General features: G+C 63.6%; 101 protein-coding genes, 1 tRNA gene and 1 other RNA gene. 39 read left to right on the top strand and 64 right to left on the bottom strand.

Going from position 1 to position 113,607, the window contains the following annotated elements; translation table 11 throughout:
• Positions 1-48 precede the first annotated feature (48 nt).
• From QD208_RS13190 to yacG, 4 genes are all read left to right on the top strand, one after another.
• Positions 49-1,287, top strand: a complete 1,239-nt coding sequence (locus QD208_RS13190; protein ID WP_225347623.1) for a type II secretion system F family protein — start codon at positions 49-51, stop codon at positions 1,285-1,287.
• Positions 1,288-1,379: 92 nt separating this feature from the next.
• Entirely contained in the window at positions 1,380-2,240 is an 861-nt protein-coding gene (locus tag QD208_RS13185) for an A24 family peptidase (protein ID WP_279837054.1), read from the top strand.
• Positions 2,237-2,887, top strand: coding sequence for a dephospho-CoA kinase (coaE, locus tag QD208_RS13180; RefSeq protein ID WP_279837053.1), 651 nt, complete (start codon positions 2,237-2,239; stop codon positions 2,885-2,887). Before QD208_RS13185 ends, coaE begins: the two co-directional genes overlap by 4 nt.
• Positions 2,880-3,125, top strand: coding sequence for a DNA gyrase inhibitor YacG (gene yacG, locus QD208_RS13175; RefSeq protein ID WP_043332481.1), 246 nt, complete (start codon positions 2,880-2,882; stop codon positions 3,123-3,125). Before coaE ends, yacG begins: the two co-directional genes overlap by 8 nt.
• A gap of 131 nt (positions 3,126-3,256) precedes the next feature.
• On the opposite strand, the gene QD208_RS13170 is transcribed toward yacG, so the two are convergent.
• From QD208_RS13170 to QD208_RS13155, 4 genes are all read right to left on the bottom strand, one after another.
• Entirely contained in the window at positions 3,257-4,210 is a 954-nt protein-coding gene (locus QD208_RS13170) for a Nudix family hydrolase (protein ID WP_043332483.1), read from the bottom strand.
• A gap of 107 nt (positions 4,211-4,317) precedes the next feature.
• A complete protein-coding gene (argJ, locus tag QD208_RS13165) occupies positions 4,318-5,541 on the bottom strand; it encodes a bifunctional glutamate N-acetyltransferase/amino-acid acetyltransferase ArgJ (protein ID WP_279837052.1) in 1,224 nt (407 codons plus the stop codon).
• A gap of 89 nt (positions 5,542-5,630) precedes the next feature.
• Positions 5,631-8,393, bottom strand: a complete 2,763-nt coding sequence (secA, locus tag QD208_RS13160) for a preprotein translocase subunit SecA (protein ID WP_279837051.1) — start codon at positions 8,391-8,393, stop codon at positions 5,631-5,633.
• 175 nt (positions 8,394-8,568) lie between these two features.
• Positions 8,569-8,949 carry a hypothetical protein gene (locus QD208_RS13155; RefSeq protein WP_043332488.1) on the bottom strand — a complete coding sequence of 127 codons (381 nt, stop codon included), beginning with the start codon at positions 8,947-8,949 and terminating at the stop codon, positions 8,569-8,571.
• Positions 8,950-9,011: 62 nt separating this feature from the next.
• Between QD208_RS13155 and QD208_RS13150 the strand changes: the two genes are divergently transcribed.
• Positions 9,012-9,491, top strand: coding sequence for a DciA family protein (locus QD208_RS13150; RefSeq protein WP_054555084.1), 480 nt, complete (start codon positions 9,012-9,014; stop codon positions 9,489-9,491).
• Between the two features lie 214 nt (positions 9,492-9,705).
• Here QD208_RS13150 and lpxC read toward each other — a convergent pair whose 3' ends face one another.
• The 17 genes from lpxC to rsmI all read right to left on the bottom strand — a co-directional run bounded on the left by lpxC (position 9,706) and on the right by rsmI (position 30,087).
• Entirely contained in the window at positions 9,706-10,617 is a 912-nt protein-coding gene (gene lpxC / locus QD208_RS13145) for a UDP-3-O-acyl-N-acetylglucosamine deacetylase (RefSeq protein ID WP_054555085.1), read from the bottom strand.
• A 451-nt stretch (positions 10,618-11,068) separates the two neighbouring features.
• A complete protein-coding gene (gene ftsZ, locus QD208_RS13140; protein WP_043332494.1) occupies positions 11,069-12,235 on the bottom strand; it encodes a cell division protein FtsZ in 1,167 nt (388 codons plus the stop codon).
• A gap of 40 nt (positions 12,236-12,275) precedes the next feature.
• Positions 12,276-13,556, bottom strand: coding sequence for a cell division protein FtsA (ftsA, locus tag QD208_RS13135; protein ID WP_043332496.1), 1,281 nt, complete (start codon positions 13,554-13,556; stop codon positions 12,276-12,278).
• Between the two features lie 290 nt (positions 13,557-13,846).
• Entirely contained in the window at positions 13,847-14,575 is a 729-nt protein-coding gene (locus QD208_RS13130) for a cell division protein FtsQ/DivIB (protein ID WP_043332498.1), read from the bottom strand.
• A 3-nt stretch (positions 14,576-14,578) separates the two neighbouring features.
• Positions 14,579-15,580: a D-alanine--D-alanine ligase gene (locus QD208_RS13125; RefSeq protein WP_279837050.1), complete on the bottom strand. Its 1,002-nt coding sequence runs from the start codon at positions 15,578-15,580 to the stop codon at positions 14,579-14,581.
• On the bottom strand, positions 15,577-16,989 hold the full coding sequence (gene murC, locus QD208_RS13120; RefSeq protein ID WP_216059803.1) for a UDP-N-acetylmuramate--L-alanine ligase: 1,413 nt from the start codon (positions 16,987-16,989) through the stop codon (positions 15,577-15,579). Before murC ends, QD208_RS13125 begins: the two co-directional genes overlap by 4 nt.
• Positions 16,990-17,011: 22 nt before the next feature.
• Positions 17,012-18,088 (bottom strand): undecaprenyldiphospho-muramoylpentapeptide beta-N-acetylglucosaminyltransferase, encoded by a 1,077-nt coding sequence (gene murG, locus QD208_RS13115; RefSeq protein WP_279837057.1) that lies wholly within the window; start codon positions 18,086-18,088, stop codon positions 17,012-17,014.
• Between the two features lie 77 nt (positions 18,089-18,165).
• Entirely contained in the window at positions 18,166-19,395 is a 1,230-nt protein-coding gene (ftsW, locus tag QD208_RS13110) for a putative lipid II flippase FtsW (protein ID WP_052384394.1), read from the bottom strand.
• Positions 19,388-20,899, bottom strand: a complete 1,512-nt coding sequence (gene murD / locus QD208_RS13105; RefSeq protein ID WP_279837049.1) for a UDP-N-acetylmuramoyl-L-alanine--D-glutamate ligase — start codon at positions 20,897-20,899, stop codon at positions 19,388-19,390. The genes ftsW and murD overlap by 8 nt, the downstream gene beginning before the upstream one ends.
• Before the next feature lie 13 nt (positions 20,900-20,912).
• On the bottom strand, positions 20,913-21,995 hold the full coding sequence (mraY, locus tag QD208_RS13100; RefSeq protein WP_043332504.1) for a phospho-N-acetylmuramoyl-pentapeptide-transferase: 1,083 nt from the start codon (positions 21,993-21,995) through the stop codon (positions 20,913-20,915).
• Positions 21,996-22,004: 9 nt separating this feature from the next.
• A complete protein-coding gene (gene murF / locus QD208_RS13095) occupies positions 22,005-23,456 on the bottom strand; it encodes a UDP-N-acetylmuramoyl-tripeptide--D-alanyl-D-alanine ligase (protein WP_279837048.1) in 1,452 nt (483 codons plus the stop codon).
• Positions 23,453-25,051: a UDP-N-acetylmuramoyl-L-alanyl-D-glutamate--2,6-diaminopimelate ligase gene (locus tag QD208_RS13090; protein ID WP_279837047.1), complete on the bottom strand. Its 1,599-nt coding sequence runs from the start codon at positions 25,049-25,051 to the stop codon at positions 23,453-23,455. The genes murF and QD208_RS13090 overlap by 4 nt, the downstream gene beginning before the upstream one ends.
• A 105-nt stretch (positions 25,052-25,156) precedes the next feature.
• Complete coding sequence (locus QD208_RS13085; RefSeq protein ID WP_054555193.1) at positions 25,157-26,818, bottom strand: penicillin-binding protein 2; 1,662 nt, start codon at positions 26,816-26,818, stop codon at positions 25,157-25,159.
• Between the two features lie 107 nt (positions 26,819-26,925).
• Positions 26,926-27,246: a cell division protein FtsL gene (gene ftsL / locus QD208_RS13080; protein ID WP_043332508.1), complete on the bottom strand. Its 321-nt coding sequence runs from the start codon at positions 27,244-27,246 to the stop codon at positions 26,926-26,928.
• 250 nt (positions 27,247-27,496) lie between these two features.
• Positions 27,497-28,483, bottom strand: coding sequence for a 16S rRNA (cytosine(1402)-N(4))-methyltransferase RsmH (gene rsmH / locus QD208_RS13075; RefSeq protein ID WP_054555089.1), 987 nt, complete (start codon positions 28,481-28,483; stop codon positions 27,497-27,499).
• Positions 28,484-28,768: 285 nt separating this feature from the next.
• Positions 28,769-29,121: RNase P RNA component class A (gene rnpB, locus QD208_RS13070), an RNA gene on the bottom strand.
• A gap of 102 nt (positions 29,122-29,223) precedes the next feature.
• Positions 29,224-30,087 (bottom strand): 16S rRNA (cytidine(1402)-2'-O)-methyltransferase, encoded by an 864-nt coding sequence (rsmI, locus tag QD208_RS13065; RefSeq protein ID WP_279837046.1) that lies wholly within the window; start codon positions 30,085-30,087, stop codon positions 29,224-29,226.
• 196 nt (positions 30,088-30,283) lie between these two features.
• Between rsmI and QD208_RS13060 the strand changes: the two genes are divergently transcribed.
• Genes QD208_RS13060 through QD208_RS13045 form a run of 4 tightly spaced genes read left to right on the top strand, consistent with a single transcriptional unit; the run spans position 30,284 to position 33,819 of the window.
• Entirely contained in the window at positions 30,284-32,185 is a 1,902-nt protein-coding gene (locus tag QD208_RS13060; protein WP_279837044.1) for a penicillin-binding protein activator, read from the top strand.
• 1 nt (position 32,186) lies between these two features.
• Complete coding sequence (locus QD208_RS13055) at positions 32,187-32,588, top strand: YraN family protein (RefSeq protein WP_279837043.1); 402 nt, start codon at positions 32,187-32,189, stop codon at positions 32,586-32,588.
• A 21-nt stretch (positions 32,589-32,609) separates the two neighbouring features.
• Positions 32,610-33,203 (top strand): phosphoheptose isomerase, encoded by a 594-nt coding sequence (locus QD208_RS13050; RefSeq protein ID WP_279837042.1) that lies wholly within the window; start codon positions 32,610-32,612, stop codon positions 33,201-33,203.
• A gap of 37 nt (positions 33,204-33,240) precedes the next feature.
• A complete protein-coding gene (locus QD208_RS13045; RefSeq protein ID WP_054555092.1) occupies positions 33,241-33,819 on the top strand; it encodes a BON domain-containing protein in 579 nt (192 codons plus the stop codon).
• Positions 33,820-34,003: 184 nt separating this feature from the next.
• Here QD208_RS13045 and QD208_RS13040 read toward each other — a convergent pair whose 3' ends face one another.
• From QD208_RS13040 to zapE, 8 genes are all read right to left on the bottom strand, one after another.
• Positions 34,004-34,600 carry a ClpXP protease specificity-enhancing factor gene (locus QD208_RS13040; RefSeq protein ID WP_279837041.1) on the bottom strand — a complete coding sequence of 199 codons (597 nt, stop codon included), beginning with the start codon at positions 34,598-34,600 and terminating at the stop codon, positions 34,004-34,006.
• Positions 34,601-34,767: 167 nt separating this feature from the next.
• A complete protein-coding gene (sspA, locus tag QD208_RS13035) occupies positions 34,768-35,394 on the bottom strand; it encodes a stringent starvation protein SspA (RefSeq protein WP_043332516.1) in 627 nt (208 codons plus the stop codon).
• 215 nt (positions 35,395-35,609) lie between these two features.
• Positions 35,610-36,422 (bottom strand): cytochrome c1, encoded by an 813-nt coding sequence (locus QD208_RS13030; RefSeq protein ID WP_279837040.1) that lies wholly within the window; start codon positions 36,420-36,422, stop codon positions 35,610-35,612.
• The gene (locus tag QD208_RS13025; RefSeq protein ID WP_279837039.1) at positions 36,419-37,681 is read right to left on the bottom strand and encodes a cytochrome bc complex cytochrome b subunit; all 1,263 of its coding nucleotides are present in this window, start codon (positions 37,679-37,681) and stop codon (positions 36,419-36,421) included. The genes QD208_RS13030 and QD208_RS13025 overlap by 4 nt, the downstream gene beginning before the upstream one ends.
• Positions 37,681-38,277, bottom strand: a complete 597-nt coding sequence (gene petA, locus QD208_RS13020; RefSeq protein WP_043332520.1) for a ubiquinol-cytochrome c reductase iron-sulfur subunit — start codon at positions 38,275-38,277, stop codon at positions 37,681-37,683. The genes QD208_RS13025 and petA overlap by 1 nt, the downstream gene beginning before the upstream one ends.
• Before the next feature lie 217 nt (positions 38,278-38,494).
• Complete coding sequence (rpsI, locus tag QD208_RS13015; RefSeq protein ID WP_043332522.1) at positions 38,495-38,884, bottom strand: 30S ribosomal protein S9; 390 nt, start codon at positions 38,882-38,884, stop codon at positions 38,495-38,497.
• 13 nt (positions 38,885-38,897) lie between these two features.
• Positions 38,898-39,326, bottom strand: a complete 429-nt coding sequence (gene rplM, locus QD208_RS13010; protein ID WP_043332524.1) for a 50S ribosomal protein L13 — start codon at positions 39,324-39,326, stop codon at positions 38,898-38,900.
• Positions 39,327-39,577: 251 nt separating this feature from the next.
• Positions 39,578-40,735 carry a cell division protein ZapE gene (gene zapE / locus QD208_RS13005; RefSeq protein ID WP_043332526.1) on the bottom strand — a complete coding sequence of 386 codons (1,158 nt, stop codon included), beginning with the start codon at positions 40,733-40,735 and terminating at the stop codon, positions 39,578-39,580.
• A gap of 498 nt (positions 40,736-41,233) precedes the next feature.
• On the opposite strand from zapE, the gene QD208_RS13000 reads away from it, so the two are divergent.
• Positions 41,234-41,686 (top strand): DUF1043 family protein, encoded by a 453-nt coding sequence (locus tag QD208_RS13000; protein WP_107335417.1) that lies wholly within the window; start codon positions 41,234-41,236, stop codon positions 41,684-41,686.
• Between the two features lie 88 nt (positions 41,687-41,774).
• Here the strand turns inward: QD208_RS13000 and QD208_RS12995 are convergent, their stop codons facing one another.
• Positions 41,775-42,542 carry a Nif3-like dinuclear metal center hexameric protein gene (locus tag QD208_RS12995; RefSeq protein WP_279837038.1) on the bottom strand — a complete coding sequence of 256 codons (768 nt, stop codon included), beginning with the start codon at positions 42,540-42,542 and terminating at the stop codon, positions 41,775-41,777.
• Between the two features lie 186 nt (positions 42,543-42,728).
• On the opposite strand from QD208_RS12995, the gene QD208_RS12990 reads away from it, so the two are divergent.
• The gene (locus QD208_RS12990; protein ID WP_279837036.1) at positions 42,729-44,045 is read left to right on the top strand and encodes a trypsin-like peptidase domain-containing protein; all 1,317 of its coding nucleotides are present in this window, start codon (positions 42,729-42,731) and stop codon (positions 44,043-44,045) included.
• A gap of 122 nt (positions 44,046-44,167) precedes the next feature.
• Here the strand turns inward: QD208_RS12990 and hisD are convergent, their stop codons facing one another.
• From hisD to QD208_RS12945, 9 genes are all read right to left on the bottom strand, one after another.
• Complete coding sequence (gene hisD / locus QD208_RS12985; RefSeq protein WP_152965305.1) at positions 44,168-45,472, bottom strand: histidinol dehydrogenase; 1,305 nt, start codon at positions 45,470-45,472, stop codon at positions 44,168-44,170.
• Positions 45,473-45,685: 213 nt separating this feature from the next.
• The gene (gene hisG / locus QD208_RS12980; RefSeq protein WP_043332537.1) at positions 45,686-46,330 is read right to left on the bottom strand and encodes an ATP phosphoribosyltransferase; all 645 of its coding nucleotides are present in this window, start codon (positions 46,328-46,330) and stop codon (positions 45,686-45,688) included.
• 83 nt (positions 46,331-46,413) lie between these two features.
• Positions 46,414-47,679, bottom strand: a complete 1,266-nt coding sequence (gene murA / locus QD208_RS12975) for a UDP-N-acetylglucosamine 1-carboxyvinyltransferase (protein ID WP_279837035.1) — start codon at positions 47,677-47,679, stop codon at positions 46,414-46,416.
• Between the two features lie 12 nt (positions 47,680-47,691).
• Positions 47,692-47,946, bottom strand: coding sequence for a BolA/IbaG family iron-sulfur metabolism protein (locus QD208_RS12970; RefSeq protein ID WP_043332541.1), 255 nt, complete (start codon positions 47,944-47,946; stop codon positions 47,692-47,694).
• Between the two features lie 230 nt (positions 47,947-48,176).
• Positions 48,177-48,548, bottom strand: a complete 372-nt coding sequence (locus QD208_RS12965) for an STAS domain-containing protein (RefSeq protein WP_279837034.1) — start codon at positions 48,546-48,548, stop codon at positions 48,177-48,179.
• A gap of 14 nt (positions 48,549-48,562) precedes the next feature.
• Entirely contained in the window at positions 48,563-49,225 is a 663-nt protein-coding gene (locus QD208_RS12960) for an ABC transporter substrate-binding protein (RefSeq protein WP_043332543.1), read from the bottom strand.
• A 139-nt stretch (positions 49,226-49,364) separates the two neighbouring features.
• Entirely contained in the window at positions 49,365-49,829 is a 465-nt protein-coding gene (gene mlaD / locus QD208_RS12955; RefSeq protein WP_043332545.1) for an outer membrane lipid asymmetry maintenance protein MlaD, read from the bottom strand.
• Entirely contained in the window at positions 49,829-50,629 is an 801-nt protein-coding gene (mlaE, locus tag QD208_RS12950; RefSeq protein ID WP_043332547.1) for a lipid asymmetry maintenance ABC transporter permease subunit MlaE, read from the bottom strand. The genes mlaD and mlaE overlap by 1 nt, the downstream gene beginning before the upstream one ends.
• On the bottom strand, positions 50,626-51,546 hold the full coding sequence (locus QD208_RS12945) for an ATP-binding cassette domain-containing protein (protein ID WP_082388135.1): 921 nt from the start codon (positions 51,544-51,546) through the stop codon (positions 50,626-50,628). Before QD208_RS12945 ends, mlaE begins: the two co-directional genes overlap by 4 nt.
• 315 nt (positions 51,547-51,861) lie before the next feature.
• On the opposite strand from QD208_RS12945, the gene QD208_RS12940 reads away from it, so the two are divergent.
• From QD208_RS12940 to mgtE, 12 genes are all read left to right on the top strand, one after another.
• The gene (locus QD208_RS12940) at positions 51,862-52,806 is read left to right on the top strand and encodes a calcium/sodium antiporter (protein WP_043332549.1); all 945 of its coding nucleotides are present in this window, start codon (positions 51,862-51,864) and stop codon (positions 52,804-52,806) included.
• 99 nt (positions 52,807-52,905) lie between these two features.
• A complete protein-coding gene (locus tag QD208_RS12935) occupies positions 52,906-53,973 on the top strand; it encodes a KpsF/GutQ family sugar-phosphate isomerase (protein WP_082388136.1) in 1,068 nt (355 codons plus the stop codon).
• Positions 53,974-54,099: 126 nt separating this feature from the next.
• Positions 54,100-54,669, top strand: a complete 570-nt coding sequence (locus tag QD208_RS12930; RefSeq protein ID WP_052384400.1) for an HAD hydrolase family protein — start codon at positions 54,100-54,102, stop codon at positions 54,667-54,669.
• Positions 54,669-55,352: an LPS export ABC transporter periplasmic protein LptC gene (gene lptC / locus QD208_RS12925; protein WP_279837033.1), complete on the top strand. Its 684-nt coding sequence runs from the start codon at positions 54,669-54,671 to the stop codon at positions 55,350-55,352. Before QD208_RS12930 ends, lptC begins: the two co-directional genes overlap by 1 nt.
• Positions 55,353-55,460: 108 nt before the next feature.
• Complete coding sequence (lptA, locus tag QD208_RS12920; protein ID WP_225347607.1) at positions 55,461-56,039, top strand: lipopolysaccharide transport periplasmic protein LptA; 579 nt, start codon at positions 55,461-55,463, stop codon at positions 56,037-56,039.
• 3 nt (positions 56,040-56,042) lie between these two features.
• Positions 56,043-56,783: an LPS export ABC transporter ATP-binding protein gene (lptB, locus tag QD208_RS12915; RefSeq protein ID WP_043332551.1), complete on the top strand. Its 741-nt coding sequence runs from the start codon at positions 56,043-56,045 to the stop codon at positions 56,781-56,783.
• Positions 56,784-57,016: 233 nt separating this feature from the next.
• Positions 57,017-58,465 carry an RNA polymerase factor sigma-54 gene (locus QD208_RS12910; protein WP_054555105.1) on the top strand — a complete coding sequence of 483 codons (1,449 nt, stop codon included), beginning with the start codon at positions 57,017-57,019 and terminating at the stop codon, positions 58,463-58,465.
• A 660-nt stretch (positions 58,466-59,125) separates the two neighbouring features.
• Positions 59,126-59,434 carry a ribosome-associated translation inhibitor RaiA gene (gene raiA, locus QD208_RS12905; protein WP_043332555.1) on the top strand — a complete coding sequence of 103 codons (309 nt, stop codon included), beginning with the start codon at positions 59,126-59,128 and terminating at the stop codon, positions 59,432-59,434.
• A gap of 9 nt (positions 59,435-59,443) precedes the next feature.
• Positions 59,444-59,914: a PTS sugar transporter subunit IIA gene (locus QD208_RS12900; protein ID WP_279837032.1), complete on the top strand. Its 471-nt coding sequence runs from the start codon at positions 59,444-59,446 to the stop codon at positions 59,912-59,914.
• A gap of 137 nt (positions 59,915-60,051) precedes the next feature.
• A complete protein-coding gene (gene rapZ / locus QD208_RS12895; RefSeq protein ID WP_279837031.1) occupies positions 60,052-60,987 on the top strand; it encodes an RNase adapter RapZ in 936 nt (311 codons plus the stop codon).
• Positions 60,974-61,243, top strand: coding sequence for an HPr family phosphocarrier protein (locus QD208_RS12890; protein WP_043332560.1), 270 nt, complete (start codon positions 60,974-60,976; stop codon positions 61,241-61,243). Before rapZ ends, QD208_RS12890 begins: the two co-directional genes overlap by 14 nt.
• Positions 61,244-61,629: 386 nt before the next feature.
• Positions 61,630-62,985: a magnesium transporter gene (mgtE, locus tag QD208_RS12885; protein WP_279837030.1), complete on the top strand. Its 1,356-nt coding sequence runs from the start codon at positions 61,630-61,632 to the stop codon at positions 62,983-62,985.
• Positions 62,986-63,090: 105 nt separating this feature from the next.
• Here the strand turns inward: mgtE and pmbA are convergent, their stop codons facing one another.
• On the bottom strand, positions 63,091-64,461 hold the full coding sequence (pmbA, locus tag QD208_RS12880) for a metalloprotease PmbA (protein ID WP_279837029.1): 1,371 nt from the start codon (positions 64,459-64,461) through the stop codon (positions 63,091-63,093).
• Positions 64,462-64,537: 76 nt separating this feature from the next.
• Here pmbA and yjgA point away from each other — a divergent pair, with 76 nt between their 5' ends.
• Positions 64,538-65,041 (top strand): ribosome biogenesis factor YjgA, encoded by a 504-nt coding sequence (gene yjgA / locus QD208_RS12875; RefSeq protein WP_043332563.1) that lies wholly within the window; start codon positions 64,538-64,540, stop codon positions 65,039-65,041.
• Positions 65,042-65,178: 137 nt separating this feature from the next.
• Here the strand turns inward: yjgA and tldD are convergent, their stop codons facing one another.
• From tldD to QD208_RS12840, 7 genes are all read right to left on the bottom strand, one after another.
• Entirely contained in the window at positions 65,179-66,639 is a 1,461-nt protein-coding gene (gene tldD / locus QD208_RS12870) for a metalloprotease TldD (protein WP_107335429.1), read from the bottom strand.
• Positions 66,636-70,919: an AsmA-like C-terminal region-containing protein gene (locus QD208_RS12865; RefSeq protein WP_279837028.1), complete on the bottom strand. Its 4,284-nt coding sequence runs from the start codon at positions 70,917-70,919 to the stop codon at positions 66,636-66,638. The genes tldD and QD208_RS12865 overlap by 4 nt, the downstream gene beginning before the upstream one ends.
• Before the next feature lie 80 nt (positions 70,920-70,999).
• Entirely contained in the window at positions 71,000-72,463 is a 1,464-nt protein-coding gene (rng, locus tag QD208_RS12860) for a ribonuclease G (protein WP_043332570.1), read from the bottom strand.
• Between the two features lie 185 nt (positions 72,464-72,648).
• On the bottom strand, positions 72,649-73,314 hold the full coding sequence (locus QD208_RS12855; protein ID WP_279837027.1) for a Maf family protein: 666 nt from the start codon (positions 73,312-73,314) through the stop codon (positions 72,649-72,651).
• 210 nt (positions 73,315-73,524) lie between these two features.
• Positions 73,525-74,007, bottom strand: coding sequence for a rod shape-determining protein MreD (mreD, locus tag QD208_RS12850; protein WP_043332574.1), 483 nt, complete (start codon positions 74,005-74,007; stop codon positions 73,525-73,527).
• A complete protein-coding gene (gene mreC / locus QD208_RS12845) occupies positions 74,007-74,984 on the bottom strand; it encodes a rod shape-determining protein MreC (RefSeq protein ID WP_279837055.1) in 978 nt (325 codons plus the stop codon). Before mreC ends, mreD begins: the two co-directional genes overlap by 1 nt.
• A 64-nt stretch (positions 74,985-75,048) precedes the next feature.
• Positions 75,049-76,086 carry a rod shape-determining protein gene (locus tag QD208_RS12840; protein WP_043332576.1) on the bottom strand — a complete coding sequence of 346 codons (1,038 nt, stop codon included), beginning with the start codon at positions 76,084-76,086 and terminating at the stop codon, positions 75,049-75,051.
• A gap of 329 nt (positions 76,087-76,415) precedes the next feature.
• On the opposite strand from QD208_RS12840, the gene gatC reads away from it, so the two are divergent.
• The 4 genes from gatC (at position 76,416) to QD208_RS12820 (ending at position 80,483) form a co-directional block, all read left to right on the top strand.
• Complete coding sequence (gatC, locus tag QD208_RS12835; RefSeq protein ID WP_054555110.1) at positions 76,416-76,703, top strand: Asp-tRNA(Asn)/Glu-tRNA(Gln) amidotransferase subunit GatC; 288 nt, start codon at positions 76,416-76,418, stop codon at positions 76,701-76,703.
• A gap of 130 nt (positions 76,704-76,833) precedes the next feature.
• Positions 76,834-78,312, top strand: coding sequence for an Asp-tRNA(Asn)/Glu-tRNA(Gln) amidotransferase subunit GatA (gene gatA / locus QD208_RS12830; RefSeq protein ID WP_279837026.1), 1,479 nt, complete (start codon positions 76,834-76,836; stop codon positions 78,310-78,312).
• Complete coding sequence (gene gatB, locus QD208_RS12825) at positions 78,312-79,766, top strand: Asp-tRNA(Asn)/Glu-tRNA(Gln) amidotransferase subunit GatB (RefSeq protein WP_043332582.1); 1,455 nt, start codon at positions 78,312-78,314, stop codon at positions 79,764-79,766. Before gatA ends, gatB begins: the two co-directional genes overlap by 1 nt.
• A 165-nt stretch (positions 79,767-79,931) precedes the next feature.
• The gene (locus QD208_RS12820; RefSeq protein ID WP_043332584.1) at positions 79,932-80,483 is read left to right on the top strand and encodes a cupin domain-containing protein; all 552 of its coding nucleotides are present in this window, start codon (positions 79,932-79,934) and stop codon (positions 80,481-80,483) included.
• Positions 80,484-80,608: 125 nt separating this feature from the next.
• On the opposite strand, the gene QD208_RS12815 is transcribed toward QD208_RS12820, so the two are convergent.
• From QD208_RS12815 to QD208_RS12805, 3 genes are read right to left on the bottom strand one after another with little or no spacing between them, the layout of a single operon-like run.
• Positions 80,609-82,105 carry an aldehyde dehydrogenase gene (locus QD208_RS12815; protein WP_279837025.1) on the bottom strand — a complete coding sequence of 499 codons (1,497 nt, stop codon included), beginning with the start codon at positions 82,103-82,105 and terminating at the stop codon, positions 80,609-80,611.
• A 2-nt stretch (positions 82,106-82,107) separates the two neighbouring features.
• Complete coding sequence (locus tag QD208_RS12810; protein ID WP_279837024.1) at positions 82,108-83,622, bottom strand: aspartate aminotransferase family protein; 1,515 nt, start codon at positions 83,620-83,622, stop codon at positions 82,108-82,110.
• 2 nt (positions 83,623-83,624) lie between these two features.
• Complete coding sequence (locus QD208_RS12805) at positions 83,625-84,413, bottom strand: gamma-glutamyl-gamma-aminobutyrate hydrolase family protein (RefSeq protein ID WP_279837023.1); 789 nt, start codon at positions 84,411-84,413, stop codon at positions 83,625-83,627.
• A gap of 260 nt (positions 84,414-84,673) precedes the next feature.
• On the opposite strand from QD208_RS12805, the gene QD208_RS12800 reads away from it, so the two are divergent.
• Together QD208_RS12800 and QD208_RS12795 are read left to right on the top strand one after the other, a co-directional pair.
• The gene (locus QD208_RS12800; protein WP_054555114.1) at positions 84,674-86,050 is read left to right on the top strand and encodes a glutamine synthetase family protein; all 1,377 of its coding nucleotides are present in this window, start codon (positions 84,674-84,676) and stop codon (positions 86,048-86,050) included.
• Between the two features lie 316 nt (positions 86,051-86,366).
• Complete coding sequence (locus tag QD208_RS12795; RefSeq protein ID WP_279837022.1) at positions 86,367-87,779, top strand: Na+/H+ antiporter NhaC family protein; 1,413 nt, start codon at positions 86,367-86,369, stop codon at positions 87,777-87,779.
• A gap of 160 nt (positions 87,780-87,939) precedes the next feature.
• Here QD208_RS12795 and QD208_RS12790 read toward each other — a convergent pair whose 3' ends face one another.
• The 13 genes from QD208_RS12790 to hemA form a co-directional block, all read right to left on the bottom strand.
• The gene (locus QD208_RS12790) at positions 87,940-89,232 is read right to left on the bottom strand and encodes an FAD-binding oxidoreductase (protein WP_279837021.1); all 1,293 of its coding nucleotides are present in this window, start codon (positions 89,230-89,232) and stop codon (positions 87,940-87,942) included.
• A gap of 237 nt (positions 89,233-89,469) precedes the next feature.
• Positions 89,470-90,852: a glutamine synthetase family protein gene (locus QD208_RS12785; RefSeq protein WP_052384404.1), complete on the bottom strand. Its 1,383-nt coding sequence runs from the start codon at positions 90,850-90,852 to the stop codon at positions 89,470-89,472.
• Positions 90,853-90,925: 73 nt separating this feature from the next.
• Positions 90,926-91,990: a spermidine/putrescine ABC transporter substrate-binding protein gene (locus tag QD208_RS12780; protein ID WP_153635159.1), complete on the bottom strand. Its 1,065-nt coding sequence runs from the start codon at positions 91,988-91,990 to the stop codon at positions 90,926-90,928.
• Positions 91,991-92,059: 69 nt separating this feature from the next.
• Positions 92,060-93,124 (bottom strand): spermidine/putrescine ABC transporter substrate-binding protein, encoded by a 1,065-nt coding sequence (locus tag QD208_RS12775; protein WP_279837020.1) that lies wholly within the window; start codon positions 93,122-93,124, stop codon positions 92,060-92,062.
• A 112-nt stretch (positions 93,125-93,236) separates the two neighbouring features.
• Positions 93,237-94,037, bottom strand: a complete 801-nt coding sequence (locus QD208_RS12770; RefSeq protein ID WP_279837019.1) for an ABC transporter permease — start codon at positions 94,035-94,037, stop codon at positions 93,237-93,239.
• Positions 94,034-94,957, bottom strand: coding sequence for an ABC transporter permease (locus QD208_RS12765; protein WP_107335442.1), 924 nt, complete (start codon positions 94,955-94,957; stop codon positions 94,034-94,036). Before QD208_RS12765 ends, QD208_RS12770 begins: the two co-directional genes overlap by 4 nt.
• A 2-nt stretch (positions 94,958-94,959) precedes the next feature.
• On the bottom strand, positions 94,960-96,288 hold the full coding sequence (locus QD208_RS12760) for an ABC transporter ATP-binding protein (protein WP_279837018.1): 1,329 nt from the start codon (positions 96,286-96,288) through the stop codon (positions 94,960-94,962).
• A 75-nt stretch (positions 96,289-96,363) separates the two neighbouring features.
• Positions 96,364-97,659, bottom strand: coding sequence for an FAD-binding oxidoreductase (locus QD208_RS12755; RefSeq protein WP_279837017.1), 1,296 nt, complete (start codon positions 97,657-97,659; stop codon positions 96,364-96,366).
• A gap of 340 nt (positions 97,660-97,999) precedes the next feature.
• A complete protein-coding gene (moeB, locus tag QD208_RS12750) occupies positions 98,000-98,752 on the bottom strand; it encodes a molybdopterin-synthase adenylyltransferase MoeB (RefSeq protein WP_279837016.1) in 753 nt (250 codons plus the stop codon).
• Positions 98,753-98,824: 72 nt separating this feature from the next.
• Positions 98,825-99,325 (bottom strand): Lrp/AsnC ligand binding domain-containing protein, encoded by a 501-nt coding sequence (locus QD208_RS12745; RefSeq protein WP_043335877.1) that lies wholly within the window; start codon positions 99,323-99,325, stop codon positions 98,825-98,827.
• 302 nt (positions 99,326-99,627) lie between these two features.
• Entirely contained in the window at positions 99,628-100,476 is an 849-nt protein-coding gene (gene prmC / locus QD208_RS12740) for a peptide chain release factor N(5)-glutamine methyltransferase (RefSeq protein ID WP_043335879.1), read from the bottom strand.
• Position 100,477: 1 nt separating this feature from the next.
• Positions 100,478-101,563 carry a peptide chain release factor 1 gene (gene prfA, locus QD208_RS12735; RefSeq protein ID WP_279837015.1) on the bottom strand — a complete coding sequence of 362 codons (1,086 nt, stop codon included), beginning with the start codon at positions 101,561-101,563 and terminating at the stop codon, positions 100,478-100,480.
• On the bottom strand, positions 101,560-102,831 hold the full coding sequence (gene hemA / locus QD208_RS12730; RefSeq protein ID WP_192838326.1) for a glutamyl-tRNA reductase: 1,272 nt from the start codon (positions 102,829-102,831) through the stop codon (positions 101,560-101,562). Before hemA ends, prfA begins: the two co-directional genes overlap by 4 nt.
• A gap of 598 nt (positions 102,832-103,429) precedes the next feature.
• Between hemA and QD208_RS12725 the strand changes: the two genes are divergently transcribed.
• The 8 genes from QD208_RS12725 (at position 103,430) to ychF (ending at position 110,823) form a co-directional block, all read left to right on the top strand.
• Positions 103,430-105,196: a tetratricopeptide repeat protein gene (locus QD208_RS12725; RefSeq protein WP_279837014.1), complete on the top strand. Its 1,767-nt coding sequence runs from the start codon at positions 103,430-103,432 to the stop codon at positions 105,194-105,196.
• A 122-nt stretch (positions 105,197-105,318) separates the two neighbouring features.
• Positions 105,319-105,963 carry a lipoprotein insertase outer membrane protein LolB gene (gene lolB / locus QD208_RS12720; RefSeq protein WP_279837013.1) on the top strand — a complete coding sequence of 215 codons (645 nt, stop codon included), beginning with the start codon at positions 105,319-105,321 and terminating at the stop codon, positions 105,961-105,963.
• 50 nt (positions 105,964-106,013) lie between these two features.
• A complete protein-coding gene (gene ispE, locus QD208_RS12715) occupies positions 106,014-106,886 on the top strand; it encodes a 4-(cytidine 5'-diphospho)-2-C-methyl-D-erythritol kinase (protein ID WP_279837012.1) in 873 nt (290 codons plus the stop codon).
• A gap of 29 nt (positions 106,887-106,915) precedes the next feature.
• Positions 106,916-106,990, top strand: a tRNA-Gln gene (locus tag QD208_RS12710).
• A gap of 72 nt (positions 106,991-107,062) precedes the next feature.
• Positions 107,063-108,004: a ribose-phosphate pyrophosphokinase gene (locus tag QD208_RS12705; protein ID WP_172978614.1), complete on the top strand. Its 942-nt coding sequence runs from the start codon at positions 107,063-107,065 to the stop codon at positions 108,002-108,004.
• A gap of 179 nt (positions 108,005-108,183) precedes the next feature.
• Positions 108,184-108,819: a 50S ribosomal protein L25/general stress protein Ctc gene (locus QD208_RS12700; RefSeq protein ID WP_043335898.1), complete on the top strand. Its 636-nt coding sequence runs from the start codon at positions 108,184-108,186 to the stop codon at positions 108,817-108,819.
• Between the two features lie 29 nt (positions 108,820-108,848).
• Positions 108,849-109,433: an aminoacyl-tRNA hydrolase gene (gene pth / locus QD208_RS12695; RefSeq protein ID WP_043335900.1), complete on the top strand. Its 585-nt coding sequence runs from the start codon at positions 108,849-108,851 to the stop codon at positions 109,431-109,433.
• A gap of 298 nt (positions 109,434-109,731) precedes the next feature.
• Positions 109,732-110,823 (top strand): redox-regulated ATPase YchF, encoded by a 1,092-nt coding sequence (gene ychF / locus QD208_RS12690; protein WP_107335448.1) that lies wholly within the window; start codon positions 109,732-109,734, stop codon positions 110,821-110,823.
• 185 nt (positions 110,824-111,008) lie between these two features.
• Here the strand turns inward: ychF and QD208_RS12685 are convergent, their stop codons facing one another.
• On the bottom strand, positions 111,009-111,959 hold the full coding sequence (locus QD208_RS12685; RefSeq protein ID WP_279837011.1) for a LysR substrate-binding domain-containing protein: 951 nt from the start codon (positions 111,957-111,959) through the stop codon (positions 111,009-111,011).
• Positions 111,960-111,995: 36 nt separating this feature from the next.
• On the opposite strand from QD208_RS12685, the gene QD208_RS12680 reads away from it, so the two are divergent.
• Positions 111,996-113,471: an FAD-dependent oxidoreductase gene (locus QD208_RS12680; RefSeq protein WP_347882000.1), complete on the top strand. Its 1,476-nt coding sequence runs from the start codon at positions 111,996-111,998 to the stop codon at positions 113,469-113,471.
• Positions 113,472-113,607: the final 136 nt, after the last annotated feature.

The following is a 113,607-nucleotide window of genomic DNA, read 5'->3' as shown; positions in this document are numbered from 1 at the left end:
GGTATGATCAGAGCTTAGCGCCTGGTCCGAATTCTGGGGTCCACTTCAATGGCAACTCCCAGAACTGCCAAGAAAGACAAGAAAAAAGCTGGCATTGAAACTTGGCAATGGTCAGGCAAGAACTCGCGCGGTGAAAACGTCAAGGGCGAGCTGATGTCGGCCAATGTCGATCAGGTCAAGAACACGCTGGTCAGTCAAGGGATCGTACTCAAACGCCTGCGCAAGAAGTCCTCCCTGTTTGGCGGCAGCAAGAAGGTCAGTGGCAAGGATGTCACCATGTTCGCCCGTCAGATGGCGACCATGATCCGTGCTGGCGTACCGGTACTTCAGGCATTTGGCATCGTGGCTGAAAGCATGAAGAGTCCAGGCATGCGTCATCTGGTCGAAGACATGATGAATCAGGTGGGAGCAGGCGCCAGCTTTTCGGAAGCCTTGCGCAAACACCCCCAGCATTTTGATAACCTGTTTGCCAATCTTGTCGAAGCCGGCGAACAAGCTGGCGCCCTGGACAAGATGCTCGACCGTGTCGCGACGTATAAAGAAAAGATTGATTCCCTCAAGGCGCGCGTCAAGAAAGCACTTTATTACCCTATCGCCGTGATCGGCGTCGGGATCGGGGTAACAGCTATTCTGTTGATCAAGGTAGTTCCGCAATTTGAAAGTCTTTTCCAGGGCTTCGGCGCCGAGCTGCCAGCATTTACTCAGCTGACGATCACCTTATCCGAGTATGCGCAGAATTATTGGTATGTTGCGCTAGGCGCGATAATCCTGACCGTCGTTCTTATTGCGCAGGGAATCAAGCGCTCTGAGAAGTTTGCCTACGCCAGTCACCGCTTCATGCTCAAGGTACCTGTGCTCGGCGATATTCTGGATAAATCGTCTGTCGCTCGCTATTCACGCACATTGGCTACAACCTTCCAGGCAGGTGTTCCATTGGTAGAGTCACTTGATACTGCCGCTGGCGCCTCAGGCAACAAGGTGTATGAGCGTGCCATTGCCCAGATCAAGGAAGATGTCTCTACCGGCCAGCAGCTGAACTTCGCCATGCGCAATACGCAATTGTTCCCGACACTGGCGGTGCAGATGGTGGCGATTGGCGAGGAATCCGGCTCACTGGATGCCATGCTCAACAAGGTGGCGGATTTCTACGAAGAAGACGTCGACAACAAGGTAGATGCCCTGACCTCATTGCTGGAGCCCTTGATCATCGTGGTGCTAGGCACCCTGGTGGGCGGGCTTGTGGTCTCGATGTATCTTCCCATCTTCGAGCTGGGCAACGCGATCTAGCACGCAGCCTTTTGTCTCGAAAGAAGCTTTCATGCCAAGCGGCCGCGCCACCTCAGGGACGCGGCCGTGTCATTTACTGACAAGGACGACTCGTGGAATCACTCGCCCAACTCTCCCCCACACTGCAAGCCTGCCTGGCCGGTATATTCGGTTTGCTGGTCGGCAGCTTTCTGAATGTCGTCATCACCCGCCTGCCCGTGATGATGATGCGCCAATGGCGCGCCGAGGCCCGCGAGGCATTGGAGCTGGAAGCCGAAGACACACCGCGCTTCAATCTGCTGGTCCCTGCATCACGCTGCCCGGGCTGTGACACGCCGATCAAGTGGCACGACAACCTCCCCATCCTCGGTTGGCTGAAACGCCGTGGCCGCTGCGCCAGCTGCAATACGCGCATCAGCGCGCAGTACCCGCTGGTGGAACTTGCCGGTGGCGCGCTCGGCGCTTCCATCGCGTTGATCTACGGCCTGGAGGCACAGAGCCTGTGGATCTTCGGTGCCTGTCTGACCCTGCTGGTACTGTCAGTCATCGACTTCCGCACCCAGCTGCTGCCAGATGCCATCACCCTGCCACTGCTGTGGGCAGGCCTCGCCTATCAGTTGCTGTTCCAGCCTCTGATGCTGCCCAGTGCCGTGATCGGCGCGATGGCGGGATATGTGGTGCTGTGGAGCTTCTACTGGCTATTCAAGCTGGTCACCGGCAAGGAAGGCATGGGCTACGGTGACTTCAAGCTGCTTGCCGCTCTCGGTGCCTGGCTCGGCTGGCAGTGGTTGCCGCTGCTGCTGATTCTGTCCGCTGGTCTCGGGGCCGTTCTGGGCATCCTGCTGCAACTGCTGGTACCGCGTCTGCGTGGCGCCCCGATGCCCTTCGGACCTTACCTGGCGGTTGCCGGCTGGATCGCCCTGCTGTTTGGCACGCCCTTGATGAGCCTCTACCTGAGCGTGATCGGCGCATGACGACGACTTCTGTACCCCAAGGCCCCATCATCGGTGTCACAGGCGGCATCGGCAGCGGCAAATCGAGCGTCGCGCGGCTGTTCGGCGAGCTGGGCATCCAATGGGTGGATGCCGATGATGTCTCGCGCGAAATCGTGCGTCCCGGCGAAACCGCACTGGCCGAGATCATCGCCCACTTCGGCGAGTCGATCGTCACGGCGCAGGGCGAGCTTGATCGCGCCGCGCTACGCGAGCGGATCTTCGCTGCCCCCGAGGAGCGCCAGTGGCTGGAGCGCTGCACCCATCCGCGTATCCGGGAGCGGATCGTGCAGCACCTGGCGGCCATGACCAGTCCCTATCGCCTGCTGGTCTCTCCTCTGCTGTTCGAATCCGGCCAGGACAGCCTCGTCTCACGCACCCTGGTGGTGGATGTCAGCCAGGATATCCAGCTGGTGCGCACGCTGAGCCGCGATGGTGTCAGCGAAGCACAGGTACGCGCCATCCTCGCCGCCCAGCTGCCACGCGAGACACGACTGGCCAAGGCCGACGATGTCATCGACAATGACGGAAGCCAGGCGCATCTTCGTGAACAGGTAGCGGCCATGGATGCCTACTATCGATCACTGAGCGCCCCCCATACACCGTTTCAGGACACCCCTCATGTCTGATGCCACCGCTTCCCACAATGGCAAGACACCATTGACCGTCGCTTGCCCGCAATGCCGTACCGACGTGGTATGGAGTGCCGCCAGCGAGTTTCGCCCCTTCTGCAGCAAGCGCTGCCAACTGCTCGATCTTGGCGCCTGGGCTGACGAATCCCACAGCATCGCCGGTGAGCCCGCCATGGATGAGACCAGCATCGACGAGATGGTGGCGCGCATGGAGCGCGACATGCATCAGCAGTAGCGCTCGACAGAGCCCTGCTGGTTCAGGCTGATAAAAAGCTCGGCACTCAAGACGCTGGGCATAAAAAAGACCCTCGAGGCTAGCCTCGAGGGTCTTTTTTCGTTCAGGCAACTGCCATCAACGCGCGATCATCACTTCCAGAAATCACGGATCGATGCGATACCCTGGGCACCGACGGCGCGTGCGTGATCGCTGTCATAGCGGGACATGCCGCCCAGTGCATAGACCGGCATGCACGCCTGCTCGACCAGCCCCTGGAAGTCATGCCAGCCCAGCGGCGGACGCTCCGGGTGCGACGGTGTCACACGCAGCGGCGACAGTGACACGAAGTCACACGCCACACGGCCGGCCTGATCCAGCTGCTGCTGATCATGGGTGGAGGCAGACAGCCACTTGTTGGCGGCAATCGGACGCTCGCCCTTTTCCGCCAGCTCCGCCAGACGCACGCTGGTCAGGTGGATACCATCCGCATCGACCTTGCCGAGCATGGACGGTTCAGCGTTGAGCAGCAGACGGGCGCCACGCGCATGACAGATCGCCAACGCCTTCTCGGCACGCGCGATATAGGCCGCCTCATCCAGCTCCTTGGCGCGCAGCTGGACCAGACGCACGCCATCCTCATCCAGCGCACGCGTCAGGCGCGTCTCGAAGACGTCCTCATCGGCCTCTTCCGGCGTGATCAGATACTCGCGCGGCAGCGAGACCGCCCGCAGAATCGGCAGATTCGCCGCCGGGAAGGCGTACTTGTAGAGGTCCTCGATCTCGACCCAGCGCACTGCCTGCCCTTCACGACCAAAGGGCTCGCCAGTGAACTGACGCGTTTCCCACACATCCAGCAGGATGTGCTTGTCCGGGTATTCGTGATGAATACGGATCAGCGGCTGAGCACGAATGATCTCGATGCCCAGCTCTTCGCACAGCTCACGCTTGAGCGCTTCCAGACCGGTTTCGTAAGGCGCCAGCTTGCCACCCGGAAACTCCCACAAGCCGCCCTGATCCACCGTCGAGGGACGACGTGCAATCAGGACCTGGCCCTGTTCGTTTAAGATGGCGGCAGCCGCCACGTGAACCCTTCGCTTCGGCATGATGCCTGTACCTTTGACTCGCGTTGTACATCCGACTCCGCCTCGAGAGGCGAAGCCTGCGGGAGATATTGCATTACCGTTTCAGCACAAGCCTCCGCCCTGGGGCGTCAGCTACGATAATCAGCGTTGATCGAGACGTAATCGTGGGACAGATCCGATGTCCAGATGCGAGCTTCCTGCTGTCCACGTCCCAGGCGGATGCCGATCACCAGCTCTTCCTCGGCCATGGCGGCACTGCCGGCGGCTTCGGTGTAGCTGTCGGCACGACCGCCCTGTTCGACGATGGTGACGCCATTGAGCGTGATCGCGACACCCGTGACGTCCAGCTCTTCCAGCGGCGCACGTCCGACGGCCGCCAGAATGCGACCCCAGTTGGCGTCGCTGGCATAGAGCGCTGTCTTGACCAGCGGCGAGTGCGCGACGGTAAAGCCGACGGCACGCGCCTCTTCCTGTGAACGCGCCTCGCTGACCTCGATGGTGACGAACTTGGTCGCCCCCTCGCCATCACGAATGATGGCCTGAGCCAGCTCGAGCATGACCTCCGCCAGGGCGGCCTCGAACGCGATCAGGTCTTCACCCTCGACGCGCCCGGCCTGCCCCGTGACAGCCAGCATGCAGGCATCATTGGTGGAGGTATCGGAATCGACGGTGATGCTGTTGAAGCTCTTGACCACCACCCGGCGCAGCATGGCATCGAGCGCCGCCTGGTCGATGGCGAGATCAGCATCGGTGGCCACGAAGCCCAGCATGGTCGCCATGTTCGGGCAGATCATGCCGGAGCCCTTGGAGACACCGGCCAGCGTCACGCTCTCGCCATTGCTCAGCGCAAGCGTCCGCCAGCTGCCCTTGGGCCGCGTATCGGTGGTCATGATGCCATGCGCCGCGGCAGACCAGTCGCCCTCGCCCAGGTCGGCAAAGGCTGTCGGCAACGCCGCCGTCAGGCGATCCATCGGCAGCGGTTCACCGATCACGCCGGTCGAGAACGGCAATACTGCCTTTGCATCACAGCCGGCGATCTCCGCCAATGCCTGACAGGTCGCGCGAGCATCGGTCATGCCCTGCTCGCCAGTCCCCGCATTGGCATTGCCGGTGTTGATCACCAGATAACGCGGCCCTTCGACGCCTGCCGTGAGGTGCTCACGTGCGACGTGGACCGGTGCCGCACAGAAGGCGTTGCGGGTAAAAGTGCCTGCAAGACGCGACCCTGCCTCGAGGGCCATGATCACCAGATCACGACGACCCGGCTTCTTGATACCGGCTTCAGCAACCCCGATCTGAAAGCCGGCAATCGCCGGCATGTCAGCGGGAAAAGTGGAAGGCCCTACCGCCATCGTTCACGTCTCCAATCATGGTGTTCTGTGACAACTGCCTCCTGCGAGCCGAATCGACGTGACGCGCAGGGAGGCTGTTTGGCGCAGTGTCAGCTCAGCTTGCCGTGGCACTGCTTGTATTTCTTGCCGGAACCGCACGGGCACGGGTCGTTGCGACCGACCTTGGGCACATCGCGGCGCATCGGCTCGCCATCGCCCTGGGCCTGAGGCTGCGCGCCGTACTGTGCCTCGACGACCTCTTCGGCCGCCTGGACACCGTCTTCACTGACCGCATCGTCATCGACACGGCGCGTTTCGGCGCTTGCCTGCTCACGCTCGAGGTTGGCACGACGCTCTTCTTCCAGCGTGTCGACCTCTTCCTGGCGACGCACCTGCACGTGGCTGAGAATGCGCACCACGTCGGACTTGATGTTGACCAGCAGCGTCTGGAACTGCTCGAACGCTTCGCGCTTGTATTCCTGCTTCGGGTTCTTCTGGGCATAGCCGCGCAGGTGGATACCGCGACGCAGGTTGTCCATCGCCTGCAGGTGCTCCTTCCAGCGCGTGTCCAGCACCTGAAGCATGACCTGCTTCTCGAAGCGGCGCATCAGCTCAGGGCCAACGGCCTCGACCTTGTCGGCATAAAGCGCTTCATGGGCGGCCTGCAGACGTTCACGCAGCGTTTCCTCATGGAAGTGCTCGTCCTCTTCCGCCCACTGCACCAGCGGCAGATCGAGGTTGAAGTCGGTCTTGAGGTCGTTCTCGAGGCTCGGCAGGTCCCACTGTTCCGGCAGGCTCTGCGGCGGCACACGCAGGGAGATGGCGTCATCGAGCACCTCGCGACGGATGCCGGCGATGTTCTCGGCGATCTCGTCAGCTTCGAGGATGTCGTTGCGCTGCTCATAGATCACGCTGCGCTGGTCGTTGGCGACATCATCGTACTCAAGCAGCTGCTTGCGCACGTCGAAGTTGCGACCCTCGACCTTCTTCTGCGCGCGCTCGACGGCATTGGAGACCATCTTGTGCTCGATGGCTTCGCCCTTCTCGAGCCCCAGCGCGCCCATCAGACGCTGAACACGGTCAGAGCCGAACAAACGCATCAGGCTGTCTTCCAGCGACAGGAAGAAGCGCGTGGAGCCCGGGTCACCCTGGCGACCGGCACGACCGCGCAGCTGGTTGTCGATACGGCGTGATTCGTGACGCTCGGAGCCGATCACGTGCAGACCGCCCGCCGCCAACACGGCTTCGTGACGCTCCTGCCAGCCATGCTTGATCTCGTTGATCTGCTCTTCGGTCGGCGCTTCCAGCTCGGCAAGCTCGGCTTCCCAGTTGCCGCCCAGCATGATGTCGGTACCACGACCGGCCATGTTGGTCGCGATGGTCACGGCGCCCGGACGACCCGCCTGGGCGATGATGGCAGCCTCGCTGACGTGCTGCTTGGCGTTCAGGACGTGATGCTTGACGCCCGCCTTGTGCATCATCTGTGACAGCAGCTCGGAGGTCTCGACCGAGGCGGTACCCACCAGCACCGGACGGCCTTCCGCGACCTTCTCGCGGGCATCCTCAATGATGGCGTTGAACTTCTCTTCCGCGGTCAGATAGACCAGATCATTCATGTCCTTGCGCGCGATGGGCTTGTTGGTCGGGATGACCATCACGTCGAGGTTGTAGATCTGGCGGAATTCGAAGGCCTCGGTATCGGCCGTACCGGTCATGCCGGACAGCTTGTCGTAGAGACGGAAGTAATTCTGGAAGGTCGTGGATGCCAGCGTCTGGCTTTCCTTCTGGATGGCAACACCTTCCTTGGCCTCGACCGCCTGGTGCAGGCCTTCAGACCAGCGACGACCGACCATGGTACGCCCGGTGTGCTCATCGACGATGACCACTTCACCGTTATTGACGATGTAATCCACGTCACGCACGAACAGGTTCTGGGCACGCAGCGCAGAGTGCACGTGGTGCAGCAGGCTCAGGTTCTGGGCCGCATACAGGGAATCCTCTTCCCCGAGCAGCTCCTGGGCACGCAGCAGCGCCTCGACCTTCTGGTGGCCGAACTCGGTCAGCTCGACCTGCTTCTGCTTCTCATCAAGGGTGAAGTCGCCGCTTTCCGGATCTTCCTCATCGCTGCACTGCTCGAGCTCGCGCGCCATGCGATCGATGATCTTGTAGAGGTCGGTATTCTCTTCCACCGGACCGGAGATGATCAGCGGAGTGCGCGCCTCATCGATCAGGATGGAGTCGACCTCATCGATGATGGCGAAGTGCAGCTTGCGCTGGACCTTGTCCTCCAGCGAGAAGGCCATGTTGTCGCGCAGGTAATCGAAACCGTATTCGTTGTTGGTGCCGTAGGTGATATCGGCCTGATAGGCGGCGCGCTTGTCTTCATTGGGCTGGCCGGAGTAGATGACACCGACACTCAGGCCGAGGAATTCATACAGCGGACGCATCCAGTTGGCATCACGGGTGGCCAGATAGTCGTTGACCGTCACCACGTGGACGCCTTCGCCGGTCAGTGCGTTCAGGTAGACCGCCAGCGTTCCCACCAGCGTCTTGCCCTCACCGGTCTTCATCTCGGCGATGCGCCCTTCGTGCAGCGCCATGCCGCCGACCATCTGGGTATCGAAGTGACGCATGCCCATGATGCGCTTGCTGGCCTCACGCACGGTCGCGAAGGCTTCCGGCAGCAGCTTGTCGAGGTGTTCCCCTTGCGCGAGACGCTCGCGGAATTCTGTGGTCTTGGCTGTCAGCGCCTCATCGGAGAGCGGTTCAAGCTCGCTCTCGAGCGCATTGATCGCGTTGACCCGCTTGCGCAGGCGCTTCACTTCGCGATCATTCTTGGAACCCACTACCTTGGTCAGGAATTTACCCAGCATATTCTGTCCTTGTACGTGACCCGGGGTCGGGTCACGCCTTCATATATCATGACACTCAAGCGCTGCCGCCAAAGGCGATGACGGGGCAGCTCGATGTGGCCCGGGGCCCATCAGGCATTACGCTCGAAAGAGAAAACGAACCTCATCATCCACGGCGCGGACGATGAACGGGGTGTCAGGACAGAATGGGCGGCGCACGCGGCGCGATGGCATTGACGAGGCCACGCAGCAGAACGCGTGTGCAGGAAACGAAGGAGCGCTGGCGCGGGAGGTTGGGACTGGCCTGGGGCGCACGACGCACCCGCTTGCGCAGGCAGCGTAGCCCCTGACGGCGACTCTCGGCACGAATCACCGCGGGTGCCAGCAACTGGATGCTGGCCAGCGTCAGATTGACGCGCTCGACCTGCGCCGCGCTCAGTCCAGCGGGGAACAGACAGCTGAGCAGCAGGCCTGCCAGCAGCCAGCGTGGTGCCGTGCGTACCGACCAGCGACGCGAAGCGCCGCTACCGGAATCCGGTAACGCACGAGGGCGTGCTGTGGCATCGACAGGGCTCATGCTGTTGCCGGACTCCCGCTCATGATAGATTGCCGGAAATCACTGAACCGGCATGCAAGCCCATGAGTATAAAGGCTAAGCGTTTCCGCGCCCAGCCCGCGGCGCGCCTGTTGAACGGCAAGGGGCAACTTGGCAGCGTCATGCGCCAGGCGCGCATGCTCGAGCAGGCCCAGCTGCACCTGCGTGCTGCACTGCCCAAGGACATGCAGGAACAGGTCTTCGTCGGCGGCTATCACGATGACACCTTGACGCTGATCACCAGCCGCGCCTCCTGGCTGACCTGGCTGCGCTATGAGCAGCGTCGCCTGATCAGTGTGCTGCGCGAGCTGCCAGAACTCGCCACCCTCGCCCGCCTGGCCTTCAAGGTCCGCCCGATCCGCCCGGCCTTCGTGCCCGCACGCCAACCACGCCACCTGCCAGAGGCCGCCGCAGAACACCTGCTGGATTGCGCCTCCCATACCCGGGACGAGCGTCTGCGCCTCGCCCTGGAGCGACTGGCGGCCCACGCATCGGATTCGAGCGACGACACCGAAACGCCCTGAGGGAACCAAGAAATTTGTTGCCTTGCATGCAAACAGCCGCGCCGCCCAGAAGGGCGGCGCGGCTGTTGTCGTTTCCATCTCCGGCTGGCTAAGGCCGGAGCAGTGCTGTCAGGCTGGACGGGCTAGGTCACAGTGTTCTGCTCGTACTGTCTCTGAGTGCTTTTCTTTTGAAATACCTCGTCTTGCCGCTTTCGCAGATGTCATTGGCCTCGACTCAGACGGCAAGCGCCGGAGAGGCATAGGAAATCGGCATCGCATCGGAGTTCTCGAAGGTGACAATCTCGTAGCTGTCGGCATTTTCCAGCAGCGCGCGGCACAGCATGTTGTTGAGGCCATGGCCGGACTTGTAGCCACGGAACTCACCGATGATGCTGTGACCCAGCTGGTAGAGGTCACCGATGGCGTCCAGCACCTTGTGCTTGACGAACTCATCGTCGTAACGCAGGCCTTCATCGTTGAGGATGCGATAGTCATCGACGACGATGGCGTTGTCGAGGCTTCCGCCCAGCGCGAGGTTCTGGGAGCGCAGGAACTCGAGATCACGCATGAAACCGAAGGTACGCGCGCGAGACACTTCCTTGACGAAGGAGGTGGTAGAGAAGTCGACCGTGGTGGTCTGCTTCTGCTGCTCGAACACCGGGTGATCGAAGTCGATGGCGAAGGACACCTTGAAGCCGTTGTGCGGCAGGAAGGTCGCGACCTTGTCACCATCACGCACTTCGATCTCGCGCTTGATGCGGATGAACTTCTTGAGCGACGACTGCTCCTGGATACCAGCGGACTGGATCAGGAAGACGAACGGACCCGCACTGCCGTCCATGATCGGCACTTCCGGCGCGGACAGCTCGACGAAGCAGTTGTCGATGCCCAGGCCTGCGAAGGCGGACATCAGGTGCTCGACGGTCGTCACCTTGGCTTCACCGTTGGAAACGGCGGTGCACATGGTGGTGTCACGGACGCTCATCGCATCGGCACGGATATGAGCCTGCGGCTCGAGATCGGTACGGATGAAGACGATGCCGGTGTTGACCGGAGCGGGACGCAGCGTCAGGTAAACCTTGTCACCTGAGTGCAGACCAACGCCTGTGGCGCGGATCGTATTCTGGAGTGTTTTTTGTCGAATCATAGGGAGATAGCCAGTCAGCCTGAATTTGGAAACAGTGTTCATGATAACAGCAATGCAGGAATTCAACAAATTGTCACCTGCCGCTGTTAGGGAAATTCAACATTGCCTTTCGAGCACCATTGAGGCTGACCCGCGCGCCTGCTGGTCTCGTGCTGAGTATGAACACGCAATCACCAAACAGTTCTCACTCGCACTGCCATAAAACGATAATCAATGTGCAAGACAGCTTGAAGCCCTCCCTTCCTTACGCGCCCACGGCACTGGCGGATGCACCCGTGACGCCCAGGCAGCGCCCCGCGCCGGCGGCGAAAGCCCCTTTTGTCTGCCCCGGAAACGACTTCACCCACCCGGGAAGCCCCGGATGGGTGAAGTCAGACTCACGATGAGCCGTGTCATCTCAGCCTCGTGCCGACTGGCACATGGGCGTCAATGACGTGTCAGTCAGTGCGCATCAGTCAGCCTGGCGACGCAGGAAGGCCGGGATATCGAGATAGTCATCCATATCACGCGACTTGCGCGGCTCCGACTTCTTGGCTGCCGCTTCCTGCTCTTCCTTGGCCTGACGGGTGACCGTCGGCGTCTGCAGGCTGCGGTAGTCCGCCGGCTTCTCGACGGTACGCTTGGCCGGTGCCGTTTCACGCGCCGCCGGCTTCTCGACGCGACCGTCGAGACCCGCCGCCACGACAGTGACACGCAGCTCGTCGGTCATGTCCATGTCGATGGACGTCCCGACCACGATGGTGGCGTCCGGAGAAGCGAACTCCTGCACGGTGGCACCCACATCGTTGAATTCACCGATGGAGAGATCCGGGCCTGCCGTGATGTTGACCAGGATACCGCGCGCGCCATGCAGATCGATGTCTTCGAGCAGCGGGCTGCGAATGGCCTTCTCGGCGGCTTCACGAGCACGGTTCTCACCGATGGCATCACCGGTCCCCATCATCGCCATGCCCATCTCGGACATGACAGTGCGCACGTCGGCGAAATCGACGTTGATGATGCCCGGGCTGGTGATCAGCTCCGCGATCCCCTGCACGGCACCCAGCAACACGTCGTTGGCGGCGCTGAAGGCGCTCAGCAGGCTGGCGCTCTTGCCCAGCACAGACAGCAGCTTCTCGTTGGGGATGGTGATCAGGGAGTCGACGTGCTCGGAGAGCTCCTTCATGCCCTGCTCCGCCGCCTTCTGACGACGCGGCCCTTCGAACGGGAACGGACGCGTGACGACAGCCACGGTCAGGATGCCCAGCTCCTTGGCGACCTGCGCCACGACAGGAGCACCGCCGGTACCGGTACCACCCCCCATGCCAGCCGTGATGAAGACCATGTCGGCGCCTTGCAGCAGCTCGACGATACGCTCACGGTCTTCCATCGCCGCCTGGCGGCCCACTTCCGGGTTGGCGCCAGCGCCAAGCCCCTTGGTGATTTCACTGCCCAGCTGCAGGACAGTCTTGGCGGCCACGCGCTTGAGCGCCTGAGCATCGGTGTTGGCGCAGATGAACTCGACGCCTTCGATGTTGCTCTCGACCATGTGATTGACGGCGTTACCACCGCCGCCGCCAACACCGATCACCTTGATGACCGCGCTGCTGGAGGGTGCGTTATCTACCAGTTCGAACATATGCCCTGTCTCCTGGATCACAGTCTTTCTGTAATCCCTGTCAGAAATTTCCCTTGAACCAGCCCTTGATCCGCTCCAGCGTGGAGGTGTCGTGCTCTTGGCCGTGAACGCGTCGCGCGGCAGATTCCTCTCTGCGCACCGCGACGGTCGTCGACGATGGCGTATGCCGCTCCTGTTTCATCCCATAATGTAGCAAACCCACACCCGTGGAATAAATCGGATTGCGGACCACATCCGCCAGTCCACGCACATTTTGCGGGCAAGCGATGCGAACCGGCATGTGGAAGATCTCCTCCGCCAGCTCAACGACACCTTCCATGCGTGACGTTCCACCCGTCAGAACCACGCCCGCAGCCACGAGATCTTCATAGCCACTGCGACGCAATTCATCGCGGACCAGGGTGAACAGTTCCTCATACCTGGGCTCGACCACTTCGGCCAACGCTTGACGGGACAGATCACGTGCCGGTCGGTCACCGACACTCGGCACCTTGATCGTCTCGTCGCTGGAGGCCAGCTGGGTCAGAGCACAGGCATACTTGACCTTGATTTCTTCTGCATATTGCGTCGGTGTGCGCAGCGCCATGGCGATGTCATTCGTGACCTGATCACCCGCGATGGGGATCACAGCCGTATGACGAATGGCACCTTCGGTGAAGACGGCGATATCCGTGGTACCACCGCCGATATCCACCATGCACACACCCAATTCACGCTCATCCTCGGTCAGAACCGCATGACTCGAGGCAAGCTGCTCGAGAATGATGTCGTCGACTTCGAGCCCGCAGCGACGCACGCACTTCTCGATATTCTGCACGGCATTCAGTGCGGCAGTGACCAGGTGAACGCGCGCCTCAAGACGCACCCCGGACATGCCCAACGGCTCGCGAATACCTTCCTGACGGTCAATGGCATATTCCTGCGGCAGCACGTGAAGAATGCGCTGACCTTCAGAAATCGCTCGAGCGCGCGCCGAGTCGATCACGCGTTCGATATCAGACGGCGTCACTTCGCGATCCTTGATCGCCACGACACCATCGGAATTCATCGAACTGATATGACTGCCGGCGATGCCCACATATACCGAGTGGATATCGCAGCCGGCCATCAACTCAGCCTCCTCCACTGCGCGCTGAATCGACTGTACGGTCGATTCGATGTTGATCACCACACCCTTCTTCATGCCACGTGAAGGGTGGGAGCCAATTCCCGCAATTTCGATACCGCCATCATCGGTCGGCTGACCCACGATCGCGACTACCTTGGAGGTTCCGATGTCCAGCCCGACCACCATATCCTGTGATTTGGAATGTCCTGCCATAGGTCGGGCCAGCTCCTTGATTCTGGTTCATCATGAAAATAATTGCGCGCTTTGACAGACAACATGTCTGCCGCACCACCCAAAACGGGTTTACGTTCCGTTTAACCCGTACAGAGGGATTTGTACTTCCCAGTATAGGAGCAGCCACTTGGGGCATACCAGCCTAAAATACCGAGGGGCGCAAATCCCCGCTAGAATAGGCGGGATTGACGACAAATGAAACTGGCGATATCGCCATTTTGCTAATACTCACACGCAAATGAAGCATGTAGTGAGTGTCGCCATTTGCCTCAACTGTCCTTGCCTTCTTCGGGTGCCGTCGTCTCCCCATGCCACGCCACTGCCACTCCGTTGGGGTAACGCAGATCAATGTAGCGGATCTGCGACGCCTCATCGCCCAGACGCCGCTGCCAGGCTGCCATGAAACGCGCCAGACGCGCTTCACGATCATTGCGACCCAGCATCACCCACACCGAATCATTGACCTGAAAGCGCCAGGCGCCGCGTGGCTCCAATCGCAACTGGGAGACATTGAGCCCCAGCCCGCCCAACTGGCTCTGCAGCGCGTCAAGCTCGGCCAGCACTTCGGATCCACTGCCCTTGGGCCCCGCCAGATTGGGCAGATTGCCCAGCTGCGTGACCGGGCCCGCCTGGAAGGCATCGCCGCGCACATTGAGCAATTCGCCATCATTCCAGTAGGCCACCGGCTGCTGTTCAAACAGCTCGAATTCGAGTGTATCCGGCCAGCGACGCGAGATGCTGACCTCACTCAGCCAATCGATCGCCAACGCGCGACGCCTAACCTCGCCCAATGGGACGGAGAGCCAGCTCTGGCCACGAATCAACGGCGCGATATGACGCTGAAGGTAGGCAGCACTGACATGATCGAAGTCACCCTTGATGGTGACTCGCTCAATGGGACGGTCAAGCCAGGTCCACAATGCCTGTCCGCCCGCGACCAGCAGCGCAAGACCGAGAACGAGGCCGAAGATTGCGCCGGTAGTGCTACGCGCCGCCATCGATCAATGACCACTCTGCTGAGCGACTGACGCGTCGTTTGCGTCCCGCTCGGCGAGAGTCGTGTCGAGAATGCGCAGCACCAGGGTGGCGAAATCGAGCCCGACATGCGCCGCGGACTGCGGCACCAGGCTGTGATCGGTCATGCCCGGCGAGGTGTTGACTTCCAGCAGCCAGAAGGCGCCGTCCGCATCTTCCATCACATCGACACGACCCCAACCCTCGCAGCCCAGCACGTTGAATGCCTTGAGCGAGATCTCGGCCAATTCCGCCTCGCGCGCAGCGCTCAAACCACAAGGCAGCAGATAGCGCGTGGTATTGGCGATGTATTTGGCATCGTAATCGTAGAACCCGCTATCGGCTTCGATGCGAATGGCCGGCAGGACTTCGCCATCCAATACCGACACCGTGTATTCCGGCCCCTTGATGAAACGCTCGGCCATCACCACCGCATCGAAGCGACTGGCATCCGTCCAGGCATCCTGGAGCGCCTGGGCGTCCTCGACGATATGGATGCCGAGTGTCGACCCCTCATGCACCGGCTTGACCACCACCGGTGTCCCTAGCGTCTCGAGCACTGAATGCCAGTCCGTGTCCGCCGCCAGGCGACAGGAGCGTGGCGTCGGCAAGCCCTCGATATCCCAGAGCTTCTTGGTGCGCAGCTTGTCCATGCCCAATGCCGAGGCCAGCACGCCGCTACCGGTGTAGGGGATGCCCAGCAATTCCAGCGCCCCCTGCAAGGTGCCATCTTCGCCGCCGCGACCATGCATGGCGATGAAGACACGGTCGGGACGCAATGCCTCTAGACCGGCCAGCCCATGCGCCATGTCATAGCCCTGCACATCGACACCAGCGCCCTGCAGGGCCGCCAGCACCGCCGCACCGCTCTTGAGCGACACCTCGCGCTCGGCGCTCAGGCCACCGAACAGCACCACGACACGTCCATAGCGCGTGGCCAGCTCAGGATTCACGCCTGTCGACCCGGATGGGGAGGAAGAGACGGTCATAGCGTCACCTCGTCAAGCTTGAGGTCGGCCCCCGCCAGTGCCAGCGCAATGCCACCGACATCGCCAGCCCCCTGGGTAATCAGGATATCGCCCGGACGCAGCACGTTCTTGAGCAAGTCCGGCAAGGCACGCTTGTGCTCGACGAACAGCGGATCCACCTGACCGCGCTGACGGATCGAGCCCGCCAGCGAGCGGCCATCGGCGCCCGGAATCATCGCTTCCCCGGCGCTGTAGACATCCAGCAGCAACAGGGTGTCGACTTCGGACAGCACACGCACGAAGTCTTCATAGAGATCATGGGTGCGCGAATAACGGTGCGGCTGGTAGGCCATCACCAGACGGCGCTGCGGCCAGCCGGCGCGCACGGCGCGAATCACCATCTCCACTTCGCGCGGATGGTGGCCATAATCGTCCACCAGCATCACGCTCTGCTCGCCATTGGGTGCCGCGAATTCTCCGTGCACCTGGAAGCGACGACCGACACCGGCAAAGCTTGCCAGCGCGCGAGCGATGGCCTCATCGCTGACACCGACATCGGTGGCGATGGCGATCGCCGCCAGGGCGTTGAGCGCATTGTGCTCACCCGGCATCGCCAAGGTGATCTCGAGCGGTGCATGGCCTTCCGGACGCAGCGCCGTGAAGCTGAGCTGACCGCCACCCTGGCGGAAATCGCTGATGCGGTAATCGGCATCGTCGCTGAAGCCGTAGGTCACGAACTGACGCTGAACACGCGGTAGCAGCTCACGCACGTTGGCATCATCGATACACAGCACCGCCAGACCGTAGAACGGCAGGTTGTGCAGGAATTCGATGAAGGTGTCCTTGAGGCGATTGAAGTCGCCCTCATAGGTGGCCATGTGATCGGCATCGACGTTGGTCACCACCGAGATCAACGGCTGCAGATGCAGGAAGGAGGCATCGGACTCGTCCGCCTCGGCGACCAGATACTCCCCCTCGCCCAGACGGGCATTGGTGCCCGCGCTGGTCAGCTTGCCGCCGATGACGAAGGTCGGGTCCATGCCACCTTCCGCGAGCAGGGTCGCGGTCAGGCTGGTGGTGGTGGTCTTGCCGTGGGTACCGGCTATCGCGATGCCCTGGCGGAAGCGCATCAGCTCGGCGAGCATCTCGGCGCGACGCACGACGGGAATGCGATGCTCCCGCGCCCAGGCCACTTCCGGGTTGGTGGTGTCCACCGCGGTCGAGACCACGACCACATCCGCGCCTTCGGCATTGATGGCCGCATGACCGATGGCGACACGCACGCCGCACTCACGCAGGTGAGCCGTGACGGCGGATTCCTTAAGGTCACTGCCGCTGACCTCATAGCCCATGTTGCCCAGTACTTCGGCGATACCACACATGCCCACACCGCCGATGCCGACGAAGTGGATACGACGGATGCGGCGCATACCTGCACCGCGATCAGAATTGCTAGCGTTCAAGGCGAGTCTCCATGCAGCCTGCCAGCATGGTCGCTACCGCATCGAGTTCCGCACTATTGCGGGCGCGAGCGGCCATGCCAGTGAGTATCTTGGGGTCGAGCAATTCTGCCAGCGTCTCGGCGAGGCGCTCGGCAGTCAACGTATTCTGGGGAATCAGGCGCGCGGCATCCGCCTTGACCAATACCGCGGCATTGACGGTCTGGTGGTCATCCACGGCGTGGGGGAACGGCACCAGCACCGCAGGGCGACCTGCCGCAGCCAGCTCGGCCACGGTCAGCGCGCCGGCGCGACAGACCACGAGGTCTGCCCAGGCGTAGGCCTCGGCCATGTCACCGATGAACTCGCTGACCTCAGCCGTGACGCCGGCTGCCTGATAGGCGGCAAGGGTCGCCGCCTGCTTGTCACGTCCGGCCTGATGGCGCACCACGGGGCGCGAGGCTTCCGGCAGCAAGGCCAGCGCCGGCGCGAGCGTCTCGTTGAGCGCCTGAGCCCCCAGCGAGCCGCCCATCACCAGCAGATGCAACGCACGCGCCTCGCCTGCCGTCTCGACAGCAGACTCGGACGCATGCCCGGCGGCACCAACGTCGGCGATCTCATCGCGCACCGGATTGCCCACCACCTGAGCCCCGAGGGCGGGCGGGAAGGCGCCCGGGAAGGCGGCGTAGACACGCGTCGCCATTCGCGCCAGCACCTTGTTGGTCAGGCCCGCGATGGCGTTCTGCTCATGAATGATCAGTGGAATGCCTTCAAGGCGCGCCGCGAGCCCGCCCGGACCACTGGCGAAGCCACCGAGGCCTACCACCAGCACCGGCTTGAGCTCACGAATCACGCGCCGTGCCTGCAGGACGGCGCGCGCGAGACGAAACGGGATCGCCGTATAGCCCGCCAGCCCCTTGCCACGCAGGCCCGCGACCTCGACCCGATGCAGCGGATAGCCGGCGTCAGGCACCAGACGGTTCTCGATGCCACGCGGGCTGCCCAGCCAATGAATCTCGTGACCGGCCGCCGCGAGGGCACGCGCCAGCGACAGCGCCGGGATCACATGCCCTCCCGTGCCGCCGGCCATCATCAGCACGACGCCTTTGGAGACAGTGTCTACCGAGTCGACCGCCCCCTCGGGAGCGATGGTAGAAGAAGATGACGTCATGCCTGTGCTCCTTGCGGTGTCTCGGTCGGCTTCTTGGCCTTGCGCCGGGGCGCGGCGGCATTTCCTGTCGGTGTGCGGGTCAGCTTGCGGGTCTCGGCATCGATACGCAGCAGTATCGCGATCTGCACGCAACTGACGATCAGGCTGGAGCCGCCATAACTCATCAAGGGCAGGGTCAGCCCCTTGGTGGGCAGCAGTCCGCTGGCCACACCGATGTTGATGAAGGCCTGCGCCCCCAGCACGAGGGCGATACCGTAGCCGAGGTAGGCGCTGAACGGCAAGCCGGCGAGTTCAGCGCGGCGACCGATCTTGAAGGCGCGGTAGATCAGCAGTCCGAACAGCGCCACCACGGCTGTCGCCCCGATCAAGCCAAGCTCCTCGGCCAGCACGGCAAACACGAAATCGGTATGCGCTTCCGGCAGGTAGAACAGCTTCTGCACGCTGTTGCCCAGCCCCATGCCGCTCAGGTGGCCACGGCCGAAGGCGATCAGCGCCTGGGTCAGCTGGTAGCCACTGTCATACATGTTGGCCCACGGGTCGGTATAGGTGGTCAGACGCTCCCAGCGATAGGGTTCGGCGATCGCCAACAGCCAACCACCGCCGCCGGCCAGGCCCAGCAAGACGATGAAGCCCCACCAGGCGACGCCCGCCATCAGCAGCATGCCCATCACGGCACCGCCCATGACCACGATGGAGCCAAAGTCAGGCTCCAGTGCCAGCAGCACGATCATCAGCAACAAGGGAACGCAGGGCAGAATGAGGCCGTTGACGACGCTGGCGCGCACCTTGTCGAGGCGGCGGTCCAGATAGCCGGCCAGCCAGATCATCAGACACAGCTTGGCGATCTCGGAGGCCTGCACCCCGCCGACCAATGGCAGCGGTATCCAGCGCTTGGCGCCGTTGATCTCGCGCCCGACCACCAACACGACCACCAGCAGCACGAAGCCCAGCATCAGCATCGCGAAGCTGCGCTGCTGCCAGGCGGACATCGGCACGCGCAGCGTACAGAAGGCGGCCACCAGGCCGATCACGATGAAGATGCCGTGACGCATGCTGTAGTAGAAGGCATTGCCATCGAAGCGCTCGCTCGAGATCTCGCTGGACGCAGACGTCACCATCACCCAGCCGATACACAGGATCGCCAGCGCGCAGAACAGCAGCCAGCCGTCGACGGGCTGACGCTCTGCCGTCAAGGTGTCATGGACTCGCCGGGCCTTGTTACGCATCGCAGGCTTCCTTGTCGCTGCCGCCAGGGCCAGAATTGCAGTCAGCACCGGGCATGATGTGCTGCGTGACCCAGTCACGGAACGCGTCGCCGCGCGCCATGTAATTGGGGAACTGATCGAGACTGGCGCAGGCCGGTGACAGCAGTACGCAGTCCCCCGCCTGTGCGATCTGTCGAGCATGACGCATGGCCTCCAACAGCGTCATGACTGGCGTCACGGATACGTCATCGGCCAGGGCTTGCGTCAATAGCGGCGCATCCTGTCCGAACACCACCGCCTCACGGGCGTAACGGGCCAATGGCGCCGCCAGCGGCGTGAAGTCCGCGCCCTTGCCCTGGCCGCCGGCCAGCAATATCAGCTTGCCCTCGAGCGTCGGGCCGAGACCGGCAATCGCCGCCAGCGTCGCCCCGACATTGGTGCCCTTGGAATCATTGATCCAGCGCACGCCCGCCACCTCGGCGATCAGCTCGCCGCGATGCGGCAAGCCCGCGAAGCCTTCAAGCTCGGCGACCATCGCCGTCTCGTCGAGGCCGATCGCGGTGCCCATCGCGAGTGCCGCCAGCGCATTGGCCTGATTGTGGCGCCCTGCAAGACGCACGTCCGCAGCAGGCATCACGCTGCGCAGCTGACCAGACTCGATGTGACACAGCGACAGCGTGCCGCCCTGCTCCGCCAGGCACCATTGCGCCTGCCTGGCAGCCTCATCGGTCGACTTATCGGCCGATCCATCGAGCTGCACACTGAAGCTGACTCGCGCCACCGCATCATCTTCGGCCGGCCAGCTCCAGGCGTCATCGGCATTGATGACCGCAAGGCCTGCGCCGCGGAAGATGCCGCGCTTGGCGGCCTGATAGCCGCGCATGCCATCGTGGCGATCGAGGTGATCTTCGGAGAGATTCAGGAAACAGGCGACATCGGCCTTGAGCTCAGGTGTGGTCTCGAGCTGGAAGGACGACAGCTCCAGCACGTAGAGCTCGGCATCAGGCTGCTCACGCAACAATGTCAGCGCGGCGGTGCCCAGATTGCCGCCGACCGCCACGTCACGGCCGGCACGCGCGGCCATCTGCGCGATCAGCGTGGTCACGGTGGACTTGGCGTTCGAGCCGGTGATCGCGACCAGCGTGGGCCGCTTGCCCTGCGCGTCGCGGGCTTGACGCTCATCCAGCGTACGCACGAAGAGTGCGATCTCGCCGACCAGTCGCTCGCGGACCCCATCGAACACCGCCTGACGCGGGTCGATGCCCGGACTGAGCACCACCTCGCCGAAGCGTGACAGGTCCAGCGCTTCCAGTGGACCGAGATGCACCTCGGCCTGCGGCGCATGCTCGCGCAGGCTCTCGAGGCCCGGCGGTGCGCTACGGGTATCAGCGACGGCAAAGTCGATGCCGCGATCACTCAGATGGCGAGCGATCGCCTGTCCGGAGACACCAAGACCGACCACCAGGGTCGGTCCTTTGGCAGGCACCCGCGAGGCCGGTGCTTGAGAGGTGACAGAGAGGGTCATCGCGAATGCGTCCTCAGCGAACCTTGAGTGTGGCCAGGCCAAGCAGCACCAGCACGACGGTGATGATCCAGAAGCGCACGATGACGCGCGGCTCCGGCCAGCCTTTCAGCTCGAAGTGGTGATGCAGCGGCGCCATGCGGAAGATGCGTCGCCCGGTCAGCTTGTAGGAGCCGACCTGCAGGATCACCGAGACGGTTTCCATCACGAAGACGCCGCCCATGATGAACAGCACGATTTCCTGACGCACGATGACCGCCACGACCCCCAGTGCCGCACCGAGTGCCAGCGCGCCCACATCGCCCATGAAGACCTGGGCGGGATAGGTGTTGAACCAAAGGAAACCGAGGCCGGCACCCGCGATGGTGGCGCAGAACACGGCCAGCTCGCCGGAACCGGCGATGAACGGAATGTGCAGATACTCGGCGAACTTCAGGTTGCCAGAGGCGTAGGCGAAGATGGCCAGGCCCATGGCGACCAGCACGGTCGGCATGATCGCCAGACCATCGAGGCCGTCGGTCAGGTTGACCGCATTGGAGCTGCCGACGATCACGAAGTAGGTCAGCACCATGTAGAACACGCCCAGCGGGATGACGACGTCCTTGAAGAACGGCACCAGCAGGCCCGTCTCGGCCGGCGTGCTCGCCGTCAGGTACAGCACCACGGCGGCGCCGATGCCCACCACCGACTGCCAGAAGTACTTCCAGCGCGCCGGCAGGCCACGCGGATTCTTTTCCACCACCTTGCGGTAATCATCGACCCAGCCAACGGCACCGAAGCCCAGCGTGACGGCCAGGACCACCCAGACATACAGGTTGGTCAGATCGCCCCACAGCAGGGTGGAGACGGCCATCGACAACAGGATCATCACGCCGCCCATGGTCGGAGTGCCGGCCTTGGAAAGGTGAGACTTGGGGCCATCGTCGCGCACGGCCTGGCCGATCTGGCCATCGACGAGCTTGCGTATGACCCAGGGACCCAGCCATAGACACAGCAACAGTGCCGTCAACGTGGCCAATACCACGCGCAGGGTCAGATAATTGAAAACCGTAAAGGCGCCATTGAATTGGGCCAGAAACTCAGCAAGCAGCAGCAGCATGACTCACATTCACCTTGATGCGTCGACCTTGAGCGCGGCAACGACATTCTCCATGCCAGCGCTGCGAGACCCCTTGACCAGAACACTGGCCCCGGTGGGTAGATGGTTACGGGCGTAAGCTTCCAGCTCTGCCCGCTCGATAAAGTGCTTGCCACCGGCCCCGAAGGCCTCGGCAGTCGCCTGAGCGCCCTCGCCGCAGGTGGCAATGAAATCTATGCCCAGCTTGCGGGCATGGTCGCCCACCTCGGCATGCAGACGTTCGGCGTCTGCTCCGAGTTCGCCCATGGCGCCCATCAGGCACCAGCGCGGCGCAGGCAGTGTCGCCAGCAGATCCAGCGCCGCCAGCATGGCACCGGGGTTGGCGTTGTAGCTGTCATCCAGCAGACGCGAGCCATTGATGCCCGCCACGACCCCCAGCCTGCCGGGCACGCTCTCGGCGCTCTCGAGTCCGGCGATCACCAGATCACTGTCGATGCCCAGTGCCAGGCACGCCGCGGCCGCCGCCAGCGCATTGGCCACGTTGTGACGCCCCAGCAACGCCAGCTGGACACGACCGAGCGAGCGGCCATCAAACGTCAGTTCGAAAGCATAACGCCCGAGTTCATCCGCGCCTAGCTCACGTGCCTGCAGGCGTGCCGGGCGATCAACGCTATCCACGCTGCCATCCACAACGCTGAAGTCGATGACATCGATCGCCTGGCCGGTTGCGGCCAGCGCCTGCCATAGCGAGAAGTAGGCGTCATCACGGTTGAGCACCGCGACCGGACGTCGCCCTCCCAACGGGCTCAAGCCCGCCAGAATCTCGCCCTTGGCCTGGGCGATCTGCCCCATGCCGCCGAATTCGCCGACATGGGCGCCGGTGACATTGGTGATCACCGCCACTTGCGGGCGCGCCAGGGCCGTCGTCCAGGCGATCTCGCCGAGATGATTGGCGCCCAGTTCGACCACGCCGTGCTGGTGGGCGTTGCTCAAGCGCAGCAACGTCATCGGCAGGCCGAAATCGTTGTTGAGATTGCCATGATTGGCGAGGCTTTCGGCCTCGAAACGCGCGGCATCCCGCACAAGGATGGCATGCACCAGGCCCTTGACGCTGGTCTTGCCGCTGTTGCCGGTCACCGCGATCAGCGGCCTCCCCCAGGCACGACGACGCGCCGCCGCCAGCAGCCCGAAGGCCAGCCGGGTATCCGCGACGACGATCTGCGGCAGCGGATCATCCACTGCCCGCTCGACCAGCGCCGCGACGGCACCATTGGCGCGAGCCTGGGCGAGGAAGTCATGGGCATCGAAGCGCTCACCCTTCAGGGCCACGAACAGCGGTGCGGCCTGCTCGCCAAGCTTGCGGGTGTCCGTCTCGATGGCGCCCAGCACCTGACCACGCAATGCCTGTGGCAACTGCGCCCCGAGCACCGCGGCCACTTCCTCGAAGGTGTCCAGAGCGACGGGCTGTTCAGGCGCACTCATGCGTCACGCTCCTGACCTTCCAGCATCGAGAGCTCACGATGCTCCAGCGCCGCGACCGCATGGGCCACATCCGAAAACGGCAGTCGCTGACCGTCGATTTCCTGATAGTCCTCGTGCCCCTTGCCGGCGATCAGGATGACATCATGCTCGCCGGCATCACGGATGACCTGGGCAATGGCTTCGCCACGCTCGGCGATATCCAGCACGCGCTCGCGGGCATGGATGCCGGTCATCATCTGCTGACGGATGGCGGCGGCATCCTCGGTGCGAGGATTGTCATCGGTGATCACGACACGGTCGGCGCCCTGTTCGGCGGCCGTGGCCATCAGCGGGCGCTTGCCGCTGTCGCGATCGCCGCCACAGCCGAGTACACACCACAGCCGGGCATCATCCCGCGCCGGCAGGTGGGCACGCAGCGCGGTCAGCGCCGTCTCGACGGCCTCCGGCGTGTGGGCATAGTCGACCACCACCACCGGCGCGCCATCACGACTCAGGCGCTGCATGCGACCCGGTACCGGCGTCAGACGCGGCGCGGCGGCAAACAGCCCCTCGAACGAATAATCGAGGCCATGCAGGATCAGCATTGCCAGCAAGGCGTTGTCGAGGTTGAAGCGCCCCATCAGATTGAGGCCCAGCTCACGCTCGCCATCCGGCGTCGCGATCACGGCAACCTGGCCCAGCGGCTCGGGGAAGACATCCAGCACGCGCAGGGTCGCGACATCATCACGCCCCATTGCCAGCACGCGCACGCCGCGCTGCATGCCGGCCAGCATCAGACGCGCCAGCGCATCGTCGGCATTGAGCACCGCAAGCTTGAGTTCGGGACGCTTGAACAGCTTCGCCTTGGCCGCCGCATAGGCCGCCATGCTGCCGTGGTAGTCGAGGTGGTCTCGCGAAAGATTGGTATAGCCCGCGACGGTGAATCGACAGCCATTGACGCGCCCCTGATCCAGCGCATGCGAAGAGACTTCCATCGCGATCAGCTCGGCACCGGCCAGGCTCAGCCCCTTGAGCGCCGCCTGCACGGCCAGGGCATCGGGCGTGGTGCGCTCGCCCGCGACCAGCGCGCCGGGACGCCCGATGCCGAGCGTGCCGATCATGCCGGCGGGCGTGCCCATCGCTTCGGCCAGCTCGGCGATGTAATGGGTGACGGAAGACTTGCCATTGGTGCCCGTGACCCCGACCAGCGTCAGCGACTCGGGCACGCGGAAGGCCTGGCGGCCCAGCTCACCGAGCTGCTCGCCCAGATTCTCGAGCCAGACGACTCTGGCATCGTCTGAATGCAGCGCGAGGCGTGCATCCCCGCCTGCGGGTCTTTCGGCCAGCACCAGCTCGGCACCGCTTTCAAGCGCCGCGGCGATATAGTCGCGGCCATCGCTGGCGATGCCGGGGATGGCAATGAAGATGGAGCCCAGCGCGGCACTGCGACTGTCGATCGTCAGGTGCCAGTCATCGTGCGCGGCAAGCCGTGCACGGCAATCGTCATCGAGGGCGCCTGGCCACAGCGCCAGCAAAGCTGCCAGCATGTCTGTCGCCGTGGCCAAGGGGCGCGCCAGAAACTCGCCCAGGCGCCTGGAATCGTGCGGTGAAATCATGTCGGAAGACCTTCCTTGTTCCCGATGTCCCGGAACGTATTCACTACATGAGAAAAAAGACGCAGTCGCCCGCCCGAGGCCGACGACCGTGCCACATGAAAAGCGTTACTCACCGACCTTGCTGTCCGGCGGCACATCCAGCAGGCGCAATGCCTTGCCCACCACGCGCCCGAACACGGGCGCCGCCACCAGTCCGCCGTAATATTCTTCCCCTTTGGGGTTCTCGATCATCACCACGGTCACGATACGCGGATCAGACACCGGTGCCACACCCGCGAACAACGAACGATACGCGGTCTTCTGATAACCACCGGCCGTCACCTTGCGCACGGTGCCGGTCTTGCCGGCGATGCGATAGCCTTCGACCACCGCCCGCTTGGCAGGCCCGTTGGGCTGCACGATCTTCTCCATCATGCCGAGCAAGGCGTGCGCGTTGTCCGATGAGATCACCTGATCACCCACCGGCGGCGTCTTGACCTTGAGCAGCGACGGCGGCACACGACGGCCGTCGTTGGCAAGTGCGGTGTAGGCACTGGCCAGCTGCAGCGCCGAGACACTGATACCGTAACCGTAGGAGATGGAGGCCCGCTTGCTGCGCGACCAGTTGGTCGGCGGCGGCAGCACGCCGGTCGTCTCGCCCGGGAAGCCGGTGCCCGGCGCCTGGCCGAGGCCCAGCTCATAGTAGCGATTCCACACCGCATCATCCTCGAGACTCAGCGCCATGCGGCTCATGCCGATATTCGAGGAATGGTAGAGAATGCCCGCCATGTCGAGCTTGCCGTAGTTGCGGAAGTCACGAATGGTGAACTGATCGACCCGCATGTAACCCGGCGTGGTATCAATCACCGAGTCCGGCTGATACTTGCTGGAGGCAAGGCCGGCGCTCATCGACAGCGGCTTCATCACCGAGCCTGGCTCGAAGGCATCGGTGATCGCGCGGTTACGCAGCCCGGCGGGATCAAGCCCGGCGCGGTTGTTCGGGTTATAGGACTTCTGATTGACCATCGCCAGCACTTCGCCGGTGCGCGCATCCATCATCACCAGGGTGCCGCCATCGGCGCGGTGCTCCGCCACGGCCGCCTTGAGTTCGCGGTAGGCCATGTATTGCAGACGCAGGTCGATGGAGAGTGTCAGATCGCCACCGGGCTTGGCTTCGCTGATCAGATGCAGGTCACGCACCAGGCGCCCCTTGCGGTCCTTGAGCACACGTCGCTTGCCCGGCGTACCGGAAAGGTAGGAATTGTAGGCAAGCTCGAGCCCCTCCTGGCCCTTGTCATCGACGTTGGTCACGCCGATCAACTGGGCGGAGACTTCTCCGGAGGGGTAATAGCGCTTGTATTCCTGCTTGTGGCTGACGCCCGGAATATCGAGGTCGATGGCAGGCTGGGCCTGCGGCGGGGTCATCTGGCGCTTGATGTACATGAAGCCCTTGCCGGCATCACGATAGCGGCGGACGCGTGCGATCAGATCATCCGGCTTCTGACCCAGCGCGCGCGCCAGCAACGACAGCCGCACGGGGTCGTCGGGTACCTTGCGCGGGTCGGCCCACAGGGTGATGACCGGTGTGGAGATCGCCAGCGGCTCACCGGTGCGATCGGTGATCATGCCGCGGTGAGCATTGATGCTGTCGACACGCAGGGTGCGTGCGTCGCCCTGATCCTGCAGGAACTGCTGATCGAAGAGCTGGAGATAGCCGATGCGGCCGACCAGAGCGACAAGCCCGGCCAGCACGATGAAGAGCATGATGCGATAGCGGGCTGGCCCCATGGCCGCGCGCGCGCTCTTGCGGGCACCGCTTGCGGCCTTGGTACGAGCGGGCGTCTCAGCGCCAGCGGCTTTGCGCGGGCGAGACGAAGGCGGGCGACGCGTGGCCATCAGCGAATGACCTCGACATCGTGGACATCCGGGACGCGCATCTCGAGTCGCTCGATGCTGATGCTTTCGATACGCGCCGGCGCCGACCAGGCGCTCTCTTCCAGCAGCAGGCGGCCCCAGCGTGCACGCGCATCATCGCGCGCCGCTTCCAGCTTCTGCAGCTGGGCATATTGGCCGCGCGAGAGGTGGGAGCTGATCACGACAGCAGCGGCAGAGCCGAGCAGACTGAGCATCAGCACCGCGAAACACAGGTGACGCCAACGCATCTGCACCTTGATCGGCCAGTTACCCGTCCAGCCATCCTGTCTCCGTCCCGCCATGCCGACTCCCTAATCACTCTGAACGTGATGCCCCGCATCACGAATATCCTTGCAGACTGCCAACGTGCAGGCGCGATGTTCGCTCACTTGTTTGAAGCGCCCGGCGCATTATGTCAGCAAGTGGCGTTAGCCGCTAAGAGTTGCAGCACGGCAACACTTGTGTCGTCCTTTCACCACAGCCCACTTGCGCGCGCGCCTGCCGGTAGGCAGGCGCAGAAAGAGGCACGATTCCCCGGAGGGAGCACTGACGCTATTTGAGCTTTTCGGCAATGCGCATCACGGCACTGCGCGAACGGACATTGGCATCGACTTCGCTTTGCGAAGCCTTCTGCGCCTTGCCCACCAGCTTGAGACGCTTGTTGAGCTGGTCTTCACGGATCGGCATGCCACGCGGCGCCTGATCCCCCCGCGCCTTGTCACGCATGAAGCGCTTGACGATGCGGTCTTCCAGCGAGTGGAAGCTGATCACGACCAGACGACCGCCGGGCTTGAGCGCCTCGAGACCGGCATCCAGCGCGCGGGTCAGCTCATCCAGCTCACCATTGATGTGAATGCGGATCGCCTGGAAGACACGCGTCGCCGGGTGCTTGTGCTTCTCCCAGTTGGGGTGGGCATCCTTGATCAGGCTGGCGAAGTCGCCGGTGCGCGTGATGGGTCGCTCGGCGCGACGCTCCACCACGGCACGTGCCAGACGCTTGGCATAACGCTCCTCACCATAGGTCTTGAAGACCCAGGCCATGTCCTCGGCACTGGCACGCGACAGCCACTCGGCGGCGCTCTCGCCACTGGTGGGGTCCATGCGCATGTCCAGCGGGCCATCATTCATGAAGCTGAAGCCACGCTCGGCATCATCCAGCTGCGGGGATGACACGCCGATGTCGAGCAGGATGCCATCCAGCTGGCCATGCACGCCCTCACGCTCGGCATACTCGCCAAGACGCGCGAATTCACCGGCATGGATACTGAAACGCTCGTCATCGATGGTCGCGGCTTCCGCCAGCGCCTGGGGGTCACGATCACAGGCGATCAGACGCCCCTCGGGCGCCAGACGCGACAGGATCAGACGCGAATGGCCACCGCGACCGAAGGTGCCGTCGAAGTAGACGCCGGCCGTGTCCTGAATCAGGCCATCGACCGCGCCATCGAGCATGACACTGACATGCGCGAAGCGATCAGCCACTTCGACGGACTCGGTATCGGCAGACTCGGTAACGGAAGGAGCGCTGGGCTTGGACATGACGAAACTCTGGACCTTGGCACGCGATGCGAGCAGTGAAAGCCGGTGGCAAAGGGCACCGACAGCATAAGAGCGGAGACAGCGCCCGCGTGCAGCAGGCAAGCGGCTGAAACACGAATTCAAGTGCCATAACCGACAACCGGCGCCTGTCACGGCAGCGTGTTCGTTGCCATCCAACTGCAATGGTCATTCACGAAACACGCAGCGGACGGCGCCGGTCATGCGAATTCAGGGTGTGCTGCCATCGCTCGCATCGCGAAGGCTGGCAGCACACTGACGTTATAAGGCGGGAGATGGCCGATAAGCCGGGTCTTGTCGTGGACAGTCATTCATCTAGGCCCTGAATCACTTCAGGGCTCAAGCAACCAACCCGCCCCCACTGCGGGCAGCAGCATAGGGGGCCTATTTGGTCTTGCTCCAGGTGGGGTTTACCTCGCCGCGAACTGTTACCAGCCGCGCGGTGCGCTCTTACCGCACCCTTTCACCCTTACCGGTCAGCCGAAGCTGACGTAGGCGGTCTTCTCTCTGCTGCACTTGCCGTCGGCTCGCGCCGCCCAGACGTTATCTGGCACCTTGCCCTATGGAGCCCGGACTTTCCTCCCCCAGCTTGCGCTGGCGGCGACTGTCTGGCCGTCTCCCAAGCGCGCAAGACTACCAGTGTCATGGGCCTTTCACAAGACGAAGCCCGCGCAGGCCGAACAATGGCAGCGGCAAAAAAGTCTGGCGTGACAGAGGTTTGCTTATTCCTCCGCCGCGTCCTTCATGGCTTGCGCCTTGGCATACCAGGCTTTCTTGCGCCCACCCACCAGACGCGTGGCGATGGCGGCCATCTGCTTGACGCCGACACCCTCCTCGAACAGCACCTGCAACAGGGCGTCGCCTTCGACACTGGCCGCCTCGTCGCCGTCACGTGCCGGCGCTCCTTCGATCATGACCACGAACTCACCGCGGGTCTGATCACTGTCAGCGTCCATCTGCGCCAGCAGCTCGGCCGCCGTGCCATCAAGGAAGGTCTCGAAGGTCTTGGTCAGCTCACGGGCCAGCACGACCCGGCGCTCGCCCAGCACCTCGCGGATATCGCCGAGCAGCGCCTGGATACGGTGCGGAGACTCGTACAGCACGTGGGTGGCGCTATCGTCGCGCAGCGCGGCAAGGCGTGCCTGACGCGGGCCGCCCTTGTGGGCCAGAAAGCCTTCAAAGGTGAAGCGATCCGTCGGCAGGCCCGCCGCACTGAGGGCGGTGATCAACGCGCACGGCCCCGGCAGCGGCACTACCTTGAAGCCACGCTCGCGCAGGGCGCGCACGAGGATGAAGCCGGGATCGGAGATCAGCGGCGTGCCGGCATCGGAGACCAGCGCGACGCGTCGGCCTGCCTCCAGCGCCTGACACAGCTGGTCGACACGGCCACGTTCGTTGTGATCGTGCAGGGACATCATGGGCACTTCCAGGCCCAGGTGACGCAGCAACCGCGCGCTGTGGCGGGTATCCTCGGCTGCGATCAGGTCCACTTCTCCCAGCACCCGCGCGGCGCGGGGACTGAGATCATCGAGGTTACCAATCGGCGTGGCGACCACGTACAATACGCCTTCAGAAGACTCGGACATTCAATGCTTCGACTCGTTGAACTCAATGGTAGAAATGGTCGTCAGACACAGGCAGATTGCCTTGGGACATTTCATCCGAAGGACGCTGCATGCGTGGCCCTGATCGACCGAGTGCCATGATGCCTTTCACCCTTCATCACAGTAGGCGGCGATGCAGTCCTGACCACATCGCCCATCAGCCAAGGGACCGTCGTACATGCGCCAGACATGGAATCGTGCATCAGCCAATACGCTGGGCACTTCGTCAGCCATCCGGCAGGAGGCCGCGCGCCGTTCACGTTCCGGCCTGCGCACGCTGGCGGGCCTCGCCGCCTCCGCCCTGCTGCTGGCAGGGTGTGCCGGACAGTCACCGCTTTCCAGCGGCCCCGGTGCCGATGCCCTGCTCGCTCAGGCCGAGCAGCAACAGGGTCAGCAAGCGGCCAGTACGCGCCTGCAAGCTGCGGACATCCTAGCACGCAGCGGCGACAACGCGCAGGCGATCACCATCGCATCCGACATCGACCCGACAAGCCTCGAGCCGCAGGAGCGCGTGCAATGGGCCCTGCTGCTGTCGCGTATCGCGCTTGAGCAGCAGGACGGCTGGAACACGATCCTGGCCACCTCGGTGCTCGAGGACAACATCCAGATGTCCGGCGATGACCAGCGCACACTGCGCAAGCGTCGCGGCCTGGCGCTCGGCATGGTCGGCGAACCCCTGGCCAGTGCCCAGACCCTGATCGCCCTGCAGGCCGACAGCGATGACCTGAGCATCAACGACACCCTGTGGGAGCAGCTCACGCGCCTCTCGCCCAGTCAGCTCAATGAGCTGGCCAGTGCCAGCCCCACCGCCAGTGGCTGGACGGATCTGCTGCGCCTGCAGCGTCGCTTCGGCGGCAACATCGACCAGATGTTCTCCGCCATCAACGACTGGTCGGACACCAACCCGCAGCATCCCGCCGCACGTCAGATGCCGCAGGGCATTCTCGACCTGCGCGAGCTCTCCGGCCAGGAAGTGCGCAAGATTGCCGTCTTCCTGCCCGAGTCCGGCTCGCTCAAGCGGATCGCCCAGGCCATCCGTGAAGGCATCGAGGCACGCCATCGCAGCGCCATCGACAATGCCGAGGCCACCCCGCAGCTGAGCTTCTATGACACCTCGAGCGCGGACCTCAAGACCCTGTATGCCCGTGCCACCATGGATGGCGCCCAGGTCGTGCTCGGCCCGCTGGACAAGAAGCTGGTCAGTCAGCTCGAGACCCAGAACAGCCTGCCGCTGCCGACACTGGCCCTCAACTACGGCACCCATGACAGCAACCGTGCCGACAACCTGTTCCAGTACGGCCTGTCCGCCGAGGACGAAGCCCGCCAGGTCGCCATGCGCGCCGCGCTTGATGGCCATCGTGGCGCCGCCGCGCTGGTGCCCAACAATGCCTGGGGCCAGCGCGTCTACAGCGCCTTCCGTGACCGCTTCGAGCAGGAAGGCGGCGACGTCGTCTCCGTCGAGCGCTACAACCCCAAGGGCGCCGTCAGCTCAGCCGTCAAGGACCTGCTGTCGGTCTCGAGCCAGGATCAGGCGCGCATGAAGTCCGCCAAGAAATCCGGCAGCAAATACGGCCGCGCCCACTCCGGCAACATCGACATGATCTTCCTGCTGGCACTGCCGAGTTATGCGCGTCAGGTGCCGCCGATGCTGGACTTCTACTATGCGGGCGACCTGCCGATCTACGGCACCTCCCATCTCTATGACGGCGCACCGCAGCCCGATCAGGATGGCGACCTCAATGGCGTCGACTTCGTGGACATCCCCTGGGAAGTGCCGGAGGCCTCCTCCGGCGGCAAGGCGTCCCTGCCGGAAGTCGACACCTACCGCGCCCTGTCCGATGCTTCACCGCGCATGCTCAAGCTCAACGCTATGGGGGTCGATGCCTATCGTCTGGCCCAGCGCGTACCGCTGATGCTGGCCGGTGCGGGCGGCGAACTCTTCGGCGCCACCGGCAGCCTCTTCCCGCGCCACGATGGCCGCATCGAGCGCACGCTGCCCTGGGCTGAATTCAGAGGTGGCGTACCGCGCCCACCACTGAAAGGCGCCAACAGCCGCACCGTCGAAGCCTACACGCCCTGACATGACACGCGCCGACTCGCCCTCTGGCAAGGCGCACCCGCCTCCCCAGCGTCGCGCCCGAGCGCGCGGCGCCGTCATCGAGGCGGAGATAGAACAATGGCTGGCAGCGCGTGGCCTGACACCTGTCACGCGCAACCAGCATGCAAAGGGCGGCGAGATCGACCTGATCATGCGTGACGCCGAGACCCTGGTCTTCATCGAGGTGCGCTACCGGGCCAACTCCCGCTTCGGCAGCGCACTGGAAAGCGTGACCCATACCAAGCAACGCCGGCTGATCACTGCCGCGCGTTTTTATCTGGCCCAGCACGGGCTATCATGTTCCTGCCGCTTCGACGTGGTAGGCGTGGAGGGGACCTCCCCTCGTTCCATTCACTGGATTCGCCACGCCTTCGAAGCGTTCTGAAGCCAACGACCAAGAGCCATCATGGATTTCCAATCGCGTATTCTCGGCCACTTCAACGCCAGCATTGACACCAAGACCTACGCCAGCGAAGTGCTGCCGCCCTTCATCGAAGCGGCCAGCCAGATGATGGTCCAGAGCCTGGTCAATGACGGCAAGATCCTGACCTGCGGCAACGGCGGCAGCGCCGGTGACAGCCAGCATTTCTCCTCCGAGCTGCTCAACCGCTTCGAGCGTGAGCGCCCGAGCCTGCCGGCCATCGCGCTGACCACCGACACATCCACGCTGACGTCCATCGCCAACGACTACAGCTACAACGAGGTGTTCTCCAAGCAGATCCGCGCCCTGGGTCAGCCCGGCGACATCCTGCTGGCCATCTCCACCAGCGGCAACTCCGCCAACGTGGTGCAGGCCATCCAGGCGGCTCACGACCGTGACATGCGCGTCGTCGCCTTGACCGGCCGTGACGGTGGCGACATGGCGTCACTGCTGGGCAGTGAAGACTGCGAGATTCGTGTCCCCGCCACCTCTACGGCACGCATCCAGGAAGTCCATCTGCTGGCCATCCACTGCCTGTGCGACCTGATTGATCATCAGCTGTTCGGCAGCAACGAGTAATCCGCGCGCCCCACGGCATTCACCAGGAGAAAACGGCATGACGCCCAAGAACCTGCTTTCCCTCATGGCCACCGCCGGCTTCCTGACGCTAGCCGGCTGCACCACCGTCGCCGACCTGACCAACAGCGGCCCGATCGACGAAGACTATGGCGATCGCACCCTGGGCGCCCAGGTGGAAGACGAGAGCATCGAGACCAAGATCGAGGTCAATCTCGGCAAGACCGATGCTCGCTTCAATGATGCCCACGTCAACGTGAACTCCTACAACGGCATGGTGCTGCTGACCGGCCAGGTCGCCAGCGACGAGCTGAAGCAGAAGGCCACGGACATCGCCAAGGATGTGCGTCGCGTGCGTCAGGTGCACAATGCGCTGGAAATCAGCGCCAATGCCCCGGCCAGCCAGCGCGTGCAGGACACCTGGCTGACCACGCGCGTCAAGGCCACGCTGGCGGCGGATGCCAACATCGACTCCGGTCGCATCCTGGTACTCACCGAGAATGCCAGCGTCTACCTGATGGGTATCGTGACCCGCGCCGAAGCCGACCAGATCGTCAGCAAGGTCTCTGAAGTCGGCGGCATCCAGCGTATCGCCAAGGTCTTCGAGTACCTCGACTGACCGAGGTGGCGCACCTTGCGTGCCTGACATGCAAAGTGCGCTGAACGAAAAGCGCCCTGATTTAATAGTGCCCAGAATGAAAAATGCCCCGCAGGCCGAAGCCTGCGGGGCATTTTTCATGACAGGAGCGACATCAGGCGGACAATGGCCAACCCTCATCCATCGCCCCCACCTGCCGACGTGATTACTTGATCACGCGCAGCGAAGGACGCCCCTTGCGCGGCGGCTTGGGCTGATCATTGCCATCAGCCCCCTGCTCGTCACTGGCCGAGTCTGACGCCTGCTCTTCACCGGCGACTTCGGCATCAGCGCCTGGACCTGTCTCGACGGACGCATCCGCTGATCCCGAGGCAGGCACCTCTTCCTCGACGGGCGCACTGCCGACACTGGCCAGCGTCGGGCGCGCTGCGGCGGCCGGCTCGGCATCTGGCGCGGCTTCACCGAATGTCATCTCATCGGCACCCGGCATCACCGGCTCGTGACCGAAGACCATACCGACACCGTTTTCACGCGAATACAGCGCGACCAGGGCCGCCGTCGGCACGCTGACGTGCATCGGCTGACCACCGAAGCGGGCATTGAAGCTGACCCCTTCATTGGCGATCAACAGATCACGCACCGCACCGGGTGCGATATTGAGCACGATCTGGCCGTTCTGGACGTGTTGACGCGGCACCTGGACACCTTCCTGCTCGGCGTCCACCACGATGTACGGCGTATTGTCGTTATCCAGCAGCCACTCGTAGAGTGCGCGTGCCAGATAAGGGCGACTGGAAAGCATGGGAGAACCTCTTGAACTGCAATGAGTGTCAGCGACGACCGAAGTCCATTCCGCCAACGGGCCAACGCCCCGCACATCGCTCACATCCATCATCCACAGACTGATGAGCGAGAACGAAAGCCCGAATGCGTGACCGATCGATCAATGACCGAAGGATCACGCACGGATCAGATGCGCATCTCGCGCTCGGCCTCGGACAGCGACGCCTTGAAGGCATCACGCCCGAACAACCGCTCCATGTAGGTCAGCAGCGGCTTGACCTGCTTCTCCGGCAGCTCGATTCCCAGTGTCGGCAAGCGCCACAGGATCGGGGCAATGCAGGTGTCCACCAGCGAGAACTCGTCGCTCATGAAGAACGGCATGTCGTCGAAGATCGGGGAAATGCCGATCAGGCTTTCACGCAATTCCTTGCGCGCCTTGTCGGCTTCCTTCTTGGTGCCTGTCTGGATGGTTTCCATCATCGGCACCCATTCGCGCTCGATGCGATGCATCCACAGACGGCTCTGGGCGCGCGCCACCGGATACACCGGCAACAGCGGCGGATGCGGGAAACGCTCGTCCAGATATTCCATCATGACCTTGGACTCGTAGAGCACCAGGTCGCGATCCAGCAGCGTCGGCACACTGTTGTACGGGTTCAGGTCGGCCAGCTCGGCCGGACGGCTGTCATCATCCACATCAATGATATCGACTGCCACACCCTTCTCGGCCAGCACGATCCGTACACGGTGGCTGAAGTGGTCGTCACCACCGGAGTAGAAGGTCATCGATGAACGCTTGGCCACAACACCCATGAAACTGTCCTCGCATCTGTTCGAGACATGCCCGTGTCAGCTTTTGGCCTGACAAACGGGGATAAGTTTCCTCTGGCCTGCCCTTGTCACAACAGGCCCTGCCAGAGGGTCAGCCTGCGCCACCTCAAGGCGACGCAAGCGGGCGCGCGACTGATCAGCCGCGCGCCCGTCACTGCCGGCTCGCCATTATCACTGAGACCCCGCCCCGGGGGCCATCAATGAATGTCGCGCCAGTATTCCTTCTTGAGAAGATACGCCAGCAAGGTAAAGATCAGAATGAATATTAACACCTTGGGGGCCATGCTCTCAGCCTTGAGTCGCGAAGGCTCGCCGACATAGGCCAGAAAATTGGTCAGATCCCACATCGCTTGATCAAACTCCCCTGCCGTCATGCTGCCAGGCTGGGTGATCTCTAGAATATCACAGGACGCATAACGCCCCGTGTCGGGATCGATCTCCGCCCCCGCTACCGCCAGGTCACTCTGCCCACAGACCTTTTCCTGCACGCCCTGCAGCGACTCCAGCACATGCGGCATGCCGACCTGAGGGAAGACCGCATTGTTCACGCCCCACGGACGTGACGCATCGCGATAGAAGCTCTTCAGATAGGTGTAGATCCAGTCCGTGCCGCGCAGACGCGCCTCGAGCGACAGATCCGGTGGCGGCGTGCCGAACCAGCCGGCCGCGTCTTCTTTCTGCATGCCCGTGCGCATGGTGTCATTGATCTTGAGCGCTGGCGAGAGAATCAGATATTGCTCGACCAGGTCCTCGGGCATCCCCAGGTCCTCTGCGGCACGAGAGTAACGCTGATACTGCAGACTATGACAGCCGAGGCAGTAATTGGTGTAAAGCTGCATGCCTCGCTGCAGCGAGGGCTGATCGTGCAGATCCGGCTGCATCGTCTCCAGCGGCACCGCGCTGTTCGCCGCGCTCACCATGCCCGACCCCATCAGGCTCACTACGGCCAGCAACCCTGCTGCCAGCCCGCGTTTGAGCCACTCCCTTGACCCACCCATCAGCGCGCTCATCGGCCCGTCACCCTGTCAGGCACCGCTCGCGTCGTCTCGAAGCGCGTATACAGCGGCATCAGTATGAAGAAGGCGAAATATGCCACGGTCGCCAGCTGCGCGATGATCGTGCGCTCCTGCGTGGGCGGCATCACCCCCAGCACGCCCAGCGTCACGAAACTCACCACGAAGATGACGATGGCGATACGCGACAGCCAGCCCTTGTAGCGGATCGAGCGCACCGCCGAGCGATCCAGCCACGGCAGCACGAACAGGATGGCGATCGCCAACCCCATGACCACCACACCCCAGAACTTGGCATCCACGCCGAACAGCGGGTAATTGACCGCACGCAACATGGCGTAGAACGGCGTGAAGTACCACACCGGCGCGATGTGCTCGGGCGTCTTCAGCGAATTGGCCGGCTCGAAGTTCGGCGTCTCCAGGAAGTAACCGCCGCCTTCGGGGAAGTAGAAGATCACCGCACAGAACACGAACAGGAAGACACCGACGCCGACGAGGTCCTTCACCGTGTAATAGGGTTGGAAGGGAATGCCATCCAGCGGCTGCCCCGCCTCATCCTTCCTGTCCTTGATCTCGATGCCATCGGGATTGTTCGAGCCCACCTCGTGCAGCGCCACCAGATGCAGCACCACCAGCCCGACGATCACCAGCGGCAAGGCGATGACATGCAGCGCAAAGAAGCGGTTCAGGGTGATCCCCGAGATCAAATAGTCGCCACGAATCATCTGCGCCAGGTCTGCCCCGATGACCGGAATCGCCGTGAACAGCGAGATGATCACCTGCGCCCCCCAGTAGGACATCTGCCCCCAGGGCAGCAGATAGCCCATGAAGGCCTCGGCCATCAGCGCCAGATAGATGCACATGCCGAAGATCCAGACCAGCTCGCGAGGCGCACGGTAGGAGCCATACAGCAGACCACGGAACATGTGCAGATAGATGACCACGAAGAAGGCCGAGGCGCCGGTGGAATGCATGTAACGGATCAGCCAGCCGTACTCCACATCGCGCATGATGTACTCGATGGAGGCAAAGGCCTCCTCGGCACTCGGCGTATAGCTCATCGTCAGCCAGATGCCGGTCAATATCTGATTGACCAGCACCAGCAAGGCCAGCGAGCCGAAGAAGTAGAAGAAGTTGAAATTCTTCGGCGCGTAGTAGCCGGTCAGATGGTCCTGCAGAAACTGGGTGGCCGGCAGGCGGTCATCGATCCAGCGCATGATGCCGCGTGGCGCCTTGGCACGGTTTGGATTCCCCATCAGGCAGCCTCCTCGTCGACACCCACCACCAGCACCTGCTCACTCTCGTAGCGATGCGGCGGCACCTCCAGATTCGAAGGCGCCGGCACTCCGGTGAAGACTCGCCCGGCGAGATCGAACTTGGACCCATGACAGGCACACAGATAGCCGCCCGGCCAGTCCGCACCGAGATCCGCCGCGCCGATCTCGGGACGATAGCCAGGCGAGCAGCCCAGGTGCGTGCAGATACCCACCAACACCACATATTCCGGCTTGATGGAACGCAGCACGGCATCGACATAAGGGGGCTGCTGGGGGCGCAGAGACTCGGGGTCCTGCAGCTCTGCGGGGGGGATGGCGCGGATATCGGCGATCATCTCGGGGGTGCGACGCACCACCCACACCGGTTTGCCGCGCCATTCGATGGTCATCTGCTGGCCGGGTGCCAGCCGCGAGATATCCGCCGTGACAGGCGCACCTGCCGCACGGGCACGCGCACTTGGCTGCCAGGACGCCAGGAAGGGCGTTGCGATACCGACCACCCCTACCGCCCCGACCACGGTGGTTGCGCTGACGAGGAAGCGGCGTCGCCCTCGGTTCACAGCTTGATCTGACATTTTATTGTTATCTCCCAAACACTACCGCTTGATGCTGGGCCATCCACTTGCCGAGCACTTGATGCTTGCTTGTATTAAAGGGCAAGAACAGAGCGCTCACAACTCAAGAAAGCCACCTTGACCAAAGCCGCTTTCGTCAATCGTGCAGCGAGACCGCAAAAAAAACGTCCAGCACCCTTGCGGGCACTGGACGTTCTTGTGGTCGACGCGAGTTCTCTTAACGCTTGGAGAACTGCGGACGACGACGGGCCTTGCGCAGGCCGACTTTCTTACGCTCGACTTCACGGGCGTCACGAGTGACGTAACCGGCGGCGCGGAGGGCCGGACGGAAGTCTTCGTTGTAAGCCATCAGGGCACGAGTGATGCCGTGACGGATAGCGCCGGCTTGAGCAGAACCACCACCACCAGCAACAGTGACGTAGACGTCGAACTGTTCGGTAGTTTCGGTCAGCTCGAGCGGCTGACGGACAACCATGCGGCCTGTCACACGACCGAAGTAGTCGTTCAGGTCACGCTGGTTGACGGTGATTTTGCCGGTGCCCGGCTTCAGGAAGACGCGCGCGGTAGAAGTCTTGCGGCGCCCGGTACCGTAGTGCTGCTGTGTCATGGCGATGCTTCCCTCAGATGTTCAGTTCTTGCGGCTGCTGCGCAGCGTGCGGATGCTCGGAGCCAGCATAGACTTTCAGCTTGGACTGCATGGCACGACCCAGCGGGCCCTTCGGCAGCATGCCCTTGACAGCCAGTTCGATCACGCGCTCAGGCTTGTGCTCGATCATCTGGTTGAAGTTCATGGAGCGCAGGCCGCCCGGGTAACCGGTGTGACGGTAGTAGGTCTTGGCTTCTGCCTTGCGACCAGTCACAGCGACTTTCTCGGCATTGATGACGACGATGTAATCGCCAGTATCAACGTGCGGAGTGTACTCGGCTTTATGCTTGCCGCGCAGGCGACGAGCAATTTCGGTAGCCATACGGCCCAGCGTCTTGCCGGCTGCGTCGACGACGAACCAGTCACGCTGGACGGACTGCGGCTTAGCAGTAAACGTCTTCATGGATGAATCACCTATAGTCGGGTCTTGCACTTGTGTGCGCGACCAATCCCTATTTTTCTTGGTTGTCCGACGTCTGGCAGCGAGCGGCGTGCTGCTTGCGCAGTCACTGTCCTCTCATCTCCAGACTGCCCTCGCCCATCAGGAGTGAATGACTCAGGATGGCTCGAGAACCGGTCAACAGTTCGAGCGAGCGCGCATTGTACATGTCATGCCCGCCTACCACAAAGGCTATTTTGCCCTTGCCGCAGGTCTCACGGCTTGTGCGGCAGCGCGAGATACTCACGCGATTGCATTTCCTGCAGACGTGACAGCGTGCGCTGGAATTCGAAATCCAGATTGCCGCCGGTATAGAGGTCCTCGACGGGCGTCGCGGCGCTCATCAGCAGCTTGACGCCACGGTCATAGAACTCATCGACCATGTTGATGAAACGGCGCACCTGGTCATCGCTGTCGCGCCCCATCTGCGGCACCTCGGACACCAGCACGGTGTGGAACTCACGCGCGAGCTCGATGTAGTCATTCTGGCTACGCGGGCCATCACACAGCTCATCGAAGTGGAACCACACCACGTCTTCATGGCGACGCAGGGCGTGCAGCACGCGATGATTGATGCTCAGACCTTCATCGGCATGGCCTTCGGCACCGGCGATGGAGCGGAACTCCCGCGCCAGCCGCGCGGCACTGTCGTCGCCCAGCGGGCTATGGAAGAGCTCGGCGTGCTCCAGCGCGCGCAGGCGGTAGTCGATGCCGGAATCGACGTTGACCACCGTGCAGTGACGCTTGACCAGGTCGATCGCCGGCAGGAAGCGCGCCCGCTGCAGGCCGTCCTTGTAGAGATCATCCGGCACGATATTGGAGGTCGCGACCAGCACCACGCCCTGCTTGAACAGCTCTTCGAACAGGGTGGCGAGAATCATCGCATCGGTGATGTCCTTGACGAAGAATTCGTCAAAGCAGATCACGCGCGCCTCGACGGCGAACTTGGCCGCCACCAGAGTCAGCGGGTTCTTCTCGCCCTTGTAGTGGCCGAGCTCATTGTGGACACGCTGCATGAAGCGGTGGAAGTGCGTGCGCATCTTGTCGGCAAACGGCAGGCTCTCGTAGAAGGTATCGACGAGATAGGTCTTGCCGCGCCCCACGCCGCCCCAGAAGTAGAGGCCCATGATCTCGGGCGCTTCATCGACAGGCGCCGTGCGTGACGGCTTGCCGAACAGACGACGCACCTTGGAGCCCAGCCCGCCGCCACCCGTCGCGTCGGACACCTTGTCGGGCGTCTGACGCGGCGTGCGCACGAGGTCGTCGTAGAGACGCTGCAGATGGCGGACCGCATCTTCCTGGGCGGCATCGTAGGCAAAGTCATCACGCTTGAGGTCTGCCTGGTACTTCTCGAGAGGCGTCGGTGCTGGCATTGAGAAACCCGCTGCAGGTCAGGCGCCACGCACTGGCGCACGCCTGACATGAAAGGAACAAGATCACGCCTGACCCGACTTGGCGGGCAGGCAAGGACGAAATTGCGCGGCATTATACGCCTTGATGGCCACTTTACCCACTCACCGACCAGCAATCGGCTGCACGACGTGACTTTCGCCGCGCGCATTGCTCGCAAGGCGTGAGCTGGCATCCGCCCACACCCCGCCGGCTGCGCCGACAGGCGACCAAGGTCGCGCGCCGCGTGAATTGACGCATCGCTGCACCACACCGATATAATGGCGCGTGGACGCTTTTGAAACGCAAGCGGCACGACAGACTGACGCAAGAAGGACAGCGGCAAGCGGCGCTGACCTGCTGGACACCAGACCGATCCCGAGATCGGCGTGATGGAACATCATTGAATACCGGCATCGTATCTCAGCGCTACCATGCCCCAGCGGTGACGATCACCGCAGTTGTGACACAAGGAGAGCGACGTGAACGAGAGCAACATTGACTGGATCCTGGCCATTGCCTGTTTTCTGGCTGGCATCGGTATCGGCGCCTTGTGCTACCACCTGCTGAATGCCAACGTGGCCCGCAACCAGAAGACCCGCCAGAAGCTGGCTGAGCGCGAGCTGGAGCTGACCCAGTTCCGCGATGCCCTCAACGACCACTTCTCCAAGGCCAGCGACCTGACCGACCAGATCCAGCGTGCCGGCAATGAGCTGCGCCAGCATCTGGCCACTGGCGCCACCGCGCTGTGCGATGACAGCCAGCTCAAGCGCCGCCTGCTGGACACTGACACCACGCCGGACGACAGCGAGACCGACAAGGTCGACCTGCCGCGTGATTACGCCGACAACCGTGGCACCCTGTCAGAGGACTTCGGCCTCAAGCCGCAACCGAGTGAAGGCGAGACACCGGCTGCCAACCCGCCGCGTATCTGATCGCCCTGCTGTCGTGAACCTCTCACGGCATCTGAAAACGACAACGGCCACCTCTCGAGGTGGCCGTTGTCGTTTCCGGCATCAGTTGTCACGCCGGATTGTCGATATCCACGAAGCGGTGCTCTACACCATGCTCGGCGGCCAGCCACTCGCCGAGGGCCCGCACACCGTCACGCTCGGTCGCATGATGGCCCGCCGCGAAGTAGGTCACTCCCTCTTCGCGGGCGCTATGGGTGGTGCGCTCGGAGATCTCGCCCGAGAGGAAGGCATCGACACCGGCCTCGATGGCCAGACCGATATAGTCCTGAGCGCCGCCGGTGCACCAGGCAATGCGCTTGATGGGGCGATCATGGCCGGCCACGACCAGCACCTCACGCCCGAGACGCCGGCTGAACTCGGCCCCCAGCGCGGTGCTGTCCAGCCCTTCCACCTCAGCGGCCAGACGCCCGACATGCACCAGACCACGCCCGGGCACGCCATCCAGACAGTCTTCACTGACCAGCCCCAGACGCTCGGCCAGCTGAGCATTGTTGCCAAGTGTCGGATGCGCATCCAACGGCAGGTGATAGGCCGCCAGATTGATGTCATTGGCCAGCAAGGTCTTGAGGCGCCGACGCTTCATGCCGGTGATCTGGGCCGGCTCGTTCTTCCAGAAGTAGCCGTGATGCACCAGCACCAGGTCGGCCTGCCAGGCGAGCGCCTCATCAAGCAGCGCCTGACTGGCCGTCACGCCGGTCATCACGCGGCGCACCTCACGGCGCCCCTCCACCTGCAAGCCATTGACGGTATAGTCCTTGAAGGCCTGCGCCTCCAGACAGCCATCCAGCGCCTTCATCAGCGTGTCACGATCAGCCATTGGGCCTCCAGCAGTCAGAGTCATCGAGTGTTACACTGGCGAGCATTGTAACGGCGCATCGGCGCCATGTAAGCGTGTCGCGCCTTGACCGGGGCCATCCCTTCGCGTGGCACGTGGATCTTCAGGCTATTCATCTTCATGTCCGCAGCATCGCGTCGGTGCGCGGACTTTTTATCAGGTAATCCGATGCCCCGTTCTCTTCGCAGCACACTGCTCCCGCTACTGTGGCCCGTCGTCACCGGCGTCCTGCTGGCCGTCGTCGTGCTGGATCGCTTTCCGACGCTGGGCCTGGGCGAGCCCGCCCCGCAGCAGAACGAGCAGGCCGGCAACACCCCCTACCCGAGCCCATCTCAGAACTCTGCCGCCAATCAGCAGGTGCTGCCACCTCCGAGCCTGACGCTGTCAGCGGCGCAGCGCGAGGAGTCGGCAGACCCGGTACTGCGTGAAGCACCGCCGCTGCAGCGCAACAGCGGCCCGGCCAGCTATCAGGCCGCGGTGGACGCCGCCGCCCCGGCGGTGGTCAACATCTACTCCTCGCGCGAGATCAAGGACGACAGCAAGCATCCGCTGATGTCCGACCCCTTCTTCAACCAGTTCTACGGGGAAGACGCCCTGCGCAGCCAGCGCATGCTGTCGAGCCTGGGCTCTGGGGTCATTCTCTCCAGTGACGGCTATATCCTGACCAACAACCACGTCATCCAGGGCGCCGACCAGATTCAGGTCGCCCTGCGCGATGGCCGCGAGACGTTCGCCAAGGTCGTGGGTGTGGACCCGGAATCCGACCTTGCAGCGCTCAAGATCGACCTCGACAACCTGCCCACCGTGGCGATCGCCGATTCCACCCAGGTCCACGTCGGCGATGTCTCGCTGGCGATCGGCAACCCCTTCGGGGTCGGCCAGACGGTCACCATGGGCATCATCTCGGCCACCGGACGTAACCATCTTGGTCTGAACGCCTATGAAGACTTCATCCAGACCGATGCCGCGATCAACCCCGGCAATTCCGGCGGCGCGCTGATCAACACCGACGGCTCACTGGTCGGCATCAATACCGCCATCTATTCGCGCTCCGGCGGTTCGCAGGGCATCGGCTTCGCCATCCCCGCCAACCTGGCGCGCGACATCCTCGAGTCACTGGTCGACCACGGGCGCGTGATTCGAGGCTGGCTGGGCCTGGAAGTGCAGGAGCTGACGCCGTCGCTGGCGCACTCCTTCGGCCTGAGCGCCCCGCAAGGTGTGGTGGTGGCCGCCGTGCTGCGTGACGGCCCTGCCGCGCGTGCCGGCCTGCGTCCGGGCGATATCCTGACTGCCATCGGCGGCAAGCGCCTGCTGGATGCTCGCCTGGCCATGGCCGACATCGCCGCCGTCAAACCCGGCAATGCGCTGGAGTTGCGCCTGCTGCGTGACGGCAAGACGCTGGACATCGACGTCAAGGTCGGCGAACGCCCGATTCCCGACAACACGCCGGCGGCCGTCGATCCGTCCCTGCAGGACCAGGGCTGAGGCGGAGCATCGGCGCGACGCCTTGAACAGAAAATCTGCCCCATGATGACAAAAAGCCCCGCGACGGAGACCGTCGCGGGGCTTTTTTACTGACCAGACAAGGCTCAGCCTCAGTCTCAGGCTCAGTCGAGAATGCGATTCTCGGCACTGCGCGCATGCGCCGTCAGTGACTCGCCACGCGCCAGCACCGAGGCAGTACGCCCGAGCACCGAAGCACCTTCCGGCGAGCACTGGATCAGCGAGGAGCGCTTCTGGAAGTCATAGACGCCCAGCGGCGAGGAGAAGCGCGCGGTGCCGGAGGTCGGCAGCACGTGATTCGGCCCGGCGCAGTAATCGCCCAACGCCTCGGAGGTGTGCGAGCCCATGAAGATGGCGCCGGCGTGACGCACGCCCTCGACCCACTCCTCGGGATTCGCCACCGAGAGCTCCAGGTGCTCCGGCGCGATGCGGTTGGTCAGCTCCAGCGCCTGCTCCGGCCCGCTGACGCGAATCAGGGCACCGCGTTCACGCAGCGAGGTCAGGATGATCTCGGCACGCTCCATGGTCGGCGCCAGACGCTCGATGGCGGCCTCGACGGCGGCCAGGTGCTCGTCATCCCACCCGATCAGGATCGCCTGGGCATCTTCGTCGTGCTCGGCCTGGGAGAACAGGTCCATCGCCAGCCAGTCCGGGTCGGTCACGCCATCGCTGACCACCAGAATCTCGGACGGCCCGGCGATCATGTCGATGCCGACCTGACCGAACACCGCACGCTTGGCAGTCGCCACGTAGATGTTGCCGGGGCCGACGATCTTGTCGACGCGCGGCACGGTCTCGGTGCCATAGGCCAGTGCCGCGACGGCCTGGGCGCCGCCGATGGTGAAGACACGATCGATGCCCGCCAGGTGCGCCGCGGCCAGCACCAGCTCATTGACCACGCCGTCCGGCGTCGGCACGACCATGATGATCTCGCGCACGCCCGCGACATGCGCCGGAATCGCGTTCATCAGCACGGAAGACGGATAGGCCGCCTTGCCGCCCGGCACGTAGATCCCGGCGCGGTCCAGCGGCGTGACCTTCTGGCCCAGCAGGCTGCCGTGCTCGTCCTTGAAGGACCAGCTTTCCGGCTTCTGATGCTCGTGATAGACACGCACACGCTCGGCAGCCACGGCCAGCGCCTCGCGCTGATCCGCCGGCAGGTCGGCATAGGCCTTGGCCAGACGCTCGGCACCGATGACCAGCTCGGCCATGCTCGAGACATTCAGGCGATCGAAGCGGTTGGAGAACTCCACCAGCGCCGCATCGCCTTCCTGCTTGACGCGCGCGAGGATGTCGGTGACACGATGCTGTACCTCGGCATCGGACACGCCCTCCCATGACAGCAAACGGTCCAGGCGGGCAGTAAAATCGGTATCACGGCTATCAAGCCGGTTGATCAAGGTATCCATGCGAACCTCTTTTCTCATTGCTTGGCAGAGAAGGCTGAACCGGACGGGCTCTGTCCAGCGCCTGCCCGCATCATCTTGATAAGCATCGTGATGAACTCTTGATGAGCATCGTGACGAGCAGGGGCGGCAGCTGGCGTTTCGAGAGTCATCTTCTGCCACGGTCATCTATGCGACCTTGGGTATCCAGCGGGTCGATGCGACAGCGCGCCGCCATCACGCCTCGCGGCGGGCTTCCACGGCCTGACGCAGACGATCGATCAGCGGTTTGAGGCGATCGTGCTTCATGGTCATGGCGGCCTTGTTGACCACCAGACGCGTGCTGATGTCGGTGATCAGCTCACGCGGCTCCATGCCGTTGGCGCGCAGGGTGTTGCCGGTGTCGACGATATCGACGATCTCGTCGGCCAGATTCATCAGCGGGGCCAGTTCCATCGCGCCGTAGAGCTTGATGACTTCGGCCTGGATACCCTGCTCGGCGTAATAGCGACGCGCGACATCGACGAACTTGGTCGCGACACGGCGGCGGGCGCCCTGCTGCTGCTGACCGACGACACCGGCGGTCATCAGGCGGCACTTGGCGATTTCCAGGTCCAGCGGCTCGTACAGGCCTTCGGCACCATGCTCGAGCAGCACATCCTTGCCGGCGATACCGAGATCGGCGGCGCCCAGCTGCACGTAGGTCGGCACGTCGGTGGCACGGATGATGACCAGCTTGACGTCCGGCAGATTGGTATCGAAGAGCAGCTTGCGGCTCTTGTCGAGATCTTCCAGCGGCTCGATGCCAGCGTCAGCCAGCAGCGGCAGGGTTTCCTTGAGGATACGCCCCTTGGAGAGGGCGACGACCAGTTGCTTGCTCATGGGGTATTCGCCCGTGCTTGTACGTAGGAATTCGGCACGCGCTGCCGGTCAATCAAGGCCGGCAGCGCGAGGTGGGGCACTGATCAGCCGGCGGAGCGACGGATGATCACGTTCAGCCCGGACAGCTTCTCTTCGATGCACTCGTAACCACGGTCGATGTGATAGATGCGGTCGACCATGGTCTCGCCGTCGGCGACGATCGCCGCGATCACCAGCGAGGCAGAGGCGCGCAGGTCCGTCGCCATCACCGGCGCGCCGGACAGGCGCTCGGTACCGGTCACGACCGCGGTGTTGCCCTCGAGGGAGATGTGGGCGCCCATGCGGTTGAGCTCCTGCACGTGCATGAAGCGGTTCTCGAAGATGGTCTCGATCACGGTGCTGGTGCCTTCCGCGACCGCATTCATCGCCACGAACTGGGCCTGCATGTCGGTGGGGAATGCCGGGTACGGCGCCGTGCGGATATTGACCGCCTTCGGGCGCTTGCCGTGCATGTCAAGCTCGATCCAGTCATCACCAGTGGTGATGGTGGCGCCGGCTTCTTCCAGCTTGGCCAGTACGGCGTCCAGGGTGTCGGCGCGCGTACGCGTGACACGCACCTTGCCGCGCGAGGCAGCCGCCGCGACCAAGAAGGTACCGGTCTCGATGCGGTCCGGCATGACGGAGTATTCACAGCCGTGCAGCCTCTCGACACCGTCGATGACGATGGTGTCGGAGCCCTGGCCCGTAATCTTGGCGCCCATGGCGATCAGGCACTCGGCCAGATCGACGACTTCCGGCTCACGCGCGGCGTTTTCCAGCACGGTGCGGCCATCGGCCAGGGTCGCGGCCATCAGCAGGTTCTCGGTGCCGGTGACGGTCACGACGTCAAAGACGATGCGCGCGCCCTTCAGGCGGCCACCCGGCGCCTTGGCGCGGATGTAGCCATTCTCGACCGTGATCTCGGCCCCCATCGCCTCCAGGCCACGGATGTGCAGATCCACCGGACGCGAGCCGATGGCGCAGCCACCCGGCAGCGAGACTTCGGCACTGCCGAAGTGCGCCAGCAGCGGGCCCAGCACCAGAATCGAGGCACGCATCTTCTTGACCAGGTCATAGGGCGCGTGACAATGCTCGACCTTGGAGCCATCCAGCTGCACGGTCATGTTGTCGCCCATCACCGGCTCGACGCCCATGCGCCCGAGCAGCTCGAGGCTGGTCGTGATGTCCTGCAGATGCGGCAGGTTGCTGATGGTCACGGGACCTTCCGACAGCAGCGTGGCTGCCAGAATGGGCAGTGCCGAATTCTTGGCGCCGCTGGCCCAGACTTCCCCGTTGACCGGCCCGTTGCCAGTGATGATCAGCTTATCCATGAAATGTTCCGGTCAACCCTGAGCGTTGCCGGCGGCAGCTTCGAACTGCGCCGGGGTATAGGTACGAATGCTGATGGCATGCAGCGCGCCAGAGCGGATCTCGTCATTGAGTGCGGAGTAGACCAGCTGCTGGGCCTTGACGCGGCTCAGCTCGGCAAAGACATCCCCCACGGCGACGACCTGGAAATTGCAGCCCTCACCCTGGATATGAAAATCGACGTTCTCGATACGAGCCTCGAGCAGGGCCTTGACATCATTCGGTTGCATGACGGGCGGTGACTCCTTCGCGGTACATGTCGGGATCGTGGCAGGGAATCCTTGCGCGACGATCGATACGATATGACCGCACATGGTAATCAAAAGCGCGCGGGAACGCGATTGGCAGTCAATCGCTGCCTCCACGTTGCCGCGCGCATGAATGGCGATACGAACAAGCCTCGAGCCTCGAGCCTCCAGCAGAGCGGTGCGGCCTGACAGGCGATCAGGCCGCCGCTGACTCAGGACGTCTCGAGTGACAGCGGGGGCTCGGCGCTGATCTCGGCGACATTCAGCCCCGGCAGCAGGTTTTCCAGTCCGGAGACTGCCGCCAGTCGGCTCAATGCGGGAGACAGCGTGAGGTGAGCGACATGCCCACCATGCTCCGCCAGATGGCGCTGCCACTCGAGCAGCACGCTCAGGGTGGCGGTACTGGCGCTATCCACGCCGCACAGATCGATGGAAACCCCATCCTCGCGGCGCCCCAGCCATTTCCTGCCGGAATCCGCCAGCTCTGCGGCATTGTCGAAATCCGGCTGGCCACTCAGGCTCAGCCGTGCGTCACCAGCTTGTAGCGTGACGCCCTCGCGATCGAAGAGAGTTTTCATGGTCATGGCGACGACAGGGCTCAGCTGTTGCCCTGATCCCCCTCACCCTTCTCGAGGTCGACATCCGGCTGCCAGCCCTTGATGACGGCGTCGATGTCACGGCCGTTGTCACGCATGGCCTGATCGAACTGGTTGCGGAAGGTCAGGCCCAGGTTGACGCCATTGACGATCACGTTGACCACTTTCCATTCGTCGTTGCGCAGACGCATGGAATAGGCCACCGGGTAGACCTTGCCCTTGGTATCGACCACGTCCATGTAGACGGTGTCCTGGTCTTCATAGCGACGCTCGCCTTCGCTGTCCTTCACGTCCAGCCTGGCGTAATCGAAGCTCACCAGACCCTTGGCGTAGGTGCCGATCAGGGTGTCATGGAAGACCTTGGAGAATTCGGTGCGCTGCTCAGGAGAGGCGCCCTTGAAGTACTTGCCCATCACGCTGGCGGCGATGTAGCGATAATCCACCACCGGCTTCAGCGCGGAATCCACCAGGGTTTCCAGCTCGTCGACGTTGTCCTTGTAGTAGCTCTCGCGGCTATCGATCTTGGTGGTCAGGCCCTCGACCGTGTCGCGCAGCAGCACGTCCGGCTCCTGCGGGGCGGCCATGGCCAGTGGGCTCAGCGCCATCAGGGCGGACAGGCTCAGCACGCTCAACGGACGAATCAGCTTCTTGAGGCTAGAGGTCATCGGGGTTGCTCCTTGAAAATGTACATCGTGCTCGAACGTGAAACCGCAGGCACCGAGTCAGGTCTGTCGGTGCATCACACGCGTGCGCCGGGTGCCTGCACTTCGATGAACAGCGCATCGAGAATCAACGCTTCGAGAATCAGCTCTTCGAAAAATTGGACACGAACTGCTGGATCAACTCTTCCAGCACCAGTGCAGACTGGGTATCGCGAATGGTATCGCCGTCCTCCAGCACGTCCGGGTCTCCCCCGGTGCTCAGGCCGATGTACTGCTCGCCCAGCAGGCCGGACGTCAGGATGGCGGCGGTGGTGTCCTTGCTCAGCTTGCCACGCAGGCTGCTGTCGAGCTTCATCGTGACACGGGCATCAAACCACTTCGGGTCCAGCTCGATCTTCTCGACGCTGCCGACGGCAACACCTGCCATCGTGACCTTTGACCGCGCCTTGAGGCTTCCGATCCCTGAGAAGTTGGCATTGAGCACGAAGGTGTCATCGGCCTGCTGGAACGTGACGCCGCTGACACGCAGCCCCAGGAAGACCATTCCCAGGAAACCAGCGAGTATGAACAGGCCCACGCCGAACTCGAGCATGCGGGTACGTTTCATCAAATCTCTCCGAACATGACGGCCGTGAGGACAAAGTCGAGTCCCAGCACCGCCAAAGATGAATAAACCACGGTACGTGTGGTGGCGCGCGAAATGCCTTCCGAGGTCGGGATCAGGTCATAGCCCTGGAAGACGGCGATCCAGCTGACCACCAGCCCGAAGACCAGTGACTTGATGACGCCGTTCATGACATCACCGATGAAATCGACGTTCGACTGCATGCTGCTCCAGTAGGCGCCCTCGTAGATGCCCAGCCAGTCGACCCCCACCAGCTTGCCGCCCCAGATGCCGACGACACTGAAGCCGATGGTCAGCAGCGGCAGCGAGACGAAACCGGCCCACAGACGCGGCGCGACGATGCGCTTGAGCGGATCGACACCGATCATCTCCATGCTGGTCAACTGCTCGGTGGCCTTCATCAGGCCGATCTCCGCCGTCAGCGCCGATCCCGCGCGCCCGGCAAACAGCAAGGCCGCGACCACAGGCGCCAGCTCGCGCAGCAGTGACAGCGACACCATCTGCCCCAGCGCCTCCTCGGCGCCGAAACCGACCAGGATGGTGTAGCCCTGCAGCGCCAGCACCATGCCGATGAACAGCCCCGAGACCAGCACGATGGCCAGCGACAGCACACCGACGAAGTGCATCTGTCGCACCCACAGGCCGATGCCCTCACGGGACGGGATGCCGATACCGGCCTGTACCAGCAGCATGCCGGCACGCCCGATGGCCGCGATCACGTCGATGCTGCTGCGGCCCAGTGACGTGATGGCCCCGAGCGGGCCACGATTCAGACCACTCATGACTCTCTCCTGCGGGTTGCCGACTCGCGACCATCGAGAATGTCGCCGGCGAAGTCCGGGGCGGGGTAATGGAAGGGCACCGGGCCATCCGGCTTGCCGTGGATGAACTGGGCCACACGCGGGTCCGACTCGGCGTTCAGCGCCTCGGGGGTGCCCTGCGCCATCACCTTGCCATCGGCGATCACATAGACGTAATCGGCGATGGTCAGCGTTTCCTTGATGTCGTGCGAGACCACCAGCGCCGTCATGCCCAGCGCATCGTTGAGGCGCCGGATCAGATTGACCAGCACGCCCATCGAGATGGGGTCCTGCCCGGCAAAGGGCTCGTCGTACATGATGAGGTCCGGGTCCAGCGCGATGGCTCGCGCCAGTGCCACACGCCGCGTCATGCCGCCGGAGAGTTCGGCCGGCATCAATTCACGCGCGCCGCGCAGCCCGACGGACTCGAGCTTGATCAGCACGATGTCACGAATCATCGCATCGGGGAGATCGGTGTGGACGCGCAGCGGGAAGGCGACGTTCTCGAACACGCTCAGGTCGGAGAACAGGGCACCGCTCTGAAACAGCATGCCCATGCGACGGCGCATGCGAAACAGCTCGCGCCGCGACAGGCCATGCACGTGCAAGCCGGCGATCTCGACGCGCCCCGCCGAGGGCGTCAACTGGCCGCCGATCAACTTGAGCAGTGTCGTCTTGCCGGTACCGGAAGGCCCCATGATGGCGGTTATCTTGCCGCGCGGGATCTTGAGGTCGATGCCGGAGAATATCTCGCGTTCTCCACGGGTGAACCGCAGGCCTTCGACACGAATCAAAGCGTCATCGAGATTGATCTCGCCTGCCGCGCCGCGTGAAGAAGCCTGCGCATCCTGGCCGTCCGCACCCGTCCGGGTTGCGGTCTGACCGGGCAAATCAGTCATAGAAGCATCCGCTGTGAGGGACCTTCGCCGTGACGAGCCACACGCAGTCGGCTCGCGAACAGGTCGAATGTCCGAGTCATGGGATCCAAGGATCAAGTTAGTTAGCGAACATCGTATCCGAACCCACCCCTGTGCCGCCAGTCTCATCAAGGCAACAGAGCCGTGCCGCGGGTGGTGATGCGCACAACAATGCGCTCGGCAGCACGCTCGACAATGGGAACATGGCCACTGTCTTGCAAAGGATTGGGGGGATGCGTTTAATGGCGCGGTTCCCGGCGATACGCCACCGCCCTGCCCCCTGCCCCGAGAGTTCTGATGCTATATCCCATCCTTGCAGTCGTCATCGGCCTGATTGGTCTTGTCTGGAGTGCTGATCGCTTCGTCGAAGGAGCCGCGGCCACTGCGTGGCGCGCCGGGATGAGCAAACTGCTGATCGGGATGACGATCGTCTCCGTCGGCACCTCTGCCCCCGAGATCGTCGTCTCCATCATGGCCTCTCTTGATGGCACTCCGGATATCGCGACCGGCAATGCACTGGGCTCCAACATCGCCAATATCGGCCTGGTGCTCGGCGTCACGGCATTGATCGCCCCGATCCCGGTGCATTTCGGGCTGGTGCGTCGCGAGCTGCCGCTGCTGCTGGCGGCCACGGCGCTGGGCGGTTATGCGCTGTCCAACAGCGGGCTCGAGCGTCTCGATGGCATCCTGCTGCTGGCCCTGCTGGTCTTCACGCTGGTGTGGCTGTTCAAGGTCGATTCGCCGAGCGAGGCGGAAAGCCAGGATGACGTGCCCGAGATGAGCACCGGACGCGCCATCTTCTGGCTGCTGGTCGGGCTGGCGGTGCTGATCGCCAGCTCGCGTGCGCTGGTGTGGGGGGCGACCGACATCGCCCAGGCACTCGGCGTGCCGGAATTGATCATCGGCCTGACCGTGATCGCCATCGGCACCAGCCTGCCGGAACTGGCCGCCAGCGTGGCCAGCGCCCTCAAGCGCCATCACGACATCGCCATCGGCAACGTCATCGGTTCCAACCTGTTCAACATCCTCGCCGTGCTGCCCGTGCCGGGCCTGCTGGCGCCGGGTCCGGTGGATGGCAGCGCCATCAGCCGTGACTATCCGGTGATGCTGGGGCTGACGCTGCTGCTGGCCGCGCTGCTCATCTGGCAGCGCCGTGGGCGCATCGGCCGCGGTCCAGGTGTTATCCTGCTCGCCTGCTATCTGGCCTACACGGCCTGGCTTGCCATCAGCCTGACTCGCTGACGGCAGCGTCTTCATCATCGTTTGCCACGCCGCCGCGCGGGATGACACGTCCTTTTCGCGCGGTTTGAGCCCTGGCCAACCACAGGCAACAATTCGATCATGACCGAGCCTTCCAGCACCCCGCACGCCACCACGCCTGGCACTTCTGCTTCAACTCAGTCTGCCGCCAGCCAGTCCGCCGCCGATGAGACTCCGGCCAGCCAGGCGGATTTTCGCGCCAGCGCCCGCCGCACCTTCGCCATTGAAGAAGCGGCCATCGCCGCGCTCGAAAGCCATCTCGATGACGACTTCGACCGCGCCTGTCAGCTGATGCTGGCGACCAAGGGCCGCGTCATCGTGACCGGCATGGGCAAATCCGGCCATGTCGCCAGCAAGATCGCCGCCACCCTGGCCAGCACCGGCACGCCGGCCTTCTTCGTCCACCCCGGTGAAGCCAGCCATGGCGACCTGGGCATGATCACGCCGGCCGATGTGGTACTGGCGCTGTCCAATTCCGGAGAGACCGCCGAAGTCACGGCGCTGCTGCCGCTCTTGAAGCGCATGGGCACCCCGCTGGTCTCGATGACCGGCAAACCCGGCTCGACCCTGGCGCGTGACGCCGAGGCGCATCTGGACACCAGCGTCGCCCAGGAAGCCTGCCCGCTGAATCTGGCACCCACCGCCTCGACCACCGCTGCGCTGGTGATGGGTGATGCCCTGGCGGTGGCACTGCTGGAGGCCCGCGGCTTCACTGCCGAGGAGTTCGCGCTTTCCCACCCGGGTGGCAGCCTGGGCCGACGCCTGCTGCTGCGGGTTCAGGACGTGATGCACCATGGCGACGCCCTGCCGCGCGTGGCGCTCGGCAGCCCGCTGCGCGATGCGCTGCTCGAGATCACGCGCCAGGGCATGGGCTTCACCTGCGTGATCGATGATGACGACCACCTGGTCGGCGTCTATACCGATGGTGACCTGCGCCGCACCCTCGACCAGCACGGCGATCTGCGCGCGCTGAAGGTCGATGATGTCATGACCCGCGGCGGCAAGACCGTGCGCGCCAGCATGCTGGCCGCCGAAGCGGTGCGCATCATGGAAGAAAACCGCATCAGCGTTCTGGTAGTCTGTGACGAGGATGAGCACCCCATCGGAGCCATCCATATGCACGGCCTGCTGGCCAGCGGCGTGATCTGAACTCCCGCGGGCGTTCGCTGTCTCTGTTCGACGGCAGATCGTCCCGGCAAGACGCCACCGCTCAACGCCCATCAGCGCCGTTCACAGGACAGCGTCAAGCATGCACGGAGTGCGAGGAGAAAGACCATGAGCGACACGAATTCCCTGAGCGAAGAATATCCGCAGGACATCATCGACCGCGCACGCCGCGTGCGTCTGCTGGCGCTGGATGTCGATGGCGTGCTCACCGACAACCGCCTGCACTACGATGCCAACGGTGTCGAGACCAAGTCCTTCCATGTCCAGGATGGCCATGGCCTCAAGCTGGTGCTGCGCAGTGGCGTTCGCGTCGCGCTGATCACCGGCCGCAGCTCGCCGATGGTCGAGCGTCGCGCCAAGGAACTGGGCATTCAGGATGTCATCCAGGGCCGTGAAGACAAGCTGGTCGCGTTGACCGACCTGTGCCGCGAGCACGGGATCGAGCTGGAAGAAGTCGCCTATTGTGGCGATGACCTGCCGGACCGCGAGGCCATTCGTCGTGTCGGTCTCGGCGTCAGCGTGCCCAACGCCATGGCCTACGTGATGAGCGAGGCCAACTGGGTCACCTCACGCCAGGGCGGCGATGGCGCCGTGCGCGAGCTCTGTGATCTGCTGCTCAAGGCCCAGGGCCACTGGGCCTCGGTGCTGGATACCTACCTGCAGGAGTCGCGTCCCTGATGTTACGTCTGCCCCGCCCTTCTCCGCGTCTCTGGCTGATGCTGCTGTTGCTGCTCGTCGGTGGCGTGCTGGCGCTGATCGAGCAGCGCAACAGCCTGGAATCGACCGTCAATGTCGAGGTCGACAGCAGTGAGCCGGATTACTATCTCGACGGGGCAGACATGACACGCTTCGATGCGCGCGGCGTGGCGATCCAGTCCATGACCTCGCCGCATATCGAGCACACGCCAGGCGATGACGTGACCCGGGCGCAGACCCCGAAGATTCGCACCAACGACAGTGAAGACCGCCGCTGGTATGCCACGGGTGACAATGGCGTGTTGAGCGCCGGCGGCGACACCTTCACCCTCGAGGGCAATGCCAGACTGCGCCAGCCCGATGACCGCTGGACCCTCGATACCGATGTCCTGCACTACAGCCGTGATCAGAATCGCGCCTGGAGTGACGTGCCGGTCGTGATCACCCAGAATGGCCAGCATGTCGAAAGTGACAGCTTCAGCGCCGACCTCTCCCAGGACTCCGCCGTGCTGCAGGGCCGCGTTCGCAGCGTCCTGCAACCCGGCACGGGCCAGAGCGAGGCCAGCAAGGAAGCCGAGCGCATCGATTCGGGCACCGACAGCACCACCCCCGATGATGGGCGCGTCAACAGCACCTTCGAGGCAGCGCCTGCCAGCGGTGAATGAACCCGCCGGGCTGGCCGTCAAGCCATGACCCGCGCCGCAACACCTTCTTCTCTGCCGCTCGATGGCATCATTGCTCGGGCGGCGACCCCGTCATGCCAAGGAGCCACCATGACTTCCACGACTCGCAAGCCCTTGACGGCCTGTCGCCAGACCCTCAACAGCGGTGTCATGGCGCTCTGCCTGGCACTGGGCATGTCCACCTTCGCCCCGGCCGCCATGGCGCTGGACAGCGATGCCAGCCAGCCGATCAACATCGCCGCAGACGCTCTGTCGCTCGATGACAAGGCCGGTACCGCCACCTACACCGGCCAGGTGGAAATGCGCCAGGGCAGCATGAAACTCGATGCCAGCCGCGTTGATATCAGCCGCGCCGGCAGCGGCGAGATCTCGCTGGTCAAGGCCACCGGCAAGCGTGCCTACCTGGAACAGCAGCCCGCGCCCGACGAGAAACTGGTCAAGGGCTGGGCCGACACCATCCGCTACCATGCACTGGAGCGCCGCGTGGAGCTGGTCGGCAACGCGCGTCTCGAGAAAGGCGATGACACCTTCGAAGGCGGCTACGTGGAGTACTTCCTCGACAAGCGCCAGGTGAACGCCAACAACAGCAAGACGGCACAGCAGACCGAAGGCGGTCGCGTGCACATGACTCTGACGCCGCGCGGCGCCAATGCCAGCAAGGAAAACTGAGTCATGACTGCTGCTACTCCGCGTACGCTGAGCGCTCGCCATCTGGCCAAGGCCTACAAGGGCCGCAAGGTGGTCAAGGACATCTCGCTGGAGATCCGCCAGGGCGACATCGTCGGCCTGCTGGGCCCCAACGGCGCCGGCAAGACGACCTCGTTCTACATGATCGTCGGGCTGGTGCGCGCCGATGCCGGCAACGTCTCCATCGATGACAAGGACCTCTCCGCTGCCGCCATGCATCAGCGTGCACGCGCCGGCATCGGCTATCTGCCGCAGGAGGCGTCGATCTTCCGCAAGCTGTCGGTGGCCGACAACATCATGGCGATTCTGGAGACCCGCAAGGACCTGGATCGCAATGGCCGCAAGGCACGCCTTGAAGAGTTGCTCGAGGAATTCAGCATCACGCACATCCGCGCCAGTGCCGGCATGAGCCTGTCCGGTGGTGAGCGTCGTCGGGTCGAGATCGCCCGTGCACTGGCCACCGAGCCGGACTTCGTGCTGCTTGATGAGCCCTTCGCCGGCGTCGATCCCATCTCGGTGGGCGAGATCAAGAGCATCGTGCGCCAACTGCGCGATCGTGGCATCGGCGTGCTGATCACCGACCACAACGTGCGCGAGACGCTCGATATCTGTGACACCGCCTATATCGTCGGCGATGGCCAGATCATCGCCCACGGTGATGCGGACTCCATCCTGGCCAACCAGCAGGTGCGCGACGTCTACCTGGGCCACGAGTTCACGCTCTAGGGTCAGGGGATGCGCTGAGTCCTCGCGAGGCGAAAGCTTCGAAAGCCGCTGCGTGATTTTATCGCGTAGCGGCTTTTTCATGTCTGACATCAGACGCATGCATGACGTCCATACCACCTTGGTGGAAACATGGCATGCAAGTTGCTTGAATATTCGCGGCAACCACTTGTCAGTGCCCCGAGTCACGGTATAGCGTAGTAAGCACGTTCCTTTGCCGTGAATTGACTGACTCCATGAAACCCACCCTGCAACTCCGCCTCGGCACCTCGCTGACCATGACGCCGCAGCTCCAGCAAGCGATCCAGCTGCTGCAGCTGTCGACGCTCGACCTGCGTCAGGAGATTCAGCAAGCCCTCGAGTCCAACCCCATGTTGGAGCTCGACGAGGACTACGAGTCGCTGGATGTCGTCGAGACACAGGATTCGAGCGAGATCTCCACTGCCGACTCCTCGAGCGAGATTCCCGAGGAATACCCCCTCGACAGTGACTGGTCGGACCTCTACCAGGACCACGCCGGTAGCCTGACCAGCTCCGGCAGTGGCAGCGGGAGCGAAGAAGGGCCGGACTTCGATCGCAATACCAGCGTCGAGAGCCTGCAGGACCACCTGCGCTGGCAGCTGGCGATGACCGACCTCGATGGCCGTGAACGCCAGATGGCGGAGAGCCTGATCGATGCCGTCGACGGCGCCGGCTATCTGAGCCTGTCTCTCGATGAGCTGGTCGATGGCCTGCGTGGCCAGGGCCTGCCCGGCCTCAAGGCCTCCGAGCTCGAGCAGGTATTGCTGCGTCTGCAGCAGTTCGACCCGACCGGCGTCTTCGCTCGTGATCTGCGCGAATGCCTGCTGCTGCAACTGGCGCTGCTGCCGGATGATCTGCCGCTGCTGGCGCAGGCGCGCCGCCTGGTACGTCAATTCCTCGAGGCACTGGGCAACGATGACCGCAAGCTGCTCAAGCGGCGCCTGAGCCTTGACGATGACGAGCTGGATCACGTCATTCGCCTGGTGCGCGCGCTCGACCCGCGTCCGGCATCCGCCTGGGGCGAGCCCGCCAGCGATTACGTGATCCCTGATCTGCTGGTGCGCCATACCCGCCACGGCTGGCAGGTCGAGCTCAACCCGGAAGCGCTGCCCAAGCTGCGCATCCAGCCGGAATACGCCGCGCTGATCAAGCGTGCCGACAAGTCCGCCGACAACACCTTCCTCAAGGACAACCTGCAGGAAGCGCGCTGGCTGATGAAGAGCCTGTCATCGCGCAATGACACCCTGCTCAAGGTCGGCCGCGAGATCATGGCGCGTCAGATCGACTTCCTCGAGCAAGGCGAGGAAGGCATGAAGCCGCTGATTCTGGCCAACATCGCCGAAGTGGTCGAGATGCACGAATCGACCATCTCGCGGGTCACGACCCAGAAGTACATCCACACCCCGCGCGGCGTCTTCGAGCTCAAGTTCTTCTTCTCGAGCCAGGTCGGTGGCAGCGGCAGTGGCGACGCCCACTCAAGCACCGCCATTCGTGCCCGCATCCGCAAGCTGATCGCGGAAGAGCCGGCCCGCAAGCCTCTCTCCGACTCGCGGCTAGTCGATCTGCTCGCCAGCGATGGCATCGAGGTCGCACGCCGCACCGTGGCCAAGTATCGCGAAGCGATGGGCATCCCCTCCTCCAGCGAGCGCAAGCGTCTGGCCTGACGCGTCATCTGCGGCTGCCATGCCCTGCTTTCACCTCCACAATGGCAGCCGCCGCCAACCTCAAGCCCTGGATTTTCCGCTCATCAGCCTCTGACTTCGCGGACAGCGGTGCGCCTGTCGCGCGCTCTGTCATCCCGTCAACCGCTCGTCAATTACCCGTCATGGCCCATGACGGCGCGCAGGATGACGGCAAAAAACCGCCATTCCGCCAGCGTCATTCACCGTCAATCGCATGTTTTTAAAGTCACTTTTGCGCGTATTGCACCTGGATGACACCCGGACAACCTCCCAAAACGCCGCTTGCTCCACGCAATCGAAGCGCCTGAAAGGCGACGTACATGCAGGGATTGGCGACGAAAACCCGCCTTCTTGCGCGTCTTTCACGCACCACCCACCAGACGTGCCCTTGAAGTCCACTCCGTTACCCCTCACTGAGTTGAAGACAAGCACTGAGCCACGATGCAGCGCAGCGTTGATCTTTGCGCAAAGCTTGGGCATTGTCGGTACAGACGCTCACGACATCTGACGCCACTGGCAAGGGTGCGAAAACATCGCCAGACGGTGGCCGTCAAGCCTGTTGCAGAGCGTCCGATCAGGGTTTGCTCGTAGTCAAAAAGGGTTACAATTGAATGGCAACCCGCTGGATAAAGGAGCGTGTCCATGCAAGTGAATATCACCGGGCATCATGTGGAACTTACCGATCCTCTCCGCGATTACGTCAACGAGAAGCTCGCTCGCCTCGAACGGCATTACGACAACATCACCAATGTTCAGGTGACACTGTCGATCGAGAAGGAGCGCCAGCAGGCTGCCTGCACCTTGCACGCGGCAGGCGCTGACCTCCACGCCCTGGCAGAAGACCCCAACATGTACGCTGCCATCGACGCGCTCGCCGACAAGCTGGATCGCCAGCTGGTCAAACACAAGGAAAAGTCCCAGGCTCGCTCTCAGGGCACCGGGACCCGTTGACCTTCAGCCATGACACTTGATCAGATCCTTCCCCCCGAGCGCACGCTGTACGGTGTCCCCGGGGGGAGCAAGAAGCGGGTGCTTGAATTCTTCAGCACCTTCATCGCACAGAACATTCCCAGCCTGGATAGCCAGGAAGTCTTCTCGCGCCTGATCGGGCGCGAGAGACTGGGGTCGACCGGCATTGGCCACGGTGTGGCCGTGCCCCATGCACGCAGCCCGCATTGCAAGACGCCAATCGCTGCGTTTCTGAAGCTCGGTGAACCCATCGACTTCGATGCCATCGACGGAGAACCCATCGATCTGCTGTTCGTGCTGCTGGTGCCTGAGGAAGCGGATGAGACCCATCTGACGCTGCTCGGGCAGGTCGCGGAATTGCTCAATTCCCCGGCCAATCGCTCGGCCCTGCGCCAGGCAGACAGCCAGCGTGCACTCTTTGAGGCATTGACCCAAGCCATCGCCGAATTACCGGCGCGCTGAATGACAGGCCCGGACATCGTCCGGGCTTTCGTCTTGCTGGCCTCCCATCGGCTGACGTACAGCGCACTGATAGCGGGCAGCCTTCTGCCCCACCCCTGCATTCTTTCGACGTTGACCTCGCCCTTGGAGAGCACTTCATGAAGATCGTGATCATCAGCGGCCGCTCCGGCTCCGGGAAATCCATCGCTCTCCAGGCGCTGGAAGACATTGGCTACTACGCCATCGACAATCTGCCCGGCATGCTGCTGGCGCCACTGGTCGATCAGCTCGAAAAGGACAGCCCGGCGCGCCGGCGCATCGCGGTCTCCATCGATGCCCGCAACCTGCCGGAAGCCTTGACCCGCTTCCCCGAATTGCTCGACAACGTCCGCCAGAGCGGCATGGACGTGCAGGTCGTCTACCTGACCACCGATTCGCGAGTGCTGCTGGAACGCTACTCGGCGACCCGTCGTCGTCACCCTCTGACGCGCGACAACGACCACACCCTGGCCGAGGCCATCGAGATCGAGCAGAAGACGCTCGCTCCCATTCGCCAGAAGGCCGATCTGGTCATCGACTCGACCAACCTGAGCGTGCACGACCTGCGCTCGCGCATCACCGAGCAGGTCGCCCAGCACAGCTCCCGCCACCTGACGCTGACCTTTGAATCCTTCGGCTTCAAGCATGGCGTGCCGACCGACGCCGACATGGTGTTCGATGCCCGCTGCCTGCCCAACCCGTACTGGGACATCAATCTGCGCGGCGATACCGGTCGCGATGACAGCGTGGCCGAATTCCTGCAGCGCTACCCCACCGTCCAGGCGATGCATGACGATATCGCCGGCTGGCTGGAACGCTGGCTGCCCGCCTATCAGGACAGCAACCGCAGCTACCTGACGGTGTCCGTGGGCTGCACCGGCGGCCAGCATCGCAGCGTCTACCTGTGCGAGCAGCTGGCGAGCTACTTTGCCGAGCGTCTGCCTGAGGTGCGCCTGCGTCACCGCGAGCTGGGCATTCATACCGCGCTGAGCAACGCGGGTGAGGAGAGTGATCAGCAAGAACATCAGCAGGAGCATCGCGATGGCCTCTCGTGAGCTGACGCTGACCAACCGCCGCGGGCTGCATGCTCGCGCAGCCACCAAGCTGGTCAATTGCTGTGCGCCCTATTGCGCGACGGTGATGGTCAGTCATGGCGAGCGACGCGCCAATGCGGCCAATGTGATGGCATTGCTGATGCTGGCCGCGCCCTGCGGCACCACGTTGCTGATCGATGTCGAGGGCGAACAGGCCGATGAGGCGATGCTGGCCATCGAGGCGCTGTTCGAGGCGCGTTTCGAGGAAGACGAATAACCGCCACTGACAGCGCTGTGGATCAGGGCTGTGAGTCGCGGCCCGTTCATCTGGCTCTCGCCTCCCTGCCCCTCTCGCCCTTTGCGCGCAGCCTTCCTTTCGGTCAGATCCCTTTTCGGCCAGCCCCTCTGGTAGCTCCCTTGGGCAGCTCCATCACTGCTCGCGCGGGATTTCGCGCCTGTCTTTGCGCCTACCCTTATACCTAGCCCTGCACCTATCCCAGCACCTATCCTTGCGCCTGGCAGCCATGCAACGCTGCTTTTGTGCCAGTGGCGGGACGCGGATTGTCCTTTCGATAAGAAACACTGTTTTCTTTTGTCGACGCGCCCCCCTACGCCAATGGTAGAATCAGCGCTGTCCTTCATGTCGACAGGGGAAGCCGACAGATGAGCAAGACGTCTCGTAAACTCAAGCCAAGACTTGATCGCCTGTCACAGGCGCTGGAAAGCGGCGAGCTGGAACAGGCAAGACGCATGCTCAATCGCGGCCTCGCGCCGGTGGACGTGGCCCACCTGCTGGAATCCTCGCCCCCCAAGGAGCGTAATCTGCTCTGGGAGCTGGTCGATGCCGAGCTGCAGGGCGATGTCCTTCAATACCTTGGCGAAGACATCCAGACCGACTTCCTCAAGGACATGGACGCCGTCGACGTTCTCGCCGCCACCGAGAACCTGGAACCGGATGATGTCGCCGACATTCTGCAGCGCCTGCCGAATGCGGTGATTCTCGAAGTGCTCGACTCCATGGAGGCGCAGGAGCGCCTGCGCGTCGAAACGGTACTGTCCTTCCCGGAGGACACCGCCGGCGGCCTGATGAACACGGACACCATCACCATCCGTCCGGACATCACCCTGGACGTGGTGCTGCGCTACATTCGCCGCCACGAGCGCCTGCCCGACTCCACCGATACCCTGCTGGTCGTCTCGCGCCGCGATGAATTCATCGGTGCCCTGCCCATCAATCGCCTGCTGGTCTCTGACCCCGGCGTCACGGTGCGCGAAGTGATGGACACCGACAGCGTGGTGATTCCGGCCCTGATGCCGGAAACCGAAGTCGCCTCGCTGTTCGAGAAGCACGACCTGATCTCGGCGCCCGTGGTCGGCGGCGATGGCAACCTGCTGGGTCGCATCACCATCGATGACGTGGTCGACGTCATCCGTGGCGACGCCGAGCACCAGGTGATGTCGATGGCGGGGATGGATGAGGACGAAGACACCTTCTCTCCCGTGATGCGGACCTCGTGGCGCCGCGCCGTCTGGCTCGGCATCAACCTGCTGACCGCCTTCATGGCCTCCGCCGTGATCGGCATGTTCGAAGGCACCATCCAGAAGATCACCGCGCTGGCCGTGCTGATGCCCATCGTCGCCAGCATGGGCGGCATCGCGGGCTCTCAGGCACTCACCGTCCTGATTCGCGGTATCGCGCTGGGCCACGTCAAGAGTGGCAATGTCCGCTGGCTACTCAAGCGCGAGGTCATCGTCGCGGGGCTCAACGGCCTGTTATGGGCCGTGGTGGTGGCCGGCATCGCCATCGTGTGGTTCGGGGATATCCAGCTGGGGGCCATCATCGGCGCCGCGATCATGATCAATCTGTTGATCGCCGCCGTAACGGGCACGCTGCTGCCGGTGCTGCTCAAGAAGCTCAATATCGACCCTGCCCTCTCCGGCAGCGTGATATTGACCACCGTGACCGACGTGATCGGCTTCATGGCCTTCCTGGGGCTGGCGACCTGGCTCTATCTGTAATACGCCCGACGGGTTCCAGTGACTGCTTTTGAAACAACACGGCCGCTCCCGAGGGAGCGGCCGTGTTGTTTCTCGCCTGTCGCGCGATCAGAGAAGCGTCAGTGATCAGCCTTCCAGCTCTTCGTCTTCGCCTTCGGACATGCCCGCGACGGTCATGCCATCGATCAGCCAGCTACCGCTGTGGATGCTGCCCCGCGTATCGACATCATCACCGACCGCCAGCAGATTGGCCGCCATGTCGCGCAGGTTGCCGGCAATGGTGAACTCCTCGACCGCATGCTGGATCTCGCCGTTCTCGACCCAGAAACCGGAGGCGCCGCGAGAGTAGTCACCGGTGACGCCGTTGACGCCCTGGCCCATCAGCTCGGTCACCAGCACGCCGGTGCCCATCTGCTTGAGCATCTCATCGAGCGAGGTCAACGGCGCGGTGATGCGCACGTTGCGCGCGCCGCCGGCGTTGCCGGTGGTCTGCATGTTCAGGCGACGGGCGCTGTAGGCGCTCAGCATGTAGCTCTGCACCTTGCCGTCGGCAAAGTAGACATTGTCACGCGTCGCGACGCCATCGTTGTCGAAGGCGGCGCTGGACATGCCACCGACTTCCCGCGGCTTCTCGCCCAGCGTGAACCAGTCGGGGAACAGCGGCTGACCCAGGCTATCGCACAGGAAGCTGGACTCACGGTACAGCGAGCCGCCGGCGATGGCAGACAGGTAGTGACCGACCAGCCCGGCCGACATCTGCGGGTCGAACAGCACCGGCATGCGCCCCGTCGCCACCTTGCGCGCATTCAGACGCGCCAGCGTGCGGCGCGCGGCTTCACGCCCCACCGACTCGGGCGAGCGCAGGTCCGCCGGATTGCGCACGCTGGTGTAGTCATAGTCACGCTGCATGCCCTGAGCATCCTTGGCGATCAGCATGCATGACATCGAGTGGCGGCTGCCGCACTGGCTGGCCAGGAAACCATGGCTGTTGCCATAGACCTGCACGCCTTCACCGCTGGAGAAGCTGGCGCCTTCGGACTGTGCGATGCCTTCCACTCCCAGCCCGGCACGCTCACAGGCCAGCGCCAGGTCGGTCGCTTCATCGACGCTGATCGCCCAGGGATGATGCGCCTTGAGGTCAGGGAAGTCGGTGGCCATCAGCTCGGCCGGCGCCAGACCGGCAAAGCTGTCTTCGCCGGTATAGTGCGCGATGGAGACCGCCTTCTCGACCGCGGCACGAATAGAGTCGCTGCCGGCATCGGAAGATGTCGCGCTGCCCTTGCGATTGCCAAGATAGACGGTCACGCCGATGCCCTGGTCACGTGACAGCTCGACCGTCTCGACTTCGCCGTCACGCACCGAGATGCTGACGCCCTGATCGACGCTGGCACCGACCTCACAGGCGTCGGCACCCAGGCTGCGGGCAAGCTCAAGAGCTTCGCTGACGCGACGCTCGAGCAGTTGTTGCTGAGCAACGGCATCAAAGGCCTGGCTCATGTTGTTCTCCTTCTGAGGAGACGGGGGCCCGGCAGTGCTATACTGCCGCAAATTTCCCCGACTCATTGGAATTGGCATGCGTAAAGAAAGACCCGAGGAGCTCGTCGAGCGCCCCAGCAAGTCCCAGTTGAAGCGCGAGATGATCGAGCTGCAGGCGCTGGGCAAGAAGATCATCGATCTGCCGGAAGGCCAGCGCGCCAAGTTCCCGCTCTCTGACGACATGCTGGCCGCCATCGAGGAGACCCATCGCATTCGTAGTCACGAAGGCCTGCGTCGCCACATGCAGTACGTCGGCAAGCTGATGCGCAAGGAAGACCTGGACGCCGTGCGTGCCGTCTTCGAAGCCATGGAGCAGCAGAACGTGCGTCGCGATGCTTCCTTCCAGCGTCTCGAACGCTGGCGCGATCGCCTGCTGGACGACGATGAAGCCTTCGTGATCTTCGTCGAGGATTATCCTCACGTGGACCGTCAGGCCCTGCGTCAGCTGATCCGCAATGCGCGTGCCGAACGTGACGCCGGCAAACAGCCCAACAGCGCCAAGAAGCTCTTCAAGCTGCTGCGGGCCGAACTCGACCTCTGATACGGGGTCTGCCGCTCACGCGCTGCGTCTCTCGTACTGAACCTCATGCACTGATCCTCAAGCGCTTCCTCGACACCGCCATGGCCCTGCCACGGCGGTGTCGTCGTATTCATCGCTTCATTGTGAACGCGACCCGCTCAGGATTGCGTGCCGCCGACCGTCAGCTCATCGAGCTTCAGCGTCGGCTGACCGACGCCGACGGGCACGGACTGGCCGTCCTTGCCACACACGCCGACACCGGTATCCAGCTCCAGGTCGTTGCCGATCATCGAGACGCGGCCCATGGCTTCCGGCCCGTTGCCGATCAGGGTGGCGCCCTTGACCGGCGTGGTCACCTTGCCGTCTTCGATCAGATAGGCTTCGCTGGCGGAGAACACGAAACGCCCGGAGGTGATGTCGACCTGACCACCGCCGAAGCTGACCGCGTATATGCCACGCTTGACGCTCTTGATGATCTCCTGCGGATCGCGATCGCCACCCAGCATGTAGGTATTGGTCATGCGCGGCATCGGCAGGTGCGCGAAGGACTCACGACGCGCATTGCCCGTCGGCGCCATGCCCATCAGGCGGGCATTGAGCTTGTCCTGCATGTAGCCGGTGAGGATGCCGTCCTCGATCAGCGGCGTGTACTGTCCCGGGGTGCCTTCGTCATCGACGGACAGCGAGCCACGGCGATCGGCCAGGGTCGCGTCATCGACCACGGTGACGCCGCGTGCCGCGACCTGCTCGCCCATGCGGCCCGAGAAGGCAGAGCTGCCCTTGCGGTTGAAGTCACCTTCCAGACCATGACCAACCGCCTCGTGCAGCAGCACGCCCGGCCAGCCATTGCCCAGCACCACCGGCATCTGACCGGCCGGTGCATCGATGGCCTCGAGGTTGACCAGCGCCTGGCGCACGGCTTCACGCGCGTAACGCTCGGCGACATTCTCATCGCGCAGACGGGTCAGCGGGAAACGACCACCGCCACCGGCACTGCCACGCTCGCGACGGCCATTGCGCACCGCGATCACGCTGATGTTGAAACGCACCAGCGGACGCAGGTCCGCGGCGAGGGTGCCATCGCTGGCACGCACCATCACCACCTCGTAAAGCGCCGACAGCGAGGCCGACACCTGACTGATGGAGGGGTCAAGGCTGCGCGCGATGCGGTCCGCTTCCTTGAGCATCGCGACCTTGTCCTCGGCGCTCAGGCCATTCAGCGGGTCGATGCCCGCATAGAAGGACGGCGCCTCGGTGATGATCGAGCTTGCGACCGTGCCGCTGCTGCCGCTGCGCGAGATACCCGCCGCAGTACGCCCAGTGTCGGCAAGCGCGGCGGCATCGATCTGATTGGAGTACGCGAAGCCGGTCTTTTCCCCCGCCAGTGAGCGTACGCCCACGCCGCCATCGATGTTGTAGCTGGCGTCCTTGACGACGCCGTCTTCCAGCACCCAGCTCTCCTGCCAGATACGCTGGAAGTAGAGATCGGCATAGTCGGTGCCCGGGCCCATGGCATGTGCCAGGCCAGCATCCAGATCATCCAGGCTGAGCCCGCCCGGGGTCAGCAACAGGGCCGCGGCATCGTCGAGCACGCGACCGGAACTCGCATTTTGCGTCATTCGGCACTTTCCAGAGTAATGTTCGGGTCGCCCCAGGGGCCTGATACCCGATAGTGAATTTGCGTCACCTTGTCGATGAAGCGGCCGAAGATCTTGTCGGCCACGAACAGCGCCCCGCCCACGGCGGGTGCGCCTGCCAGCACGGCGGCCAGCGGAAGGTTCTGGCTGACCGGCACCGTGATGGCCATGCGTTGATCAAGGGTACCGCGAAGCAGATCGACCTGCCCGTTGAGTGTCACGGTGGTGGACGGCGCCTCGATACGCAAGGGGCCATCGCTTTCCAGCCGCCCATCGAAGAGCGTCGCTGCGCCGCGCACCTTGTCGAAGGCCGTCCCCTTGTCGGTGACATCAGAGAAGTCCAGCGACAGCCGGCGCAGCAGGTTATCCACATTGACCAGCCCGAGCAGGCGGGCAGAGGTCGAGCCCAGATTCAGGAAGCGTCCGTCATCCAGCTTGACCTCGACACGACCATTGGAGCGCGACAGGGCAAAGTCCTGCGGCGCACCGGGCCAGGCCAGCTTGACCTCGGCCCGGGCGCGGTCCGCCTCGATACCGCGCGGCTGGGAGAGACGCTCGAGCAACCCGCCCAGGTCACTGCCATCGGCGGACAGGCGAGCGCGCGTCAGACTGTTGGCGCCGGCATCTTCCCAGGTGATGTTGCCCACCGCGGTGATCTTGCCCAGCGTGATGGAGAGCGGCAACACCACCAGCTGCTGGCTGCCGGCGGTCCAGTCGGCACTGATCGGCCCCAGCTGCTGATCGCGCCAGATGAGGTGTGCCAGACGCAGACTGCCCGCGGGCAGGTCGGCAAGCTCGGCGGGATACGGCGTCGGCTCGATGCCGACATCGATAGCCTCGGTAAAGTTGCCTGGCGCACTGGCGGTCTGCGTCTCCTGCTCGGCATCCGCGGGCCACAGGGCATCGAGATTCAGGGTATCCAGGTCCAGAATCAGCGGTCGCGCGGCGCCTGACTGCCACACCAGCTCGCCACTGGCGAGCTGACCATCCAGCGTCGCGGCCAGCCCCAGCCCTTGCTGCTGCGAGCTCTGGCGCGGCGCGGCCTCCAGCGTCATCGGCCCCGTACACCGGGACTGGATCATCAGGCAATCGGTGGCAACGCGCAGGCGTGACAAGGCACGCAGGGGGTCGCTCTGCTCAGCGTCGCTGCCCTCACCACTCGCGCTGCCCTCTCCACTCACGCCACCTTCACCGGAGAGCGCTCCCGCCCACGGCTTCCAGAGCTCGGGGGCGAGGGTCGGTGTGCGCCAGGCGATGTCCCAGCCGGTCTGGGTGGACCACTGCGGGTCACTCGGCCAACGCTCCAGCCACAACTGACCCGTCATCGGCACCGTGCTGCCATCGTCACGCGTATTGCCGCCTTTCCAGCGTGCTCGGGCGCGATTGTCGAGGCGCACATCGCCGCCACCCTCCGCGAGCCCGATATCCACCGCCAGCGGTGCCGCCTCCTCTCGCGTCTTGCCAAAGGGTGCCGGCAGATTGATGGCCACTCCCTTGAGGTCACTCGAGAGCGCCAGACTGGCGCCGTCATCCGGCAGCATCAGGCGCGCCTGGTAGTTGAACTCGCCGCCCAGCGCGCGCGGGGTCTCGCCGTCCTGCAAGGCGGCCCGGGTGTTCTCGGCGGCATCGCCGATCAGGTGCTCGGGCGCGCCCAGCCAGCTCAGCACCGGTGCCAATGGCGCCTTGCCGTCGAAGGTGATCGCGCCCTTGCTGCTTGAGTCTGCCTGCCCGATGTTGAGCGCCGCCTTGACCGCACCGCCGAACAGCTTGCCGGAGAGATTGCCGGTCAACTGTTCACGGCGCCCCTCGGGGCGGGATGGGTCATGCACGAACTCGAGTGGCCCGCGAATGCCGTCAACCTCGATGCCCGGCCCCGGGAAGGCCAGCGTCGCCGCCTGGCGCTCGCCGACTTTGCCCGCCGCCGTGATCCGCGTCTGCTCGGCGTCCTCCAGCGGCACGCGGATGTCCATCGTCGCATCCACCGAGCCCTTGCCCTGCCATTCGGCGATCAGCGCTGCGGTATCCTCGAGCGGCGCATGCGAGAGCAGATCGAACAGCGCCTCGACGCTGCCGGTCACGTCACCCTGAATCTTCAAGGTGTTGTCCTGCATGTCGACGTCGGCCTGACGCACCGCCAGGGGCGCTGCACTGCCCAGCACCGTGACCGGCTGAGAGCGCGCCGCCGCGACCGTGGCACTCAACGTATTGTCGTGCAGCGCGAGGTTGCCCTTGACGCCCTCCAGCGCAGGCCAGCCCTCGGCGTAACCGAGTCGCCCATCCTCGATTGCAAGCTCAAGGTCCATCGAATCGCCGGGACCATAGCCATTTTCGCCATTATCGTCATCCCACACCTGGGTGAGATGCAGGCTGCCCTCGGGGACCTGCCCCGCGACATCGCGTGTCAACCACTCGCTCAGCGCCGGGTCCAGCACCTTCATCGGCAACCAGGAGGCCAGCGGAGTGCTACGGGCGTTCACGTCGCGCATCTCGAGATCCAGCTGGAAGCGATCATGATCCTGAGCGGGAATCTGCAGGCCGAAGCCACCCGTCACATCGGCGCCAGCGCGCTGAATATGCAGGTCATGCCCCGAGACGCTACTGCCACTGTCATCGACCTTGACCTCGACCACCCCGTCGGCGGCCTCGAGCTGCCAGCCGTCGCCGAAGACCTCGGGGAAGTGGAAGCGCATGCCCGGGTCACCGCGAAACGCGATCCGGCTCGCGATGCCACCCTCATCAAGACTCTGCGCGGTGACCCAGGCCGCCAGGGGGCCGAGTCCCGGGGCGCCCTGCCAGGGTTCCACCTCGGCGCCGGTGAGGCCCAGCGCCAGCTTCATGGTCAGCGGGGTATCGAGGCCGATCCCGGCCAGCGACAGGGAGAGGCCGGTGGCCGTGCCACGCGGATCGAGAGACTCGAGCACATTGCCCAGCTCGCCGAGCGCCAGCACGTTGCGCCAGCGCGCCACCTTCTCCAGATCGAAACTGCTGGTGACCAGCGACACGCTGCCCTCGGCGAGATCCCCCGACAGCGAAATACGCTCGGGCAGACTGGCAAGCGCCGCGGAGACTTCTGGCGATGACGCCGCTTGCGGCGTCTGGCCGTCACTATCTGCCACCGAAGCGTCGGCCGCCGGAGCGCCGGCCGCCGGGGCATCATCGAGCTGCGTGGCACCGACCGATATCTGATTGAGCCAGGCCTGCCAGCGATCACTGCCCGCCAGGTCGCGCAGCCACTGGCCACGCGCATGAATGTCCTTGAGCGCCAACTGGGCGCCATGGTGATCCAGCGTCAGGCGATTGAGATCGAGACGCAGGCGAGCATCTTCCAGTCGCGCGTCACGCCAGCGCGCCCACAGCGTCGCGTTGCCATCGGCGTCGCGCAGCATCAGGCTGTCGCGCTCGCCCATCAGGCGCCCGACACTCGCCAGCGCACCGGCGTCCAGCTCCACCTGCAACTGGGCCGAGTAGTCGGCGAGGCCGTCGTCTCCCGGCAGCACTTCCAGCACGGCACTGACACCGGCCTGAGGCGATTCCCCAACCCGCAACTGGCCTTCCAGATGCGCGCGATCGCCTTCTCCCGACAGCAACAGCTCGGCGGCATTCAGGTTGAGGGTATCGTTGCGACCATGCAGCACCAGGCGCACGTCCTCGAGCCGCACACGCTGACGTGCCAGCAGCGCCAGCCCCTGCTCCGTCTGCGCAAGGCTCATCTGTCCTTCGGGTTCGAGCGCTTCGGGAGGACGCGGCGGTCCCGGCCAGCCCCAGCTGCCATCTTCGCGCTGGTACAGGTGCACGATGACGCCGGTGGCGGTGGCGCGATCAAAGACAGGCGCCAGATGGCGCAGGGAGGAAAGCACATCGAGACGGGTTTCCAGATGCGACACGCTCAACAGCGGCGCCGCCTGCATCTCGTTGGGTCGAAAGAGGTTGAGACCCGACAGCTTGATGGCCGGATCAAGGTGATCCATGCGGCCCTCAAGCGATGACATCCCCACATTGGAGTGGGTCTGGGTGGCAATGAAGTCACTGATGGACTCAGTGCGCGAATCCAACGTGGTCAACCACCAACGCAGGCCCCCGATCAGGATGGCCAGCAACGCCAGCAGCACCGCGAGCGCCATCAGCAGCCTGCGCGCCCAGCGCCGCCCACGCGAGGGTGGCGCTGGCGTCACAGCTGACGAAGACGGGGCGTCTTCGACGCCCTCCTGCGCCGCCTCTTGCGAGGTAGAACGTGCCGCCTCTTGTGAGGTAGAACGGGTCACTGGTGGTTCTCCGAACAGGACAGACTCACGATGTGGATAACGCGACTCCCGGCATCATCGCAGGCGCGGCGGCTGACAGATCACATGAGCACAATATCGTACTGCTCCTGGGTGTAATGCGCCTCGACCTGGAAGCGGATGGTCTTGCCGATGAAGCTCTCGAGGTCCGCCACGGCCGCGGATTCCTCGTCCAGCAGGCGATCGACCACGTTCTGTGAGGCCAGCACCATGTAGGTATCCGGGCTGTAGGCGCGCTCTTCGCGCATGATCTCGCGGAAGATCTCGTAGCAGACCGTCTCCGGTGTCTTGAGGGTGCCGCGCCCCTGACAGGTCGGGCAGGCCTCGCACAGCACCTGTTCCAGACTCTCGCGCGTGCGCTTGCGCGTCAGCTGCACCAGGCCCAGCTCGGTCACGCCGGTCATCTTGTTCTTGGCGTGATCACGCTCCAGCGACTTCTCGAGCACGCGCAGCACCTGGCGCTGATGCTCGGTCTCTTCCATGTCGATGAAGTCGATGATGATGATGCCGCCGAGATTGCGCAGCCGCAGCTGGCGCGCGATGGCGGTCGCCGCCTCGAGATTGGTCTTGAAGATGGTCTCTTCGAGGTTGCGATGACCGACGAAACCACCGGTGTTGACGTCGATGGTGGTCATCGCCTCGGTCTGGTCGATCACCAGATAGCCGCCACTCTTGAGCTGCACCTTGCGGCCCATCGCCTTGTGCAGCTCATCCTCGACACTGAACAGATCGAAGATCGGTCGCTCGCCGGGGTAATACTCGATGCGCCCTTCCATGTCGGGCATGAACTCGCTGGCGAATTCCTTGAGCCGGATGAAGTTCTCGCGCGAGTCGATGCGCACGCGCTCGATCTCGTCACGCATCACGTCGCGCAGCGTGCGCATGAACAGCGGCAGATCATCATAGATCACGCTGGGCACGGCGGCGGTCAGGCGACGCTCGCTGACCTTGCGCCACAGGCGCAGCAGGAAGTGCATGTCCTGCTTGAGCTCGGCCTCGCTGATACCTTCGGCCGCCGTGCGCAGAATGAAGCCGCCGGGGGCTTCCGGATCCAGCGCCGTCAGGCACTGCTCGGTGAGCTCCTTGAGGCGGTCACGCTCGGCATCACTCTCGATGCGCTGCGATACGCCGGTATGCGGCGAGTCCGGCATGTAGACCAGATAGCGTGACGGCACCGACAGATGCGTGGTCAGCCGGGCGCCCTTGGTGCCGATGGGGTCCTTGGTGACCTGCACCACCAGTGGCTGGCCTTCGCTGAGCAGCTCGCGGATCGAGAGCTGCTCATCATGCGGCGTGTGCGCCGGCATGACTTCCTGGGCATGGATGAAGGCGGCCCGTTCGAGACCGATGTCAATGAAGGCCGCCTGCATGCCGGGCAAGACTCTCACCACCTTGCCACGGTAGATGTTGCCGACGATGCCGCGTCGCCCGCTGCGTTCGATGAAGGCTTCCTGCAGGACACCGTTCTCGACCACCGCCACGCGGGTCTCCATCGGTGTCAGGTTGATCAATACCTCGCCGCTCATAGCGCAAGTCCTTGTAAAGTCGTTGCTTGCGATTATGACATAGCAAGGGAGCCCCCGGCTGTGATCTATCGACTAAGGATTTCCTGCAACGGGTATTTTGTGCCACGCACGCAAGCCATCGTCCTTCGCGATGGCGCTGGAGTGCTGTCTCGACACCCGACTGCCGCAGTGCGGAACATCGCCCGTCAGAGTGGTTGCCACGGCTGAACGCCCGCCTTGCTCAGAAGCTCTGCGGTCTCATGCAGCGGCAGCCCGACCACGGCGCTGTAACTGCCCTCGAGATGACTGACGAAGACGGCGCCGAGCCCCTGGATGGCGTAGCCCCCCGCCTTGTCAGCCGGCTCACCGGTCGCCCAGTAGCGCGCGGCCTCCTCCGGGGTGATGGTGCGGAAAGTCACGCGGCTCTCGACCAGCTCGCTCGCGCAGCGCATGTCGCGCCCGGCGTCGCCATGACACAGCGCCACGCCACTGAGCACCTGATGGCTGCGCCCCGACAGGCTGAGCAGCATCTCGCGCGCATCGGCCTCATCGCGCGGCTTGCCGAGAATGCGTCCATCCAGTGCCAGTGCGGTATCCGCGCCGAGCACTCGCCACCCCGCCGTCTGGCCTGCCGTCCGCTGCGCCAGGGCCGCGAACCCGGCCTGCGCCTTCTCCCGCGCCAGACGCAGCACGTAATGCTCCGGCGACTCATTGGCCTGCGGCGTCTCATCGATATCCACCGGCGCCACCTCACATTGGATGCCGATACTGGCGAGCAGGGCACGACGACGCGGCGACCCCGAGGCCAGAATCAATTCCGCTTGAGCAATGCCCTGTTCATCAGCGCCCTGTTGAGCAATGCCCTGAGACATCACTGTGCGCTGCCCCGCGACGTCAGAGTTCGCAAAGAGTGAGGAAGTGGGGCTTTCGGTGTCAGGTGTGGATGGCCTGGAAGTGGATGACCTTGAACTGGATGACATGGAAGACCTCGTGAAGAGAAACATGGCTGACAAGTACCAGAAAGCCGCCCGTAGGCGGCTTTTGGAAGCTGACAAGAAGCGCTAGCGACGTGCCAGTGGCACTCAGGCCGCGACCCGCCGACGCAGCATCTGCAGCAGGGTATAGAGCCACGGCCACAATGCGCCGCCGATGACTGCCGAGAGCAGGAACGACAGGCTGACGGGGCCGGCACCGAACAGACTGCGCAGCCATTGATCCAGCAACTGCGCGATGCCCAGCACCACGATCACCAGCAACGCCTGCTGCAACAGCGAGTAGGCGCGAATGCGCTGATAGAGCAGCACGCCCATGAAGGCCGTCAACGACAGCACCAGGGCGTTGTGCCCCAGCGGTGCACCCTGCAGGACATCCAGCGCCAGTCCGAACAGGAAGCCGTGGAAGACTCCGACACTCTGCGGCGAGACGATGCACCAGTAGACCAGCATCAGACCCAGCCACTGGGGCCGCCAGATCAGCCATACATCCGGCAATGGCATGACCTGCAGACACAGCGCCAGCAGCAGCGAGAACCAGCACAGCAAGGTGGTCTGGGGACGAAAGGCCATCAGTTGTTCTCCCCGGCAGCATCGGTGGGTGCCTGAGCATCTGCCGCATCCTCGGCGGAGTCTGGTGCGGCGTCGTCACCCTCGGGCCTGGGCGCCGCCAGATTGTCACGCGGCAACTCATCGAGGCTGTCATCGACATACAGGTTGTCGGTGTCCACCGGCGGCGGCATCTGGATCAGGAAGTTGCGCGAACGCTCCAGCTGCGCGATGGGCTCGGCACTCACGCGGGCAAACGGCTTGCCGGGATCATGATAGACCTCGGTGACACGTGCCACCGGCAGGCCGCGCGGAAAGCGCAGCGCCAGCCCGGAAGTCACCAGCAGGTCACCGACACGAATATCGGCGGTGTCCGGCACATGCAGCACATCGACCTGATCGATCTTGCCGCTGCCCTGGGCGATGAAGCGCAGGCCATTGCGATTGATCTCCACCGGCACGGCGTGACTGGCATCACTGATCATCAGCACGCGACTGTTGTAGGCCGAGGTGGAGATGACCTGCCCGACGAGGCCATAGGCATCAAGCACCGGCAAGCCGATGCGCACGCCATCCTGCTCGCCGCGGTCCACCACCATGCGGTGGGAAAACGGGTCAGCATCGAGGGTCAGCAACTGGGAGGTGATATAGGGGATGTCGCTACGCTGCCCGGCATTGAGCAATTCGCGCAGGCGCGTATTCTCGGAGGTCAGGCTCGCCATGCGTTGCACACGGCTGGACAGATTGAGCAGCTGTTCGCGCAGCGCGCGATTCTCGTCGGCCAGCTCCTGCTGGTCGGCAAACACCAGCGCGCCCCAGCTGATGCCTTCCGTCGGCAAGCTGACGACCCACTGCACGGGCGATACCAGCGTCGCCATGCTGGCGCGCACATCGACCATCCAGCTGAAGCGATCTTCGGCAAACATCAGCGCGAGTGACAGCACCGCGCACAACAGCATGCGGTAGCCGGGCACGGGGCCACGCGTGAACAGGGGTTTGATAGCACTTCCTCCGACAGGCCGGGACCAGCCGTACAGCACACAGCATGCCCGGCCCCGGACGAGGTCAATCGCTCGACAGCAGCTCGAAGGTGTGCTGATCGATCATTTCCAGCGCCTTGCCACCGCCACGCGCCACGCAGGTCAGCGGGTCTTCGGCGATGATCACCGGCAGGCCCGTCTCTTCCGCGATCAGCTTGTCGATGTCACGCAGCAGCGCACCACCACCGGTCAGCACCAGGCCGCGCTCGGCGATGTCGGAGGCCAGCTCCGGCGGAGACTGCTCGAGCGCGCTCTTGACCACCGAGACGATGGCCGCCAGCGGTTCCTGCAGCGCATCGAGGATCTCGTGGGAGTTGAGCGTGAAGGAACGCGGAATGCCCTCGGCCAGGTTGCGGCCGCGCACGTCGATCTCGCGCAGCTCGCCACCCGGGTAGGCACAACCGATCTCTTCCTTGATGCGCTCGGCCGTCGCCTCACCGATCAGGCTGCCGTAATGGCGACGCACATAGGAGGTGATGGCTTCGTCGAAGCGGTCACCGCCGATACGCACGGATTCGGAATAGACCACGCCGTTGAGCGAGATGATGGCGATTTCAGTGGTACCACCACCGATATCGACCACCATGGAGCCCATCGCCTCTTCCACCGGCAGGCCCGCACCGATCGCGGCAGCCATCGGCTCCTCGATCAGGTAGACCTCACGCGCGCCGGCACCTTCGGCCGATTCCTTGATGGCGCGACGCTCGACCTGGGTCGACATGCACGGCACACACACCAGCACACGAGGGCTGGGTGTCAGGAAGGTGCTCTGATGCACCTTGCGGATGAAATGCTGGAGCATCTGTTCGGTAACGGTGAAGTCGGCGATGACGCCGTCCTTCATCGGACGGATGGCCGTGATATTGCCGGGGGTACGCCCCAGCATGCGCTTGGCATCGGCACCGACGGCCGCCACACTGCGGGCATTCCCGGACTGGCGAATGGCCACGACTGAGGGCTCGTCGAGCACGATACCGCGACCGCGCACATAAATAAGCGTGTTGGCAGTACCCAGATCGATCGACAGATCGCTCGAGAACAGCCCACGTAAACGTTTAAACATGGAAGTTGATCACCTAGTCCAGACCGGAACCCTGTGCAGACGCGAACGGTACCATTGCCACCCCATGGCGGCAAGCTGACACGCCTGCCAGAGCGACGCAGATGTGGTACATTTCACGCCGAATCACACTGTAACGGCGCATTCGGCGACAGATTGCTCCATCGCTGCAAAGCGCGCTGTTTTACAGGGTAACGGGCATCGGGTTTGCCGGGACACCACAATTTTTCGAATTCGGCTTTTCGCGCACGTCGCGCCAGCCAATTCCGCGTGGTCGTCTCCGACTCCTGCCGTCACCTCAAGCCTCTCGAAGCCAAGACAGGGAAACTTCAATGGCCCTTGAACATTCAGATGTGCTGCGTGCCGCTCACCTCGCACGCCTGGGTCTTGCCTCGCAGGATGCCGAAGCCTACGTCGAGGATCTCGACCGGATTCTCGCCATGGTCGACCAGCTGCAACAGGTCGATACCGACGGCGTCGCACCGCTGGCACACCCGCTGGAAGCCACGCAACGCCTGCGCGCCGACGAAGTCACCGAATCGAATCAGCGCGAGCGTTTTCAGCAGGTGGCCCCGGCCACAGAGCAGGGTCTGTATCTGGTTCCGCGCGTCGTCGAGTGATCTCGCCTGGCAGATCGCTCACGCATCGTGACCGGCTGCCATCGGATACCACGTCACGCGGCACGCCCCGTCCGCCCCGGAATTTCTGCGGACGATGCCCGGCGCATCGTCTGCACTGATGGAATCGAACATGTCATCGTCCATTGCACTACATGACAAGACGCTCAGTGAGCTGGCGCAAGGCCTGGAGGCCGGCGAATACACCAGCCGCGAGCTGACGGAAGCCTTCCTGGCCCGTATCGAACGCCTCGACGGCGAGCTCAACAGCTACATCACCCTGTGCCGCGAAGACGCGCTGCGTGATGCGGATGCCGCCGATGCGCGCCGTGCCGCTGGCAATGCCGCCGCGCTGACCGGCGTGCCGATGGCCATCAAGGACATCTTCTGTACCGAAGGTGTGCGCACCAGCTGCGGCTCGAAGATGCTCGACAACTTTATCGCGCCCTATGACGCCACCGTGATCGAGAAGCTCAAAGCCGAAGGCGTGGTGATTCTCGGCAAGACCAACCTCGATGAGTTCGCGATGGGCTCCTCGAACGAGAACAGCCACTACGGCGCCGTCAAGAACCCGTGGGACCTGACCGCCGTCCCGGGTGGCAGCTCCGGTGGCAGTGCCGCCGCCGTCGCCGCAGGCCTTGCACCGGCCGCACTTGGCACCGACACCGGCGGTTCCATCCGCCAGCCGGCCGCCTTCTGTGGCATCACCGGCCTCAAGCCGACCTACGGTCGTGTCTCGCGTTACGGCATGATCGCCTATGCCTCCAGTCTCGATCAGGGCGGCCCGATGGCCCGCTCCGCCGAAGACTGCGCGCGCCTGATGAACGTGATCGCCGGCGCCGACCCGCGCGACTCCACCAGCGTGGTGCGTGGCGTGCCGGATTACGTCGAAGGGCTGGACTACAACCTCAAGGGCCTGAAGATCGGCCTGCCGAAGGAATACTTCGGCGAAGGCCTGTCCGAGGAAGTCGAAGCCTCCGTGCGTGCCGCGATCAAGGTCTTCGAGGATGCCGGTGCCAGCGTGCAGGAAATCTCGCTGCCGCATACCCACCTGGCCATCCCGACCTATTACGTGATCGCACCGGCCGAGGCCTCCTCCAACCTGTCGCGTTATGACGGCGTGCGCTTCGGCCATCGCTGCAAGGACCCACAGGACCTGGAAGACCTCTACAAGCGCACGCGCGAGGAAGGCTTCGGCGACGAGGTGAAGCGTCGCATCATCATCGGCACGCACACCCTGTCCGAAGGCTTCTTCGATGCCTACTACATCAAGGCCCAGAAGGTGCGTCGCCTGATCCGCCAGGACTTCCTCGATGCCTTCGACCAGGTCGATGTACTGATGGGCCCGGCGGCACCGACCCCGGCGTTCGATCTCGGCGCGCACAAGGACCCGCTGTCCATGTACCTGCAGGATCTCTACACCATCGCCATCAACCTGGCGGGCATTCCGGGCATCAGCGTGCCGGCCGGCCTGGCAGGCAAGCGCCCGGTGGGTCTGCAGATCCTCGGCCCGCACTTCGGTGAGCAGACCCTGCTGGGCGTCGCGCACCAGTTCCAGCAAATCACCGACTGGCACCGCCAGCGCCCGGAATTCGGACAGGAGCAAGCCTGATGCAATGGGAAGTCGTAATCGGGCTTGAGGTTCACGCTCAGCTCGCCACCCAGTCAAAGATCTTCTCCGGCTCTTCCACCACCTACGGTGCCGAGCCCAACACCCAGGCCAGCGCCGTGGATCTCGGCCTGCCGGGCACCCTGCCGGTGCTCAACGAGCAGGCCGTGGCCATGGCCGTGCGCTTCGGCCTCGCCGTCGATGCCGCCGTTGCCGGCCGTTCGGTGTTCGAGCGCAAGAACTACTTCTACCCGGATCTGCCCAAGGGCTACCAGACCAGCCAGATGGATCAGCCCATCGTCGGCCCTGGCGTGCTCGAGATCCTGCTGGAAGATGGCACGCGCAAGTCGATCCGCATCCACCACGCCCACCTCGAGGAAGATGCCGGCAAGTCGCTGCACGAAGACTTCCAGGGCATGACCGGTATCGACCTCAACCGTGCCGGCACGCCGCTGCTGGAAATCGTCTCCGAGCCGGACATGCGTTCCGCCAAGGAAGCGGTGGCCTACGTGAAGGCGATCCACGCCATCGTCACCTACCTGGGCATCTCCGACGGCAACATGGCCGAAGGTTCCCTGCGTTGCGACGTCAACGTCTCGGTGCGCCCCAAGGGCCAGGAAGCCTTCGGCACCCGCGCGGAGATAAAGAACGTCAACTCCTTCCGCTTCATCGAGCGCGCCATCCACTTCGAGGTGGAGCGTCAGATCGAGCTGATCGAGGACGGCGGCAAGGTCGTGCAGGAAACCCGCCTGTATGATCCGGACGCCGACGAGACGCGCAGCATGCGCACCAAGGAAGAAGCCAACGATTACCGCTACTTCCCGTGTCCGGACCTGCTGCCGGTGGAAGTGGACGAGGCCTACATCGAACACCTGCGCCAGACCCTGCCGGAACTGCCGGCCGAGAAACGCGCCCGTTTCGAAAGCGAACTGGGCCTGTCCGCCTATGACGCCAGCGTGCTGTCCGCCAGCCGCGAGATGGCCGACTTCTTCGAGGAAGTGAAGGATGTCTGCGGCGACGCCAAGCAGGCCGCCAACTGGGTGCAGGGCGAGCTGGCCGGTCGTCTCAACAAGGAAAACCTCGACATCACCGTCAGCCCGGTCTCCGCGGCCCAGTTGGGTGGCCTGATCAAGCGCATCGTCGATGAGACCATCAACGGCAAGGCCGCCAAGCAGGTGTTCGCCGCGCTGTGGGATGGCGAAGGCAAGAGTGCCGACGAGATCATCGAGTCGCGCGGTCTCAAGCAGGTCACCGACACCGGTGCCATCGAAGCCGTGGTCGATCAGGTGATCGCCGACAACCCGGCCCAGGTGACCCAGTATCAGGAAGCCGAGCCGGACAAGCGTGGCAAGATGATCGGCTTCTTCGTCGGTCAGGTGATGAAGGCCTCGCGCGGCACCGCCAATCCGCAACAGGTCAACAAGGTGCTGAAAGACAAGCTGGATAGCCTCAGCTGATCGCGTTGTCGATGATCAGGACAGCGCCGGCTCTGATGCCGATGCCCCTGATCTCGACCACCAGCACGTGAACGACGGCCAGTCGCGGAGCTCCGTGGCTGGCCGTCGTCGGTATGGAAGGGCTTGCCCCTCTCCTCAACTCGTCGCGACATGAAGGATGTTCTGATGGCAGATGATGTCGGTGCCCGCCTGCGGGCATTGCGTACCTTGCGTGGCATCTCGCAACGCGAGCTGGCCAAGCGCTGCGGTGTGACACACTCGAGCCTGTCACTGATCGAACAGGGCAAGGTCAGCCCGTCGGTGAGTTCACTGTCGAAGATTCTCGCCGCCATTCCCATGAGTGTCGGCGACTTCTTCACCATGGAGCTCGAGAACACCGCCAAGGTGTTCTACAGCGAGGAGGAGCTGATCAACGTCGGCAGCGGCGATGTCATCTTCAAGCTGGTGGGCGCCAAGCGGCGTGACCGCGCCCTGTCGTTCATGATCGAGACCTACCCGCCCGTCACTGACACCGGCCGCGAGATGATCACCCATCAGGGTGAGGAAGCGGGCGTGGTCATCGAGGGCGAGATAGAGATCACCATCGGTGGCGACACGCGGGTATTGAAGGCGGGCGACGCCTACTACTTCGATACCAACGTGCCGCACCGCTTCCGCAACATCGGCGATGTCGAGTGTCGCCTGGTCAGCTGCGCGACGCCGGCGCGGATGTTCTAGCCCTTGCGACGAAGGCAAGAAAAAGAGGCCACGCAATCGCGTGGCCTCTTTTTCTTCGCAAGCCCCTGAGTTCATGGGGACCCATACAGCTCATTTCATTTCATTTCAGTTCAGCGCATTCCAATTCAGCTCAGCTCGATCCAGACACTCTTGAGCTGGGTGTATTCCGCCAGCGAGTGATGTGACTTGTCACGGCCGTTGCCGGACTGCTTCACCCCACCGAAGGGCATGGTCTGATCGCCCCCCGCCCAGTTGTTGACGAAGACCTGACCGGATTCGAGACGATGCGTCACGCGCATGATGCGATCGATGTCCTGGCTCCACACCCCTGCCGCCAACCCGAAATCACTGTCATTGGCCAACGCCAGCGCTTCGTCTTCGGTCTCGAAGCCGAACACGGACAGCACCGGGCCGAAGATTTCCTCGCAGCCGATCGCCATCTGTGGCGTGACGCCATCGAAGACCACCGGACGAATGAAGAGTCCGGCCCCTTCGACCTCCTCACCGCCGGCGCGCAGTGCTGCGCCCTCCTCGACACCCTGACGGATATAGCCCATCACGCGCTCATATTGGGTGCTGTCGACCATCGCGCCCATGAAGCTTGCCGGGTCCAGCGGGTCGCCAGGCTGCATGCGCTCGGCAGCCGCCACTACCTTGGCGACGAAGGCATCGCGGATCGAGTTCTCCACCAGCAGACGGGAACCCGCGATACAGACCTCGCCCTGGTTGTAGAAGATGGCGGCAGCGGCACTTTCGGCGACACGATCCAGATTGGCGCAATCGGCGAAGACGATGTTGGGGCTCTTGCCGCCACACTCCAGGAACACCCGCTTCAGATTCGACTGCCCGGCATACTGCATCAATTGCTTGCCGACGGCGGTGGAGCCGGTGAAGGCCAGGCATTCGACGTCCATCGACAGCGCCAGTGCACGCCCGACGGTATGCCCGAAGCCCGGCAACACCTGGAAGACGCCGCTCGGGATACCGGCCTCACGCGCCAGCTGCGCCAGACGCAGCGCCGACAGCGGTGACTTCTCCGACGGTTTGAGGATGACGCTGTTGCCCGCCGCCAACGCCGGGGCGATCTTCCACGCCGTCATCATCAGCGGGAAGTTCCACGGCACGATGGAGGCCACCACGCCCAGCGGTTCGCGCAGCACCATGCCCAGCGCCTGCTGACCGGTCGGGGCGACCTCACCGTAAAGCTTGTCGATGGACTCGGCCTGGTGGCGGATCGAGCCGATCGCCCCGGCCATGTCGTTCAGCGCGCTGGTGACCGGCTTGCCCATGTCGAGGCTATCCAGCAACGCCAGCTCATCCTGATGGGCTTCCATCAGCTCGGCGAGTCTGAGCAACACCTGTTTGCGCCGGGTCGGGGCCATGCGCGACCAGACACCGCTCTTGAAGGCGGCACGCGCATGACGAATGGCGATCTCGGCATCGGCGCTGTCACAGCTGGCGACCATCGCCAGCCGCTCACCGGTGGCCGGGTTGAGGCTCTCGAAGGTCTCGCCGCTGACCGCCGGCACGAATTCGTCATTGATGAAGGCATTGCCTTGCAACTGCGGGGTCAGGCGGGCGGCCAGCGCCTGCCATTCGGCCAATGTCTGAGGACGGCTCATGATCAGGATTCCGAGGTCAGGAAAGAGGAAGGTTCAGAGGATGGAGCAGAGGAGAGTGAAGAAGGCAGCGAGGACGAGGGCGAAATGGCCTTCAGCGCAGCGGAAGAGCAAGCGGCGGCGTGACTCGCCAGCTGGCGCGCCGTTTCATCCAGTGCCGCGCGCGCCAGACTTACCAGCGCATCGATCTGCTCATGCGTGATCACCAGCGGCGGCGAGATGATCATGGTGTCACCCACCGAGCGCATCACCAGCCCCGTCTCGAAACAGATATCACGACACAGGTTGCCGACGGCCAGGCTGGTAGCGAAGCGCTCGCCACTGGCCTTGTCGGCCACCAGCTCCAGCGCCCCCATCAGGCCAAGCGAACGCGCCTCGCCGACCAGCGGGTGGTCTGCAAGCGTGGCCCAGCGACTGGCGAGATACGGCCCCAGGTCGTCACGCACCCGGGTGACGATATCCTCGCGCTGCATGATCTCGAGGGTCTTGAGCGCCACGGCGGCACACACCGGGTGCCCGGAATAGGTGAAGCCATGGAAGAACTCGCCGCCCTCTTCGATCAGCGTATCGGCGACCCTGTCGCCGACCAGCACACCACCGATCGGCAGGTAACCGGAGGACAACCCCTTGGCGATGGGCATCAGATCGGGCTTCAGGTCGTAATGCTGACTGCCGAACCATTCGCCGAGGCGACCGAAGCCGCAGATGACCTCATCCACCACCAGCAGGATGTCATATTTCGCCAGCACGGCCTTGATGGCAGGCCAGTAGCTGTCAGGCGGCATGATCGCACCGCCGGCACCCTGCACGGGCTCCGCCAGGAAGGCGGCCACATTGTCCGGGCCCAGTTCCTGGATGCGCGCATCCAGCGCCTCGGCACACAGTCGCCCGAAATCATCTCGGCTATGTGTTTCAGATGCCGGGCTTTCACTCCCCTTTCCACGACCTTCCGCGAACCAGTAAGGCTGGCGGATATGCGTTATGCCGGGCACACAGGGGCCGCCCTGGGCATGCATCGGTGCCATGCCGCCCAGGCTCATACCCGCGACGGTCGAGCCGTGATAGCCATTCTCGCGCGCGATGATCCACTGCTTTTCCGGCTTGCCCTTGAGCGCCCAGAACCGCCGAACCATGCGCAGCATGCTGTCGTTGGCTTCAGAGCCGGAGCCGGTGAAGAAGACATGATTGATATGCTCTGGCGCGAGACGACACAGCTCGGCCGCCAGCTCGATCGCCGGCGGGTGGGCGGTCTTGAAGAAGGTGTTGTAGTACGGCAGCTGCGTCATCTGCTGGCTGGCCGCCGCGACCAGTTCCGGCTGGTCATAACCGAGGTTCACGCACCACAGCCCCGCCATGCCATCGAGAATCCGCTGGCCATCGGCGTCATGGATATAGACGCCGCTGGCACCGGTGATGATTCGACTGCCCTGCTCGCCCAGCTGCTTGAAGTCGGTGAAGGGGTGCAGGTGGTGGCGCGCATCCAGCGCCTTCAGGCGTTCGCCAGCGTCATTCATTGCCATCTTCACGCCTCCTCGCGAGTCGGGTGACAGGTCGGCAAGGTGCCACCCTCGGCCTTGTCACGACAGGCCGCGGCAAAGCCTTCCAGAATCGCCTGATACAAGGCGTGCTCACGCGGCTTCCATTCCGGATGCCACTGCACCGCCAGCGTGAAGGACGCCGCACCACTGACCGAGACCGCCTCGATTAGCCCATCCGGGGCAACCGCTTCGATATTCAGGCCCTCACCAAGACGGGCGATCCCCTGCTGATGCAAGGAATTGACCTGCGCCTCGGGCGCGGCGTAAAGCCCTGCCAGCACTCCGCCGGGCGAGATGCTGATGGCATGCGATGGCGCGAACTGCGCCTCGAGATCGCCCTTGGGCTCACGATGATCCATCAGGCCTGCCACCTTCTGCACCGCCTGGTGCAAACTGCCGCCGAAGGCAACGTTCAGCTCCTGAAACCCTCGGCAGATCCCCAGCAGCGGCAGTCGCAACTCAAGCACCAGCGGCACCCAGCAGAGCACCGCAGCGTCGCGGGCCGGGTCTTCATAGGTGTTCTCCGGCGCGCTGGTCTCGCCGTAGCGTGAGGGGTGCATGTTGGAATAGCTGCCAGTCAGCAGCAGACCATCCAGGCGTGCCAGCAGGGCGCTGGCGGCGCCGGGCTCGACATTTTCCCAGACCGGAATGACCACCGGATCCAGTCCGAATTCACGCAGGGCGCTGACGTACTTGTCGGTCACCATATGCGCCGGATGACCTTCTACGGTGCGACGGCAGGCAATGACGCCCACCAGGGGACGAGGTGGCATGGGATCTCCTTTGAGGCGAACAAGCAGGCCTTGGATGATTGGTATGTTTTAATCAACATAGACTGAACGCCTTTCCTTGCCAACCCGACGAAACGACGATTTCACAAAAATCCATACAACACACTGTTTAAAAAGAATTTATCTCCATAACACCAAAGCCATCCAGCCACAAAAACCGTCAAGTGTTGTAAAATATTTGACAACAATGGCCATGATGGCGATATATAAACCACAACATCCCATGCCCACAGGTGATATCCATGTACAGCCTCCCCGTCGATGAGGCCAGAGAATTTCTGGACCGTCATCCGGAAATCGAGAACATCGATCTGCTGATCAGTGACATCAGCGGCATCCAGCGCGGCAAGCGAATCCCGCGCGAGAATCTGGAAAAGGCCTATGAGAATGGCATCAACCTGCCAGGCTCCGTCTTCGCACTGGATATCGCCGGCAACACCATCGAGGAAACCGGGCTGGGGCTCAGCAGCGGTGACAGTGATCAGGTCTGCCGCCCCATCCCCGGCACCTTGATGGCAGCCCCCTGGCTGCGCAACGGCAAGCAGGGGCAGCTGCTGATGAACATGCGTGATGACAAGGATGGCCCCTTCTTTGCCGACCCGCGCAATCAGCTGCAGAAACAGGTCGATATTCTTGCCGACATGGGCCTGACGGCGGTCGTCGCGCTGGAACTGGAGTTCTATCTGGTCGATCGCGAACGCGATGACCTGGGCATGGTGCAGCCGCCGTGCTCCCCGCTGACAGGCGAGCGCGCCAGCGAAAGCCAGCTCTATTCCATCGGCGAGCTGGATGAGTACGCCGACTTCCTCGACGAGATCCAGACTGCCGCGCGCATCCAACAGCTGCCGCTGGATACCGCGCTCAAGGAATGTGCGCCGGGCCAGTTCGAGATCAACCTGATCCATCTCGACGATGTCATGAAGGCCTGTGACAGCGCTGTCCTGCTCAAGCGTCTGATCAAGGGCGTCGCCCTGCGCCACGGCTTCGATGCCACCTTCATGGCCAAGCCGTATGGCGACGAGGCCGGCAACGGCATGCATGCGCACATGAGCCTGTTGGACCAGCACGGCAACAATGTCTTCGCCGCGCAGGACGAGAATCCGCTGGGCACCGAGACCCTGCGTCACGCCATCGGCGGCCTGCTGGAACTGATGCCCGCCTCGATGGCGCTGTTTGCGCCCAACCTGAATTCCTATCGCCGCTTTCAGCAGGGCCTGTACGTGCCGATGGCGCCGACCTGGGGCTTCGACAATCGCTCGGTCGCCATCCGTATCCCCTCCGGCCCCAACGAGGCACGTCGTCTCGAGCACCGCGTCGCCGGGGCCGACGTCAATCCCTACCTGCTGCTGGCCACCTTGCTGGCCTCGGTGATCCACGGCATCACGCATCAGGTCTCGCCGGGCGAGCCGGTCACCGGCAATGCCTATGACCAGTTCGAGCCGAGCCTGACCAACAGCTGGCCCGAGGCGCTGACGCTGCTGGAGGAAAGTGAAGCATTGGCCCACGCCTTCAGCGAGCGCTTCCTGAACGTCTTCATTGCTGGCCGTCGCGCGGAGCGTGAAGCGGCCATGCAGATCATCAGCCGTCTGGAATACGACTGGTACCTGCGCAACATCTGATCCACACCGACCTCTCCACCAACTCCAGGGCTCAGGACATGACAATCATAAAAACCGTCGCTGCCCGCGACTTCGTTGGTCACTCGCTGCATGGCCACGGCTTTGCAGACCGGCTCCCCGCAGAGCGCTGCTGCGCTGACCAACTCAGTACCGAGCAAGTCAGTACCGATCAAGTCAGTACCGAGCAAGTCAGCACCGAGCACTTCCTCGCTGCATGGGAGGCCCGGGCATGAATCAGGTCTCTCCCGTCCCTCCAGCGCCCCCGCACCCCTTCGCTCCCTCCGTCAGCGTCCGTGGCAAGGGGCGCAGTATTGCCATGTTCGGCGTCATCCTGGCACTGGTGCTGGGCATCACCTTTACCCATGAGGCCGGCACGCCGTTCGGCTGGATCAGCCTCGTGCCATCGCTGATCGTGCTGGTGGTCGCCATCGCGACCCATCGCACCCTGGAAGCCCTGGCCATCGGCGCGCTCGCGGGTCTGCTGATACTGCAGCCTGACGACTACATCGGAGAACTGGCCGATATCTCGCTGGGCGTGATGATGAACGAGACCATCGCCTGGCTGATTCTGGTCTGTGGGCTGATGGGCGGCTTCATCGCCATGATGGAGAAGTCCGGCTGCACGCTGAGTTTCAGCAACATGATCGGTCGCCTGCTCAAGACACGCCGTCAGTCGCTGATCGGCACCGTGATCCTCGGCATCCTCATCTTCATCGATGACTATCTGAATGCCCTGGCGACCCCGGCGGCGATGAAACGCCTGACGGACCGCTTCGGGGTCTCGCGTGAGAAGCTGGCCTATATCGTCGACTCGACTGCCGCGCCCATCTGCATTCTGGTGCCCCTCTCGACCTGGGCGGTGTACTTCTCCCAGCTGCTCGAGGAAGGCGGTGCCACCGAAAGCGGCATGTCGCTCTATATCCAGGCGATTCCCTACATGCTGTATGGCTGGATCGCGATGGCGCTGGCCATGCTGGTCGCCATTGGCCTGATGCCGGACATCGGACCGATGAAGGCCGCCGAGCGACGCGCCAAGGCCGGCCAGCCGATTCCTGACGGCGCCCCAGAGCCCCTGCTGGAAGCAGAAGCGCCGAAATCCAGCCCCTGGATCGGTCTGATGAACTTCGTGCTGCCAATGGCCGTGCTGATCGGCGCCAGCGCCTGGTTCGAGATCGACCTGCTCAAGGGCGTGATCGTCGCTACGCTGTTCACCATCCTGCTGTATCTCGCCCAGCGTCTGGTGTCGTTTTCCTCGCTGATGGACGCGGTGATGGACGGCTTTCGCACCATGATGCTGCCCCTGGCCATCGTGGCGGTCGGGTTCGTGCTGCGCGAGGTCAATGACCAGCTCGGCATGACCACCTTCATGATCGAGAGCCTGACACCCTACCTGACTCCGGCGATCCTGCCGGCCATCGTGTTCGTCAGCATGGCCGTCGTGGTCTTCGCGACCGGCTCCTCCTGGGGCGTGTTCGTGATCTCGATCCCGATCGTGATTCCCATCGCGCTGCACATGGATGCCTCGTTGCCGCTGATCGTCGGTGCCCTGCTGTCAGCCTCCAGCTTCGGTAGCCACGCCTGCTTCTTCTCAGACTCTTCGGTGCTGTCCTCACAGGGTTGCGGGGTCCAGCCGATGCAGCATGCGCTGACGCAACTGCCCTACACCTTGATCGGTGCGCTGGTCACGACGCTGGGCTTCCTGCTGATGGGGTTCTGGATCGCCGGCTGACCCAGCGCTCACGCCATGAATCGGCAAGACATGCACTGCGCCCCGCCTTCACAGGCGGGGCGCAGTGCGTTTCGGGCCAGGTCAGGCGTACTTTCCAGCCCATGAAAAAGCCGCCTCCCGATAAGGAAGGCGGCTTGGGGCATTCTGGAGAACAGGCTGATCAGATACCGAGCTTGTCGCGGGTCTGGTAGTACCAGGCACCCACGGCAGACAGCGGCACCCGCAGCATGCGGCCACCGGGGAACGGCAGGTGCGGCAGGCCGGCGAAGGCATCAAAGCGGCCATCACGGCCGGTCATCACCTCACTGATCAAGCGCCCAGCCAGATGGCTGCAGGTCACGCCATGCCCGGAATAGCCCTGGGCGTAGTAAACGTTGTCATTGAGCACGCCGAACTGAGGCAGACGATTGAGCGTCATCAGGAAGGTACCGCTCCAGGCGTAGTCGATCTTGACGTTGGCCAGTTGCGGGAAGGCCTTGAGCATCTTGGGGCGAATCAAGGCTTCGATATTGCTGGGGTCTTCGCCGCCATAGTTGACGCCGCCACCGAAGATGAGTCGGTTGTCACGGGTCAGGCGGTAGTAATCGAGCAGGTAATTGCAGTCTTCCACCGCCATGTTGTTGGGCAGCAGACTACGCGCCACATCCTCCGCCAGCGGTTCGGTGGTGATGATCTGGGTACCACAGGGCATCGACTTGCCTTCAAGCTCCGGCAGCACGCCATTGAGGTAGGCGTTGCCCGCCATCACGACGCGGTCGGCCCGCAGGATACCGCCCGCGGTCTTGAGCACGACGGGGCTGCCATGCTCGAGACTCAGCAGCGGGCTGTGCTCGAAGATCACGCCGCCCAGCGACTCGAAGGCTGCGGCTTCGCCCAACACCAGATTGAGCGGATGAATATGGCCACCGGAGTGATCGACCAGCGCGCCCGTATAGCCTTCGGCACTCACATCACGCTTGTAGGCATCGCCTTCCAGCAATTCGAGGCTGGTGTTGCCATAGCGCTCCCACAGCGCCTTGTGCTCCTTGAGCCCCTTGAGCTGACGCGCATTGCAGGCCGCGAACAGATTGCCTTCGCGCAGGTCACAATCGATGCCATAACCGGCGATACGCTCACGAATGATGCGGTTGCCTTCAAAGGCCATGTCGCCCAGCGCACGTGCCGTCTGGGCGCCGAAACGCTCCTCGATCACATCCATGTCGCGGCTGTAGCTGTTGACGATCTGCCCGCCATTGCGACCGGATGCGCCGTAACCCACGCGGGCGGCCTCCAGCACCATCACCTTGAGGCCCTGCTCGGCCAGGTGCAGCGCCGCCGAGATGCCGGTGAAGCCAGCCCCGACGACGCAGACATCACAGCTGACATCTCCCGCTAGCGGGGGCCGTTCGGGCGCGGCATTGGCTGAGGCGGCATACCAGGAGGCAGCATGTTCCAGGGGCAGAGAGGCACTCATGACAATTTCCTTGTGGTTATTTTAATCAACATGAAAGCACGATATCACGGATCATCGAGCCAATCACGCCGACTTTGACATGCAATAATCACCACAAGCAGCAACCTGCCAACACAGAGTGCACCACCTGAAACGCCGAGAGGCCGTGACGACTGTCACGACCTCTCGGCTCCCTCATGGGCTTGCCCCGCTGGGTGAGACATACAGTACTAGACACACAGGACATGTCCCGAAGGGCTAGACACGCAGCAGCAGGTGCTCCCGCTCCCACGAGCTGATGACCTGGAAGTACTCACGATGCTCGGCGCGCTTGACGGCCAGATAGCTCTTCACGAAGCGCTCGCCGAGAATATCCGCTAACGGCTTGCAGGAGTGCAGCGCATTCAGCGCCGGCCCGATATCGTCCGGCAGGCTGTTACCCCCCTCCCAGGCAGAGCCCACGGCCGGCGGACGCGGCTCGATCTGCGCCATCATGCCCAGATAGCCGCAGGCCAGCGAGGCAGCCATCACCAGATAGGGATTGGCGTCGGCGCCGGCCAGACGATTCTCGACCCGCGTCCCCTCGGCATCTGACACCGGCACCCGCAAGCCGACGGTGCGGTTGTCAAAGCCCCACTCCACGTTGATCGGTGCGGAGCCACTGGTCTCGCTGCGCATCAGGCGGCGATAGGAATTGACGTTGGGCGCGAAGAACGGCATCGCGGACGGCATGTAGGTCTGCAAGCCGCCGATGAAGTTGCGAAACAGGGTGCTGGCCCGCCCTTCATCATCCGCGAACAGGTTCCTGCCGGTCGCGACATCCACCAGGCTCTGATGGATATGCATCGAGCTGCCCGGCTGATAGGCCATCGGCTTGGCCATGAAGGTACCGTACATGCCGTGGCGCAATGCCGTCTCGCGCAGCGTGCGCTTGAACATCACGACCTGATCGGCCAGCGCCAGCGGGTCACCATGCTCGAAATTGACTTCCATCTGCCCGGCACCCTCTTCATGGATCAGGGTATCGAGATCCAGCCCCATGGCCTCGCAGTAGTCATACATCTCCTCGAAGAGCGGATCGAACTCATTGACCGCATCGATGGAATAGGACTGACGGCTGCTCTCCTGACGACCGCTGCGCCCGATGGGCGGCTCCAGCGGATAGTCGGAGTCCTTGTTGGTCTTGACGAGGTAGAACTCGGCTTCGGGGGCCACCACCGGCTTCCAGCCGCGTGCGGCATACAGTGCCAGCACTCGCTTGAGCACATAGCGCGGCGACAGCTCCACCGGATCACCATTGAGGTAATAGCAGTCATGGATGATCTGCGCGGTGGGGTCTTCCGCCCACGGCACCAGATAGACGGCACTGGTATCCGGGATCAGCTGCATGTCCTGCTCGGCCGGATTCCAGAAGCGGCTGTCTTCATCATCCGGATACCCGCCGGTGACGGTCTGGATGAAGATGGAGTCCGGCAGGCGCGGTCGCCCACCATTGAGGTACTTGCGCGCCGGCATGATCTTGCCCTTGAGAATGCCGGTCAGGTCGGTGACCAGACATTCCACCTCGGTGATGCCATGTGCCGTGAACCATTCCTGCAGCACGGCTTCGTCGTCTTCGCGACCAGTGGGTTCGTACTTCATGACACCTTCCTTGAACGCTACAGGGCAGGCCACGCGCTCGGCAGCCTGCTTCGATAGACCCGATTGCCAGCGCTCAGCGCGCCTTCACCTCGGACCACAGCTGCTGGAAGATCTGCAGCTGCTCGCCGGAGAGACTCGGTGAAAAACGCAGTCGCGCCATGTCCTCTTCGGAGGGCTGAATCGGTGGCTGAGTCAGCACCTCATCCAGATACGGCTCTGCCGCGGCATTGGGGCTGGCGTAGTAGTTGTAGTTGGAGAGCTGCGCGCCGACCCGGGCATCGAGAATGAAGTTGATGAAGGCATTCGCCAGCTCCGGGTGCGGCGCCCTGGCGGGAATCATCATCGAATCCACCCACTTCTCGGTGCCCTCTTCGGGAATGACGAACTTGATGTCAGAGAAGGAGTCCGGATTTTCCTCCCGGTAGAACACATAATCGCCATTGAATGAGAGCCCGGCATGCGTGACCTTGCGCGCCAGCTGCTGAAGCGCGGGCGTGCCGTCGGAGAAGCCGCTGAAATTGCCGCGATGCTTGGTCTCGATCAGCAACCTGGCGGCCTCGCGCCAGTCGTCGAGATCCGTGCAGTCATAGCCATGGCCGAGATAGGCGCAGGCGATGCCCATGCTGACCTGACCACCAGTCATCAAGCCGAACGGCCAGGCATCATTGACGGTCGGATCAAACACCATCGACCAGCTCTTGGGCGCTTCCTTGAAGGTGCTGGCGTTGTAGACAAGCCCGGTGACACCCCACTGATAGGGCGCGGCATAGTCGAGCCCCTCCCCCAGCACCGGATCACGGAACTGCTCGGCGAGATTGGCCAGATTCGGCACCTTGTCCTTGTCGAGCTTCTGCACCAGGCCCATCTCGATCAGGCGCGGTACGTAGTAGCTGGAGGGCACGATGATGTCGTACTGGGAGACACCTCCGGCATTCAACTTGGCGACCATTTCCGGCTGCGAGTTGTAGTAGTTCTCGACCACCTCGACGCCGAACTTCTCCTCGAAGGCGGTGATGATTTCCGGGTCCATGTACTGGGTCCAATTGAAGAGATACAGCTTCCTGTCTTCGGCCTGGACGCCACCGGCCAGCAACAGACTGGCGATGGCCGCAGCGAAACGCAGCGTGTCAGTTGTCATCGTGATGCTCCATGCGTGGCTTCGACTCAGACATCAATCAGAGCTCCTTCGGTTCAGAGCTCCCTCGGTTCAGCGCGACTGCACCTCAGACCACAGTTGCTGAAATACCTGCAGTTGCTGGCCGGAGAGACTCGGTGAGAAACGCAGGCGCGCCATGTCATCCTCAGAGGGCTGAATCGGTGGCTGAGTCAGCACCTCATCCAGATACGGCGCCGCGGCGGCGTTGGGGCTGGCGTAGTAGTTGTAGTTGGAGAGCTGCGCGCCGACCTTGGCATCCAGAATGAAGTTGATGAAGGCGTTCGCCAGCTCCGGGTGCGGTGCCTTGGCCGGAATCATCATCGAATCCACCCACTTCTCGGCACCTTCGTCAGGAATGACGAACTTGATGTCAGCGAAGGACTCCGGGTTTTCCTCCAGATAGAACAGATAGTCGCCGTTGTAGGACAACGCGCCATGGGTGACCTTGCGCGCCAGCTGCTGAAGCGCCGGCGTGCCATCGGAGAAGCCGCTGAAGTTGTCGCGGTGCTTGGTCTCGATCAGCAACTTGGCAGCTTCGCGCCAGTCATCCAGGTCGGTGCAGTCGTAGCCGTGCCCCAGATAGGCACAGGCAGACCCCATGCTGACCTGGCCGTCACCCATAAGGCTTAAGGGGTAATCGCCATTGACGGCGGGATCAAACAGCAAGGACCAGCTCTTGGGAGCGTCCTTGAAGGTGCTGGCGTTGTAGACCAGTCCCGTCACGCCCCACTGATAGGGAGCGGTATATTCGGCGCCCGGATCGAAATTCGGGTCACTGAACTGCTCGGCGACATTGGCCAGGTTCGGGACCTTGGCCTTGTCGATCTTCTGCACCAGGCCGGTTTCGATCAGACGCGGCACGTAATAGTTGGACGGCACGATGATGTCGTACTGGGAGACGCCGCCCGCGTTGAGCTTGGCCAGCATTTCCGGCAGCGAGTTGTAGTAGTTCTCGACTACCTCGACGCCGAACTTCTCCTCGAAGGCGGTGATGATTTCCGGATCCATGTACTGGGTCCAGTTGAAGAGATACAGCTTCTTGTCTTCGGCCTGGACGGCACCTGCCAGCAGCAGACTGCCGATGGCGACAGCGAAACGCAGCGTGTTGTTTGTCATTGTGATGCTCCGCTCAACGTGCTTGAGAAATGATGGGGTGTGCGTGATGAATGATCAGACCCGACGTCGGCAAGGACAGCAGTGTCAGACCGCCTGTGGATATTGCGCATGCTCACGACGCCGCACGCCGGCGCGACAGCACCAGACTCGTGAGCGCCGCCAGGGCGACCGCCGCCATCATCAACGTGGCGATGGCATTGATTTCAGGAGTCACGCCCTTGCGTATCGCGCTCCAGATGTAGATGGGCAAGGTGGCGCTCTCCGGTCCGGCGGTGAAGAAACTGATCACGAAATCATCCAGCGACAGCGTGAAGGAGAGCAGGAAGCCCGAGATCAATGCCGGCTTGAGTGTCGGCAACATGAAGAACTGCACGCGCTGCCGCGGTGTCGCGTAGAGGTCCTTGGCCGCCTCGAACAGCGTCGGGTCCAGCCCGACGAAGCGCGAGTAGACGATCAACGCCACGAACGGCACCTGGAAGGTGACATGTGCGATGGTCATGGTGGCCAGTCCTGGCGACAGCAGACCGGTCAGCTCATTGATCTTGACGAAGAAGGTCATTTCCGAGATCCCGAACACGATGTCCGGCAGCACGATGGGCAGATAGATCAGCACGATCAGCCAACCCAGCTTGCGGTGACGATGGCGATACATGCCATACCCGATCAGCGTGCCGATCATCAGCGCCAGCAATGACGACACCACCGCCAGCAGCAGCGAATTGCCCAGCGCCGACAGAATCGCGTCATTGCCCAGCAGGCGCCGATACCAGCGCAGCGACACGCCAGTGAAGCTGGCGGCACTGTTGGAGGCATTGAAGGAAAACAGCATCACCACGATCAGCGGCAGATACAGAAAACCGAGCGTCAGCCACCAGAAGCCCCGCAATCCCTTGTGAAAGCTCCCGCGCTTCATATCACCACCTCTTCACCGCCGCCCAGCCGCTTGCCGATGCGGCGCATGGCGTAGAGACCAATGAAAGTGGCGATCAGCATCAGGATCGCGCCCGCCGCACCCAGCGGCCAGTTGGCGCTGCCAGCGAACTGATTGGCGACCAGATTGCCCAGCATCATGCCCTTGCCGCCGCCCAGCAACTCCGGAATCACGTACATGCCGAAGGCCGGAATCGCCACCAGCACGACACCCGCCAACAGCCCCGGCAGCGTCTGGGGGAAGACCGCGTGCCAGAAGGCCTTGAGCGGCGAGGCGTAGAGGTCCTGCGCCGCCTCCACCAGTGATAGATTCAACTTCTCGAAGGCGGCGTACAGCGGCAGCACCATGAACGGCAGGAAGTTGTAGACCAGCCCCAGGGTGACCGCGAAATTGGACGGATAGAGCCCCATGTTGGGCGCGATCATGCCCATGGCTTCCGCCAGCTCCGCCAGCGGCGTGCCCGGCGCCAGCAGATTCATCCAGCCGAAGGTGCGAATGACCTGATTGGTCCAGGACGGTACCACCACCGCCAGCAGCATGATCGGCCGCCAGCGCTGGTCTGACTGCGAGATGTAATAGGCGATCGGATAGGCCACCAGCACCACCAGCACAGTGGAAAGCACGGTCTGCCACAGCGAGCGCCCCAGCGTCATCAGGTTGCCCGGGCTCCAGCCGAGAAAGCCCTGTCCGGCCAGCTGCTGAAACGAGGTCAATGACAACGGCATTTCCGGCAGCCCATAGGGGCCGTTGGTCATGAAGGCCACGCTCATCAGATAGAGACTGGGCAGCACCAGAAAGACGATGATCCACAGTGCACCGGGCGCGACCGTCAGCAACAGGTGGCGTGACTCGGCGACCACCGCGCGGCTGCGCGCGGTGGCCAGGGTTGCGTGATAGGCCATCGTCATTTCCCCAGCGTGATCAGGTCTTGCGCGGCGACCACCACATCGACCTGGTCGCCGACTTCCGGCAACTGGCCACCCCGGTTGTTGACCACCACCTGCACGCTGACACCCGCTACCTCGACACGATATTCGGCGTGGCTGCCGCGGTAGAGTCGCTCCTGCACTCGGCCCGGCAAGTGGTTCTCCAGCACGTCGTGACGCTCGAACTCGCTGGCGGGTCGCCGGCGCAGGTCCAGCGTCTCGGGACGCAACAGCAGCAGACTGCCAGTGCCCGGCGCCTGTGCGGTCAGTACGCCCAGCGGCGTGGTCAGTCGGATGGCGTCACTGCGGCTGTCATCGCGAGCCGTGACGTCGAACAGATTGGCATGGCCCATGAAGCGCGCCACGAAGGCATTGGCCGGACGCTCGTAGATCTCACGCGGCGAGCCCACCTGCTGGAGGCTGCCGCTGTCGAGCACCGCAATGCGGTCCGACATCACCATCGCTTCCTGCTGATCATGGGTGACGAAGACGAAGGTCATGCCCAGGCGCTTCTGCAGGCGCAGCAGCTCGATCTGGATCTGACTGCGCAGGCCGGCATCCAGCGCCGACAGCGGCTCATCCAGCAGTAGCACATCCGGCTCGCAGACCAGCGCCCGCGCCAGCGCGATGCGCTGACGCTGACCACCGGAGAGCTGGTCGACCCGGCGATCGATCAGGCTGCCCAGCTTGATGAACTCCGCCATCTCGGCAACCCTGGCCTCGCGCTCCCGGGGGGCGACACCGCGCATCTTCAGGCCGAATGCCAGGTTGTCGCGCACCGACAGATGCGGAAACAGCGCATAGGACTGGAAGACCGTGTTGACGCTGCGCTGATGCGGCGGCACCTCGGTGACATCCCGCCCGCCGATCACCACCTGACCTTCATCCAGCGCCTCGAGACCGGCCAGAATCCGCAGTAGTGTCGTCTTGCCACAGCCTGAAGGCCCCAGCAGCGTGAAGAACTCGCCGGGCTGGATGCTCAGGTCCACGCCATCCAGCGCCGCCACCTCATTGCCGAAGCGCTTGTGCAGCCCCTTGAGCTGGATGGAGGATGCCGCGCGTCGCGGCAGCGCGGGCTGATCCGCATTGGCGCCGTGGCTCTCGCCGACGCTCTCATTGACGGTATCACCAAGGTTCTCACCGGCGTTATCGTCGAAGCTCTCACCGACATGCTCACTGACGCTCTCGCTGGCGTGCGTGCCGCCAGGCGCCCGCGCGCCGGCAGGCTTTCTCGTCGTGTGCTGCTCGGGCGTACCAGCGTCCTTGCCATCCACCGCGCTCATCGCGCCTCCCTTGCGATTACTCACCAGTCGTTTCCAGCTCTTGGGCTGTCGGGGTGTTCAACAATGTCAAATGTGCAGCACCTTCATCATGGCCTCGGCCTAGAGCCGATCACGCAACGTGTAGAAGCTGGTCGCCAGGACCAGCAGAGGAGTTCGCAGCCAGCGCCCGCCCACGAAGGGACGGTGCGGCATGGCGGCAAAGATATCGAAACGTTCTGCCTGACCGGCGATGGTCTCGGCGACCAGCTTGCCCGCCAATCCTGCAAGCGACATGCCATGTCCCGAGTAGCCCTGGGCGTAATAGACATTCGGCGCGAGACGCCCGAAGTCCGGCGCGCGGTTCATGGTGATGGCCACGTCACCGCCCCAGCGGTAATCGATCGCCACGCCATCGAGCACCGGAAACAGGCGGCGAATCTTGCTGTCCATGCGCGCCTTGAGGCCACGCGGCTCCTGACCGGTATAGCTCACCTCACCGCCATACAGCAGGCGCCTGTCGGCAGAAAGACTGTAGTAGTCGAGCACGAAGTTGGCATCGGAAAGCGCGTCATCCTGCGGCAGGACCTGCGCGACCTGAGCCTCGCTGAGCGGTTCGGTGGCGACGATGTAATTGGCGACACGCATGATGCGCTCTTCCAGCGAGGCGACGAGGCCATTGAGGTAGGCATTGGTGGCCACGACCACGAATTCGGCGCTCACGCAGCCATGCTCGGTATGGATACGAGCACGCCGTGAGGTGCCATCGAGTGTATCGCCGCTCTGGCCGTGGTCGAGCTGACGCACCCGGCTCTGTTCGCAGAGCGTGACGCCGGCCTGCTGGGCAGCTCGCGCAAGTCCGAGGGTATAGTTGAGCGGATGCAGATGACCGCCCTCACCATCATGCAACGCGCCCGGATAGGCGTCGGTGACGACCCGCTCGCGCAGCGCATCGCCCTGCAGCCACTGCAGCGCGTGATAGTCGTAATCGCGTGCCATGCGCGCCTGGAACTCCTGCAGTTCGCGCACATGACGCGGCTTGACCGCGGCATGCAGGTAGCCCTGGGTGAAATCGCAGGGAATCTGATGCCGGGCAACCAGCTCGGCGGTCAGGCGCACGGACTCGCGGCTCATCTCCCAGATGGCGCGTGCCTGCTCGCGCCCCAGCGCCTTCTCGACCGTCGCGATATCGGTGCCGAGCCCCGGCAGGATCTGGCCGCCACTGCGCCCGGAGGCCCCGAAACCGATAGTCTGCGCTTCCAGCAGAATGACCGAATAGCCACGCTCGGCGAGATGCAGCGCAGCGGAGCAGCCCGTGACACCGCCGCCGATCACGCAGACATCGGCACGCTGCTCACCAGCTAGAGGCGGGCATGGGTCAAGCGTCACACGCTGGCTGGCCTGGTAGTAGGAATACAAGCCAGCACACTCGCTCTGCGTGCCTGATCTGAAGCCGCCCATGCACCTCCTCATCCGCTCTTGTTGAGTTTATTCACCATCGACTGGAATATTTTCGATATTTACCACACGTTTCGCTGGAATGCTGCATGTTGATTGCGCTGCATGGGAGAAATCTTCAACACCTCACGGCATTGGCGCACCCTGGTGGTGCGCACACGCGGCATGCGCAGCGCCGGCCGCTCCACCACAACATGCGACAAAAAAGCCCCGCCAGCCAGAAAGGCTGCGGGGCTTTTTAAAGATATGCTGTCCTGAAGACATGCGACTTGGAGATATACCGTCGATTTGACCGGCTACATCATGACGCTTGACCACACACCTGGCAGCCGGGGTCGCGCTTGAGGCCCATGCGTCGCCATTCACCGCTCAGGCCATCGAAGGTGGCCAGGCCGCGATGCACGCTGCCGGCACCGCTGATCAGCTTGAGCGCCTCCAATGCCTGGAAGGCGCCGATGATGCCGACCAGCGGCGCGATGACACCACTTTCAGCGCAGGTCAGCTCTTCATCGCCCAGCTCATCCGGCGGGTACAGACAGCCATAACACGGCGCCTGTGGCTCACGGCGATCGAACACCGCCAGCTGGCCGGAGAAGCGTATCGCGGCGCCGGACACCAGCGGCGTACCTGCCGTGACGCAGGCGGCGTTGATCGGGAAGCGTGAGCTGAAGCGATCAGTGCAATCGAGCACCACGTCTGCGGCGGCCACCTGCTCGGCCAGCGCCTCACCCTGCAGGCGCTCTGACAACGCGATCACCTCGGTATCAGGGTTGATCGCCAACAGCGAGGCGGCGAGTGATTGCGCCTTGGGCTGATCGATGTCGGCGTCACCATGGGCGATCTGGCGCTGCAGATTGGACAGCTCGACGCGGTCATCATCGGCCACCACCAGGGTGCCGATGCCCGCGGCTGCCAGATAGAGCGCTGCCGGGCAGCCCAGGCCACCCGCCCCGATCACCAGAACCCGCGCCGCCAACAGGCGCTGCTGCCCGGCGATGTCGACCTGAGGGAGCAGGATCTGGCGCGAGTAGCGCAGCAATTGCGAATCTTGCATGGGAGAAAAGCCGCCTATCGGTAAATGAAGTGAGAAGCCATGAGCCCTGCCTGGCAACAGCAGGGCTTGCCATTACTTGGCATCCAGCTCCTCGATATCGGGCACATGCAGCGAGAACTGCTCCTTGACCTCTTCCATCACCACATAACTCTTGGATTCCTTGACGCCGGGCAGCGTCAGCACCACATCGCCGAGCAGCTGACGATAGGCGGACATTTCCGGAATCCGGCACTTGAGGATGTAGTCGAACTGACCGGAGACCAGATGACATTCCTGGATCTGCGGCAGCTTGGAGACGGCGCGGCGGAACTCATCGAACACCGACGGCGACTGCGTCTCGAGACTGATCTCGACGAAGACCAACAGATTGGCCTTGAGCGCCTTGGGGTCGAGCACCGCCTTGTAACCGCGGATGACGCCGGCACGTTCGAGGCGTTTGACGCGCTCCAGGCACGGCGTGGTGGAAAGGCCGACTTCCGAGGCGAGGTCGACATAGGAGATACGGGCATTCTCTTGCAGGCAACGCAGAATCTTGAGGTCGATGCGGTCCAGAGAGCGTGATTTTGCTTTCATTGTAATAGTTTTCCCAGCAGGGTGACTTGCAGCAGGATCATCCGTGCTCCTAGCTTCCGTGCAGTCAGGCCGTCGGATAACAAGGGGGGTTATCAGATGACCATGCCAATCATGCAGGTTCATTACTATCATACCCGGCCAACAGGGAATACGCCTTCACTGGCGGTACTGTGACGAGGATTCCACGCAGACTCCACTGAAAACGGTGGAATGCACTACAGGGGTGCCAAGCGCGAGGATGTCAGCGGGGGCCACGCACGGGCGCCACTACACGGGCACCGCTAGACGGTGCCCGGCGAGCATCAGGCCAGCTTGCCCAGCGTGATGCGTTCGCGTCCGCCCAGGTCTTCCAGGGTCTCGACGTCGATGAAGCCGCCGGCACGCAATGCCTCGCGCACTTCATTGCCCTGGGTGAGACCATGCTCCAGCATCAGGTGGCCGCCTGCGGCCAGGTGCTGCGGCGCAGTGGCGATCAGATGCAGGAAGTCCGCCAGCCCTGCCTCGGCCGCGACCAGCGCCGAGCGCGGCTCGAAGCGCACATCGCCGAGCGCAAGATGTGGGTCATCATCGGCCAGATAAGGGGGGTTGGCGGTAATCAGCGCAAAGCCGCTCTCGGTGACGGCACTGAACCAGTCACTTTGGCGGAATTCGGCATTGGCGATCGCCAGACGCTCGGCATTGCCGCGGGCAAGCTGCACGGCTTCCTCGATGAGATCGACCCCCAGCACCTGCCACTGCGGGCGATGACGCGCAAAGGCCAGCGCGATGGCGCCGGTGCCGGTGCCGAGATCCAGCAGCTTGCCGCTGGTGGCCTCGGCCAGTTCCAGCGCGCACTCCACCATGACCTCGGTGTCCGGGCGCGGAATCAGCGTGGCCGGTGAACAGGCCAGCGTCAGGCCATAGAATTCACGCCGCCCGAGCAGATGCGCCACGGGATGGCCCTCGGCGCGACGCGCCAGCAGCGCCTCGAAACGTGCCACGCCCTCGGCGCCGGCCTCGCTCTCGAGATCCCGATCGCCCCAGGTGTAGAACCAGGTGCGCTCTCGTCCCATTACCTCGCCCAGCAGCAACTCGGCATCCAGACGCGGAGAATCGCTGCCCGCCTCGCTCAGACGGGCAGTCGCGGCTGCCAGGGTGACATCGATTCTCACCTTATTGCTCCTGCAGTGCGGTCAGCTGATCGGCCTGATATTCCACCACCAGCGGCTCGATCACTTCGTCCAGCTGGCCGGCGATCACTTCATTGAGCTTGTAGAGCGTCAGGTTGATACGGTGATCGGTCAGACGCCCCTGCGGGAAGTTGTAGGTGCGGATGCGCTCGGAGCGATCCCCGGAGCCGACCAGCTTGCGACGGGCATCGGAGGTGGCCTGTGCCTGGGTGTCCACCGCGGCCTGCTTGAGGCGCGCCGCCAGCAGTGACATGGCGCGCGCACGGTTCTTGTGCTGGCTGCGCTCATCCTGACACTCCACCACCACGCCGGTGGGCAGGTGGGTGATGCGAATCGCGGAATCGGTAGTGTTGACGTGCTGACCACCGGCACCGGAGCTGCGATAGGTATCCACGCGCAGATCGGCCGGATTGATGTCGACGTCACCGACTTCATCGGCCTCGGGCATCACCGCCACGGTGCAGGCCGAGGTATGGATACGCCCCTGGGATTCGGTGGCGGGCACGCGCTGCACGCGGTGCGCGCCGGACTCGAACTTGAGGCGCGAGTAGACGCCCTCGCCCTTCACGCGGGCGATGACTTCCTTGAAGCCGCCGTGCTCGCCGTGGCTGGCGCTGACGGTCTCGACCTTCCAGCCCTTGAGCTCGGCGTAGCGCGAGTACATCTTGAACAGGTCACCGGCGAACAGCGCCGCCTCGTCACCGCCCGTACCGGCGCGCACCTCGAGGAAGACGTTGGCGCCATCATCCGGGTCACGCGGAATCAGCAGCTGGGTGATCTCGGCTTCCAGCGTCTCGAGCGCCGCATCGGTATCGCGGACTTCCTCTCGCGCCATGTCGCGCATCTCGGGATCACTGTCCTCCGCCATCGCCAGCGCGGCGTCACGGTCTTCGTTCAGGCCGCGATGGCGGCGCCATGCCTCGATCAATGGCTCAAGCTCGGCATACTCCCGCGACAGGTCGCGGAACCTGGTCTGGTTCCCGATCACTTCGGGCTCCGACAACAGTGCGGAGATCTCCTCGAAGCGGTCATGGAAGGTGTCGAGCTTGGTGATGAGGCTGTCTTTCATGAAGGGTCCTGTGATGAATCAGCCGGCGCGAGCAGAAGCGTCTGGGCCGTCTGAAGAATATCCTGGCGATCGTCTCCCGAGGCCTGGCGCAGTGCCAGCGTCGGGTGATGCATGAAGCGATTGGCCAGCTGGCGTGCCAGCTGCGCGACCACTTCCTGGGGGTCGCGTCCCTGATCGAGCTCCGCCAGCGCCTGCGCCTCGCATTCGGCGCGCAGTTGCTCGCCATGGCTGCGGTAGCGCTTGATGACTTCGCCGCCACTACGCACCCGCTTGAGGTGCAACCAGGCGTTGACGCCCTGGCGAATCAACTCTTCTGCCTGGGCAGCGGCCAGCTCGCGGTGGCGACGATTCTCGTCGATCACTTCCTGCAGGTCATCGACCGTATAGAGGAAGACGTCGTCGAGGTCGCCGACTTGCGGCTCGATATCGCGCGGCACGGCGATGTCGACCATGAACACCGGCTTGTAGCGGCGCTTCTTGAGTGCGCGTTCCACCATGCCCTTGCCGAGAATCGGCAGCTGGGAAGCGGTGGAGGCTATCACGATATCGGCATTCTCGAGGGCATGCGGAATGCCTTCCAGGCCGATGGCGCTCCCGCCCAGCTCATCGGCCAGACGCTCGGCGCGCGACACGGTGCGGTTGGCGATGCACAGGTTGGCGATGCCCGCTTCCTTGAGATGGCGCGCGACGAGTTCGATGGTCTCGCCGGCACCGATCAACAAGGCATTGGCCCGCGAGAAATCATCGAAGATGTGGCTGGCCATGCTGACGGCGGCGTAGGCCACCGAGACGGGGTTCTCGCCGATACCGGTCTCGGTACGTACCTGCTTGGCGACCTGGAAGATATGCTGGAAGAGCTGCTCGAGCTCACCGCCCAGCCCCACCGAGTTGCGCGCGAACTGATAGGCGTCCTTGAGCTGGCCCAGAATCTGCGGCTCGCCCAGTACCATCGAGTCCAGCCCCACCGCGACACGGATCAGGTGGCGTACCGCCTCTTCTCCCAGGTGCTGATAGCTGCAACGCGACAGCTCCTCCACCGGCAGGCGATGAAAACGCCCCAGCCACTCGAGCACCGACTTGGCGCCATCGCTGGTCACGCAGTAGAGCTCGGTACGGTTGCAGGTCGACAGCACCGCCGCTTCGGAGACCGCCGGCAGGCGCTTCAATTCGCCCAGCGCGGCATCGAGCTGCGCAGGCGTGAAAGCAACGCGCTCGCGCACGTCAACGGCGGCGGTGCGGTGATTGATGCCAAGGGCAAGAAGGGTCATGGAGTCAGTCGTCAGGGTCTGGCCGGCAGGAATCGGCGTCAATGTCAGGCGGCTCTCGGTGCTGGCCTGCCGCGAGGCCAAGGCCAGGACAGCAGGTAATCCGCGCAGGCTCGGTGCCTTTACACCTGTCGACTCAATGGGGACAAAGGCGGCTGACATAAAGGCACACAGGGCTGCCGAAGCGGCTGAGATCGTAATATTAGCGCGCTCATTCTACCACAGCGTCTGGACCACGCGACCCCGCAGCATGTCGCAGCCGATGAGGATTTTCCATGATGCTGGCAGGCTATCGCTATCAGCCCGCGCGGCGTATCTGTCGCCATACGAGGCATCCGGTGGGTCATGCCACTTGCTTGCATCGGCAACGCTATCCCCGCTCGCCGCCAGCCGTTATGCTGCGAGACACGACGCCTTCGTCAGCGCCACGCTGCGCGCATGACCCGGCCTGCGGCTCGACCGCCCCGATCCCTCATCCTGCTCCCACTGACAAACGCGAGGTTGCATGCACGCTTCGACTGCCGCTGAACATAGCCCCCCGCACGCGCACACCACCCTTGATGCCCCCCGTCGCCCGCGCGCCGGGTGGAAGTCCTGCGTCGTGGGCGGATTGCTGCTGGGCTTGACCGGCTGTCAGTCGATGAGCGACTCCGCGCCCCTGATGGCGCAGCCCGACCCGCTGGCCACGGCGCCGCCCATCCAGCAGGGCCTGGATGCCGACAGCCTCAATCAGCTGCTGAGCGCCGAACTCGCCGGACAGCGCGGTGACTATCCCCGCGCCGCCAATGGCTATCTGGCCGCCAGCCGTCACTTCGATGACCCGGAACTGGCGCGCCGCGCCGTGCTCGCGGCTCGTTTCGCCGACAACCCGGCCCTGCTGGAGCGCGCCGCCGAACGCTGGCAGCAACTCGATGAGTCCGCCAGCGAGCCCGGCATCATCCGCGCCCGCCTGGCAGTCGAGCGAGGCGACTGGCAGGCCGCGCTCGAACAGCGCCTGATGCTCACCGCCAGTGGCGGCAATGGCAATCTGGCGACCCTGGCCGAGCAGGCGATCGATGCCGGTGCCGAGCTCGAACCCCTGCTGGCGATGCTGGAGGCGCATATCGCCCAGCATCCCGAGCAGCCGATGCCCGAGATTGCCGCGGCACTGTTCGAGGCAGCGCTGGGCGATGAGACAGCCGCGCGTGCACGCCTGGTGCGCCTGGAAAGCGCTCACGCCACATTGGCGGAGCTCTGGCTGGCGCGCAGCGAGATCGAACGCAGTGCGGGGCGTCTCGAGGCGGCGCGGCGCGCGGTGGCCCGAGGCCTTGAGATCGCTCCCGATGACAGCCGCCTGATCCTGAGCGCCGCGCAGACCGAACTGGCCAGCGGCGATCTGGACGCGGCACGCGAACGCATCGACAGCCTCATCACCCGCCACCCCAACGCGCCACGCCTGCGCCTGGCGCTGGCCAGCCTCTATCTTGATGCCGATTCCCCCGAGGACGCCCATCGCCTGCTGCTGCCGCTGCTTGATGAAGACCCGGTGCCGGACGCCGCCTACGCCCTGCTGGGGCTGGCCGCCGAGTCCAGCGGCGACGTCGACAACGCCATCCTTTACTACCGTCAGGTGCCGGACGGCGAGCGCTACATTTCCAGCCGCGCCCGTGCCGCCCAGTTGCTGGTCGAACATGAGCGCACGGACGAGGCCCGTCAGTTCCTGGCCGTGGAACGCCTGCGCCATCCGCGTCATGCCATGACGCTTCTCAGCTTCGAGATCGACCTGCTCGACTCCCAGGAGGCGCATGCCGAGGCTGATACCCTGCTGAGCAGCAGCATCACCACGCGCCGCAAGGCGCTTGCGCAAGCCATCGCCGCCCGGGAGACCGACACGCGCAACACGCTGGAAAGCGAGCTGGGCAGCCTGTTGTTCCTGCGCGGCATCCGCCGTCTGGAAGATGATCAGCTGGGCGGCATGGAAGAAGACCTGCGGGAAGTCATCGCGCTGGAACCCGACAACGCCAGCGCCTACAACGCGCTCGGCTACACCCTGCTGGTGGAGACGGACCGCCTCGAGGAAGCACTGGCCTTGATCGAGCGCGCCCATGCGCTGTCGCCCGACGACGCCGCCATTCTGGATAGCCTCGGCTGGGGCCGCTACCTGACCGACGACCTCGACAATGCGCTGGCACCGCTGGAAGCCGCCTGGGCCCAGCAGCAGGATGCCGAGATCGGCGCTCATCTCATCGAGGTGCTGTGGGCGCTGGGCCGCGAGGATGAAGCTCGTGGCCTGGCGGTAGAGCTGAGCGAGCGCTTTGAAGAAGCCAGCGAGCTCGAAGCCCTGTTCCAGCACATCCCCGAGCTGCGCCCGGTCGTCGACGCGCCCTGAAGGGCACTGCCACGCTCCCCGGCACTTTCTGCCCACTGGCGAGTCCATTATCCTGACCCGTCAGTGAGTGGAGTCTCACTCACCGTCACTCATCTTCTCGCCATCCGGAAGGCCTTCGCGTCATGATCACTTCTCCCCTGCCACTCCCCCTGCTGAGCCAGGCACCCCGTCTGCTCGGGCCAGCCCTGCTGGCCATGACACTGGTACTCAGCGGCTGCGCCAGCCAGATGGCCAGCGACAATGCCGGTGATCTGACGCGCAGCGACGGCGACTGGCAGCAACAGGACGCGCAACTTGCCGCCCTGACCCACTGGCAGCTGGCAGGCAAGGTCGGCATTCGCACTCCCGAGGAAGGCCACAGCGCCAACCTCGACTGGCAGCAGGACGGCGATGACTACCACATGCTGATCACCGGTCCGCTGGGTGCGGGGCGCACGACCCTGGTGCGCGACGCCGATGGTGTGCGCCTCTCCTCCTCCGAGGGTGACTTCGAGGCCCCGGATGCCGAGAGCCTGATGCTGGCGCAACTGGGCTGGTCATTGCCGCTGGGTGCCCTCGACAACTGGGTGCGCGGCGTACCGGCCGCTGGCGAGCATGACATCGAGACAGATGAGCTGGGCTTCCCGACCACCCTCTACCAGGACGGCTGGGAAGTGGACTATCAGGATTGGACCCGCGCCGAAGGCCTGTGGCTGCCGCGCAAGATGAAACTCTACTACGGCGACCTCACCGCCACTCTCATCGTCAACCAGTGGCAGGCGCTGTGATCGTGACACCTTCTCCTTCTTCCATGACGACACCGACAGCCGCATCGACCATGACTCTCACCCTGCCGGCTCCGGCCAAGCTCAATCGCATGCTGCATATCACGGGCCAGCGCGCCGATGGCTATCACGAGCTGCAGACGCTGTTCCAGTTTCTCGAGCACGGCGACAGCCTCAGCTTCACGCTGCGCGACGATGAGGCCATCCGCCTCTCGCCGCCTATTGAAGGCGTGCCCGAAGAGGCCAACCTGATCGTGCGCGCCGCGCGCCTGCTGCGAGAAACAGCACACGCGCAGGGCAAGATCGCGTCACCCACCGCATTGCCGGGTGTCGATATCACGCTGGAGAAAGTGCTACCGATGGGTGGCGGCCTGGGGGGCGGCAGCAGCGACGCCGCCACGACCCTGCTGGCACTGGACAGACTCTGGGGGCTCGAGCTTGGCGAAGACGCCCTTGCCGAGCTCGGCCTGTCGCTCGGCGCGGATGTGCCGGTGTTCGTGCGCGGCTTCGCCGCCTGGGCCGAAGGCATCGGTGAACGCCTGGTGGCAGCCCCGCTGGACACCCCATGGTTCGTGGTGATCCACCCCGGCGTCGAGGTCGCGACACCCGCCGTGTTCGGCCACCCGCAATTGACACGTTCCAGCCTCGCGATTAGTATGGCGCGCGCACTGCAGGGGGGCCGCAACGACTGTGAAGTCGTGGTGCGCACTTTGTACCCGGCAGTCGCCGACGCCCTGGACTGGCTGGACCAGTTCGGCACCGCCAGACTGACGGGCACCGGCGCCTGTGTGTTCTGTGCGTTTGACGACGCACGACAGGCCAGCGAGGTGCTGGGTCGACTCGAACTCGAGCGCCCGATGTGGCACGCCTTCTCGGCACGCGGTTGCAATATCTCCCCTCTACATGCCGCTCTGGCTTCGGCCTGAGCACAGCAACTGGTTGAAGTGAACGTTGCTGGGGTATCGCCAAGTGGTAAGGCACCGGTTTCTGGTACCGACATTCCCAGGTTCGAATCCTGGTACCCCAGCCAATCCTGGCCGTTCCCGGTCAACCCGGAATTCTCCACTCCCGAGATCCCACAAGACTCCAAAGGTGGCTGCGCGTGTCAAAACTGATGGTATTCGCGGGGAATGCCAATCCCGCTCTCGCCCGCAAGGTAGCTGAAGCCCTCGATACCCGCCTGGGCCATGCAACCGTCGGTCAGTTCAGCGATGGCGAGATTGCGGTAGAAATCAACGAAAACGTTCGCGGCAAGGACGTCTTCATCATGCAGTCCACCTGCGCACCGACCAACGACAACCTGATGGAGCTGATCCTGATGGTGGACGCGTTGCGTCGTGCGTCTGCGGCGCGTATCACTGCGGTCGTTCCCTACTTCGGTTACGCCCGTCAGGACCGCCGCGTGCGCTCTGCTCGCGTGCCGATCTCGGCGAAGGTGGTCGCGGACATGATGGTCAAGGCTGGCGTCAATCGCGTCATGACCATGGACCTGCATGCCGATCAGATCCAGGGCTTCTTCGATGTGCCGGTGGACAACGTCTACGGCTCACCGATCCTGCTCGACGACATCGAACGTCAGAACTATGACAACCTGATCGTCGTCTCCCCGGATGTGGGCGGCGTGGTACGTGCCCGTGCCATCGCCAAGCAGCTCAACTGCGAGCTGGCCATCATCGACAAGCGTCGTCCCCAGGCCAACCAGGCCCAGGTGATGAACATCATCGGTGATATCAAGGACCGCACCTGCGTGCTGGTCGATGACATGATCGATACCGCCGGCACCCTGTGCAAGGCGGGCGAGGCACTCAAGGATCATGGCGCCAACCGCGTCGTGGCCTATGCGTCCCACGCGATCCTGTCCGGCCCGGCGGTCGACAACATCACCAACTCCGTCCTCGACGAAGTGGTGGTTGCCGACACCATCCCGCTGTCCGACGCCGCGCGTCGTTCCGGCAAGATCCGCCAGCTGACAGTCGCTGGCCTGATCGCCGAGGCGATCCGTCGCGTCAGCAATGAAGAATCCGTCAGCGCCATGTTCCACTGAGTCCTGTCGGCGGGCCCTGCTCGCCGCTGCTCGAGGAAGAGGCACTGACAACGGCAGATGATCCGTCATCTGCCGACAAGCGGCCGGCCCGGAAATCTCCGGGCCGGCCTCATGGATCCGGTAGCGCTCTGGTCGCGGGGGCTACCGGATTCTCATTAGACCCTTGAGGTATCTGCAAAATGAAACTGTTCAAACTGAATGCTGAAGTTCGTGAAGACCTGGGGAAAGGTGCGAGCCGCCGCCTGCGTCGTACGAACGACTTCGTGCCGGCCATCATCTACGGTGCCGACCAGGCTCCGACTCCGGTCATGATCGACAAGCCGAGCCTGTACAAGGCGGTTGACGATGAGGCGTTCTACTCCTCCATCATCACCCTGAATGTTGCGGGCAAGACCGAGAAAGTCGTCATCCGTGACCTGCAGCGTCACCCGTTCAAGCCGCTGCTGACTCACGTCGACTTCCTGCGCATCGATCCGACCCACAAACTGACCATGAACGTGCCGCTGCACATCACTGGTCAGGAAGCCTGTGTCGGTGTCAAGGACCAGGACGGCGTCCTGCACGTCCTGGCGACTGACGTCGAAATCAGCTGCCTGCCGGAAGCCCTGCCGGAATACCTGGAGCTGGACGTGTCCAAGCTGGAAGTTGGCCACACCCTGCACCTGTCCGACATCGCTCTGCCGGAAGGCGCCGAGTCCGTTGCCCTGTCCCACGGTGCCGATCACGACACCGCTGTGGTCAACGTCACTCGTCCGAACATCTCTGCTGACGCAGAAGATGCTGCTGAAGGCGAAGAAGCACCTGCTGCAGAATAACGCAGCCTGATCAAGGAGCCAGACAGCGCATGTCACGAGTGAAAGCGATCATCGGCCTCGGTAACCCGGGGAACGAATACGAAGACACCCGTCACAATGCCGGCGTCTGGCTCCTTGACGCTCTTGCGCGCCACGGTCACACCACGTTGCGTCCGGAACGCAAGTTCCATGGCCAGTACGCGAAGGTCCACTTCGCCGGTCAGGATCTGCATTTGCTGTTCCCATCGACGTTCATGAATCGCAGCGGTCAGGCCGTGGCCGCATTGTGCAACTTCTACAAGCTCGCCCCGGATGAACTGCTCGTCGCCCACGATGAGCTGGACATCGACCCCGGCACCGCCCGCTACAAGCAGGGTGGCGGCCATGGCGGTCACAACGGGTTGCGCGATATCATCAGTGCACTGGGCAACGACAAGTCGTTCCATCGTGCCCGCATCGGCATCGGCCACCCCGGCAATGCCAAGCTGGTGACCAATTTCGTGCTCGGACGTCCCGGCAAGGCTGAACGCCAGGCCATCGACGACGCCATCGACGAAGTGGTGATGACCCTCCCCGACGCCATCAGTGGCGAATGGGCACGGGCCATGAATCGCCTGCATTCCTTCAAGAGCTGAACCTCTGCATCACCCGGTATCACCCCTCTCCGAATTTCGGTGATTCGCTCAGCGCATCACCTCGCTTGCGTGCGCGCGTCTCGCCACGCGATCAGCAGCAAAAGGCATCATTTGTCGCGCGACATGCGCCCAATGGATGACCTCGGCGGCATGAGGCCTTACACTTCCCGCCTGTCTTCATTCCGTGCCTGCCCACTCGTTTCCCCGCATGCCCAGTGCCTGTGCACTCAGAGCCTGCTGGTCGAGACGACTGCCAGTGCCACGCCCCATTCGATACGTCACACCAGGATCTAGCGCCATGGGTTTCAATTGCGGCATCGTCGGCCTGCCGAACGTCGGCAAGTCCACTCTCTTCAATGCACTGACCAAGTCTGGCATTGACGCCGAGAACTTCCCCTTCTGCACCATCGAGCCGAACACCGGTATCGTGCCGATGCCTGACCCTCGCCTGAACGCGCTGGCCGAGATCGTCAAGCCGGAGAAGGTGATTCCGACCACCATGGAATTCGTGGACATCGCGGGTCTGGTCGCGGGCGCTTCCAAGGGCGAAGGTCTGGGCAACAAGTTCCTGGCCAACATCCGCGAGACCGACGCCATCGCGCACGTGGTGCGTTGCTTCGAGGATGACAACGTCATCCACGTCGCCAACCACGTCGACCCGGCCGCCGACATCGAGACCATCAACATCGAGCTGGCCCTGGCCGATCTCGACAGCGTCGAGCGCAGCATCCAGCGTCTGGCCCGTGTCGCCAAGGGCGGCGACAAGGAAGCCATCGCCACCAAGGCCGTGCTGGAACGCATCCAGCCGCACCTGGCCGAAGGTCAGCCGCTGCGCAGCTTCGGTCTCAGCGATGACGACCTGAAGATCGTGCGTGGCTTCGGCTTCCTGACCCTCAAGCCGACCATGTACATCGCCAACGTCAGCGAGGAAGGCTTCGAGAACAATCCCTACCTCGATATCGTGCGCGGCATTGCCGCCAACGAAGGCGCCAGCGTCGTGCCTGTGTGCAACAAGATCGAAGCCGAGATCGCCGAGCTGGACGAGGAAGAGCGCGAGATGTTCCTCGACGAGCTGGGCATGGAAGAGCCGGGCCTGGACCGAGTCATCCGCGCCGGTTACGAGCTGCTGGGTCTGCAGACCTACTTCACCGCTGGCGTGAAGGAAGTGCGTGCCTGGACCGTCAAGATCGGCGCTACCGCACCGGAAGGCGCTGGCGTCATCCACACCGACTTCCAGAAAGGCTTCATCCGTGCCGAAGTCATCTCCTATGACGACTTCATCGCCTACAAGGGCGAGCAAGGCGCCAAGGATGCCGGCAAGTGGCGCCTGGAAGGCAAGGACTACATCCTCAAGGATGGCGACGTGGTGCACTACCGCTTCAATGTCTGATGGCTCACCGGTGCCCGGCGACGCCCGGGCCCAGCTGACGCCCTGACAGCCTGTCCTGACAGAACGCCCCTGATCTCTCACGAGGTCAGGGGCGTTCTGCGTTGTGGCGCGGAAAGCTGTTCAATCAGGGGCGCCGATCAAGGCGTGAAGATATCAACCAGCGGAGGGCTCAACCAGCGAAGGGCTCAGACCGTAGAGGGCTCTGCCAGCGGCACCTGCAGCCACTGCGCGGCCTGCCTGGCGAGCTGGTCCGCCAGTGACTGCGCCAGCCGCGAACGCCCCGCCTCGCGTCGCCACACGGCACTCAGCACCAGCTCACCCGCCTGGGGCAGCTGACGCGCGCTCAAGCCGCGCTCCGTAGTGGCGGCATGCGCCGTGAGTGCATCGACCACCGCCAACCCCTCCCCCGCCTGAACCAGCGCCGCCGCCAGTGGATAGGTCTGCACACGCGTCACGATGCGCGGTGAAGATGGCAAAGCGCTTGAAGCTTCCTGCGCCACACTCGCCAGCAGACCATCGAGTCGCCGCGCCAGCGGGTCGTGTGCTCCCAGCGCGATCAGGCGTTGACCGGCAAGCTCCGCCACCGTCATCGGCGCCTGCTGACAGTCCTGCGCCCAATACCCTGCGGGCGCGAGCACCAATAGCGGCATGCGCACCAGCGGACGCGTCATCAGCGCAGGATGCGTCGGCGCACTCAGCGTGAAGGCGATATCGACCTCATGCAGCAACAGGGCATCGACGATCTCGCGGGTATGCTGGGTCGCCAGCTCACAGCTGACTCGCGGCTGACGCCTGCGCCACTGACCCAGCGCCTGCGGCAGCAATTGCTGGGCGATGGCAGGCGTCGCCACCACCTTGAGCGTGCGCGCCTCGCCCTCACGCAAGCCATCGACCAGCCGCCTCACATCATCCAGCTGACCGAGCATTCCCTGACTGGCCGCTTCCAGCTTGCGCGCCTCCTCGGTGGGATGAAGCTGCCCTGCACTGCGCGTGAACAGCGTGATGCCCCACTGGCGCTCGACCTGCTGCAGCGCCTTGCTCGCCGCCGGTTGAGAGATATGCAGCAACCGCGCCGCGCCGGTCACGCTGCCGGCCTGCAGGACGGCGTGAAAGATCTCCAGGTCCCTGAGCCGCATGCGCTATCTCCCTGTCCGGTTGTCTAGAGGGCTTACTTGAGGGCGTACTTTAGCGCCTGCGCATCAGGTTACCCCATAACCTCGGGTTATGGCGCGGCACATCCTTTTCATTCGCCACTTACGCAAGCGACCGGCAAGCTCGAGCACGACACGACCTTCACGACCCGGGAGCCCAGCATGCAACGCCACGTGACCGTCATCGGAGGCGGCGTGATCGGCCTCGCCAGTGCCCACGCCCTGGTACGCGCCGGCCACTGCGTGACCCTGATCGACGCCCATGCCGAGGTCGCCAGCGAGACCAGCCACGCCAATGGCGGCCAGCTGAGCTATCGCTATGTGGCGCCATTGGCCGATAGCGGCGTACCCCGCCAGGCCATCAAGTGGCTTTTGGCAGGCAATGAGGCACCGCTGAAACTGCGCCCGAATCTGGACCCCGCACAATGGCGCTGGATGGCCCGCTTTGTGGCCGCCTGCAATCACCGCACTCATCAGACCAGCGCAGCGCAGATGCTCTCGCTGGCGCTGCACAGCCAGGCGATCATGAGCGAGTGGCGCACTCGAGATGCGCTCGGCGACTTCGCCTGGCAGCAGCGCGGCAAGCTGGTGATCCATCGTGACCCGATAGCGCTCGACAAGGCGGCCGCCGCGCGCGTCGCCCCGCAGGACCAACAGGTGCTCGATGCACGCCAATGCATCGCGCTGGAGCCCTCACTGGCCCATCAGCAAGCCCATCTGTCAGGCGCCATCTTCAGCGCCTCGGACGAGACCGCGGATTGCCATGCCTTCTGTCAGGCGCTGGAGCGCAAGCTGCAGGTCTCCGGGCGCTACACGCGCCTCGCCAACACGCGCGTCGCCGCGCTGAGCGCACGCAACGGGCGCATCGCGCAGCTCGAGCTCAGACACCTTGATGGCCGCCGAGAATGCCTCGCCGTCGAAGAGGTCGTCATCGCGGCCGGCAATCATGCCGCCGAGCTGGTGCGCCCCCTGGGCATTCGCCTGCCCCTGCAACCGCTCAAGGGCTACAGCCTCACCTTGGCGCTGACAGCTGACACCCCGGAGACGGCCGCGCCGCGCATCAGCGTCACCGACTCGGCACGCAAGGTGGTCTATGCCGACCTGGAGTCGTCGGCATCACGCCAGCTGCGCGTCGCGGCGATGGTGGATATCGGCCAGCGGGAACGCGACAGCTTCCACCCCGAACTGGATGAGCAGCGCATTGCCGCCCTGCGCAAGCTGGCCAGCGACACCTTCCCCGCAGCCGGCGATTTCGCGCAGGCCACTCCCTGGGCCGGACTGCGCCCCAGCACGCCCAAAGGGCCGCCGATCCTCGGCCGTCCCCGGCAAGCGAACAGCCCGGACAATCTGTGGCTGAACGTCGGTCATGGCAGCCTGGGTTTCACGCTGGCCTGCGCCAGTGGCGACCTCATCGCACGCGCCATCTCGCGAGAGGCTCTCCCCAGCTCTCTATCCGACAGCCTACCTGATGCCCTCGCTGCGCGGCCGGGACGCTAGCCTGATGAATTCCCTGCCACTTTTTCGCGCTGATGCGTTGACAACATCGCGGACAATCCGTAATATTCGCCTCCGTTGGACGGCTACATAGCTCAGCTGGTTAGAGCACATCACTCATAATGATGGGGTCCCCTGT

This window comes from Cobetia sp. 29-18-1, from assembly GCF_029846405.1.
Taxonomy (GTDB): Bacteria; Pseudomonadota; Gammaproteobacteria; order Pseudomonadales; family Halomonadaceae; genus Cobetia; species Cobetia amphilecti.
The sequence above is the reverse complement of the archived record's forward strand: the minus strand, read 5'-3'. Positions and strand labels throughout refer to the sequence as shown.

Excerpts from the sequence above, each read along its gene's own strand:
- QD208_RS13190 (WP_225347623.1), top strand. The coding sequence starts at position 49 with ATGGCAACTCCCAGAACTGCCAAGAAAGACAAGAAAAAAGCTGGCATT.
- coaE (WP_279837053.1), top strand. The coding sequence starts at position 2,237 with ATGACGACGACTTCTGTACCCCAAGGCCCCATCATCGGTGTCACAGGC.
- yacG (WP_043332481.1), top strand. The coding sequence starts at position 2,880 with ATGTCTGATGCCACCGCTTCCCACAATGGCAAGACACCATTGACCGTC.
- QD208_RS13170 (WP_043332483.1), bottom strand. The coding sequence starts at position 4,210 with ATGCCGAAGCGAAGGGTTCACGTGGCGGCTGCCGCCATCTTAAACGAA.
- argJ (WP_279837052.1), bottom strand. The coding sequence starts at position 5,541 with ATGGCGGTAGGGCCTTCCACTTTTCCCGCTGACATGCCGGCGATTGCC.
- secA (WP_279837051.1), bottom strand. The coding sequence starts at position 8,393 with ATGCTGGGTAAATTCCTGACCAAGGTAGTGGGTTCCAAGAATGATCGC.
- QD208_RS13155 (WP_043332488.1), bottom strand. The coding sequence starts at position 8,949 with ATGAGCCCTGTCGATGCCACAGCACGCCCTCGTGCGTTACCGGATTCC.
- QD208_RS13150 (WP_054555084.1), top strand. The coding sequence starts at position 9,012 with ATGAGTATAAAGGCTAAGCGTTTCCGCGCCCAGCCCGCGGCGCGCCTG.
- lpxC (WP_054555085.1), bottom strand. The coding sequence starts at position 10,617 with ATGATTCGACAAAAAACACTCCAGAATACGATCCGCGCCACAGGCGTT.
- ftsZ (WP_043332494.1), bottom strand. The coding sequence starts at position 12,235 with ATGTTCGAACTGGTAGATAACGCACCCTCCAGCAGCGCGGTCATCAAG.
- ftsA (WP_043332496.1), bottom strand. The coding sequence starts at position 13,556 with ATGGCAGGACATTCCAAATCACAGGATATGGTGGTCGGGCTGGACATC.
- QD208_RS13130 (WP_043332498.1), bottom strand. The coding sequence starts at position 14,575 with ATGGCGGCGCGTAGCACTACCGGCGCAATCTTCGGCCTCGTTCTCGGT.
- QD208_RS13125 (WP_279837050.1), bottom strand. The coding sequence starts at position 15,580 with ATGACCGTCTCTTCCTCCCCATCCGGGTCGACAGGCGTGAATCCTGAG.
- murC (WP_216059803.1), bottom strand. The coding sequence starts at position 16,989 with ATGCGCCGCATCCGTCGTATCCACTTCGTCGGCATCGGCGGTGTGGGC.
- murG (WP_279837057.1), bottom strand. The coding sequence starts at position 18,088 with ATGGCCGGCGGCACGGGAGGGCATGTGATCCCGGCGCTGTCGCTGGCG.
- ftsW (WP_052384394.1), bottom strand. The coding sequence starts at position 19,395 with ATGCGTAACAAGGCCCGGCGAGTCCATGACACCTTGACGGCAGAGCGT.
- murD (WP_279837049.1), bottom strand. The coding sequence starts at position 20,899 with ATGACCCTCTCTGTCACCTCTCAAGCACCGGCCTCGCGGGTGCCTGCC.
- mraY (WP_043332504.1), bottom strand. The coding sequence starts at position 21,995 with ATGCTGCTGCTGCTTGCTGAGTTTCTGGCCCAATTCAATGGCGCCTTT.
- murF (WP_279837048.1), bottom strand. The coding sequence starts at position 23,456 with ATGAGTGCGCCTGAACAGCCCGTCGCTCTGGACACCTTCGAGGAAGTG.
- QD208_RS13090 (WP_279837047.1), bottom strand. The coding sequence starts at position 25,051 with ATGATTTCACCGCACGATTCCAGGCGCCTGGGCGAGTTTCTGGCGCGC.
- QD208_RS13085 (WP_054555193.1), bottom strand. The coding sequence starts at position 26,818 with ATGGGGCCAGCCCGCTATCGCATCATGCTCTTCATCGTGCTGGCCGGG.
- ftsL (WP_043332508.1), bottom strand. The coding sequence starts at position 27,246 with ATGGCGGGACGGAGACAGGATGGCTGGACGGGTAACTGGCCGATCAAG.
- rsmH (WP_054555089.1), bottom strand. The coding sequence starts at position 28,483 with ATGTCCAAGCCCAGCGCTCCTTCCGTTACCGAGTCTGCCGATACCGAG.
- rsmI (WP_279837046.1), bottom strand. The coding sequence starts at position 30,087 with ATGTCCGAGTCTTCTGAAGGCGTATTGTACGTGGTCGCCACGCCGATT.
- QD208_RS13060 (WP_279837044.1), top strand. The coding sequence starts at position 30,284 with ATGCGCCAGACATGGAATCGTGCATCAGCCAATACGCTGGGCACTTCG.
- QD208_RS13055 (WP_279837043.1), top strand. The coding sequence starts at position 32,187 with ATGACACGCGCCGACTCGCCCTCTGGCAAGGCGCACCCGCCTCCCCAG.
- QD208_RS13050 (WP_279837042.1), top strand. The coding sequence starts at position 32,610 with ATGGATTTCCAATCGCGTATTCTCGGCCACTTCAACGCCAGCATTGAC.
- QD208_RS13045 (WP_054555092.1), top strand. The coding sequence starts at position 33,241 with ATGACGCCCAAGAACCTGCTTTCCCTCATGGCCACCGCCGGCTTCCTG.
- QD208_RS13040 (WP_279837041.1), bottom strand. The coding sequence starts at position 34,600 with ATGCTTTCCAGTCGCCCTTATCTGGCACGCGCACTCTACGAGTGGCTG.
- sspA (WP_043332516.1), bottom strand. The coding sequence starts at position 35,394 with ATGGGTGTTGTGGCCAAGCGTTCATCGATGACCTTCTACTCCGGTGGT.
- QD208_RS13030 (WP_279837040.1), bottom strand. The coding sequence starts at position 36,422 with ATGAGCGCGCTGATGGGTGGGTCAAGGGAGTGGCTCAAACGCGGGCTG.
- QD208_RS13025 (WP_279837039.1), bottom strand. The coding sequence starts at position 37,681 with ATGGGGAATCCAAACCGTGCCAAGGCGCCACGCGGCATCATGCGCTGG.
- petA (WP_043332520.1), bottom strand. The coding sequence starts at position 38,277 with ATGTCAGATCAAGCTGTGAACCGAGGGCGACGCCGCTTCCTCGTCAGC.
- rpsI (WP_043332522.1), bottom strand. The coding sequence starts at position 38,884 with ATGACACAGCAGCACTACGGTACCGGGCGCCGCAAGACTTCTACCGCG.
- rplM (WP_043332524.1), bottom strand. The coding sequence starts at position 39,326 with ATGAAGACGTTTACTGCTAAGCCGCAGTCCGTCCAGCGTGACTGGTTC.
- zapE (WP_043332526.1), bottom strand. The coding sequence starts at position 40,735 with ATGCCAGCACCGACGCCTCTCGAGAAGTACCAGGCAGACCTCAAGCGT.
- QD208_RS12995 (WP_279837038.1), bottom strand. The coding sequence starts at position 42,542 with ATGGCTGATCGTGACACGCTGATGAAGGCGCTGGATGGCTGTCTGGAG.
- QD208_RS12990 (WP_279837036.1), top strand. The coding sequence starts at position 42,729 with ATGCCCCGTTCTCTTCGCAGCACACTGCTCCCGCTACTGTGGCCCGTC.
- hisD (WP_152965305.1), bottom strand. The coding sequence starts at position 45,472 with ATGGATACCTTGATCAACCGGCTTGATAGCCGTGATACCGATTTTACT.
- hisG (WP_043332537.1), bottom strand. The coding sequence starts at position 46,330 with ATGAGCAAGCAACTGGTCGTCGCCCTCTCCAAGGGGCGTATCCTCAAG.
- murA (WP_279837035.1), bottom strand. The coding sequence starts at position 47,679 with ATGGATAAGCTGATCATCACTGGCAACGGGCCGGTCAACGGGGAAGTC.
- QD208_RS12970 (WP_043332541.1), bottom strand. The coding sequence starts at position 47,946 with ATGCAACCGAATGATGTCAAGGCCCTGCTCGAGGCTCGTATCGAGAAC.
- QD208_RS12965 (WP_279837034.1), bottom strand. The coding sequence starts at position 48,548 with ATGACCATGAAAACTCTCTTCGATCGCGAGGGCGTCACGCTACAAGCT.
- QD208_RS12960 (WP_043332543.1), bottom strand. The coding sequence starts at position 49,225 with ATGACCTCTAGCCTCAAGAAGCTGATTCGTCCGTTGAGCGTGCTGAGC.
- mlaD (WP_043332545.1), bottom strand. The coding sequence starts at position 49,829 with ATGAAACGTACCCGCATGCTCGAGTTCGGCGTGGGCCTGTTCATACTC.
- mlaE (WP_043332547.1), bottom strand. The coding sequence starts at position 50,629 with ATGAGTGGTCTGAATCGTGGCCCGCTCGGGGCCATCACGTCACTGGGC.
- QD208_RS12945 (WP_082388135.1), bottom strand. The coding sequence starts at position 51,546 with ATGACTGATTTGCCCGGTCAGACCGCAACCCGGACGGGTGCGGACGGC.
- QD208_RS12940 (WP_043332549.1), top strand. The coding sequence starts at position 51,862 with ATGCTATATCCCATCCTTGCAGTCGTCATCGGCCTGATTGGTCTTGTC.
- QD208_RS12935 (WP_082388136.1), top strand. The coding sequence starts at position 52,906 with ATGACCGAGCCTTCCAGCACCCCGCACGCCACCACGCCTGGCACTTCT.
- QD208_RS12930 (WP_052384400.1), top strand. The coding sequence starts at position 54,100 with ATGAGCGACACGAATTCCCTGAGCGAAGAATATCCGCAGGACATCATC.
- lptC (WP_279837033.1), top strand. The coding sequence starts at position 54,669 with ATGTTACGTCTGCCCCGCCCTTCTCCGCGTCTCTGGCTGATGCTGCTG.
- lptA (WP_225347607.1), top strand. The coding sequence starts at position 55,461 with ATGACTTCCACGACTCGCAAGCCCTTGACGGCCTGTCGCCAGACCCTC.
- lptB (WP_043332551.1), top strand. The coding sequence starts at position 56,043 with ATGACTGCTGCTACTCCGCGTACGCTGAGCGCTCGCCATCTGGCCAAG.
- QD208_RS12910 (WP_054555105.1), top strand. The coding sequence starts at position 57,017 with ATGAAACCCACCCTGCAACTCCGCCTCGGCACCTCGCTGACCATGACG.
- raiA (WP_043332555.1), top strand. The coding sequence starts at position 59,126 with ATGCAAGTGAATATCACCGGGCATCATGTGGAACTTACCGATCCTCTC.
- QD208_RS12900 (WP_279837032.1), top strand. The coding sequence starts at position 59,444 with ATGACACTTGATCAGATCCTTCCCCCCGAGCGCACGCTGTACGGTGTC.
- rapZ (WP_279837031.1), top strand. The coding sequence starts at position 60,052 with ATGAAGATCGTGATCATCAGCGGCCGCTCCGGCTCCGGGAAATCCATC.
- QD208_RS12890 (WP_043332560.1), top strand. The coding sequence starts at position 60,974 with ATGGCCTCTCGTGAGCTGACGCTGACCAACCGCCGCGGGCTGCATGCT.
- mgtE (WP_279837030.1), top strand. The coding sequence starts at position 61,630 with ATGAGCAAGACGTCTCGTAAACTCAAGCCAAGACTTGATCGCCTGTCA.
- pmbA (WP_279837029.1), bottom strand. The coding sequence starts at position 64,461 with ATGAGCCAGGCCTTTGATGCCGTTGCTCAGCAACAACTGCTCGAGCGT.
- yjgA (WP_043332563.1), top strand. The coding sequence starts at position 64,538 with ATGCGTAAAGAAAGACCCGAGGAGCTCGTCGAGCGCCCCAGCAAGTCC.
- tldD (WP_107335429.1), bottom strand. The coding sequence starts at position 66,639 with ATGACGCAAAATGCGAGTTCCGGTCGCGTGCTCGACGATGCCGCGGCC.
- rng (WP_043332570.1), bottom strand. The coding sequence starts at position 72,463 with ATGAGCGGCGAGGTATTGATCAACCTGACACCGATGGAGACCCGCGTG.
- QD208_RS12855 (WP_279837027.1), bottom strand. The coding sequence starts at position 73,314 with ATGTCTCAGGGCATTGCTCAACAGGGCGCTGATGAACAGGGCATTGCT.
- mreD (WP_043332574.1), bottom strand. The coding sequence starts at position 74,007 with ATGGCCTTTCGTCCCCAGACCACCTTGCTGTGCTGGTTCTCGCTGCTG.
- QD208_RS12840 (WP_043332576.1), bottom strand. The coding sequence starts at position 76,086 with ATGTTTAAACGTTTACGTGGGCTGTTCTCGAGCGATCTGTCGATCGAT.
- gatC (WP_054555110.1), top strand. The coding sequence starts at position 76,416 with ATGGCCCTTGAACATTCAGATGTGCTGCGTGCCGCTCACCTCGCACGC.
- gatA (WP_279837026.1), top strand. The coding sequence starts at position 76,834 with ATGTCATCGTCCATTGCACTACATGACAAGACGCTCAGTGAGCTGGCG.
- gatB (WP_043332582.1), top strand. The coding sequence starts at position 78,312 with ATGCAATGGGAAGTCGTAATCGGGCTTGAGGTTCACGCTCAGCTCGCC.
- QD208_RS12820 (WP_043332584.1), top strand. The coding sequence starts at position 79,932 with ATGGCAGATGATGTCGGTGCCCGCCTGCGGGCATTGCGTACCTTGCGT.
- QD208_RS12815 (WP_279837025.1), bottom strand. The coding sequence starts at position 82,105 with ATGAGCCGTCCTCAGACATTGGCCGAATGGCAGGCGCTGGCCGCCCGC.
- QD208_RS12810 (WP_279837024.1), bottom strand. The coding sequence starts at position 83,622 with ATGGCAATGAATGACGCTGGCGAACGCCTGAAGGCGCTGGATGCGCGC.
- QD208_RS12805 (WP_279837023.1), bottom strand. The coding sequence starts at position 84,413 with ATGCCACCTCGTCCCCTGGTGGGCGTCATTGCCTGCCGTCGCACCGTA.
- QD208_RS12800 (WP_054555114.1), top strand. The coding sequence starts at position 84,674 with ATGTACAGCCTCCCCGTCGATGAGGCCAGAGAATTTCTGGACCGTCAT.
- QD208_RS12795 (WP_279837022.1), top strand. The coding sequence starts at position 86,367 with ATGTTCGGCGTCATCCTGGCACTGGTGCTGGGCATCACCTTTACCCAT.
- QD208_RS12790 (WP_279837021.1), bottom strand. The coding sequence starts at position 89,232 with ATGAGTGCCTCTCTGCCCCTGGAACATGCTGCCTCCTGGTATGCCGCC.
- QD208_RS12785 (WP_052384404.1), bottom strand. The coding sequence starts at position 90,852 with ATGAAGTACGAACCCACTGGTCGCGAAGACGACGAAGCCGTGCTGCAG.
- QD208_RS12780 (WP_153635159.1), bottom strand. The coding sequence starts at position 91,990 with ATGACAACTGACACGCTGCGTTTCGCTGCGGCCATCGCCAGTCTGTTG.
- QD208_RS12775 (WP_279837020.1), bottom strand. The coding sequence starts at position 93,124 with ATGACAAACAACACGCTGCGTTTCGCTGTCGCCATCGGCAGTCTGCTG.
- QD208_RS12770 (WP_279837019.1), bottom strand. The coding sequence starts at position 94,037 with ATGAAGCGCGGGAGCTTTCACAAGGGATTGCGGGGCTTCTGGTGGCTG.
- QD208_RS12765 (WP_107335442.1), bottom strand. The coding sequence starts at position 94,957 with ATGGCCTATCACGCAACCCTGGCCACCGCGCGCAGCCGCGCGGTGGTC.
- moeB (WP_279837016.1), bottom strand. The coding sequence starts at position 98,752 with ATGCAAGATTCGCAATTGCTGCGCTACTCGCGCCAGATCCTGCTCCCT.
- QD208_RS12745 (WP_043335877.1), bottom strand. The coding sequence starts at position 99,325 with ATGAAAGCAAAATCACGCTCTCTGGACCGCATCGACCTCAAGATTCTG.
- prfA (WP_279837015.1), bottom strand. The coding sequence starts at position 101,563 with ATGAAAGACAGCCTCATCACCAAGCTCGACACCTTCCATGACCGCTTC.
- hemA (WP_192838326.1), bottom strand. The coding sequence starts at position 102,831 with ATGACCCTTCTTGCCCTTGGCATCAATCACCGCACCGCCGCCGTTGAC.
- lolB (WP_279837013.1), top strand. The coding sequence starts at position 105,319 with ATGATCACTTCTCCCCTGCCACTCCCCCTGCTGAGCCAGGCACCCCGT.
- ispE (WP_279837012.1), top strand. The coding sequence starts at position 106,014 with ATGACTCTCACCCTGCCGGCTCCGGCCAAGCTCAATCGCATGCTGCAT.
- QD208_RS12700 (WP_043335898.1), top strand. The coding sequence starts at position 108,184 with ATGAAACTGTTCAAACTGAATGCTGAAGTTCGTGAAGACCTGGGGAAA.
- pth (WP_043335900.1), top strand. The coding sequence starts at position 108,849 with ATGTCACGAGTGAAAGCGATCATCGGCCTCGGTAACCCGGGGAACGAA.
- ychF (WP_107335448.1), top strand. The coding sequence starts at position 109,732 with ATGGGTTTCAATTGCGGCATCGTCGGCCTGCCGAACGTCGGCAAGTCC.
- QD208_RS12685 (WP_279837011.1), bottom strand. The coding sequence starts at position 111,959 with ATGCGGCTCAGGGACCTGGAGATCTTTCACGCCGTCCTGCAGGCCGGC.